The following is a 115,343-nucleotide window of genomic DNA, read 5'->3' as shown; positions in this document are numbered from 1 at the left end:
CGCGGTCAGGGCCCGGGGTGCCCCCGGTCTCCCCGGCGCCCCCGGACGCCGTTCAGGGCCCAGCGGCGCAGGACGGCCATCGCCAGCGGCACCGGAACCGTCCCCGCCCCGAGGCCCACGTCGACCAGCAGGTCGAACACCTCCTTGCGACGGGCCGCGGTGTCGATCGCCGCGTCGATGAAGCCGGGCGACTGGGAGGCCCTGGCGAGCACGTCGGTGGTCCGCAGGTGCCGTCCGAGGGCCTTGCCGAGGCCGCGCCGGTAGGCGGGCAGCGGATCGTCGGCCGCCCGCATCGCGGCCTCCCCGGCGAGCCTGCCGGAGACGAGCGCGTAGTAGATGCCCTCGCCGGTGAGCGGGTTGATCAGACCGGCGGCGTCCCCGGCGAGCAGTACCCGTCCCGACCCCGGCCCGGGCCTGCCGGGGGAGAGCGGCAGATGATGGGCGCGCAGGTCACGGGCACGCAGGTCGGGCAGCAGCTCGGCGAGCCGGCCGTGCAGCACCTCGCGGCCCGGCAGGCCGGTGGCGTGCAGCCGGGGCAGCAGCATCCCGTAGCCGATGTTGGCGGTGCCGTCGCCGATCGGGAACGACCACGCGTACGCGGGCCACCCGTCCTGCTGCATGAAGATGGACTGGACGTCGTCGTCGGGGGACACGTCGGCGTAGCCGCGCACCGCGATCGCGGTGTGCCGGTCGGGCGAGGGCGGGACGCCGATCAGGCGCCGCACGGTGGAGTTGGCCCCGTCGGCCGCGACCACGGCGCGGGCGGTGACGGTGCCGTCCAGGACGACGTGGCCGTTCCGGGCGGCGAGCGAGCGGACCTGGTGGCGGCGGACCTCGACGCCGCGGGCCCGTGCGGCGTCGACCAGGCGGGCGTCGAAGACCTTGCGGGGGACGACGTGGTTGGGTCGGGCCGAGGTGGCCGAGACGCGCGCGCCACCGGGGGAGACCACCGCCAGACGCTGCGTCGGCCGGTAGTCGGCGATCAGGTCGGGCAGGCCCAGCAGGGCGAGCTCGTCGCGCCCGTGCGCGGCGATGCCGTCACCGCAGGCCTTGTCGCGGGGGAAGTCGGCCCGGTCCAGCAGGAGCACCCGCGCGTCCGGCCGAAGCTGCCTCGCGCGCAGCGCCGCCGCCGCCCCGGCGGGCCCGCCGCCGACCACCACCAGATCCCAGACGTCGTCCACCCCGCTGAGCCTTCCCCGTACGACCGGGCGGAACCTCTCACGGGCCCGTGTTCCGCCCGGTGCCCGGCAGGCCCCGGTGTCCGGCAGGCCCTCAGGGCGGCCGCCAGGGGCCGGCCCGCCGCGGCCGGCGTACACCGGCCGCGGTACCCGCGGGTCCCGGCCCCGGACGGTCGTCAGAGGCGGCGCAGCGCGGGCAGCAGTTCCTTCTCCGACCAGTCGAAGAACGCGCCCTGGTGCTCGTGACCGATCTGGACCAGGGCGACGTGGGTGAAACCGGCGTCGGTGAAGGCGCGGACCGCCTCCACGACCGCGTCCACGTCCGAGCCGCACGGCACGCTCTCCGCCACGTCCTCGGGCCGCACGGTCTTCGCGGCGGCGTCGAAGTTGACCGGGGCGGGAAGCTCGGCCATGACCTTCCAGCCGGACACCGACCAGCGCCAGAGCTTGTGGGCCCGCTCCTTGGCGGCCTCGGGGTCGGGGTCGTAGCAGATCGGGAGCTGGCCGTAGACGGGCTTGCCCGTGCCGCCCTCGGCGCCGAACAGGCGTACCAGGTCCTCGTCGGGCTCCGTCGCGACGAGCGCGTCCCCGTGCTCGGCGGCGATCCTGCCCGACTGTCCGCCCGAGGCGGCGATCGCCAGCGGGACGGGCCGGTCCGGTCGGTCGAAGAGCTTGGCCGAGTCGACGTCGAAGTACTCGCCCCGGTAGGTGACGTAGCCGCCCTCGAACAGCTCGCGGATGATCTGTATGGCCTCCCTGAACATGCCGTGCCGGGTGTCGGCCGAGGGCCAGCCCTGACCCACCACGTGCTCGTTGAGGTTCTCCCCGGCCCCCAGCCCCAGCGTGAAACGGCCCTCGCTCAGCACGCCCATCGTCGCCGCCTTCTGCGCGACCACCGCCGGGTGGTACCGCATGATCGGGCAGGTCACGTACGTCATCAGCGGCAGGCTCCGGGTGGCGTAGGCCGCCGCGCCGAGCACCGACCAGGCGTACGGCGAGTGTCCCATCTCCTCCAGCCACGGGAAGTAGTGGTCGGAGATGACCGCGTAGTCGAAGCCGATCCGCTCGGCCGTGACCACGTCCTCGACCAGCTGCCGGGCGGGCGTCTGCTCGCACATCATCGTGTAACCGATCTTTGCCATACCCGGCTCCCTACCCCGACACCCGCGTGCATCGCCCGCGGGGCCGACAATTTCGTCCTCTTTTACGCTTCACCCGCTCAGCGTGGAGAGCCGTTCGGGCCCGACGCCGAGCCGCTCAGCACGGAGGTCCGTTCGGGCTCGCAGGAGGTGAGCGGCACCGCCGAGGCCGGGACCATGTCCAGCTGGACGGTCTGGCGCGGCAGCATGAAGTCCAGCAGCCAGCTCCCGGCGATCCGTCCCCGGCCGTGCGGGACGGCGAGCAGGTGGTAGGCGCGGGTGACGATCTTGGCCGCCAGGCCCGACAGCGGCACGCCCAGCGGGTTCGCGGCCGCCGCGGCGCCGCCCAGGTCGACGAGGAATCCCAGGTCGCCGTGCCGGTACGGCTGCAGCCTTCCGTGCCCGTACGAGGCGGCGATGTTGCGGGCGACGCGCTTGCCCTGGCGTTCGGCGTGCTGGGCGGTCATCGGGGTGTACTCGCCCGGCCGGGTGAGGTCGGGCACGGCGGCCGCGTCGCCGCAGGCGTAGACCCCCGGGTGTCCGGGCACCCTCAGGTACTCGTCGACCAGCAGCCGTCCCCGCTCGGTGGGCAGCCCCAGCGCCTCCACCATCGGGTCCGGCCGCACGCCGACGCACCAGATCAGGGACCGGGTCGGCACGAACTCCCCGTCGGAGAGCCTGACGCCCTCCGGTGTCGCCTCGGCCACGCCGGTCCCGGTGCGGATCTCCAGGCCCCGTCCCGTCAGGGTCCGGTGCGCCGTCCTCGACAGGCGCTCGTCGAGTTCGGGCAGGATGCGCGGGGCGATGTCGGCGAGGATCCAGCGTACGGGCTGGTCGCGCAGGTGCGGTCGCGCGTCGCGCAGGTCCAGGGTGAGCAGCTGGCCCTGCGCCGCCACCTCGGTGCCGGTGTAACCGGCGCCGACCACCACGAAGGTGCACCGTGCCCGGCGCTCCTCGGGGTCGGTGGAGGTGTCGGCGAGCTCGATCTGGCGGATCAGGTGGTCCCGCAGGTAGATCGCCTCGGCGATGCTCCGGAAGCCGTGGGCGTGCTCTGCGACGCCGGGCACGGGCAGCAGCTTGTTGACGCTGCCGACCGTGACCACCAGGCGGTCGTAGCCCAGCTCGCGGCGCCCGCCCTCGGAGTCGACGCAGGTCACCCGGCGCGCCTGAAGGTCGACACCGTCCACCGTGGCGAGCAGGTGCCGGACGCCGGGACGGTCGCCCGCCAGCGGGATCGCCACCTTGCGCGGGTCGAGGATGCCCGCGGCGACCTCCGGCAGCAGGGGCAGGTAGAGGAAGTAGTCGGTGGGGTTGATCAGGACGATCTCGACGGCACCCTTGGCGATTTTGGAGAGCGTGCGGACGGCGGTGAAGCCCGCGAACCCTCCTCCGATCACGACGACTCGCTGTCGCTTGGTCATCTGGGTCGCTCCTTTCGACGCTCCGTTTCCAGCGGCGTGCCCTGTATGCCCCCCGGTCAAGCGCGACGGGCCGGACCTCCTCGCCTCCGGGCCCCGCCCGTCCCGCCACCGTGGACGATCCGGTACGGGGCCGGTCATCCGCAGGTCAGCGCGCGGGCAAGATGGCCGGGCGGGCGAGTGGGAGCCGTCTCGCGGGGGGATGGCCGGGGGGAGGACGGTACGGAGCGGGGGCCACCCCCGGCCCACCGGCCCGCCGGTCCGGGCGGCGCACCGGCCCGGGGACGACGCCGGTCCGACAACGAACGGGTTCGAAGGGGGTGGGCCGTGACGACCTCCGAACGGTCGCGCGAGGAACCGCTGACCTCACCGCTGGCGCCGCGCAGGAGCCCGCCGGGCTCGATCGTCGTGAACTGGCTCACGAGCACCGACCACAAGGTGATCGGGTACATGTACCTGATCACCGCGTTCGGCTTCTTCCTGTTCGCCGGGCTGATGGCCCTGATCATCCGGGGCGAGCTCGCCCAGCCCGGGACGCAGCTGGTCAGCCAGGAGCACTACAACCAGCTGTTCACCATGCACGGCACGCTGATGCTGCTGCTGTTCGCCACCCCGCTGTTCGCCGGGTTCGCCAACGTGATCATGCCCCTGCAGATCGGCTCCCCGGACGTCGCCTTCCCCCGGCTCAACATGGTCAGTTTCTGGCTGTTCCTGTTCGGCGGGCTGATCGCCAGCTTCGGTTTCTTCACCGACGGGGGCGCGGCCGACTTCGGCTGGACCGGCTACCCGCCGCTGTCGACCGCCGCCTACTCCCCGCAGTACGGCAGTGACCTGTGGATCGCCGGGCTGGTGATGTCGGGCCTGGGCACGATCCTGGGCGCGGTCAACTTCATCACCACGATCATCTGCATGCGGGCCCCCGGGATGACGATGTTCCGGATGCCGATCTTCACCTGGAACACGCTGCTGACCAGCGTGCTGGTGCTGATGGCCTTCCCGGTGCTCGCCGCCGCGCTGCTGGGGCTGGAGGCGACCCGCAGGTTCGGCGCGCACATCTTCGACCCGCGCAACGGCGGGGTCCTGCTGTGGCAGCACCTGTTCTGGTTCTTCGGACACCCCGAGGTCTACGTCATCGCGCTGCCGTTCTTCGGCATCATCACCGAGGTCATCCCGGTCTTCAGCCGCAAGCCCATCTTCGGCTACATCGGCCTGGTCGGTGCCACCATCGCCATCACCGGCCTGTCGATGACCGTCTGGGCCCACCACATGTTCCCCACCGGCCAGGTGCTGCTGCCCTTCTTCTCCTTCATGTCCTTCCTGATCGCGATCCCGACGGGGGTGAAGTTCTTCAACTGGATCGGCACCATGTGGCGCGGCCACATCGTGTTGCACACCCCCATGCTGTTCGTGATCGGTTTCCTGGTCACCTTCCTGCTCGGCGGCCTGACCGGCGTCATCCTGGCCTCCCCGCCGCTGGACTTCCACGTGCACGACTCCTACTTCGTGGTCGCGCACTTCCACTACGTGGTCTTCGGCACCGTGGTGTTCGCCATGTTCGCCGGCTTCTACTTCTGGTGGCCCAAGATGACCGGCAAGATGCTCAACGAGAAGCTCGGCAAGTGGCACTTCTGGACGTTGTTCGTCGGTTTCCACGCCACCTTCCTGGTCCAGCACTGGCTGGGAGCGCGCGGCATGCCGCGCCGCTACGCCGACTACAGCGACCTGGACGGCTTCACCGGCCTGAACATGGTCTCCTCGGCCGGCGCGCTGCTGCTGGGCGCCTCGACCCTGCCGTTCATCTACAACCTGTGGTACACCGCCCGGCACGGCGAGCGGGTGACCGTCGACGACCCGTGGGGGTACGGCAACTCGCTGGAGTGGGCCACCTCCTGCCCGCCACCGCGGCACAACTTCCTGTCGATCCCCAGCATCCGCTCCGAGCGTCCGGCCTTCGACCTGCACCACCCCAGGGCGGCCATGCAGCCGCGCCAGCTCGACCCGACCAAGCCCTCCGAGGAGATCTGACCGCGTTCCGGTACGTTCCGCTGTTCCGGTCCGCGGGACGAGGTCGTACGACCGGGGACGGGACCGTGTGGAACGGCACGGAACGGCGCGGGACCGTGCGGAACGGTCAGCCCGGGACGGCCGCGCGGCGCAGGGCGATCTCCGTGGTCTCCCGGGGGTAGGGCGATCGGCGTACGGCCTCGGCGGGGGAGACGAGACCCGCGGCCACCTCCTCGCACAGCCCGGCCAGGGCGGCGATCTCCGCCTGCTGCGCGGCCACGAACGCGCGGTCCACCGGGTCTCCGTGCCCGGGGACGAAGGTGAGGACCGGGACGGTGCCCCGTCGGGTCACGTTCCCGTCCCCGGTCGTGTCCCCGTCCTTCACGCCCTCGGCCCCGGCCATGCTTCCGCCCTCGGCCATGCTTCCGGCCGCGTTCCCGGCTTCGGCCGCGTTCCCGGCTTCGGACGTGCCGGGGCGGGGGTCGGTGGCGTCGTCGGCGAGGGTGAGCAGGGCGGCGGCCGTGGCGGGCCACTCCAGGGGGTAGGCGTCCTCGTAGGCGGGCGGGGCGCCGTTCTCCACGAGGTCACCGGCGAAGACCACGCCGGCGTCCGGTACGTGGACCACCAGGTCGTTGCCGGAGTGACCGCGGCCGAGATGGGCCAGGACGATCCGGCGACCGCCGACGACCAGTTCGGTCCGGCCGGTCACCAGGTGGTCCGGAGGCACGATCTCGGTCCCCTCGATGTCCGCGGCGACGTCCGCGCGTCCCAGATCCCGGTAGTACCGGGCCCACTCCCGCCTGGCCCGGTCACCGTCGCGGATCAGGTCGGCGCGGCAGTCCCGGTGCCCCCAGACCGGACCGCCGGGGAACGACCCGGTGCCGAAGGCGTGGTCGAAGTGCGAGTGGGTGATCGCCACCGTCCAGGGGGCGCCGGTGATCCGACGGACCTCGGCGGCCAGCTCGGCCCCCTGCCGCTGGTCCCCGCGGGTGTCGACCACCAGGCAGCCGCCCTCGCCCACCACCAGCCCCACCGACAGGTCCAGCTCGGCGTACCGCCGCACCAGCACCCGGTCGGCCACCTCGACCCATCGTCCTTCCACGGCTCGTATTCTGCCTCGCCCACCGGGCCGGCCGTGCCGAGCACGTCAGGTCGAGCACGTCAGGCCGGGCCGCGCCGGGCCGAGCTGGGCCGGGCACGCCGGGTCGGCACGCGGGACCGGGCCGGCGGCACATCGGACGGGGCACGCCGGGACACGCGGGCCGGGCCCCGTCCCCGCGCGGAGGGACGATCTCAGCGAAGCTTCGCGAAGAACTCGCGGACGTCGTCGGCCAGCAGGTCCGGTGCCTCCATCGAGAGGAAGTGGCCGCCCCGCCCCAGCTCGGTCCAGCGCACCACGTTGTGGTCGCGTTCGGCCCAGCGACGGATGGTGACGTCGTGGGCGGAGACCAGCACGCCGGTCGGTACCGTCCCGCGCTGAGGGGTCCAGCCGCCCGCGTCCCCGCCCCAGCCGGCGCCGTCCGTGCCGTCCGTGTTGTCTGTGCCGTCCGTGCCCGTGGCGGTTTCGGAGCCGTCGCCCGGCCCGCTCCAGGCGGCGCCGTCCGCGGCGGTGTCGTCGGCCGTCCCGCCCCACGCGTTCGCGGAGATCTCCTCGTAGTAGATCTGCGCCGAGGATCCGGCCGTGCCGGTCAGCCAGTACACCGAGACGTCGGTCAGGATGCGGTCGCGGTCCACGCTCTCCTCGGGCAGCCCCTCCTCGGGGTCGGTCAGCTCCTTGAACTTCTCCACGATCCAGGCGAGCTGCCCGACGGGCGAGTCGTGCAGCCCGTACGTCACCGTCTGCGGTCGCTTGGAGTTGCACTGCAGGTAGCCGTCGTTGAAGTTCTCCATGGCCTGCCAGCGCCGCTGCTCGGCCTCGGTCAGGCCGTCCATCTCGCCCTCGGCGCCGATGGGGAAGGTCAGCAGGGCGTTGACGTGCATCCCGATCACGCGGTCGGGGGCCTGGGCGCCCATCTGGGGGGCGACCCACGCGCCGGTGTCGTAGCCCTGCACGCCGTAGCGTTCGTATCCGAGCCGCTCCATCAGCCGTACGAAGATCCCGGCCATCCGGGTCGCGCTCATGCCCGGTCCGGCCAGCGGGGTGGAGAAGCCGAAGCCCGGCAGCGACGGGATCACCAGGTGGAAGGCCGTGGCGGGGTCGCCGCCGTGGGCGCGGGGGTCCGAGAGCGGGCCGATGACGTCGAGGAAGTCCGTGACCCCGCCCGGCCAGCCGTGCAGCAGGACCAGGGGGACGGCGTCGGGTTCGGGGGAGCGTACGTGCAGGAAGTGGACGTTCTGCTCGTCGATGACGGTGACGTACTGCGGGATCCTGTTGAGCGCGGCCTCGTGCTCGCGCCAGTCGTACCCGGTCCGCCAGTACTCGGCGAGGTCCCGCAGGTAGGCGACGGGCACTCCCCGGCTCCATCCGACCCCGGGCAGCTCGTCGGGCCAGCGGGTCCCGGCCAGCCGCGCCTTCAGGTCGTCGAGCAGGGGCTGCGGGATGTCGATGCGGAAGGGGCGCACGTCCTCGTGCGAGGTGTTCGTCATGTCGATGAATCTGTCAGCCGCTTAGGACGGGTTCGCTCCTAAGCGCGTGACATTCTGGCGGCATGGTGGAGACCTCCGCGCGGCTGCTCACGCTGCTGTCGCTCCTGCAGACCCGCCGGGACTGGTCCGGTGCCGAGCTGGCCGATCGCCTGGGCGTCTCCGGGCGTACGGTCCGCAGGGACATGGAACGGCTGCGCGGGCTCGGCTACCCGGTGCACGCGGTGCAGGGCACCGCCGGGTACCGGCTGGGGGCGGGCGCGTCGCTGCCGCCGCTGCTGCTCGACGACGACGAGGCGATCGCCGTGGCGGTCGGCCTGCGCACGGCGGCGGGCGGGCCGGTCACCGGGATCGAGGAGACCTCCCTGCGGGCGCTCACCAAGCTCGAACAGGTGCTGCCCTCCCGGCTGCGCCACCGGGTGAACACGCTGCACACGGCGACCGTGCGGGTCGGCGCCGGCGGGCCCGCGGTGAGCCCGGACACGCTGATGGCGATCGCCGACGCCTGCCGCCGCCACGAGCGGCTGCGCTTCGACTACGCGGCCCCTCGCGGTGGTGACACGGTCAGGTCGGTCGAGCCGCACAGCCTGGTCAGCTTCGGCCGTCACTGGTACCTCGTCGCCTGGGACGCCGGCCGCGAGGACTGGCGCACCTTCAGGGTGGACCGGCTGACTCCCCGCTCCCCGACCGGCCCGCGGTTCACGCCCCGGCCACCGCCCGACGGCGACGTCGCGGCCTACCTGGCGCGCCGGTTGTCGTCACGGGCCTGGCCGGTGCAGGCGACGGTCGTCCTGCACGAGTCCGCGGAGATCGTGGCGGACCGGGTGTGGCCCGGCATGGGCGTCGTCGAGGCCGTCGACGGCGACGGCTGTCTGCTGCACGTCGGCGCCGAGACCCCGTCCGCGCTGGTCTGGATGATCACCTCGGTGGACACCGCCTTCACCCTGGTCAGCGGGCCACCGGAACTCGTCGAGGCGCTGCGCGCCCAGGCCGAGCGGTGCCTGCGCGCCCTGGGGGAGGGCTGACGCTCCCGGAGCCGGGACGAGCGAGGCCGAGACGGTCGGGACCGAGACGGCCGGGGCTCAGGGCTCAAAGCGGCCGGTGCTCAGGACGGCCAAGGCTCAGGACGGGCGGGGCTCAGGCGTCGGCGAACCAGCCGCCGTGGAAACCGGCGGGCACCCGGCGCGGCAGCCGTACCGTCGCGACCGGCTCCAGCGTGCCGGCGTCCAGCACCAGCAGTGCCGAGGCGTCGGCGGCGGTGACGATCGACATCAGCCAGCCGTCGTCCTCGGCGCGGGCATCGGCGGCGGGCACGAACACCGCCTCGCCCGTCGTGCCCCCGGTCGGCCTGACGGTGCTCGCGCCTGTCCGCGCGTCGTACTTGACGACGGCGTCGTCGGCCACGGTGTACAGGTAGCGGCTCGGCAGGCCGGTGCGCTCCTCGTTGAGCGTGGGGAACTCGACGGGACGGTCGTCGAGGGCCTCCTCCTTGGCGAGGCCGCCGTCCAGGTCGAGCGTCCAGCGGTGCAGGGTCGAGCCGATCAGGAGGGAGGAGGTCCCGGCGGGCCCGGGGACGCCGGTCGCGCTGCCGCCCATGCTGCCCCACGTCTGCCGGAAGCTCTCGGGCGAGTACCGGACCGCGTCGAGGACGACCCGGCCGGCGGCGTCCTCGTGGGCGTTGCCGACGTGGAAGACGTAGCACGGGTCCACGTCGAACCAGCGCACCCGCCCGTCGGCCCGTCCCATCACGCCCAGCCGGGCGCCGTAGCCGTCGTCCCACCGGTAGGGCAGGCCGCGGCGGGCCTTGGCCATCTCGATGTCGAAGATCACCGGCAGGTCGAGCCAGACCACGTGGTTCCGGGTGATCGCGAAGTCGTGCATCATGGTCGGCCCGGGGACCTCGACCTGGCGGCTCTCGACCAGCTCGCCGCCGGCCGACAGGCGGTGGTAGGTGAGGTAGGGCGGGGCGAAGCCGTACCCGAAGAAGAGCAGCTCCCCGGTGTCCGGGTCCCGCTTGGGGTGGGCGGTCATGGCCGTGGTCAGCCGGCCGCCGAAGTCGCAGGCGCCGACCGTGTCCAGCTCGGGGGTGACCTCGTACGGCAGCCCGTTCTCGACCAGCGCGAGCGTGCGGCCGGAGTGCCGGATCACGCTGGTGTTCGCGGTGACGGCGGCCAGGTCGCGCCCGCCGCCGGGTTGCAGCGAGAGTGCGCCGTCGGTGAACCGGGTGGTCCGCGTCCACCGGTTCCGGTACCACTCGGCGCGGCCGTCGCGCAGGCGGACGCCGTGCAGCATGCCGTGCCCGGCGAACCAGTGGCCCGAGTCCTCGCCCGGACGCGGGTTGGGGCCGTTGCGCACGTAGCGGCCGGTCAGCTCGGCGGGGAGGACGCCCTCGACCGGCAGATCCCGGGCGCCGATCTCGTCGGCGACCGGTGCGAGGTCGCCCCGCAGGTAGGACGGAACCATGATCTCCCCTTTGATATTCCACTGGTGACATGTCAAAACTAGAACTTCTACATATGACATGTCAATACAGGAATGTAGGATATGGTCATGAGCCTCCGACACGCGTTGCTGGGCCTGCTCTCCGAGGGGCCCGCGAGCGGATACGACCTGATGAAACTCTTCGACCTCTCCCTCGCCAACGTCTGGCCCGCCACGCAGAGCCAGCTCTACGGCGAGCTGGGCCGTCTGGCCGGTGCCGGGTTGATCGAGGTCGTCGCCGAGGGACCCCGGGGCCGCAAGGAGTACGCGCTGACCGAGGCCGGCCTGTCGGAGCTGCGTCACTGGCTGACCCGGGTCGAGCCCGAGCAGGTACGCCGCAGCGACATGCTGCTGCGGGTCTTCTTCCTCGGCGTCGTCGAACCCGCCGACGCTCACGCCTACCTGGCCAGGCAGGGTGCCATCGCCGCCGAGGAGCACGGCCGGCTCGATCTGATCCGGCCCGCGACCGAGGGCGACGAGCCCCTGTCGGTCTACGGGCGGCTCGCGCTGGAGTGGGGTCTGCGGTTCACCGCCCTGCAGCGGGACTGGGCCGAGTGGGCCGCCCGCGAGATCGAGGCCGTCACCCCCGGGGACGCGGCGCCCGAGCGGTAGGTCCCGGCCCCTGTGCCCGGTTTCCGGTGCCCGGGTCGCGGCTCCGAGGCCCCTGTGCCCGGAGCCGCGGGCCCCGGCCGCCCGCGGCAGGACCCGGGTCATGCGCGGCACGGACCCGGGTCGTCCGCGGCACGGACTCGGGTCGCCCCGGCACCCCCTCCCGGACCGGGATCAGGCGGGGACGGTGCGGACGGCGCCGAACCAGCGGCCCGCGGCGGCCCGCAGCGCGTCCAGCTCGGCGGTGTCCGGATGCGGCGACGAGGACGCCCAGGCCACATAGGAGTCGGGACGCACGAGCAGGGCCGTGGCCGGAGCGTCCGGCGCCCGCCCGGTGACGACCTCCACCCCCTCGGGCACCGCTCCGGCCGGCAGGCCGTCCTCGGTCAGGTCGAGGAGCAGGGGCCGGGCGGTCACGGTCAGCGCGGCCAGCCGGACCGTCCCGCTCCCGGTGCGCAGGACGAGATCGGGGGCGTACCGGCCGGTCAGCGGGTGTGGCGAGGCCGTTCCCATGTCGTAGCGGACGTCGGAGCCGGCCATGAGATCGGCGATGCGCCGGACGGTGTCCCGGTCGGCGAGCAGCTCGGCGAACAGCTCGCGCAGCGCGGTGACGTCGCCGCCGGGGGCGATCAGCGCCGACTGCGCCCGGGTGTGCACGACCACGCGGTGGGCGGCGGGCCGCCGCTCGCTCTCGTAGGTGTCCAGCAACCCGGGCGGCGCGTCGCCGCGGATCTCCGCGGCGAGCTTCCAGCCGAGGTTGATCGCGTCCTGCAGGCCGAGGTTGAGGCCGGGCCCGCCGATGGCGGAGTGCACGTGGGCGGCGTCGCCCACCAGGAGCACGCGCCGGTCCCGGTACCGTTCGGCCAGGCGGGTGTTGCCGCCGGTGAGCCTGCGCAGCAGGTGCGGCCCGTCACCGTCCGGCGGGGTGAGCGGGACGTCGACACCGAGCACGCGGCTCGCGCTCGCCCGCATCTCCTCCAGGGTCATCGGCCCGTCGTCCCCGGCCCGCTTCCACTCCATGGTGCTCACCAGCGGGGCCCGGCCGGGAGGGGTGGCGAAGACGAACACGCCGCGCTCGTTGCGGTGGTGCGCGAACGGCGGTACGACGCCGTAGCCCGGGACGTGCAGGGCCCCGGTGGCCTCGTCCATCCACTCGGCGGGCAGGTGGGCGTCGGCGGTCCGGGAGACCGTGTCGTCCCTGGTCACGCCGGGGAAGGCGATGCCGGACAGCTTGCGCGTGAGGCTGCGCCCGCCGTCGGCGCCGACCAGGTGGCGGGCCGGAAGGCGGTAGGTGCCCCGCGGTCCGGTGACGGTGGCGGTGACGGCCTCGCCGTCCTGGGACAGGCCGGTGAGCTCGTGCCCGTGCCGGATCTCCACGCCGAGCTCGCGGGCACGCTCGGTCAGGACCTGGGTGACGCGGGCCTGGGGGACGAGCAGCGTGAAGAGCGGGTTGTCCTCCAGCGGGGTCAGGTCCAGGGGCAGCGCGCCGAAGACGAAGCGGGGGGCGGGCCGCGGGGGGGCCGGCGTCGCCGCTGAGCCGGCCGTACAGGCCGCGGCGGTCGAGCATGCTCACCACCTGGCCGACCAGGCCGTTGGCCCGGGGCTCGGTGCCGGGCTCGGGCAGGCGTTCCAGCACGATCGGCCGTACGCCGGCCAGGCTCAGCTCGCAGGCCAGCATCAGGCCGTTGGGGCCCGCTCCGGCGATGACGACATCATTGATCATTGTGGTCTCCTTGTTGCGGCCACGGAGGGATTCCGGGCACGGCGAGGCCGCCGGCGGGGCGGCGTCACGGGTGGGGCGAGGTCACGGGCACGCGGGGGTCGCGGGCGCGGCGAGGCCCCGGGTACGGCGAGGCCGGGGTGCGGCCAGGTCGGAGGTACGGCCAGGTCGGGGTGTGACCAGGTCGGGGCACGGCGAGGCCGCGGGTGCGGGTGCGGGGAGGTCGGGGCGGCCACGCTGGGGGTCCGGGCGCGGCGGGGTCGTGGACGCGGCGGGGTGCGCGCGATGAGGCGACCCGGTGGGTGAGCGGGGCGGGGTCTCGGCGGGTCCCGGGAGGTTCCGGCGGTTCCTCGACGGGTTCCGGGGGCTTGTCGGCGGGCCACGAGGAAAGGCGGGCGCGGGCCGCGAAAACGGGCACGCTCAGGGAACGGGCGGATTCGGGGAATGGGCAGGCTCAGGGAACGGGCGGACTCAGGGAATGGGCAGGCTCAGGGCACGGACAGGCTCAGGGGACGGGCAGGCCCGCCCAGAGCCGGTCGAGCGCCTCGCGGACGAGCGGCCCGAAAGGCACGGGCGGGTCGGCACGGAGCCAGTGCTCCATGGCCGTCGATACGGCGGCGCCGGTGGCGGCGGCGACCAGGGACGGGTAGAGGTCGCGGCCGACGTCGGTGCCGGTCCGCTCGGCGACGACCGTGGCCAGTTCGGCCTGGGCGGCCGCCATCGCCCTGAGGAACTCGCCCTGCACGTCCGGCTCGGCCAGCATGAGCCGCACGCCGTCGGTCCATTCGCGGCTGGGCGTCTGGTCGCCGGTGGCCTCCGGCGGCGCCATCCGGGCCAGCGTGGCGTTCTTGACGGCCTGGTCCAGGGGCTCACCGGCCGGGCGGCCGCGCAGCTCGTCCGCGAAACGGAACATGCGCTCGGTGTGACGGGACACGACGGCCTCGGCCTTGCCGGAGAAGTAGTTGCGGAAGGTACGCACCGACACGTTCGCCGCGGCGGCGACGTCCTCCACGCTCACGTTGTCCCAGCCGCGCTCCACGCTCAGCCGGATGACCGCCCAGCTCAGCGCGTCCCTGGTCTCCTGCTTCTTGCGCTCGCGCAACCCGGGGGCCGTTCCGTCGTCCATGCGGCCCACCATAGCCAAAAAATTGCCACGACGGCAAGTATTCCGGTTCGGCAAGTTTTTGGGCGGCCCCGGGCCCGTGCGTCACGGTCCCGGGCTCGTGCGTCCGGCCCAGGACCCGTGCGGTCCGGCCGGACCTCAGGCCAGGACGCGGCCCACCATCCGCGCGTACATCCGCCCCGGGCTCGGCACCGACGACGGGTGCAGGAAGCCCGGGAGCATCGGCAGGTCCACCGCGAACGGCTGCAGCCGCTCGTACAGCACGTCCGCGCCGGAGGGACGGTCGTCCGGGTCCTTCTCCAGCAGTTCGGAGACGAGGCGGTCCAGTTCGGCCGGCACTCCCGGCACCCGCGGCGGGCGCTCCTTGACCTGGCGCTCGAACACGGCGTACTCGGTGGGGCCGGTGAACAGCTGCCGGCCGGTCAGCATCTCGTGGATCACGCAGCCGAGGGCGTACAGGTCGCTGCGGGGGCCGGACAGGCCGCGCTGGATCTGCTCGGGCGCCATGTACGACGGGGTGCCGAGGATCTGGCCCACCCGGGTGAACCGGGCCTCCTCGGCCTCGCGCAGCACGGCCAGGCCGAAGTCGAGGACCTTCACGCTCCCGTCCGGGCAGAGCATCAGGTTGGTCGGCTTCAGGTCGCGGTGGTGGATGGAGAGCGCGTGGGCGGCCGTCAGCACCGCGCAGGCCTGCGCGGCGATCGCCGCCGCCCAGGGCACCGGGAGCGGGCCGTGCTCGCTGACCACGTCGGCCACGGTGACGCCCTCGATGAACTGCATGACCTGGAACAGTCGCTGGTCGAAGGTGCCGAAGTCGTACAGGACCGGCGCGCCGGGGTGTTCCAGCCTGGCCAGGATGCGGGCCTCGCGCAGGAAGCGGCGGTTCAGCTCCTCGTCGGACCCGGCGAGGAATCTCAGGAACTTCACCGCCACCCTGCGGTCGAGATGCCTGTCATGGGCGCCGTAGACGGCCCCCATGCCTCCCTGGCCGAGCGGGAGGTCGTCGAGCACGTACCGGTCGCCGATGACCATCGACCCTCCCATCGACGTGCCGGGCGTCACGCCCCGTGGTCGCACGGCCGGAGATGACCGTCGACCAGTCCGTCAAAGCCTAGCCGGATCAGTGTCTCCCCCAGCGTCCTCGTCGCCCGGAGTCGATCTTCCAGTTCGAACAGCTCGCGGAAGGCCGTGCCGTACAGCCGCTGGTCGGCCAGGGGCAGCATGGGCACCCGCGTCCGCCGCACGTCCAGGCGGCTGGAGCCGGCATGGACCCTGGTGCCGTCGGCCGAGCGCAGGAAACCGGCGAGGAACGCCGAGTCGAGCCGCTGCGGGTCGACCCGGTAGAGGGTGAGCTGCGGGCCGAGCGCCGCGCCGCTCTGGGTGATCACCCTGACCGCGCCCAGCACGCTGGTCACCACGTCCCCGGGCCTGATCATGACCAGCGCCGGGTCGAGGACGGTGCGGCCGGAGGGCGAGGCGCCGGCCGCGGTGTCGTCGGCGGTCAGCACCGGCAGCGGGCCCTCGTCGGCCGACATCCGGGACGGCGCCTGCAGGATCGTGATCAGGCCCGCCTTGGCCAGCTCGCCGACGGTGGTGGTCGGCAGGTCCTGACGCCCGGAGAGCGGCTCCAGGGCCGGGGTGGCGTCCGGCAGCGTGGCCGAGGTGGCCCTGAACCTGTCCAGCGCGTCGGTGAAGTCGCGCACGAAGTCCGGGCCGACCTGCTGCGGGCGGTGCCTGGCCGGGGTCAGGTCCACCTCGTCGTCGAGCAGGTCGATGATCCGCACCGTGCGGCCGTGGCCGCGCGGTTCGGCGTCGGGGTTCTCCAGGTACGCCCGCCAGGCCGGCTCCACCACCGACAGGTCGTCGGCGGCGTCCACCACCAGCAGCCGGGACGGCGGCCGTCCCCCGTCCGGGCGGCGGAGCATCCACAGGTCGGGGCCGCCGGGCGCGAGCGTCACCACGGCGCGCAGCGCCCCGGCCCGGAGCAGGTTGCCGCGGATCCGCTTGCCCGGGCGGCGACCGGCCGCCGCCGCGGGCATCAGGATCGCCACCAGGCCGCCCGGCCGCACGTGGGCCAGGCAGTGCTGCACCCAGGCGAGCTCGGACTCCCCGCGCGGCGGCAGGCCGTACTCCCAGCGCGGGTCGCCGGCCAGCTCGTCGTGCCCCCAGACCCGCTCGTTGAACGGAGGGTCGCAGACCACGGCGTCGGCGGCCTCCCCGGCCAGGCCGTCCTCGCGCAGGGAGTCACCGGCGACGACCCGCGCCGGGGCCCCGCGCAGCAGCAGCCGCACGGCAGTGATCAGCGCGCTCGTCCCGCCGATCTCCTGCCCGGCCAGGAGGGTCCTGCGGCGCGCCACCGCGTTCGCGCCCAGCAGCAGGGTCCCGACGCCGCACGCCGGGTCGAGGACGACGCCCCCGCTCCCGGCCGCCAGCCGGACCATCAGCGCGGCCACGTCGTCCCGGGTGACCGAGAGCTGGCGGGAGTGGGCCTCGACGTAGCGCTCGCACAGGAACTCGAACGCCTCCAGCGGGCCGCGTTCGGAGGCGAGCTCGGCGACCAGCCGGACGAGGGCCAGGTCCTCCAGGCGGAGATCGGGCGGGCCGGGAAGGTCCGTCGTGACCTCGGCCGCCCGGGTGAGAGACTTCACCCCATGATCACGCCAGTCGGCGGGCTCGCGGCTCAGGAACAGCAGGAAGGCGCCGACCCTGGCCACCAGCTCGCCCAGCCTGAGGTCGTCCACCGAGGTGCGCATCCGCTGCCAGACCAGGTCGCCGAGCGAGATCTCGAACGACTTGCCGTTCGCGCGCAGCCACCCGGTGACCTCGGGCAGGGAGAAGAGCGGGCTGGAGGCGGTGCCGCTCACCGGCCGGGGGAAGTCCTCGTGGCGGCGGCGCCAGTTGCTCACCGCCGCCCTCCCGACCCCGGCGAGGCGGGCGATGTCGCCCGCGTTCACGGTGATCTCCTGGCTCTCCTCCATGGAGGGCCACAGTAGTTCACTGTGCCGCGACGGTCTACAAGGACTTTGCTTGTGAAGTGCTTCAACCAATGATTTACTGCCCTCATGGCACTGAACCAACCACTGGCACTGCGCTACGCGGCCCGCTCGGACGTGGGTGTCCGTCGCGAGGCGAACGAGGACTCGGGCTACGCGAGCGTGCGCCTGCTCGCCATAGCCGACGGCATGGGCGGTCACGCGGGTGGAGAGGTCGCCAGCTCCCTGGCGGTCACCGCCATGGCCGCGCTGGACGAGAGCCTGCCGGGGGAGGGCGTCGACCTGCTCGCCACGCTCAAGGGCGTCGCCAGGGACGTGAACCACACGCTGCGCGAGATGAGCGAGCAGGACCCCACGCTGCGCGGCATGGGCACCACCCTGACCGCCATGCTCTGGGACGGTGCCACGTTCGCCCTCGCGCACGTCGGGGACTCGCGGGCCTACATGCTGCGCGACGGTGCCCTCTACCAGATCACCCACGACCACACCCTGGTCCAGTCGCTGGTGGACGAGGGGCGCATCACCCCCGAGCAGGCGGCCGAGCACCCGCGCCGGTCGATGGTGCTGCGGGTGCTGGAGGGCACCGGCGACGGCGAGCTGGACCTGTCGCTGCGCGAGGCCTTCCCCGAGGACCGCTACCTGCTCTGCTCCGACGGCCTGACCGCCGTGGTCGGCCCGGAGACGCTGTTCAACACGCTGACCGAGATCTCCGACCCGGACGAGGCCGTCCGCCGGCTGATCGACCTGGCCAACCGCGGCGGCGGCCCCGACAACATCACCTGCATCGTGGCCGACTTCGCGGCGCCCACCGGCTCCACCCCGGCCGTCCCGGCCATCGTGGGCGCCGCGGCCGAGAGGAGACTCGCCCGGTGAGTTCTGCCGGATGAGCCCCGCCCGATCCCGGCCCGCACCCTGACCGGGACGCGTCCGACCCGGTGGCCGGCGGTGGGTGCCGGCGGGCTCACGCGCTCGCGGTGCTCACCAGGTCTCGCCGGTGATGCGCTCGTACGCCTCGACGTAGCGCGCCCGGGTGACCTCCACGACCTCCTCGGGCACCTCGGGCGCGGGCTCCCTGCGGTCCCAGCCGGTGCCGGTGGCCCAGTCGCGCACGTACTGCTTGTCGAAGGAGAACTGCGGGCGGCCGGGCTCCCACCGGTCGGCGGGCCAGAAGCGGGAGGAGTCGGAGGTCAGCACCTCGTCGCCGAGCGTCAGCGTGCCGTCGGCGGCCCGGCCCAGCTCGATCTTGGTGTCGGCGATGATCACACCTCGCCCGGCGGCCAGCTCCGACCCGCGCCGGTAGATCTCCAGCGTGATCCGCCGGAACTCCGCGGCGGCCTCCGCACCCTCCAGGGCGACGACGTTCTCGTAGGAGATGGGCTCGTCGTGCTCTCCCAGCGGGGCCTTGGTGCTGGGGGTGAAGATCGGCTCGGGCAGCCTGGAGCCGTCCACCAGGCCGGGCGGGAGCGGCACGCCGGAGACCGTCCCGCTCGCCAGGTACTCCTTCAGGCCGCCACCGGTCAGGTAGCCGCGCGCGACGCACTCGACCCGCGCCATCTCCAGCCTCCGGCACCGCACCGCGCGCCCCTCGAACTCCGCCGGTACGTCGGTCGCCGAGATCACGTGGTTGGGCACGATGTCGGCGAGCCGCTCGAACCACCACAGCGAGAGCCGGGTGAGGATCTTCCCCTTGTCCGGGATGGGGGTGGGCAGGATCACGTCGTACACCGACACCCGGTCGGACGCCACGAGGACGATGTCCCCGCGGTCCTCGTAGACGTCGCGGACCTTCCCGGAATGAAGAAGCTTCACTGCGTTCCCTGCTCTCGCACGGCCCGGCGGCCCCCCGCGGGCCACCGGTCATCGACCGACATCCGCCCACCGTATTGGACGCGCCCCGCGGGCCGTGCCGGGTGGTCCGCCCTGCCGGCGGGGACGCCGGGCCGGTCCGGTCCGCCGTGCGAGGGCCGTCCGGCCGCCGGGGGGATCCGGGGGTCAGGCCGTCGGGGGGATCAGGCCCAGCAGGCGGCAGCAGCGCAGCACCGCGCCGGAGTCCCCGTCCAGGCGGAGCCTGCCCAGCACGACGGCCTCCAGCGGATCGAGCCGGCCCGCCCCGATCTCCACGAAGGTGACCGCGTCGGTGACGGCGAGCAGGTCGGGGGAGACGGCGCGGCCGGGGACGATCCGGGCCGTCGCCTCCTTGACCTCCAGGTGGAAGACCTCCTCGCGTCCGTCCTTGCCCGCGATCTGGAACTGGTAGCACTCGTCCGGGCCGTCCGCGGGAGGCGTGCACATCATCGCCTCCACCGCGACCAGCGACCACTCCGGGCGCACCTCGTCGTGCGGGTCCGGCTCGGCCAGCAGCGGCATGCCCCAGCGGGCCAGGCCCAGCACCACGGGCCGGAGCGACTGGCCGGTCTCGGTCAGCCGGTAGCGGCGGGCCCGGCCGTCCGGGTCGGAGGTGAGCTGCTCCACCACCCCGGCCTCGCCCAGCAGCCTCAGCCGCACGGCCAGCAGGTTCGTGCCGATGCCGGGCAGGTTGGCCAGCAGCTCGTTGTAGCGGCGCGGCGCGACCAGCAGCTCCCGGACGATGAGCAGGGTCCACCGCTCACCGATCACGTCAAGGGCCGCGGCCAGGCCGCAGTACTGCCCGTAGTGTCTGCGCCCTTCCTTCATGAGGTGACTTTACTCGCATTAGGTATAGCGATGAACGCTCACCGCCGGGTGAACAGCGCCTGGATCAGATAGGGCATCGCGAGCTCCTGGAAGTCGAGCTCGGGGTGGTGGTCGTTGATGGCGCCCTCGAAGACCAGGATGCCGAGCAGCGGGAAGATGAACAGCGGGTCGGCGTGCAGCCCGTGCCGTCGCTGCAGCTCGAACAGGCCCGCGGCGAAACGCAGCAGGTCGAAGTCGGCGGCACGGGCCCCGGTGACCGAGTCCACCAGGGCGACCATCTCGGCGGTGAACGCGGCGGCGTCCATGCCGGCCGGGTACCGGGCGGTGGAGAGCACGATCTCGGCGCAGCGCCGCCCGTTGCCCGTGCCCATCCGGAAGAAGAACTCGGTGAAGGCCCGGCGCGCCGCCTCGGGCAGCCGGACCACGAAACCGGCGTCGATCATCTGGACCGTGCCGTCGGGCATCGGGTAGAGGTTGCCCGGATGCAGGTCGCAGTGGACCAGGCCGTCCAGGAAGAGGATCTTGTAGATGCCCGAGAGCGCCGTCTCCACCGCGCGGACGGACGCCTCACGTCCCAGCTCGGCGGGGGAGAACCTTCTCAGGCCGGGCAGGTACTCCATCACCAGCAGCCCGCGGGAGGTCCTGGCCGCGTCGGCCAGGCCCGGGTGCGGCAGCGGCACCCGGATCCCCTCGACGGACTCCAGCGCCGCCGAGAGCCGTACCAGCGAGGCCGCCTCGGCGGTGAAGTCGAGCTGACCCGCGACCGCCTCGGACATCTGGCGGACCGCGGCCACCGCGGGCAGCCCGCGCATCAGCGGGGTACGGGCGAGCAGGGCGGTTCCCCAGGCGAGCAGCCGCAGGTCGGCGGCCACGATCCGCTCCACGCCCGGCCTGCGGAGCTTGACCGCCACCTCGGTGCCGTCGAGCAGGGTCGCGCGGTAGACGCAGGCGATGCTGCCCGAGGCCACCGCCTCGGCGTCGAAGCGGGCGAACACCGTCTCCGGCGGGGCGCCGAGCCGGTCCGCCAGCAGCGCGCGGGCGGTCCGCGGGGAGACGGCGGGGACGTCGTCGTACAGGCGGGAGAAGGCCGCGCACAGCTCGGCGGGCAGCAGGTCGAGCCGGGTGCCGAGCAGCTGGGCCAGCTTGACGAAGGTGGGGCCCGCGCGGTGCAACCGGGTCGCGACCGCGCGGGCGGTCGCGGCCGGCAGGGCGTGACGCCGCCCGGTCAGCGTCGCGACGGCCCACAGGCCGGCGACGCGGGCGGCCACGCCGATCACCGTGCGGGTCACCGTGAGGACGCGTCCGGGGATCGCGCCCAGGCCCGTGCCGGTACGCGGGGACGCGCCGGCACGGCTCGCGGCGACGCTGGTCACTCGCTGAACTGGATCAGCTCGATGACGTTGCCGCTCGGGTCGGCGACACCGAAGTAGGGGCCGACGGGACTGTCCTGCAGGGACTCGTGGAGCAACTCGGCGCCGGACTCGCGGAGCCGGGCGAACTCGGCCGCGACGTCGGCGACGGCCAGGTTGATCATGATGCACGCGCCGGACGGGTAGTCGGCCTTGGTCGGGCGCTCGGCGAGCTGCAGCAGCAGCCGCGGGCCGTCGTTGACCAGCTCCACGAAGTAGGGCGCCCCGGAGTCGGAGCGGACGGCGAACCCCAGGGCGTCGGTGTAGAAGGCCACCGCCTGGTCCATGTCGTGCACGTTCACGCTGATCACCGCGATGCGCGCCGCGTTCTCGGCCATGGGCTGTCTCCTTGTCCGTGGTTCGGTGCGGGATATTAAAGCTAGATGGTGGGTGGGGAGACGCAAGAGCAGAACCTCACGACTGCTGGACCTATATATGTGGAAATTTGATCGTTGAGTGCGGTGGGGAGATACCTACATTTTATGGAAGTGACCTACCCGAACCCGAGGTGATCGCGTGGCCGTTCCGCTCCGCAGAAAACTGGCTCACTGCTCCTTTTGCGGAGTGAACGAGCTGGCCGCGGTCCCCCTGATCACCGGTACCGGGACCGCCATCTGCGTGGACTGCGCGTACGCCGGGATAGCCGCCGTCGAGGGACGGCGCCGCGCCCGGCGGGCGTCCGGCAGGCTCACCCCCTCGATGCTGGTGGCCCGCCTGGACGAGCACGTCATCGCCCAGGACACGGCCAAGCGGGCGCTGAGCGTGGCGGTCTACAACCACTTCAAGAGGATCGGCAGGATCGGCACCGGGGAACGTTCCACCCGGCTCGCCAAGTCCAACATCCTGCTGGCCGGACCGTCCGGCACCGGCAAGACCCTGCTGGCCGAGACGCTGGCCAAGACCCTGGACGTGCCGTTCGTGGTGGCCGACGTCACCTCGATCACCCAGGCGGGCTACGCCGGGGAGGACACCGAGTCCATCTTCCGCCGCCTGGTGACGGCCGCCGACGGCGACCTCGCCGCCGCCCAGCACGGCATCGTCTTCCTCGACGAGGTGGACAAGCTCGCCCGCAGGGAGACCGGGACGCTGGACGTCTCCGGCGAGGGCGTGCAGCAGAGCCTGCTGAAGGTGCTGGAGGGCACCCAGGTCTCCCTGGACCCGCGCGGCGGCGCCGGCGGAGGACCCGCGGGCACCGAGACGCGCCGGCTGGACACCTCCGACATCCTGTTCGTCGCGGGCGGCGCCTTCGTCGGGCTGGACGAGATCGCCGCCGAGCGCGGCGGGTCCCGGGGCATCGGCTTCGGCGCGGACATCGGCGGCGAGCGGGCCCCCGCGCCCGAGGTGGAGCCGCAGGACCTCGTCTCCTTCGGGCTGCTCCCCGAGTTCGTGGGCCGCATGCCGGTGGTGGTCCAGCTCCAGCCGCTCGGCCCGGCCGAACTGCGCCGGATCGTCTCCGAACCCGTCGGCTCCCTGCTCTCGCAGTACGAGGAGCTGTTCCGGCTCGACGGTCACGTGCTCTCGTTCACCGACGAGGCGCTGCTCGCGGTCGCCGCCGCGGCGCACGGCAGGAAGACCGGGGCCAGGGGCCTGCGAGCGATCATGGAAAGCACCCTGCTCGGGCTGATGTACGACAGCCCCGACTGGGACCCGGGACGGCGCCTCGTCGTGGAGGCCGCCGACGTGCGGGCCGCCGCCGGCGAGACGGCGCACCGCCCGCCGGTCCCGGCACAGACCTCCCCGCCCGCCGAGGCGGGGCGGAACACCGAACACATCGAGCGGAGGGCTCCGCTTCCGCGTGTCGTGCAGGCCGCGGCGCCCGTCCGCCCGATGTGAACCGTCACCCACGCGAGCGTGGGATCAGCAAGGAGACAACATGACAACCCCCCAGATCGTCAACCCGCTCCCGCTGCAGACCGAGTTCCCCCCGGTCGCCGACGTCGAGTTCCAGCAGTCCGAGCTCAACATCCCGATCGTCTCGGGCGGCGAGGTCAAGGAGATCCTCAAGATGACGGCGGTGCTCCGTCTCGACCGCGGCGCCCCCGTCACCAACGCCGGTGGCCACCGGCAGTTCGAGTTCGCCATCGAGCAGTGGGAGGTGGCCGGCTTCTCCGAGACCTTCGGTGAGTTCGTCACCATCACCCTGTCCGACACCCCGCAGCCGCGCAGCCTGGCCATCGCGCAGCAGGCGGGTACCGACTACCCGGCGATCATCGTCTACAACGCCATCTTCGACGTCTACGTGGGCAAGCGCCGCGTGGCCGAGAAGGTCACCGGCCTCGGTGTCGGCGTCGACGCCTACGAGGTCCCCCCGCGCGTGAACATCCAGTTCCAGAAGGCGTTCCCGCTGGGCCCCGGCATCGAGGCCAGCGCGGGCGCCTGCGCCGAGGAGACCGCCCTGAACGAGGGCGACTTCCAGGCCAAGGTCGACGAGTTCCGCCAGCTGCGCGGCTGAGGACTCGGCCAGCCCAGGCGGGCCCGCGACCGGCGACGGTCGCGGGCCCGTCCCGGACTCCGGTACGGAGATCTCAAGCGGCGGGCGCGGCCCCGCCGGTTCCACCCCGTCCCACCCCGGTGCCCGCGGCGGCGTGACGTCACGGCACCCTCCCCCCGAGAGGAACCTTCCTTGACGTCCCTGAGTTTCCGGCCGGGCAGCAAGCAGGACCCGAGTTACGCGCACGAGGACGGCAGCCACTCGCTGCTCGTCACCGACATCATCCAGCGCGGCACGGCCAGCCAGATCTACCGGGCCCTCACCGACCCCACCTCCCTGGCCGCCTGGACCGGCGAGCCCGCCGGCGAGACCTCCGAGGGGGTGCGCTGGAGCATCGCGGAGTTCGGGCTGACGGCGACCACCGCGGAGCTGGTCCTGGGCGAGCGGGTCGCGGTCACCATGGAGTGCGAGGGCTGGCCCACGCGCAGCAGCGTCGCCGAGATCAGGCTCTGGCCGACCCCCAGGGCGACCATGGTCGTGGTCACCCACCGCGGCCTGTCCGAAGCCGACCTGGAGCACGCCCGGCAGATGTGGGCGCCCCGTGTCCTGGACCGAATGCGCTGGTACATCTGCGCCGTCGGCCCGCAGAGCAGCCCGGTCGGCGTCGTCGACCGGGGTGAGAGGGGATGAGCCGGGTCGAGGCGCGGCTCGCCCCGCCTCCCGCGCCGGCGACGGCGTACGCGGTCTCGCTGCGCGGGGCCTTCACGGTCGCCTTCCTGCTGCGTTCCTCGCAGATGGGGACCATCGCCATCATCGTCCCCTACCTGCTGGACCGCGGGGTCGAGCTGCCGATGCTCGGCACCGTCATGGTCTGCTCGGCGTTCGGCGCCGCCGCCTCCAACCTGATCACCGGACGGCTGGTGGACCGCTTCGGGGCCTGGCGGGCCCTGGTCGGCGGCTGCGCGGTGGCGTTCCTCGGCGCGCTGGCCTTCATCATGATCTCCTTCCTCCCGGCGATGGCCGCCGCCTACCTGTTCACCACGGGTGGCATGGCGGCGGCCGGGAACGCGTTGCGCACCACGATCGGCCTGGGCACCCCCGCAGCCGAGCACGAGCGGACCTTCGGCCGGTTCAACAGCGTGGGGACGGCCGGGGCGCTGGTCGGGCCGATCCTGGTCGGCCTGGTCGTGATCGACGGCACCGCCGCCGCCCCCTGGTTCGCGGTGGTGGCCCTGGGCAGCGCCGGGATCGTCAGCCTGCTGAGCCGCAGGGCGGCCCTGCCCGTCGAGCTGCGCAAGGACGGCGCCAAGGCCACCGAGAGCACCGGGAGCACCGAGAGCACCGAGGCCACCGAATCGACCGAGGACGCCGGATCCGCCGGGGACGCCGGGGGCACCGCGAAGGCGGACGGGACCGCCCCGGCCGGGCAGACGGCGAAGGACCCCTCGCTGCCGGACGTGCTGCGCTCCATCGGCCCGGTGGTCGCCCTGGTCTCGGCCACCGCCACCATGTACGGCGTCTACGCCGTGCTGTGGGGCCCCTACCTGCGCGAGCTGGGCGCGGCCGACCCGATCATCCCCTGGTCGTTCACCGCGACGATGCTGCCGGTGGTGCTGCTGTCGCCGCACGCCTCCAAGGTGCTGCCCAACACCCCGCGCTGGCTGGTGGTGGGCGTCGTCACCGGCCTGCTGGGCGTGCTGGCCTTCGCGTACGCGCTGACGACCAGCATCTGGATGGCCATCGTGATCTCGGTGGTCGAGGGCGTGCTGATGGCCATCTCGGTCCCCCTCACCTACGCGCTGATCACCAAGCTGGCGCCCCCGGCGGCACTCGGCCGCTCCTTCGGCGTGGCCAGCGCCTCGGACTCGATCTCCTCGGGCATCGGTACCTCGATCGCGGGGGTGCTGATCGCCGCGGGCGGCGTGGCGTTCGTCTTCCAGCTGGCCGGTGCCTACTGCGTGCTCGGCACCGCCCTGGCGATGTTCTGGTGGTGGCGCAAGAGCGTCCGGCGCTGAACCTCCCCGGGTAACGGCGGCCCGTGACCCGGGCCGCCGTACCGGCCGGTCAGGAGGCCGGCGCGTCCAGGATCGGGATCAGCTGCTCCTCCTCGTAGGTCAGGTGGGCCTCCAGCTCGCCGGTGAGCCGCTCGACCTCGGTGAGCACCGGCAGCGGGTCGGTACGGTCGGCGGAGACGACCTCGCGCAGGTCGCCGAGAAGGACCGCGATCTTCTCGTGCTCCTCGCGGAGCCGCTCCAGGACCGGTTCCAGCTCGGGACGGTCGCGCCCCAGCATCGGGAACATCATCATGTCCTCACCGGTGTGGTGGTTGTGCAGCCCCTGGCAGAGCGTCAGGCAGTTCACCCGGAGCTGGGCGCCCAGGCCCGGACCCGACCGCGCGACCTCCTCGCGGATCAGGGCCAGCTCCCGCCGGAACGCGTCGTGGACCAGCGCCAGGTGCGCGCCCCAGGACGTGACGTTCGGCGCCGGAGGCCCGTCCCCGGCCTGCCGGAGGGCGACCACCGGGATGACGCGGTCGATCTTGGCCTGGTAGTCGGCCCATCCCGGCTCGGCCTCGGCCGCGCGGGCGAAGACCCGGTCGCGTTCGGCGCCCTCCAGCACGACGGCCCGCGCCTCGTAGGTGAAGGCGCCGGTCTCGACCGTGACCCGGGGGTCGGCCACCAGGTTGTGGAACCACGCCGGGTGTCTCGGCGCGCCCCCGGCCGACGCGATCACCAGGACCTGGTCACCGCCGTCGGGAAGGTAGCCGAGCGGGGTCGTGTGCGGGGCGCCGGACCGCGCGCCGACCGTGGTCAGCAGCAGCAGCCGGGCCCCCTCGAAGAAACCGCCGACCCGGCCCGCGTTCGCGCGGAACTCCTCGATGACCTGCCGGTTGAAATCATTGGGCATTCTCTGTACGCGCTCCTGTGTCGATGGCCCGCGAACCGTTCGCGGGCATGGCGAATGACCGCACGGCGGGAAATGCGAAATCACCGTCGGGTGATGCCGTCCGCGATGCGGGTGACAATGGGAAAGGGCATGCCGGATATCCGGCGGGGGCGGATGTCCCGCCCGCGGGACCGGTTCGTCAAAGGCACGCTGAAGCGACGGTGACCTGCACCGTCGTACTCATGGGAACGTCGCGCGGAATGCGCGGGAAAAGAAAAGGCGGGCCTCTGGCCCGCCTGGCGATCACGCCGTGGCCGGGCTACCCACTCGCTCTTGGCACAAGGCCGACCCGGCAGTCATGAATTCAATGTAGTGCCTGACGGCCGGACGGGGCAACACGGGTTTTCCATGGGACGTCTTTCACCGGCGCGTCCTGTCGGCGGCCCTTTTCGCGCGCCTGCGGGCGGCCGGGCGCCTCCCGTCCGCCGCGGCTCGGTCCGCGGGGCGCCCGAGCGCGCAGCCGAGGTGATCGTGAGGAGGGGTGGACGGGCTCGGACGGCGCGACGAACCACGCCTATCCTTCTCCCATGGCACTGCTGTTCGAGAATCGCGAGTCCGACTCGCCGTGGATCGAGACCGTGTGGACCTGCACGAGCGACCGGGTCGCGGAGATGACCTCGGTGGCGGCGGTGTGCTGGGGCCTGGTGTTCTGGGAGCTCGACGGCACGGCGTACGCGAACGTCTCCGGCCCCGAGACCGGGACCGGCACCGCGCCGGTGCCGGAGGGCGCGACCTTCGTCGGCATCGAGTTCGCGGTGGGCACCTCACTCCGGGCCGTGCCCACACCGGCCCTGGTCGACGGTGGCGTCGCGCTCCCCGACACCACGCACCGGGCCTTCCGGCTCGACGGTCTCCGCTGGGAGACGCCCGGCCCCGACGACGCCGAGGCCCTGGTCGGCCGCCTGGTGCGCGCCGGAGCCGTGGTCCGCGACCCGCTCGTCGCCGAGGTCCGCCGAGGCCACCGTCCGACGGCCGCGGAACGCACCGTCGAACGCCGGTTCCGCGCCGCGACCGGCCTCACCCAGGGTGCCGTACGGCAGATCGAACGCGTCCGCGGCGCCTCGGCGCTGCTGGCCGCCGGCACCCCGGTCGCCGACGTCGTCTCCAAGCTCGGCTACTTCGACGAACCGCACCTGGCCCGTGCGCTGCGCCGGTACGTCGGGCGTACGGCGCTGCAACTCCGCGAGGGCACCGGCGGCGCGATCGCCCTGGATCTGGGTCAGCCGACGACGTCGTAGATCATCTTGACGACACCGTTCGGGTAGGCCTCGGACGTCCGCAGGCGCAGTGCCTTCTTGTCCTGGTCCGCCCTGCTGAACAGGCTCTTGCCGGCTCCGAGCAGCACCGGGAAGACGAGCAGGTTGTACCGGTCGATCAGGCCCGCGTCCGACAGGCGCCGGGCGAGTTCCGCGCTCCCGTGGATGAAGATCGCGCCACCCTCGCTCTTCTTGAGCTCGGCGACGTCCTCGGTCGAGCGCAGGATCGTCGTCGTCCCCCAGCCCTCGGTGAGGGCGTCGTCGGGCAGCGTGGACGAGACCACGTACTTGGGCAGGTCCTTGTAGGCGGCGTGGTCCTCCGAGTCGCGCCAGAACGGCGCGAACACCTCGTAGCTGCGGCGGCCGAACATCAGCGCCGTCGTGTCCTCGAGCTCCTCGCCCTTGAGCGAGAACGCCTCGGGCAGGAACTCGGGGTCGGCCACCCAGCCACCGCTGCGGTGCCCCTCGCTCGGCCCGCCGGGGGAGTCCACGACGCCGTCGAGCGAAACGAACGCGGTATAGACCAGATCACGCATGTGATGTTCTCCTCAATGCTCGGCGACGAGGCCGCCGGGTGGATCGACCAGCAGATGAGCGCGGGCACTCCGACACGGCGTAGTACCCACACTCATGCTAGGAAACGCCGCCGCGGCCGTCTTGTACGAAACCGGCGGCCCGAGGAGATACCGGCGGCCCGAGGAGATGACGGCGGCCCGAGGAGATACCGGCGGCCCGAGGAGATGACGGCGACGCCACGACCGGGCGGTGGCCGCGCGGACCGGCGTCGGCGCAGCCCGCCCCGCGCGGCGGAGCGGGCTCCGCGTCCCCGGTCCGGTCCCGCGGCCTCAGGCGGGACGGGTGATCATGTAGGCGAGACCGACGAGGATCACGACGGGAATGAGCCAGACCACGGCCTCGATGGCGAATTCCTTGTACACGGGAGCATCCCTCCGCAACGGCGATCGGCGGCAGTACGGATCTCCGACGATAACCGCCGTCACCGTTCCCGGCCAGGATCCGGCGGCCGTGCCGATGCCCGCGCGCTCGTGCGGCCCGTCGCGGCTCGTCGTTCTCCGTGCGGGCCGGCGGTTCGGTTCCCGGCCCGTGGTGCCGTCCTACGCGGGGTCGGCGGAACCGACCACCACCGGGTCGTCGGAGAGCTCCCCCTCGACCACGTCGGCGACCACGCAGGTGATGTTGTCGGGTCCCCCCGCCTCGCGGGCGAGCTCGATCAGCTGCCGGGTCACCTCCGCCAGGTCGTCGACCTCGGCGAGCACCTGGCGCAGCCGCTCGGCCTCGACCACCCCGGACAGCCCGTCGGAGCAGAGCAGGTAGCGGTCCCCGAGCTCGGCGTCCCGCAGGGAGAGGTCGAGTTCGAGGTTCTCGCCGCCGTCGAGGACCTGCAGCAGGATCGACCGGTGCGGGTGGCGGGCGGCCTCCTCGGCGGTGATCCGGCCGTCGTCCATCAGCGTCTGGACCAGGGTGTGGTCGTAGGTGATCTGGTACAGGTCGCCGTTGCGGAGCAGGTAGGCGCGGGAGTCGCCGATGTGGGCGAGGGCGACGCGCGAGCCGTTCCAGAGCATCAGGGTCAGGGTGGTGCCCATGCCGCTGAGCGTCGGGTCCTCCTCGACCAGCTCGCGCAGGCGCTGGTTGGCCCTGCGGACCCCGGCCTCGGCCGCGGCGGCGAGGTCGCCGGGGCACTCCTGGTCCAGGGACGCGACGGTGGCGATCGCCGCGGAGCTGGCGACCTCACCGCCCACGTGACCGCCCATCCCGTCGGCGACGGCGAGGAGCCGCGCGCCGGCGTAGGCGGCGTCCTCGTTGCCTTGCCGGACCCGGCCCACATCGGAGCCTGCCGTATAGCGCAGCGTGATCATATGCACACCACTGGATCGTCGAGTTGCACGAGCTAAGCCGCTTTCGGACAGTTGGGATGGGCACGGGCGAACCGAGATGTTCCACGATCCACTGAACACCATGGTGGCGCAAGCGGCCTGGGGAAGTGTTGCCACATCTGTTGACGGCCGTGGCGGCGCGTAAGCTGTTTCAGAACCACTCTCCTGGGCCCCTTCGGTGCGGTTGCACCGTGCCCGGAGTTCCGCGCCTTACGCACCGAGGAGACCAGGAATGGCCGCGATCATTCAGGAGGCGGCACGGCGCCGCACGTTCGCGGTGATCAGCCACCCCGACGCGGGTAAGTCGACCATGACCGAGGCGCTGGCCCTGCACGCCTCGGCGATCAGCCAGGCCGGCGCGGTGCACGGCAAGTCCGGGCGGCGCGGGGTGACCTCCGACTGGATGGAGATGGAGAAGGCCAGGGGCATCTCCATCACCTCGGCCGCGCTCCGCTTCGAGTACCGCGGGCACATGTTCAACCTGGTCGACACCCCCGGTCACGCCGACTTCTCCGAGGACACCTACCGGGTGCTGGCCGCCGTCGACTGCGCGGTCATGCTGCTGGACGCGGCCAAGGGCATGGAGCCGCAGACGCTCAAGCTGTTCGAGGTCTGCCGGCACCGCCGCATCCCGGTGATCACGTTCGTCAACAAGTGGGACCGGCCCGGACGCGAGGCCCTGGAACTGCTGGACGAGATCGAGGAGCGGACCGGCCTGAAGCCCACGCCGATCACCTGGCCGATCGGCACCGGAGGGTTCTTCCACGGGGTGGCCGACCGGGCCGCCGACCGGATCGTCCGCTACACCCGGACCCCCGGTGGCGCCACCAAGGCCATCGAGACCGACCTGACCGCGGAGCGGGCCCTGGCCGAGCTGGGCGAGGACTGGGAGCGGGCCAAGGACGAGATCGACCTGCTCTCCGCGATCGGCGCCGACCACGACCAGAAGGCCTTCGAGGCGCACGAGTCCACCCCGGTGCTGTTCGGTGCCGCGCTGTCCAACTTCGGCGTCGGCCGCCTGCTGGACGCCATGGTCGACATCGCCCCCGCGCCCACGCCCCGCCCGGACGTGCACGAGGACCCGCGCCCGCTGGAGAAGCCGTTCTCCGGGCTGGTCTTCAAGGTGCAGGCCAACATGGACCCCTCGCACCGCGACCGGATCGCCTTCGTCCGGGTCTGCTCGGGCAGGTTCGAGCGCGGCATGGTGCTCGTCCACGCGGCCACGGCCCGCCCGTTCGCCACCAAGTACGCCCAGTCGGTCTTCGGCCAGGAGCGCGCCACGATCGACGAGGCCTACCCCGGGGACGTGGTCGGGCTGGTGAACGCCAGCGCGCTGCGTCCCGGTGACACCCTCTACGACGGCCCGCCCGTGGAGTTCCCGCGGATCCCGAGCTTCGCCCCCGAGCACTTCTCCACCGCCCGGGTCCGCGACTCCAGCCGGTCCAAGCAGTTCCGCAAGGGCATCGAGCAGCTCGACGCCGAGGGCGTGGTGCAGGTGCTCCGTTCCGACGTCCGCGGTGACCAGTCGCCGGTGCTCGCCGCGGTCGGCCCGATGCAGTTCGACGTGGTCAAGCACCGGATGGGCGCCGAGTTCAACACCGAGATCCTGATGGACCGGCTGGATTTCAGCATCGCCAGGCTCACCGACGCCGAGTCGGCGCCGATCCTGGCCCGCCAGCGCGGGGTGGAGGTCTTCACCCGCTCGCTGGACGGGGTCCTGCTGGCGCTGTTCACCGACGAGTGGCGGATGCGGGGCGTGATGCGCGACCACCCCGACCTGGTGCTGAACGCCCTGCTCGCCGACACGCGAGGCTGAGCGGGCCCTGGGACCCACCCGAGGGCACCCGCGGCAGGAGCCGATACAACGACGCATGGTGAGATATGAGGCTATGAGCGCGATTAAGCCGATCAAGTGGGGCATTCTGGCGACCGGCGGCATCGCCGCCACCTTCACCGAGGACCTGAAGCTCCTGCCGGACGCCGAGGTGGTCGCGGTCGGATCGCGGTCGGAGGAGTCCGCGCGGGCCTTCGCCGACCGGCACGGCATCCCCCGCGCCCACGGGAGCTGGGCCGAGCTGGCCGCCGACCCCGACGTGGACATCGTCTACGTCGCCAACACCCAGAACGCCCACCACGACGCCGTACGGACCTGCCTCGAAGGCGGCAAGGCCGTCCTGTGCGAGAAGGCGTTCACCCTCAACCGGGCCCAGGCCGACGATCTGGTCGGCCTCGCACGGGAGCGGGGCCTGTTCCTGATGGAGGCCATGTGGACGCGCTGCCTCCCGGCCGTCCGCATGATCATGGAACTGGTGGAGGGCGGCGCCGTCGGCCCGGTCGCCACCGTCCACGCCGACTTCGGGTTCTCCGTCTCCGTCCCGCCCGACCACCGGCTCCGTAACCCGGAACTGGGCGGTGGCGCGCTGCTCGACGTGGGCGTCTACCCCGTCTCCTTCGCCCACATGGTGCTCGGCGCCCCCGCCGGGGTGCGGTCCTGGGCGCGGCTGACCCCCGAGGGGGTGGACGAGACCACCGGCGTGCTGCTCGGCTACGACAGCGGGGCGGTCGCCCTGCTGTCCTGCGGCATCACCACGCACAGCCCGGTCGCCGCGTCCGTCTCCGGCCCGCTCGGCCGGATCGAGGTGCCGGGCCCGTTCTTCCGGCCCGACACCTTCACCCTGCACCGCACGGAGGGCGAGCCGGAGACCTTCCACGTCCCCTTCGAGGGCAAGGGCATGTTGCACGAGGCGGCCGAGGCCATGCGCTGCCTGCGCGAGGGCCTGCTGGAGAGCCCGCTGATGCCCTGGCAGGCGACCCTGGACGTGATGGGCGTCCTGGACGAGGTCCGCGCGCAGGTGGGGGTCCGCTTCCCCGGCGAGTGAGCCGCGGCCGGGCCGTCGCGACGGCCGCGTGACGGGACGGGGGAGGAGCGGCCCACCGGCAGGGCCGGCTGCCGGGGCCGGGATCCGCTCGCTCGGCCGGGATCCGCTCGCTCGGCCGGGATCCGCTCGCTCGGCCGGGATCCGGCCGCTCAGCCGGGGACGGCCGCCACCATCGCGCGGACGGCCGCCTCCATCCTCAGCGCCGAGGCGCGGTCCACGGCCGGCTCGAAGGGCCTGCCCCCGCGGTACGCGGTGAGCGGCGCGGCCGGGGGACGGTCGAGGAGGGCGGTGATCGGCGGCACGGCGTCGTCCACCCGCTGGGCGAACAGCGCCGACACCGCCCGGACGACGCCGCGTACCGGCTGCCCGAAGGACTCGTGCATCCCGGTCGCCACGAACCCGGGGTTGTAGAGCACGTACCGCGTCCGCCCGCCGTCGTGCACCGAGGCCAGCAGCTCGACGGCCCTGGCGCCCTGCATCGTCGCGGTGAAGGGCCGGTACCCCCGGGTCAGCTGGAGGTCGTCCCAGCGGATCCCCGCCGAGCGGGGACCCCCGACGCCGCACAGGTTGACGATCACCGGTGCCGGTGCCCCCTGCAGCGGCTCCCGCAGGCCCTCGGCCATGAGCAGGCGGCTGAGCACGTACAGCGCGAAGGTGCGCTCGAACCCCTCCTCGGTCTCGGCCCTCGCCGTGTTGTACCTGAAGGCCCCCAGAACCAGCGCGTCGATCACCGGGAACTCGTCCCGGAGCCGCCGGGCCAGGTCGCGGGTCCGCCGGACGGAGGCGAGGTCGGCCCGGACGAAGCGCGCCCCGGGCACCCGTTCCAGCAGGCGCCGGCCGCCCTGCTCGGTGCTTCCCACGGCGACGACCAGGTCGCCCCGCCCCACGTGGTGGCGGGCCAGGGCCATGCCGATGCCACTGGTGCCTCCGGTGATCACGATGGTCCGTCGCATATGTTGAGGCCTTCCTCAAGTTGAGATCGACCTCAACTTAGCTAGACTCCGGGACATGCGCAAGGACGCCCTGCACAACCGGGAACGCCTCCTGGCGGCGGCCAGAGGGCTCTTCGCCGACCGTGGGCTCGACGTGCCGCTCGAAGAGATCGCCCGTACGGCCGGGGTCAGCATCGGCACGCTGTACAACCGCTTCCCCACCCGGGCGGAGCTGGTGGAGGCGGTGTTCGAGGACCGGGTGGCGACGGTCGCGCGGCTGGCCGGGCGGGCGCTGGAGGCGGACGACGCCTGGGAGGGCTTCACCACGTTCATCACCGCGGTGTGCGAGCTGCAGGCCGCCGACCTGGGCTACAACGACCTCGCCGTACGCGGGGCCGCGACCGCGACGGACCCCGGGTACGCGTCGATGCTCCGGATCGTCGAGCGCGCCCGGGAGTCGGGCGCCCTGCGCGACGACGTCACCATCGCCGACATGGCGTTCGTGCTCTGGGGGGTCGCGGCGACGGTACGAGCCACCTCCCGCGTCGCGCCAACCGCCTGGCGGCGGCACCTCGCGCTCACCCTCGACGGCCTGCGCGCCGCCGCGGCCCACCCGCTTCCCGTCCCGCCCATGTCGGTCGAGCAGACGCGCGCGGCGCTGGACGGGTGCGGCTGAGTGGGCTCGGGCGGGCCGTCAGACGGGCTGCCAGTCGTGCCGGTCCAGGAAGGCCCGCACACCGGTGGCGTACTCGGTGAAGGCGTCCTGGACCGCGGAGAGGTCGGTGACGTGCGTGCGGAACATCCGCCCGCGCACACTGTCGCGGTACTCCAGCTCGTAGCCGGACGGTTCCGGGGAGGTCTGGACGAAGTGCTCGCCGAAGACGACCAGCGCCATGAACGGGTTCTGCGGGGACAGGGTGGTGAGCGCGTCCGAGACGAGCCGCAGGTCCGGGCCGATCACGATCATCCCGTCGCCCGTGCGCATCTCCATGGTGGGGTAGACGCCCCGAGGTCCCAGGTTGTGCACCAGGTGCCGCTGCGGGTCGTAGCAGACCAGCCCGCACTCGGCCGCCAGCGCGAAGATCTCGGCCGAGACCTCGTCGGCCTCCTGCGGGGTCAGGGTGACCAGGATCAGATCGGGGGAGAGCCGTTCGGCACCGGGAAGACGCTCGGCGAACGCGACCACCCCGGGGTGCGGCTCCGCGACCTCGTCCTCGTCCTCGGCCATGCGCTCGCCTTCGGCCGTGCGTTCGCCTTCGGCCGCGCGCTCGCCGGAGCCCTGCTCGAAGGCCCCGGTCCCGCCGGGCCGCTCCGCGTGGCCTTCGTCCTCACCGGAAGGCGCCGGGTCACCCTCCGATGCCGCGTGGCGCGCCGCCTGGAGAACGCTCCGGGCGTGCTCCCGGGTGATCGGTTCGGGCTCGTACCAGACGGCCAGTTCGAAGCTCACGGTCCCATTGTCCCCCGGTCGGGACGGCCCCGCCGAACCGGAGGGTTCACCCGGACGGGCTCACGGAATCGGGGGCGTCAGGCCGGGGGCCGGTCGCCGACCGCGACCCGCGACAGCTCCACGGTGCAGAACGCGCAGCGCTTGGCGTCGATCGGGATGTCGCTCAGGCACTCCGGGCATTCCTTCTCGGTGGCCTTCTTGTCCCGGTCGAAGAAGCCGATCAGGCGGGTCATCGGCATCACGACCAGCCAGTAGATGACCGCGGCGATGATCAGGAAGGTCAGCAGGTGGTTGATGAAGTCGCCGTACATGAACTTGGAACCGTTGATCGTGAACATGTACTGCGAGAAGTCCGGCTGCCTGCCGCCCGTGACGGCTCCGATCAGGGGGGTGATGAGGTCCTTGACCAGTGCCTGGATCAGCCCGCTGAAGGTCGCCCCGACCACCACCGCGACGGCCAGCTCGACGAGGTTGCCCCTCAGCAGGAACTTCTTGAATCCGCCCATCCTTGGCGCCCTCCAATCGTGAAGACGCTGGACTACCCGTCGTTCAGCGGGCAAACCTCCTGTCCCGCCGGGCGATCCGCCGGAACCAGGGGATGTCGAAGCGTCCTCGGCGGATGGACCGGACGAAGGAGTCCCACTCCGCCAGGGTGAAGACGAGGACCGGTCCGTTCGTGCCGTTCTTGCCGTCGCGCACGCCGACGCTGCCGTGCTCGAAGGCCACCTCTACGCAGCTTCCGTTGTTGCACGCCGGCCGGTGCCAGGCGCTGTTGCTGAACCGAGGTCGGCCCGTCATGCGCTCTCCCAGGAGTTCGGTCGTGAAACCGGGATGTCATGCCGGGAGCATCGTAATATATGTTGCTGAAATGTAAATGTTTCTTTTTGGTTGTACTATGTACCGGGACCGTGATTACGGTCCCGGTACATGTTTAAGTCCATCTATGAGAGGTCGTATTCGCCCTGCTTGATGGCGTGGACGAAGACGGCCCAATCGCCGCGCGAGTAGCGCAGCAGGCCGCCGTCGGGATTCTTGGAATCACGAACACTGACCATGTCGGACGCAAAGGCCACTTGGACGCAGTTCCCCGCGTTGCAGCGCGAAGAGATGCGCCACTCCATGGGGGGAGTGGTCGTGCCTTGCGGTGAGTTCATTGACACTCCCGGTGTCTTTGGAAAGGATAGGACCCCTGTTGCGGGGGCGTCCTGGCACCACCGGTGTGACGCGGGAGTTCTTTTTATCTCTGCGAAATACGCTTTTTCCCTTTAGTTCATATAGGTCCGCATCATCTGGGCGATGCATTCCAGTGAGGCGCGGGGATCCAGTGCCGTGGCGCGGATCTGGTCGATCGCCTCCCGGTGCACGTCCAGGTCGTCGGATCTCTCCAGGTACTCGTTCCGGACGAGGATCTCGATGTAGACGACGTGCGAGCCCACGCCCTCCTCCATCTCCAGGTAGACGAACGGGCTGCCCGCCCCCATGTAGGCCCCCTTGTCGAACGGGACGACCTGAAGGGTGACGTGGCGCTTCTCCGCGATCACCAGTGCGTGCTCCAGCTGGGCTCTCATGATCTCGGTGCCGCCGACCCGACGGTGCAGCACGGCCTCGTCGATGAAGGCCCAGTAGCGAGGGGGCTTCGGCCTCTCCAGCACGGCCGGCTGGCGCGCCATGCGGGCGGCGACGCGCCGCTCCAGCACGTCGTCGGCCATCCGCGGCAGCAGTCCCCGGATCAGGGCCCGGGCGTAGTCCTCGGTCTGGAGCAGGCCGGGAAAGCACGCGGTCTGGAACTCGGTGATCGACGACGCCCCGGCCTCCAGCTCCATGTACGTGTACAGGGCGTCGTTGCCGAGGTCGCCGTGCTCGTGCTTCAGGCCGGGTTTGCGGATCTCCCGGGCCAGCGTCATGAGCTGGTCGATCAGGTCCTCGTCGCTGATGCCGTAGGCGGCGCAGAGGTCGCGCACGTCCCTCTGGCTGGCGCCGCGCTGGGCGTTCTCCATCCTGCTGATCTTCGAGGGGGTGCAGAGCAGCACCTCGGCCGCCTGCTCGACCGTCAGCCCGGCCTGTTTGCGCAGCTCCCGCAGCCGGCCCCCGAGACGGCGCCGACGAAGGGTCGGGTTGTTCTCGGCCATCGGCGCACCCTCTTCTCGATGCCACCGACGGGCGGACCGGTCTCTGTCCGGCCTCCGGTACGACCCGGTACGGAGCGGCGGCACAAACCAACGGAAAGATCTACTGGCAAATGCTACATGGCAATTGCCAATTTCATGTTGCCAGCGGCACAAAACAGGGGTAGGCAAAGGGTAAGGCCCGGGAAGGGCGAATCTTCAGGGGGTGAAGCCTTGAAGCACGACGTCGAAGGCGGGAGCGGCCGCTCGATCGGAGTACGAAGCTTAGCGATCATCGGCCTCCGGGCGCTGGACGATTGGATCTTCGGGGAGATCGACGCGTTCGCCTGGGTGCAGGGATGGGAGATCGACCGCGGTCGCCTGACCGCGCACGCGTACCGCTCCCCGAGCTTCGACGCCCTGCAGCGGTGCGGACTGTGCGGCGGCGAGGGGCGGACCGGCGCGCGGGGGCCCGCGCGGGCCCTGGCCGCGGCCGGTGCCGACGAGCCCACCGGCGCGGTGCCGGGCGGGAGTGGCGCGGTGGCGGGCGCAAGCGGCGCGGTGGCGCGCCAGAACGGCCGGGCGGCGGTCGGGCCGGCCGAGCGCGACGGCGACGTGTGCGGGCTCTGCGAGGGGGACGGGCGGATACGGCGGCTGCGGGCGGGGGCGGGCCTCGAACCGTGAGGGGTCACCGGCCGGGCGGACCTCCGTGTCGCGGAGGGGGGCGACCCCGTCCGAGGAGCCGGGCCTGACCGGGACGGCGGGGTGGGAGCCGGTGAGGGCGAGGGCCGGTCGCGTGAAGGCCGGAACGGCAGGCGAAAGGTACTATCGGCGCAGTTCAATGCGAGGTGGGCCGGATGGACTTTCGCGTGCTGGGCCCGGTCGGGGTGCTCGCCGATGACGGGACGGTGCTGGACGCCGGTCCCTACCAGCAACGGCTGGTGCTGGCCATGTGCGTCCTCGCCGCGCCACGGCCGGTCGGGCCGCACCGGATGATCGACGCGCTCTGGGAGGGCGATCCTCCCCCGGGGGCGCTCAACACCGTGCAGGCGTACGTCTCCAAGCTCCGTCGGCTCTTCGAGCCCGGCCGGACGCGCAGGGTGGCCCCGACGGTCCTGGTCACCAGGCCGGGCGGGTACGCCCTGGACGTGCCGGTCACCGCGATCGACCTGGGCCGGGCCCGGGAGCACGCGGCCGCGGGCACGGGCCGGACGGCCGCGGGCGACCACGAGGGGGCGGCCCGGGAGCTGCGGCGGGCGCTGGCGCAGTGGGGCGGCGAACCGCTCGCGGACCTCGCGGCCTCCTCCTGGGCGGCCGAGGAGGCCGCGCACCTGGCCGAGTTCCGGCTGACGGTCGAGGAGGACCTGGCCGGGGCGGAGCTGGCGCTGGGCCGGGGGGCGGCGCTGAACGGCAGGCTGGCCCAGCTGGTCGCCGCACACCCGTTCAGGGAGCGGCTGCGGGTGCTCGCGGCGCACGCCCTCTACCAGGCGGGCCGGCAGGCCGACGCGCTCGCCGTGCTCGCCGAGGGGCGGCGGCTGCTGATGGAGGATCTGGGGCTGGACCCCGACGCGGGTTCCCGGGAGATGGAGCGGCGCATCCTGGCCCAGGACCCCGCCCTGACCCCCCGCCCCCCGGCGGGCGTGCGGAGCGCGCCGAGCACAGTGGACGCGGTGGGCGCGGTGGGTGCGGCGAGCACAGTGGGTGCCGCGGACGTGACGAACCAGGCGGACGCGACGAACCGGGCGGGCGTGGCGAACCGGGCGGGCGTGGCGAGCGCGGGCGGGGACGCGAGGACGGGGACGACCGCCGAGGCCGGGCAGGACGACGGGCCGGTCGGGAGGGACGCCGAGACCGCGGTGCTGGAGCGGGTGGTCGCCGGGGACGGGCACCGGGTGGTGCTGCTCGCCGGGGAGCCGGGCATCGGCAAGACCCGTCTCGCCGAGCACGCCGCCGACGCCGCGCGGGCCCGGGGCCGGCGGGTGGTGTGGGGCCGCTGCTGGGACGGCGCCGGCGCGCCCCCGTTCTGGCCCTGGACGCAGGCGGTACGGGAGCTGGTCGGCAGGGACGGGGAGCTGGCGCAGCTCACCGGCACCGGAGCGCGACCGGGCCCCCAGGGCACCCCGGGCACCCACGGCACGCCGGGCACCCAGACCACCCAGGGTGCCGCGCCCGGGACCGGGCAGTTCGAGCTGTACGAGGCGTTCGCCCGGCTGCTGAACGAGCACGGCCGGACGCTGGTGGTGCTCGACGACCTGCAGTGGGCGGACCCGTCGTCGCTGCGATTGCTGGAGTTCCTGGCCTCCACCCGGCTCTGCCCGGAGCTGACCGTGGTGGCGACGTACCGCGACACCGGGGGAGGGGAGGCGGGGCCGCTGGAGCGCACGCTGGGCGCGCTGGCGCGGCTGCCGCACGTGCGGCGGCTCCCGTTGCGCGGCCTGAGCGAGCAGGAGATCCGCCGCTACCTGGAGCGGGCCGGGGCCGACCCGGGCAGGGCGGCCGAGATGGGCAGGCTCACCGCGGGCAACCCGTTCTTCCTGGGCGAGGCGCTCCAGCTCGGCGAGACGCCCGGGGCACCCCAGGCGCTGTCGGACGTGGTACGCGGGCGGCTGGCGGGCCTGCCGCCCGGCACCGAGGAGGTGCTGACCGCCGCGGCGCTGCTCGGCCGGGAGGCGGACCTCGACGTGCTGACCCGGGTGGCCGGACCGCCCCCGGAGCGGGTGCTCGACATCGTCGACGCCGCCGTGCAGGCCCGGCTGCTGGTCGCCGAGGACGGGCCGGGCTGCCGGTTCGTCCACGACATCGTCCGCGACGTGCTGCGCGAGGCGCTGCCGCCGCTGCGCCGCAGGAGGACGCACGCGCGGATCGCCGAGGTGCTCCGGGAGCGGGGCGGGACGCGGCTGAGCGAGATCGCCCACCACTGCCGCGAGGGCCTGCTCGGCCCGGAGTCGGTGGCCGTGGCCATCGGCTACACCCGGCGCGCGGCGGCCCAGGCCGGTGCCCAGTTCGCCCACGAGGACGCGGTGGAGGGCCTGGAGAAGGCGATCGCGCTGGTCGACCGGCTCGCGGAGCCGGACGCCGCGCTCCGCTGCGACCTGCTGCTCGACCTGGCCGAGGCACAGTCCGCGGCGGGGACGGGCGGCGCGGCCCGCGCCTCGCTGGAGGCCGCCGCGGAGCTCGCCGAGGAGCTCGGCGACGACGCCCGGCTGGCCAGGGCGGTGCTCGGCTTCTCCGACCCGCTGCACCTGGCCATGTACGAGGAGATGACCGGCATCGACCGGACGGCCGAGCGCATCGGCCGGGTCCTCGCCTCCGGCCTGGCCTCCGACTCGCCGTGGCGGGCCCGGCTGCTCGCCGCCGCCGCGCTGACCGGATCGACCGGCCGGCCGGTGGAGCGGAGCGTGGACATGGCGCGGGAGGCGGTGTCGCTGGCCCGCCGCAGCGGTGACGAGGCGACCCTGGCCAGGACGCTGATCGCGCTGGAGATCCTGCTGCGTTCCGACCGCGACCACGAGCGCGGGCGGGAGGTCGTCGCCGAGATCGTGGAGCTCGGCCGCCGTACCGGGGACCTGGTCACCGAGTGGATCGGCAGGGAGAACGCGTACGTCGAGCTGATGGCCCGCGGCGAGGCCGGGCCCGCCGCGGAGCTGCTGGCCTGGCTGCGGGAGAACGCCGGGCGGCTGCGGCTCCCCTCGATGGTCAGCCTCGCCGAGTGGCAGGCCGCGGTCCGCGCCTACCTGTCCGGGCACCTCGCCGGCGCGCTCGCCGCGGCCGACGCCTCCGGTGCCGCCCACCCCGAGGGGGCGCTGGGCCGCGACGACGCGCTGCTGCGCCGGGAGACGTTCCGCTTCCTGTCCCTGCGCGCCGCGGGCGAGAGCGGCCGGGCGCTCGCGCTGGCCGAGGAGATGCTCGGCCGCCGGCCCGGCCAGCGGCCCTGGGCGATCCTGCGCTGCCTGGCCCTGGTCGACCTGGGCAGGACGGACGAGGCGCGCGGGGTCCTCGCCGGCCTGGCCCGGGACGGCTTCGCCGCGATAGGCCCCGAGCTGGCCTACCGGTTCGTGGCGGACGCCGTCAGCGAGATCTGCGCCGCGCTCGGCGACGAGACCGCGGGCAAGGTCCTGTACGGCCTGCTCGCACCGCACGCCGGACGGCTGCTGGGCTGGTCGCAGGCCGACCTCTGCCTGGCCAGGCTGGCCCTGCTCGGCGGCGACGAGGAGCGGGCCGCGGCCCACCTGAGCGCGGCCGGGGCCTTCGTGGCACGGGCGGGCCTGCGCGTGTACGAGCCCGCCGTCCGCGCGCTGGTCGCACGCCTGAGGCCCGTCCTGTCCTAGTCTCGTGAGCGCGTGCCGTGTCCACCTGCTGAGATCGACGTCACAGGAGCGGGAATGTATGCATGCCACGGCGAACACCGGGCATATGTCTCCACCGCTGAAGGGCGGTGCAATGATCGAGATCTGGCCTGGTGACCCCTATCCTCTGGGGGCCACCTACGACGGCGCGGGAACCAACTTCGCGCTTTTCACCGAGGCCGCGGAACGCGTCGAGCTGTGCCTGTTCGACGATGACAATCAAGAGACGAAGGTCCCTCTCACCGAGTGCGAGGGGTTCGTCTGGCACGGATATCTGCCGCGTGTCGGCCCGGGACAGCGGTACGGCTACCGCGTCCACGGCCCGTACGACCCGGCGGCGGGGCAGCGATGCAACCCCGCCAAGCTGCTGCTCGATCCCTACGCCAAGGCGATCGACGGCGACGTGAACTGGAACGAGGCCGTGTACGGCTACCGTTTCGGCGAGCCCGACAGCCTCAACGACGCCGACTCGGCCGAGTTCATGCCGAAGTCCGTCGTGATCAACCCGTTCTTCGGGTGGGGACACGACCGGCCGCCGAGCACGCCGTACCACAACACGGTGATCTACGAGGCGCACGTCAAGGGCCTGACGATCAACCACCCGAAGATCCCCGAGCGGATCCGCGGCACCTACGCCGCGATCGGGCACCCGGAGATCATCGACCACCTGACGTCGCTCGGGGTCACCGCGCTCGAACTGATGCCGGTGCACCAGTTCGTCACCGACCACATCCTGTCCGACCGCGGGCTGACGAACTACTGGGGCTACAACAGCATCGGCTTCTTCGCGCCGCACAACACCTACTCCAGCAGCGGGCAGCGCGGCGGGCAGGTGCTGGAGTTCAAGGCCATGGTCAAGGCCCTGCACGAGGCGAACATCGAGGTCATCCTCGACGTGGTCTACAACCACACCGCCGAGGGCAACCACCTGGGCCCGACGCTGAGCATGCGGGGCATCGACAACGCCGGGTACTACCGTCTGGTCGACGACGACAAGCGGTACTACATGGACACCACGGGCACCGGCAACAGCCTGTTCATGCGCTCCCCGCACGTCCTCCAGATGATCATGGACTCGCTCCGCTACTGGGTCATCGAGATGCACGTGGACGGCTTCAGGTTCGACCTGGCCTCGACGCTGGCGCGGGAGCTGCACGAGGTCGACCGGCTGAGCGCCTTCTTCGACCTGGTCCAGCAGGACCCGGTGCTCTCGCAGGTCAAGCTCATCGCCGAGCCGTGGGACGTCGGCCCGGGCGGCTACCAGGTCGGCAACTTCCCGGCCCGCTGGACCGAGTGGAACGGCCTGTACCGCGACACGATCCGCGACCTGTGGCGGGGCGAGCCCGCCGCGCTGCCCGAGTTCGCCTCCCGGCTGACCGGCTCCAGCGACCTCTACCAGGACGACAGCCGCCGTCCGGCCGCCTCCATCAACTTCGTCACCTGCCACGACGGGTTCACCCTGCAGGACCTGGTGTCCTACAACGGCAAGCACAACGAGGCCAACGGCGAGGAGAACCGGGACGGCGCCGACGACAACCGCTCCTGGAACTGCGGCGAGGAGGGGCCGGCGTCGCTGGCCATCGAGTCGCTGCGCGAGCAGCAGAAGCGGAACTTCCTGACGACCCTGTTCCTGTCCCAGGGCGTCCCGATGCTCTCCCACGGCGACGAGCTGGGCCGCACCCAGCGGGGCAACAACAACGTCTACTGCCAGGACAACGAGCTCAGCTGGGTCGACTGGTCCGACGTCAGGGAGAACTGGCTGCTGCTGGAGTTCACCCGGCGGGTGGCCAAGCTCCGCGCCGACCACCCGGTCTTCCGGCGGCGCAGGTTCTTCTACGGGCGCCCGGTACGCGGGTCCGAGGACAACCTCAGCGACATCGCCTGGCTCACCCCCAAGGGGGAGAAGATGACCGACGCCGACTGGAACGTGGGCTACGCCAAGTCGCTGGCCGTCTTCCTGAACGGCGACGCCATCACCGAGCCCGACCGCCGGGGCCGGCAGATCGCCGACGACTCGTTCCTGCTGCTGTTCAACGCCCACCACGACGTCATCAAGTTCACCCTTCCCAAGGACTACGGCGAGATGTGGCTGACGGAGATCGACACGGCCATGCCGATCACGATCGACACCCGGCTGTGCCGGGCCGGAGAGAGCGTGCCGGTGGTCGGCCGCTCGGTGAGGGTGTTGCGCCGTGTCTGAGCCCCTGACCCACCCCGAGCCGCTGACCCGGCCTGTTCCCGGACCCGTGCCGGCCGGGCCCGTCCTGACCGGACCGGCCCCGGCCGAGCCCGCGCCCGTCCCCGGGCCGGCACCTGTCCCCGAGCCCGCTCCGGGCGGCCCGGGGGCACCGCCCGCCGAGCCCGTTCCCGAGCCCGGGAGCGTGCCGCCGCAGGGCGTGCCGGACGTGCCGCCCGCCGAGACGCTGCCCGGCGCCAGGACCGGTGAGGACGGCGACCAGGTCGTCGACCCGGCGCCGCTGGAGACGGACGGGCAGATCCCGCTGCCCTCGCCCGGCTCCTACGAGGTGCCGCTGTCGACGTACCGGTTCCAGCTGACCCCGGACTTCGGGTTCGACAAGGTGGCCGAGCTGGCCCCCTACCTGCGGGACCTGGGGGTCAGCCACGTCTACCTGTCGCCCGTCCTGCAAGCGGTGCCCGGGTCGCAGCACGGCTACGACGTGACCGACCACTCGCGGATCCGCGAGGAGTTCGGCGGCGCCGAGGGCCTGCGGGAGCTGTCGGCGACGCTGGCCCAGCACGGGATCGGCATCGTCGTCGACATCGTGCCCAACCACATGACGATCCCGGTGCCCGAGTCGGGCAACGCCCAGCTGTGGTCGGTGCTCAAGGAGGGGCGCGAGTCGCCGTACGCCTCCTGGTTCGACATCGACTGGGAGGGCGGCGAGGGCAGGGTCAACATGCCCGTCCTCGGCGGCGACCCGGAGGAGGTCGTGGCGGACGGCGACGTGCTGCGCTACCACGACCACGAGTTCCCGCTGCCCGACACGCACTACCGGCTGGTCGACTGGCGGCGCGGGCCCGGCTACCGCCGCTTCTTCGACGTCTCCTCGCTGATCGGGCTGCGCGTCGAGGACCCGGAGGTCTTCGACGACACCCACGCCCTCATCCTCGCCCTGGTCAAGGAGGGTGTTATCCAGGGGCTGCGGGTGGACCACCCCGACGGGCTCGCCGAGCCGCGCGGCTACCTGGCGCGGCTGCGCGCGGCCTCGGGGCTGTGGACCGTGGCCGAGAAGATCCTGGTCGGCTCCGAGCGGCTGCCCGCCGACTGGGACTGCGACGGCACCACCGGTTACGACGTGCTCAACCGCATCACCGGCCTGTTCGTAGACCCGGCCGGAAAGGAACCGCTGGTCGAGCTGTACAGCACGCACACCGGCGGGCCGTCCGACTACGCCCAGGTGGTCCGCGAGTCCAAGACCGAGGTCCTGAACCTGTTCTTCGGCTCCGAGATCGACCGGCTGCACGCCCTGACCGGCTCCGACCGGCAGACACTGGTGGAGCTGCTGGCCGCCATGCCGGTCTACCGCGCGTACGCGGTGCCCGGGGAGCCGGTGCCCGAGGCGTCGGCGCGGATCGTCGAGGAGGCCGGCCGGATCGCGGCCGGGCACCTGCCCGAGGGCGCCCCGGTCGACGAGGTCGTCCGGCAGGTGCTGTACGGGCCGGCCGAGGCCGTCACCCGCTTCCAGCAGACCTGCGGGCCGGTGATGGCCAAGGGCGTCGAGGACACCGCCCTGTACCGGTGGTACCCGCTGTCCTGCCTGAACGAGGTGGGAGGCGAGCCCGACCGGTTCGGCGAGTCCGTCGAGGAGTTCCACGCGTTCTGCCGGAGGATGTCCCCGGCCACCATGACGACGCTGTCCACCCACGACACCAAGCGCTCCGAGGACGTACGGGCCCGGCTGGCCGTGCTGTCGGAGATGCCCGCCGAGTGGGCGGCGGCGGTCGGCGAGTGGTCGGCGAAGGTCTCCTTCGACCCGGCCCTGGACTATCTGGCCTGGCAGAACCTGATGGCGTCCTGGCCGATCGACCCGGACAGGTTCTTCGACTACCTGTTCAAGGCGGCCCGCGAGGCCAAGACCTCGATCTCCTGGGCCACCCCGGACCCGGCCTACGAGCGCGGCATCCGCGACTTCGTCACCCGCGCGGTGGAGGAGTGCGGGCCGTCGATCGCCGAGTTCGCCGCCAGGATCGAGCCGTACGCCAGGTCCAACTCGCTGGGGCAGAAGCTCGTCCAGCTCATGCTGCCCGGCGTGCCCGACCTGTACTGGGGGAACGAGATCACCGACTTCTCCCTGGTCGACCCGGACAACCGCCGCCCGGTGGACTTCCAGCTCCGGCGCCGGATGCTCTCGTCGGCCCAGGCGCACGCCAGCCACGCCAACCCCGACGAGGCCAACCCGAGCACCGCCGCCGAGGACCTCACCTGGGACGAGGCCAAGCTGGCCGTGACCTCCCACGCCCTGGGGCTGCGGCACCGGCTGGGCCCGGACGCGCCGTACCTGCCGATCGAGGCGGGCGAGCACGCGGTCGCCTTCGCCCGCGGCGAGCGGGCCGTGACCGTCGCCACCCGGCTGCCGGTCGGGCTGGAGCGGCGCGGCGGCTGGGGGAGCGACACGATCACCCTGCCGCGCGGCACCTGGCGGGACCTGCTGACCGGCACCGAGCACACCGGACGCATCCCCCTGGCGCACCTGCTCTCCATCCACCCTGTCGCGCTGCTGGAAAGGAACTGACACGTGTTCGAAGTATGGGCGCCACAGGCGACGTCGGTGGACGTGGAGATCGGCGAGGTCCGCTACCCCATGTCGGCGTCGGGCGGCGGCTGGTGGACCGCGGAGGTCCCCGGCGCCGGCCACGGCACCGACTACCGGTTCCGGCTCGACGGCGGCGACCCGATGCCCGATCCCCGGAGCCGCTGGCAGCCCGACGGCATCTTCGGCCCGAGCAGGGTCTACGACCACGACCGCTTCGAGTGGGGCGACGAGCTGTGGCGGGGCCGCGACCTGCCGGGCGCGGTCATCTACGAGCTGCACATCGGCACCTTCACCCCCGAGGGCACCTTCGACGCGGCGATCGGCAAGCTGGAGCACCTGGTCGACCTGGGCATCGACTTCGTCGAGGTCATGCCGGTGCCGCCGGTGCCGGGCGGCCGCAACTGGGGCTACGACGGCGTGGACCTGTGGGCGGTCACCGAGAACTACGGCGGCCCGGACGCCTTCAAGCGCTTCGTGGACGCCTGTCACCGGCGCGGGCTGGGCGTGATCCTCGACGTCGTCTACAACCACCTGGGCCCCTCGGGGAACTTCCTGGCCCCCTTCGGCCCGTACTTCCACTCCAGCGCCTCCTCCTTCTGGGGGCAGGCGGTCAACCTGGACGGTCCCGGATCCGACGAGGTGCGCGCCTACTTCGTCGGCAACGCGATGCAGTGGCTGCGCGACTACCACGTCGACGGCCTGCGGCTGGACGCCGTGCACGCGCTGCACGACAGCCGGGCCGTCCACCTGCTGGAGGAACTGGCCGTCGAGACCGAGGCGCTCTCGGCCGCCGTGGGCAGGCCGCTGACGCTCATCGCCGAGTCCGACCTCAACGACCCCCGGCTGATGACCCCCCGCGAGGCCGGAGGGTACGGCCTGACGGGGGCGTGGAACGACGACGTCCACCACGCCCTGCACGTCGCGGTGAGCGGCGAGCGGCACGGCTACTACGACGACTTCCACGGTGCCCTGCCCAAGGTGCTCAGCCACGGCTACTACCACGACGGGACCTTCTCCGCCTTCCGGGGACGCTCCCACGGCCGTCCGGCGTCCCACGTTCCCGGGTACCGCTTCGTCTGCTGCGCGCAGAACCACGACCAGATCGGCAACCGGGCCGAGGGCGACCGGCTGGACCCCGAGGCGCTCCGGCTCGCCGCCGGGCTCCTGCTGACCTCGCCGTTCACGCCCATGCTGTTCATGGGGGAGGAGTGGGGGACGCGTTCGCCGTTCCTGTTCTTCACCGACCACGTGGAGCCGCAGCTGCGCGAGGGCGAGGGCGACCGGCGGCGCCGGGAGTTCGTGGGCTTCGGCTACGACGACTGGGCCGAGAAGGCGCCCGACCCCGGCGAGGAGACCACGTTCCTGCGTTCCAAGCTCGACTGGAACGAGCTGGACAAGGACGCCCACCGGGCTCACCTGGACTGGTACCGGGCCCTGATCGCGCTGCGCCGCGCTCACCCCGAGCTGACCGACCCCCGGCTGGACCGGGTCAAGGTCGACCATGGCGAGTCCTGGCTGGTCGTGCACCGGGGAGGGCTCCGGGTGGCGGCCAACCTCGGGCCGGTCCCGCTCACGGTCAGGCTCGGCACGGGCCGGTCCGCTCCGGAACACGTCCTGCTCGCCTCGGAGGCGTCGGTGACCGTGCAGGGGGAGGAGCTGTCCCTGCCGCCCCGCTCGCTCGCGGTCGTCCGGCTGGACCCGCCGGTCTGACATCCGTCCCCGTGGCACCCTCCCGTCACCGGCGGGGCGGTGTCACGGGACCCCGGCGGGGTCAGCCGGGGAAGGGCGAGACGTCCTTGACCGTGTACCCGCCCGTCCTGACCCTGAAGAACGGCGCGGGTGCCGCGCACCGGCGCAGTTCGGGGTCACCGGCCAGGCGCGGGCCCGACCATCCGATCCTGTCGAAGCGGCCGGCGCCGTTGTCGGTGACGCTGAACCCGACCCGCCGGCCGATCCAGTCCGCGCTGTTCGCCGAGGCGGCGGTGACGAACCCGGTGACGGTGGCACTCCGCCCACCGGTGACGACGCAGTCCACGGAGACGTCCGCCCATACGGTGGTCGGTGTGGGGGCGTTCGCGAAGTGGTGGAAGACCCGCGCCGTGCCCCGTGCGTCACCGGCGAAGGGGTCGACCTCCCCGGGCCGGTAGGTGACGGTGGCGTCCACGGTGAACCGCACGTCGTCGTCCGGGTCGGGATAGGCGATCCGGCCCGAGCCCCTGACGACCCCGGTGGCCGGCCTCTCCGCCGCGGGGCGTCCGGTCGCGGCATCGGCCGTCACCGTCACCGTCGCTGTTGTCGCGGTCGCCGCCGTCACCGGAACCGTGAGGGCGATGACCGAGATCAGTGCCACGCCGCCGGTCGCTCTTCTCATGCGCTTCTCCCTGATGTCGCGGTGCCTTTTCACGCCTTGGATGAACGGCCCTCATCATGTGCGCGGGCCGCTGTGATCATGCTGAGAGGAGCTGAGGGCCGGCTCAGAAAGCACCTGCGGCCGATTCCGGCACCGGGCGGGACCCGATTCGCCATGTGAGCGGGACGCGGCCCGAAACGGCGGACACCACATGGAAATCGACCCCTCCATTCCCGGAACGGCGAAGGGCGGCCCTGGCCCGTCGCGGATCGGTGCGCGGGCACCAGGTCAGGGCCCCGCTCGGTCACGCGACCGGGTCGCCGCGCGCCCGGGAACCGATCCGGTCGCGCGGCCGTACGCCGACGGACACCTCACCGGCCTGGTCTCCGAGTGGTTCATCAATGGATTTCTAGTAGAAAACTCATTGTTGATGTATTTCATTAGTAGGCTCGTAATTTAATGTCTGTTGGTGTGCTCGATGTGCCGATGTTTCGCGGATCGGGAATGTACTGCTGGTCACTGATCGGGATTGCTGCCCGGATTTCTCATGACAGACGTGGAATGGGAAAAATGACCTATAGAGGGAACAGGCGCGTTTCGCGGATGCGCTTCGACGGGTGTGCCTACACCTTGATCGTCACGGCGACGATCGCCGGGGCCTACCTGGCGGCGTCCTGCCGGACGCTCACGGACACCGGCACCGGGGAGAGAGAGGGCCGACACGGCTCGTCCTTCGTGCTCGCCGGCACGGCCGCGGACGCGTACCTCACCGATCTCCCCGCGAAGCACCGCACCCGTCCCGGGACCGGGTGCCGGGACGGGCGATGCAGGCGCTGCGGCTGCGGGATCACGATCTGCCATCGGGAGTGCAGGCGCGGACCACGCGGCCCCGTGGGCCCCAGGGGTGAGAGGGGAGCCGAGGGTGGGGAAGGTGGGCCGGGACCGGCGGGCCCCCCGGGTCCCCCGGGCCCCACAGGCCCGCAGGGGCCTCCCGGCGTGTTCCCCACCGATACGGGCCCTCCAGGTCCCCCGGGTCCTGCGGGGCCTGCGGGGCCTGCGGGGCCGGTCGGTCCCGCAGGCCCGGCTGGCCCCGCGGGGGCGGACGGTACGGACGGCGCACCGGGGGCGACGGGGCCGACAGGGCCAACGGGTCTGACGGGCCTGACGGGGCCGAGAGGCCCGCGGGGTGTGAGGGGACCCGCCGGTGCCACCGGTGCGGCCGGTGCACGCGGTCCGGCCGGGGCGACCGGATCCGCAGGGCCGGGAGGACCCGCGGGTGCCATCGGCCCGACCGGTCCCGTGGGTGCGACGGGGCCCAGAGGCGTGCAGGGACGGCGTGGACCCGCCGGTGCCACGGGCCAGACGGGTGCTCCCGGTCCTGCGGGCCTGACCGGTGCCACGGGTACTCCCGGTCCCGCGGGCGAGACGGGTGCCACGGGTGCCATTGGTGCCACGGGTGCGACGGGGCCGAGGGGCCCGCGGGGGCTGAGAGGTTTCCGGGGACCGAGGGGCCTGAGAGGGCTCAGAGGGCTGAGAGGGCCGCGGGGGCTGACCGGTGCCACGGGCCAGGACGGTCCGGCCGGCCAGCAGGGTCCCGCGGGACAGCCCGGTCAACCCGGTCAGACAGGGCAGACCGGTCCCACCGGTGCGACCGGTCAGCAGGGTCCGGCGGGCCAGCCGGGACAACCCGGCCAGCAGGGCCCCGCAGGGCAGCCCGGTCAGACCGGTCAGACGGGGCAGACCGGTCCCGCAGGTCCGACCGGCCAGCAGGGCCCCGCGGGACAGCAGGGTCCGGCCGGCCAGCCGGGGCAGCCAGGGCAGCCCGGTCCGGCGGGACAGCCCGGTCAGACAGGACAGACCGGTCCCACCGGCCCGATCGGGCAGCAGGGTCCGGCAGGGCAGCAGGGGCCCGCCGGTCCCGCGGGGCAACCGGGTCAGCCAGGTCCCGCGGGTCAGCCCGGCCAGACCGGGCAGACAGGCCCGGCGGGTCCCACGGGTCCGGCAGGGCCCGCGGGACCGACCGGCCCGGCAGGACCGACCGGCCCTGCGGGTCCTGCGGGTCCCGTGGGCCCGGCAGGTCCGCCCGGACCCGCGGGTGCCGCCGTCCTGACGGCGCGGTCGAGCGGGAGCGTCGCCACCTCCATCAACGACGTGGCCCGGTTCACCGCGCTCGTCCTGGGCAACGGGACGACGTCGATCCGGGACCCGCGCACGAACCCGCCCTGGCACGGCGTCATGTCGGTGCCGGGCTACCCCGGCGACGTGACCCAGGTGGCACTGGACAGTGACGCCACCAACCTCTACGTCACGGTGCTGAACGCGACCGGCATGGTCTCCCACACGACCTGTCTCGTACGGCCCACCCCGGGAACGCTGTCGAACCCGGCCTGGCCGCGGAACTGCGGCGCCTTCACCGACCTGACCCCACCGAACTGAGAGCCCTGCCCGCACCCCGTCCGCACGGGCCCCGTCCGTACGAGGACGGCGGTGCCGCGAACCGCTCGGACGAACGAGAACGCGGCATCCGTGTCGATGGTCGGCGAACCGGTGTGTACGAGCCGGCGAACCGGCATGTGCGACAGGGGGCGGCCTTCCGTCGTAGGCTGCGTCCCACCTGTGACGGACGGAAGGCTGAGGTGGCCGGGATGACGGTGGCCGAGGTGATGGCCGAGCTGGCCGAGCTCGAGAACCCGAAGGTGCGCGAGGTGAACGAGAGACACGGTGACGATCACGGTGTGAACCTCGGCAAGCTGCGCGCGATCGCGAAGCGGCTGAAGACCCAGCAGGACCTCGCCTGCCGGCTCTGGGAGACGGGTGACACCGCGGCGAGACTGCTGGCGATCCTGATCTGCCGCCCGAAGGCGTTCGGGCGTGACGAGCTGGACGCCATGCTGCGCGAGGCGCGCGCACCCAAGGTGCACGACTGGCTCGTGAACTACGTGGTGAAGAAGAACCCGCACGCCGAGGAGCTGCGCCTGGCCTGGTCGACCGATCCGGACCCGGTGGTCGCGAGCGCGGGATGGGCGCTGACCGTCGAACGCGTGGCGAAGCGGCCCGAGGGCCTCGACCTGCCAGGACTGCTCGACGTCATCGAGGCGCGGATGAAGGACGCCCCGGACCGCCTGCAGTGGGCGATGAACCACTGCCTGGCTCAGATCGGGATCGAGCACGCCGGGCACCGCGCCCGCGCGATCGACATCGGCGAGCGCCTGGAGGTGCTCAAGGACTACCCGACCTCCCCGGGCTGCACGTCCCCGTTCGCGCCCGTCTGGATCGGTGAGATGGTGCGCCGGGACGCGTCCCCGAGCGGGGCACGTTCCTAGAGCGTCCCGACCGACACCCCGACACCCCGACACCCCGACACCCCGACACCCCGACACCCCGACACCCCGACACCCCGACACCCCGGCGTGCCACGCGGCCCCCGGGATACCGGGCTCCTCCGCCCCCACCCCTCGTGCCCGGTGGGGCGGACCGGCGGCTCCCCCCTCGCGGGAGCCCGCCTTCCCGTGGCCGCGGTCTTCCCGGCCGCCGCGAAGGCCCCCGCGCCCGGGTTCGTGGGCAGGCGTCGCGATGGCCGGAAGTTCAGGCGGGCACGTGGTTGCGAAGCCGGAGCTCCTCCGGGTACGGGGCGAAGTAGGTCTGGTCGCGCACGTACTCGGCGGCCTCGCCCCGGGCGTGGTGGCGGATCAGGGTGGTGGGGACGCTCAGCGACACCCGGCCGGCCCGGTAGGCGGCGATGACCTCGGCCAGGTCGGCCCTGCGGGCCGGGTCGAGCGCCTCGCTCAGCATGCCCACGCAGTGCTGCAGGACGTTGACGTTGCGGCCGATGCCGGCCTTGGCGGTGAACGCCGTGGCGAAGGAGCGCGCGTAGCCGCCGGCCAGCTCCTCGCGGGGAAGCACGCCCGCCTGGGCGACCAGCCGTCCGGCCTCCCGGTAGGCCATGGGATGGTGGGCGAGCAGCTGCATCTTGTGCCGCGCGTGGAAGGCCACCAGGTCCCGGGGCCGCCAGTCGCTCTCCAGCAGGGCGCGGAGCCGGGCGTGGGCGAAGATCCGTTCCACGAAGGTCTCGCGGAGCAGGGCGTCGTTGAGCCGCCCCTCCTCCTCCACCGGCAGCAGCGGGTGGGTCTCCAGGACGACGGCCGCGAACACGCCCCGGCCCCGCCGGTGCACGACCGGGTTCCGGTTGCCGCCCTTGGGCCCGCTGCCGTCACCCCAGGTCGCGGTGACGCCCTCCGGGTCGTGGGCGTACAGGGGGATGCCGTGCACACCGCAGCTGGGGCTCTTGGACTTGAGGACGTAGCCGTCGACCTCGTCCAGGGTGCGCGCCCGCTCGGCGGCCAGGGCGGTCATCCGGTCAGTGAGGTCGATCCGGGTCTTGCGGGTGATCAGGCGGGGGCCGTCCGGTGAGTTCTCCAGGCGGAGGGTCTCGCGCGGCGAGCCGAGGCCGATCTCCATCTCCGGGCAGACGTGCACCCAGTCCACGTGGGCGTCGAGCTCGTCGCCGAGGAACCGGTCGCGGCTGTGGCCGCCGTTGAACCGGACGGGCTCTCCCATGAGGCAGCTGGAGACCGCGATCCTCGGCCTGACGGCCGCTTCCCCGGCCCCGACGGCCGTTGTGGTCGCGCTGGTCGCGGTGGTCGCGGTGGTCCCGGCCGTGGCCGTCCCCGCCGGGGCGGATCGGCCGTTCATGCGGCGGCCGCGGTGAGTATGCCGGACAGGCGGCGCAGGCCACGGGCCGTGCGGGCCTTGACCGTGCCGAGGGGGACGCTCAGCCTCTCGGCGATCTCCCGCTGGGTCAGGTCCGCGTAGTAGGCCAGCTCGATGGCCTGGCGCTGGGGCGCGGGCAGCTCGGCCAGTGCCCGCTGCACCTCGTCGCGCTCGGCCATGCCGTCCCCGTCCACGCGGCCGTCGTCACCGGCCGGGTCCGCCAGCACGTCCAGCGGCACCGTGCGCAGGGTGCGCATCCGCAGGTGGTCGACCGCGCGCTTGTGGGCGATCCCGAGCATCCAGGCGGGCAGGCTGCGTGACGGGTCGAAGCGATGCCGTGAGCGCCAGACCTCGGCGAACACGATCTGCTGGAGATCGTCGATCTCCTGTGGTGGTACGAAGCGCCGCAGGTAGGAGCGCACCAGGGAGCCGTGAACACGGAAGCACTCGGCGAGCGCCATGTCGTCGCCGGCGGCGAAGCGAATGTTCAAGGTGTCTGTCATGGTGACTCCCTTACCGAGAAAACCTACTCAAAACTTATTCATACTCGCTCGGTGGGCGTGATCGCAAGCGGCGGGGAGGACCGGTCGTGAGACGTTCACCTCAGAGCGTGAGGACGGGGACGAGACGCCCGAGGAGGAGGCGGTGGCACGCGAGGACCGGGTACGGAGGCCGCCCGGGACCGGTGAGAACGGAGGCGAGGGCGACGGCATGCCGGAAGCCGGGCGCCGAAACCGGTGAAGGCGGGGTGGCGGGCGTCCCGGGGCGGCGGAGGGCGGGCTCGGGACGGGTGACATCCCCGGGACCCTCCGGAAGGGCGGGGTCAGTCCAGGGCGGCCAGGACGCGGGTGATCGCGTCCTCGAACGAGGTGACGTGCGGGATCGACGCGGGCAGCCCCTCCTGCCAGCCGACGCCACCGGCGATGATCCGGCTCGGCGGGCGGAGCGCGGGCAGCGACGCGAGCGGGGCGGGGTCGCCGGTGGCCGGGAGCTGGGACCAGACGAAGACCACCGAGGGCCCCAGGCGGCGCATCGCGTCCGCCAGCGCGGGATAGGGGGTGCGGGAGCCCAGCACCCGCGTCTCGACCCGGTGCTCGGTCGTCAGGGCCGCGGCCAGCGCGTAGACCGGCAGGCTGTGCTGGTCGTCCTGGGCGCAGGCGAGCAGGACGGGACGGACGTTGACCGGCCGGGCCGGACGCTCGGTGAGCCCGATCAGCGAGGCCAGCAGCCGGTCGGAGAACAGGTGCTCGACCTCGACCCCGGCGGAGCTCTCCTGCTGGAGCCTGCAGATCGTCTCGAAGACCGGGATCACCAGCCGTTCCCAGGTCCACGGCACGCCGTGCCTGGCCAGCGCCGCGCCGAGCCAGTCGTGCACCGTCCGGCTGTCCAGCGACGCCGCCGCCCGTGCCAGCATCGCCGCGGTCGGCACCGCCGGGACGTCCGGCCGTCCGGCCGCGGGGGAGGAGGCGCGGTCCGGGGACGATCGCCCCGGACCGGGCTCCGGAACGGTCCCGGATCCGGGGGCGGGCTCGGCCCGTGCCTCGGGGACGGTCTCGATCCTCAGCACCTCGCGGGCCGCGTCGGCCGCGGGGACGCCGCTCTTGATGAGCCGGTTCATCTCCTCCAGGCGCCACAGGTCACGGGCGTCGTAGCGGCGGTGCCCCCCCGGGCTCCGGCGGCTCGGCCCCAGGCCGTAGCGTAGGTTCCAGGTCCGCAGCGTGGGGGCGGGTACGCCGAGGCGCCGTGCGACGGCTCCGATGCCATAGCCCGGTTCCTCATCGATCTCCACCTGACGCTGCTCGTCCATCTCATCTCATTTCCGGCCCGTCACCGCGGTACCAAGCGTGACAGGCGACGGGAGCGGTCGCTCCCTGGACGTTCCTTCGAGATGCGGGCTCTGCTGGATGCAACCGACCCAGCGTGACCGGCCGAAAGGAAAACGTGACCGATACGGTGATCGTTCTGTTCAGCCGCGACCTCCGGGTGCACGACCACCCGGCGCTCGCCGCGGCGTGCGAGCGCGCACGTCATGTCGTACCGCTCTTCGTGGCCGACCCCGCCGTGCCGTCGGGCAACCGGTGGGGCTTTTTGTCACAGTGCCTCGCCGACCTGCGGGAATCACTTCGTGAACGTGGCGGCGAGCTGGTCGTCCGCCGGGGCGACACGGTCGCCGAGACGATGCGCCTGGCCGGGGAGACGGGGGCGGACGCCGTCTACGCGAGCCTGGACGTCAGCACCTTCGCGCGCCTGCGCCAGCGCGGGCTGACCGAGGAGTGCGAGCGTGCCCGGATGGAGTACCGGCTGTTCCCGGGCCTGACGGTCGTGCCACCGGACGCCCTGCGCCCCTCGGGCGGCGGGGACCACTACCGGGTCTTCACGCCCTACTGGAGGGCCTGGAGCGGGCGGGCGCGGCGGGAGGTGCTCAAGGCCCCGGGAACGGTCTCCGTCCCCCGGAGCCTGTTCGCGGGCCCCCTGCCCGAGCCGGAGTGCCGGACCTACGAGCTGTTCACCGGCGGCGAGACGGTCGGCCGCCGCAGGATGGAGCAGTGGCTGAGGCACTGCGTGCGGGAGTACACCGACGGCCACGACGACATGGCCGGCAACCGCACGTCCCGGCTCAGCCCGTACCTGCGCTTCGGCTGCATCTCACCGCTGGAGCTGGAGTCGCTGGCCGGGGAGGCCGGGAACATGTGGGCCGCCGGAGCCACCGGCCCCGCCGGGATCGTCGGTCTCGCCGGGGACGCCGACCCCGCGGGGGAGGCCGACCCCTCCGGGAACGCGCGTGCCGAGGACACCGGGGACACCGGGGACGCTGGGGACCCGCGGGAGGCCGCGTACGCCCGGGCGGCGGGGGAGGTCGCGGCCTTCGTCAGGCAGCTGTGCTGGCGCGACTTCTTCTACCAGGTGACGCGGGCCTTCCCGCGGATGGACCGGGACGACTACCGCCCGCGCGGGAACGAGTGGCGCGGTGACGAGCAGGCGGCGCAGGCGTGGAAGGAGGGCATGACCGGTGTCCCGATCGTGGACGCCGGCATGCGGCAGATGCTCACCGAGGGCTGGATGCACAACCGGGCCCGGCTGATCACGGGCTCGTTCCTGGTCAGGCGGCTCGGCGTCGACTGGCGCGTCGGGGGCGACCACTTCTTCGAGCACCTGCTCGACGGTGACGTGGCCAACAACTACGGCAACTGGCAGTGGGTCGCCGGGACCGGCAACGACACCCGTCCCAACCGGCCCGTCAACCACATCCGCCAGGCCAGGCGCTACGACCCGGACGGCGAGTACGTCCGCCGGTACGTCCCCGAGCTGCACGCCGTGCCGAAACGGATGATCCACGAGCCGTGGCGGCTCCCGGTGCGGGTGCCCGGCTACCCGCCGCCGCTGGTGTCCATGGACTGACCGGAGGGCCCGCCGGGACGGACCGGCCGAAAGACCCTGCCCGCGGCCGGACGCCCGCGGAGGAAAAGCCCGCCGGACAGGCCCCGGCCGCGCGGGAGGCCCGTGAAAAAGCCCTGCCGGCGAGCGGCCCTCCCCGCGGGGCGCCGGCGGGGAGGGCCACCCACCGGCAGGGCGGCCGGGGGAAGGGCGTCGAGGTCGTCGAGGGCGTCGAAGGCGGAGTGTCAGTGCTGGTGGTCGTCCTCGTCGTCGTCCTCGTCCGAGGGGCCGTCCGAGGGCTCGACACCCAGCACGGCCTCACGGGGCTCGATCTGGTCCACATGCTCGATCAGTCCCAGCACGTGGTCCGGCTCGATCAGCCACTGCAGCGCGGTGGCGCCGGTCTCGTCGGAGGAGACCAGCTCGGCCTGCTCCTTGCGCTCGTCGTCGTCCAGATCGGCGTCAGGGTGGTTGACCTCTTTCAGCGCGGCGGCCTGCAGGGCGGCGATGTCCTGCACCTCCACGGTCAGCTCAACGGTAAGACGCAGATAGCGTTCGGTGCCCGATTCATCACTCATGGTGGAAATCCTAGTGCCTGGAGAGGGACGGACCCGCCTAGGGGAGCTTCCACTCCACGGGGGTCGCGCCCTGTTGACGGAGAAGGTCGTTCGTCCTGCTGAACGGGCGGGAACCGAAGAAACCGCTGCGTGCGGACAGGGGACTCGGGTGGGCCGACTCGACGGCGGGCAGGTCGCCGAGCATCGGGCGCAGGGTGCGGGCGTCGCGGCCCCACAGGATCGACACCAGGGGCGTGCCGCGCGCGACGAGGGCCTCGATGGCCCGCGCGGTGATCTCCTCCCAGCCCTTGCCCCGGTGCGAGGCGGGCTTGCCCGGCATGACGGTGAGCACCCTGTTCAGCAAGAGCACGCCCTGCTCGGTCCAGGGGGTCAGGTCGCCGTTGCTCGGCATCGGGAGCCCGAGGTCCTCGGTGAGCTCCTTGTAGATGTTGCGCAGACTGCCCGGGATGGGCTTCACGTCCGCGGCGACGGAGAAGCTCAGGCCGATCGGGTGGCCCGGGGTGGGGTAGGGGTCCTGCCCCACGATCAGGACCTTCACCTGGTCGAAGGGCTGCTGGAAGGCACGGAGCACATTGGGCCCGGAGGGGAGGTACTGCCTGCCCTCGGCCACCTCCTTCCGCAGGAACTCGCCCATTTCGGCGACCTTCTCGGAGACGGGTTCGAGGGCCTTCGCCCACCCGGCTTCCACGACTTCGTTCAAGGGACGTGCGGCCATGGGTGGACCCTATCGAGGTTTGAGGTCCGGTACGGCGCGCCCCGTCGAATCGACGCGCGCCGTACCGGGCCTGCCCCTGTTATCTATTTCACCGAACCAGCCATCATCCCCTGAACGAAGTAGCGCTGGAAGGCGAAGAAAAGGATCAACGGGATGATCAGCGACAGGAATGCACCTGGCGCAAGAATGTCCACGTTGGTCCCGAATTGCCGCATTTGCGATTGAAGGGCCTTGGTCATCGGCTGGTTCTCGGGGTTGGCGAAGACCAGCGAGACGAGCAGGTCGTTCCACACCCAGAGGAACTGGAAGATGCCGAGCGAGGCGACCGCGGGCTTGGCCAGCGGGAACACCACGGTCGAGAAGATCTTCCACTCCCCGGCGCCGTCCATCCGCGCCGCCTCCAGCAGCGAGCGCGAGATGCCCGCGAAGAAGTTGCGGAGCAGGAAGATGGCGAAGGGGAGGCCGAACGCCACGTGGAAGAGCACCACGCTGACGATGGAGCCGAAGATCCCGGCCGACCCGTAGAGCTTGGCGATCGGGATCAGCGCGATCTGGGTCGGCACCACCAGCAGGCCGACCACGACCAGGAACAGGGCGTCCCGGCCGGGGAACTCCATCCAGGCGAACGCGTACGCGGCCATGGCCGCGATGCCGATCACCAGGACGGTCGAGGGCACCGTGATGAACACGGTGTTCCAGAACGACGCGGTGAAACCGGTGGCCAGCAGGTCGGAGTAGTTCTTCAGGGTGAGTTCGGCCGGCTTGGTGAACACCGTCCACCAGCCGGTGGAGTTGTTGGCCGTCTCCTGGCGGATCGAGACCACGAACAGGCCCAGCGTGGGGACCAGCCAGAACAGGCCGATCACCACCAGGACCGCCTGGACCACGCCGCTGCCGATCCGGTCCACGATCCTGCCGAGGACGCCGCGCCGTGGGGCGCCGAGAGTGGAGGTCGTCACTGGTTGTCCCTCCGGAACCGGCGGATGTTGAGAATCATGAAGGGCAGGACGAGGATCAGCAGGAAGATGGCCAGCGCGCTGCCCAGCCCCTGGTTGCTGCCCCCGCCGAACGAGACCCGCCACATCTCCAGCGCGATCACGTTGGCCTGTGGCTGCACCGATCCCGGGGCGATGACGAAGACCAGGTCGAACACCTTCAGGGTGTTGATGATCATCGTCACGAACACCACCAGGAGCACCGGGGAGAGCAGCGGAACGGTGATCTTCCGGAACACCTGCCACTCGGTGGCGCCGTCGATGCGGGCCGCCTCCAGCGCGTCGCGCGGGATGGCCGCGAGGCCGGCCGCGATCAGCACCATGGCGAACCCGGCCCACACCCAGATGAACGCGCCGATGATCGCCGGAGTGATCAGCGCCGGGCCCAGCCAGGGGATGCCGTTGAAGGCGGCCTGGAAGTTCGACTGCGGCAGCCGTACCTGGTAGTCGCCCGGAGCGAGCCCGGCGAAGCGGAAGGTCCCGTCGGCCTCGGTGGTGGCGGTGGCCTTGACGGCGCCGTTCTGCACCGCCTCGACCGTCACCCCGGACAGGGCCTTCTCGGTGGCGTCCACCTGGTTGAGCGCGCCCCCGCCGCCCTGGGTGAAGTCCACCCAGACGGTCCCGGCCAGCTCGCCGGAGGCGGGCTGCGCGGCCTTCGCCGTCGCGGCCGAGGCCACGTCGGCGGGCTTCACGCCCACCAGCGGGACGAGCACCGGCTGCCCGGGCTTGACGGACTGCCTGGTCACCACCGCGCCCTGCTGGGTGACGACGGGCGCCTGGTCGTTCTGCCGGGCGCGGGCGTCGGGGTAGGTCTGGCCGGAGCCGAAGAAGCCGGTCACCGTGGTGGCCACGGCGTTGGCCACGCCCCGGTCGGGGTCCTGCTCGTAGACCAGGCGGAAGATGACGCCCGAGGCCATCAGGGAGACGGCCATCGGCATGAACACGATCAGCTTGAACGCGGTCGCCCAGCGGATCCGCTCGGTCAGCACCGCGAAGATCAGGCCGATCACGGTGACCAGCGCCGGGGCCACCAGGACCCAGATCAGGTTGTTCCTGATCGTGGTCAGGGTGCCGGAGTCACTGAAGATCGTCGCGTAGTTGTCCGCCCCGACGAAGGTGTCGCCGCCCGCGTCGTAGAGGCTGCGGAAGATGGAGTAGATGATCGGGTAGATCACCATCACCCCGAGCACCAGCGCGCCGGGCAGCAGGAACCACAGCGCCATCCGGGGCGGCGGTCCCAGCCGGGAGGCCCCGGCCGGGATCACCGTCGGGGCGGCCGGTCCGGCCGTCGCGAGCTCGGGCCCCGCGGTCGCCTCCGGTACGGCCGGATGGCCGGACCGCTCGGTCGTGCCGGTGGACCCGGAGACCGTGCCCTCGGAGGCGGTGGACCCGGAGGCGGTGCCCTCGGAGGCGGTGGTCTCGGAGGTGGTGGCCTCGGAGGCGGTGGTCTCGGAGGTGGTGGCCTCGGAGGTGGTCCCGGGGGCCGGGGACCCCGGGGCCGGGGACTTCGGGGCCCCGGGGGCGGCGTCGGAGGCCGGCGACGAGGAGTCGTCCGGCGGGATGTCGTTCGGTCCGGAGGAGGGACCGCGGGCGGCGTCGCCGCCGCCGCGCGGGCCCTGCGGGCCGTCTAACCGTTCGGTCACGGCCGCTCTCCCCTACTTCCAGGCCTTCTTGGCGTCGGCCTCGAGCTTGGCCTGGATGCCCTTGATGTCGGAGGGGTCGCGGACGAAGTCCTGCAGGTGCTTCCACTCGGCCTTGCCGTCGGTGCCGCCGAAGGCGCTGGGCGCGAGGTCGGACATGTCGTAACGGACGGTCTCACCGGCCGCGATGATCGTCTCGGCGAGCTTCTTGGTCAGCTCGTCCGGGTAGTTGTCCGGGGAGACGTTGCGGTTGGGGGACAGGTAGCCGGGCAGCTTCGCCCAGACCTCGCCGCCCTCCTTGGAGGCGAGGAACTCCAGCAGCGCCATCGCGCCCTTGGAGTCCTTCAGCGCCACCGCGATGTCGCCGCCCAGCACGACCGGGGCGGTCTCACCGGCCTTGGGGAACGGGAAGTACTTGGCCTCCTCGCCGAGCTTGGCGCCCGACTGCTCGGCCGTGACGCCCACGAAGTCCGCCTCGATGACCATCGCCGACTTGTCCTGGCCGTAGACCTGGGTCACGCAGGTCGGGAAGTCGGTCTGCAGGGCGCCGGCGGAGCCGCCGAGCAGGAACTCCTTCTTGCCGACGAGCTGGGCGATCTTCTCCAGCGCGGTGGTGACGCTGGGGTCGGTCCACGGGATCTCGTGCTTGGAGAGCTTGGTGTAGTTCTCCGGGCCCGCGGTGGACAGGTAGACGTTCTCGAACAGGTCGGTCAGCGTCCAGCCGGAGGCGCCGCAGAGCGAGAACGGCGGGGTGCCGGAGTCGGCGACGGTCTGGGCGGTCTTGATCAGGTCGTCCCAGGTGGCCGGGGGCTGCGCGCCGGCGTCCTGGAAGGCCTGGTCGCGGTACCAGACGAGCGACTTGTGGGCCGCCTTCACCAGCACACCGTAGGACTGGCCGCCGGCCGAGCCGAGCTCCTTCCAGTACGGGGTGTAGTTCTGGTCGATCTGCGCCAGGACCTCGGGGGCCAGCGGCTTGAGCGCCTTCTGGTCGGCGTACTGGCCCACCAGGCCGGGCTGGGGCAGGATCGCGATGTCCGGCGGGTTGCCGCCCTGGATGCGCGGGCCGAGGTAGGCGCCGGTGTCCTCACCGGTGGAGGCGTAGGTGACCTTGGCACCGGTCTTCGCCTCGAACGCCTTGAGCACCTGCTGGAAGTTCTCCTGCTCGGCGCCGGTCCACTTGGCGGCGACCTCGACGGTCACCCCTTCGAGGGTCTTGGCCGCGGCGGCCGGCGCGGAGGAACCGCCGCCGCTCGCTGCGGGGGACGCGGCCGGGGTCGACGACCCGCCGCCACACGCGGCGAGAGCCAGCGCCAGTCCCGCCGTGGTCACCGCGGGGATGGTTTTGCGCATGCTGGACAGACCTCCTGGATATGGCGTTCCCCACCGGCGGGGGAGCTGCCGGGACGGGAACGGTCGTACGAATTGAGATTGTTCGGGTGGGACGTCTTCGTTCGACGTGGTCGGAGGCGGGGGGCGTACCGGGGGCGTCCCGGCGTCACCGGCCTCGGATGATCTCGTCGAGCTGGCTTTTCATGGAGGCGACGACGTCGTCGCCGGCCTCCTCGAAGGGCGGGGTGAGCGCGTTGGAGACCGCACTGGCGATCACCAGGCTCACCTGTTCGTAATTGGCACTGGCGGGCCTGGGCCGAGCCGACAGGATGCTCTGCTTCAGGACCGGCAGGTAGGGGAAACGTCTGATCAGCTCGGGGTCGTCGTACAGCTCGGCCCACACGGGCGGGAACGAGCCCTCGGTGAGCACCCGGCGCTGGTTCTCCAGGCTGGTGAAGTAGCGGATGAACTCCACGGCCGACTTCTGCCGCTTGGAGAACGCGCTGACCGCGAGGTTGTACCCGCCCAGGGCCCCGGTGCCCGGCCCGTTCGGGCCGGGCAGCCGGGTGACCGCGAAGCGGTCCGCGACGGACGAGGCGGTGGCCGGTCCGTACGCGTGCGGCCAGTTCCTGGCGAAGGCCAGCCTGCCCTCCTGGAAGGCCAGCCTGGACTCCTCCTCCTTGTAGGTGAGCGACTCCACGGGGATCCACCCCTCGCGGAAGCCGTTCACCAGGAAGTTGAGCCCGGACGTGGCCTTGGCCACGTCCATGGTCACCTTGGTGCCGTCGGGGCTGAGGATCTGCCCGCCGGCCGACTGCACGGCCTCGGTGAAGTTGACGGTCAGGCCCTCGTACGCCAGGAACTGCCCTGCGTACCCGCCGATCCGGTGCTTGGCGTGCAGGGCACGTGCCTGCTCGCGAAGCTCCTTCCAGGTCTTCGGCGGGGAGAACTTGTGCTTGGCCAGCAGGTCCTTCCGGTAGTAGAGCAGCCCGGCGTTGCTGGTGTACGGCACCGCCCAGAGCTTGCCCCGGTAGACGGCGGTGTCGACGACCGGGGGCAGGAACCGGCCGAGCGGGAACGTGCCCCGCTCCAGCGGCAGGATCCAGCCCGCGTCGGCGAACTCCGCCGTCCAGACCACGTCCAGCCCGAGCACGTCGTAGCGGTCGCTCTTCGCCTGGAGGTTGGCGACCATCTGCGCGCGCTGCTCGTCGGCCGCCTCGGGGAGTTCGAGCAGGGTCGCCCGCTCCTCGGGGTGCGCCTGGTTCCACCGGTCGAGCAGCGGCTGCAGGTACGCGGTGGTGTCGCGCCCGATCACCAGGGTGAACGGGCCGCTCCCGCCGAAACGGTCGGTGGGCTGCGCGTCGGCCGCCGAGCATGCGCTCAGAAGGATCATGGTGAGCGCGATGGGGATGAATCGGCGCATCATGACCTCCTGATTTCCAGTTGGTTACATACGTGTTAGGTAGATGCATGCATGTTATGCATAGCGATAACATCAGCGTCAACGGATGGACACGTAACGCTCACGTAACGAGCTTCCGAGGAGGTGGGGCGTGCGGCTGACGCTGCTGGCGCTCCTCGCGAAGGAACCTGCCCACGGGTACGAGCTGAAACAGGCACTTGAACAGATCTTCGGCAGCGCTTACCCTTCACCGAACATCGGGCAGATCTACGTCACGCTCGGCCGCCTGGAGAAGGACGGCCTGGTGCGCGCCGTGGGCGTCGAGCAGTCCAACCGGCCGAACAAGAAGGTCTACCACCTGACGGCGGAGGGCCGCGAGGCGCTCGGCACGTGGGTGGACGAGCCCTCGGAAGGGCCCAGGGTCCGGGACGAGTTCTTCATGAAGCTCGTGCTGGCCCCGACGACCGGAATCGCCGACAGAACAGCGATGATCAATCGCCAGCGACGTCACTACCTCGGACTGATGCGTGACCTCAACGAGCTCGCCGAGCGGACCGACCCGGCCAACCAGGTCGCGCTGCTGCTCGTCGAGGGGGCCATGCTCCACCTCCAGGCCGACCTCGACTGGCTCGAACGCTGCCAGGAGGACCTGAGGTGACCCCTTCCGTGGTCGACGTCCCTCCCGTGGTCGACACCGTCAATCTCGTGAAGATCTACCAGGACGGCGGGGTGCCGGTGCCCGCGGTGCGCGGGGTCGACCTGCGGGTGGCCGCGGGGGAGTTCGTCGCGATCATGGGGCCGTCCGGCTCGGGCAAGTCCACCCTGGTGCACATGCTCGGCGGCCTGGAGAGCCGCACCAGCGGGGAGATCTGGCTGGACGGCCAGCGGGCCGACACGCTGGGCGAGAGCGCCTGGGCGCTGCTGCGCAGGCGGAAGATCGGCTTCGTCTTCCAGTTCTTCAACCTGGTCGCCAACATGACCGTGGCCGACAACGTCGAGCTGCCCGCGCTGCTGGCCGGGGTCTCCGCGCGTGAGGCCCGCAGGCGCCGCGAGCACCTGCTGGGCGAGCTCGGCCTGACCGACCGCGCCGACGCCGCGCCCGCCCAGCTCGCCGGCGGCGAGCAGCAGCGGGTCGCGCTGGCCCGCGCGCTGGCCAACGAGCCGAGCCTGCTGCTCGCCGACGAGCCCACCGGCAACCTCGACAGCCGCAACACCCGCGACGTGCTGCGCCTGCTCGGAGAGGTGCACCGCGACGGCCAGACCGTCATCCTGGTCACCCATGACGCCAGGGTGGCCAGCCTGGCCGACCGGGTGGTCTCCCTGCTGGACGGCCAGATCGTCGACGACGGCGGCGCCGGGCTGGTCCGCCGCCGCCCCAGGGGCGGCGCGGGCGACGTCGTCGAGCTGAGGGGCTGACCCGCGGTGAGCACCGTCCGCGCCTCGGTCAGGTGGGTCCGGGCCGACCTGCGGGCGCGCCGGGGGCAGACGCTGCTGACGATGCTGGCCGTGGCCGGGATCGTCACGGCGCTGATCCCTCCGCGACCCTGCTGGAGGACGGCACCAACCCCTGGCGGGCGTTGTTCGCCGAGTCCAGGGGCGCGCACGTGTGGATCCACACCGGGGAGGCCCCCGACACGACCGCGCTGTCGCGGCTGCCGGGCGTGGTCGAGGTCGCCGGCCCCTACCGATCGGCGCCGGTCACCCTCACCCTGAACGGCAAGAAGTCACCGGTGGCCCTGCGGGAGACGTCGGCGGCGCCCCCGCGGGTCGCCGCCCCGCTGATCCGCGAGGGACGCACGCTCCGCGCCGGCGACACCGACGGGGTGATCGTCGAGCGTTCCTTCGCCAGGGCGCTCGGCCTGCGGGTCGGTGCGGCCTTCCCGGTGACCGCGCTCAACGGCGCCACCCACCCGCTCATCGTGGCCGGCCTGGCCGACAGCGCCGAGCAGGGCTTCTACCCCGAGTGGACGCCGGGCCTGGCCTGGACGCTCCCGTCGGCGCTGGCCAGGATCGAGCCGGCCCTGGGCCGCAGCGAGTCCGTCACCGGGCTGCGCCTGGCCGACGGCGAGGCCACCCTGCCCGCCGTGCACGGCGCCGTCACCCTGCTGGACGGGCAGATCCAGCGGATGTCCACCTGGCGCGAGGTACGCGCCTCGATGGAGCTGGACAACCGGCTGCTCGGCCTGCTGCTGGCCCTGTTCGGCGTCACCGGGCTGGTCGCCGCGGCCCTGGCCATCGCCAACGCGGTGGGCGGCCGGGTGCTCACCCAGACCCGTGACATCGCCACCCTGAAGTCCCTCGGCTACACCCGCGGCCAGGTCTTCGCCGTCCTGATGGTCGAGCACGGCGCGCTCGGGGCGGTCGGCATCGCCGTCGGGCTGGTCTGCGGCCAGGTCGCCGCCTCGTTCGTGCTGGACGGCGTGCCGATCCCGCCGCTCTCGCCGGTCCCGCTGCTGGCCATCGCCGGCGGCACCGCCGCGGTGGTCCTGGTGGCCGTCGCGCTGCCGGCCTGGCGCGGCGGCCGGACCCCGCCGGTGCCCGCGGCCCCGGCCGCGCCGCCCAGGGGCCACCTGTCCCGGCTGGCCCGGCTGGCGCTCCTCGCGCGGCTGCCGCCCGCCCTCGTGCTGGGCAGCCGGGACGCCTTCACCCGCCGTCTCCCGGCCTTCCTGAGCATCTTCGGGGTGGCGATCCCGATGATGATGATCACCATCGCGCTCGGCTGCTGGAGCACCCTGGACGACTTCCTGCGCCACCCCGAGCGGGTCGGCCAGGCCGCCGCGCTCGTGGTACGGCCCGCCAAGGTCCCGGCCGCCGAGGCCGTGCGGATCGCCAGGGCCGACCCCGACGTGCTGGCCGCCCACCCGGGCGCCGAGGTGCCCGCGCTGGAGCCGGAACAGACCAGGAGCGTGCTGGCGCGCGCCGTGGGCACCTCCGCCGACCCGTACCCCTTCTCGGTCGTGGAGGGCCGGATGTTCGCCGCCCGCGGCGAGGCCGTCGCCGGGCAGGGGCTGCTGGACCTGCTGGACGTGAGCATCGGCGACCGGGTCAGGCTGACCGTCGGCGGCACCCCGCTGATCGTGCACCTGGTCGGCCGGGTGGTGGAGCCCGACCACGACGGGGAGGTGCTCTCCCTGGGGATCGACAGCCTCCCGGCCAAGGACGCGGTGCCGCCGCAGTTCTACAGCCTGGTGCTCAGGCAGGGCGCCGACCCGGCCACGGTCCGGGCGCGGCTGCTGGCCGCCTCGGGCGAGACGCTGGAGGTGGCGCGGGTGGTCAACCCGGCCGAACGGCTCGCCGTCATCCGGGTGGTGATCGTCGCGCTGATCGCGGTGCTCGCCCTGCTGGGCCTGGCCAACCTGCTCACCGCCGGAGCCCTGGGCCTGCGCGACCACGCCTTCGACCTGGCGGTGCTCAAGGCCATGGGCCTGACGCCCCGGCAGGTGGCCGCGACCCTGGTCACCGGGACCGGCCTGCTGATCGTGCTGGGCGTGGTCGCGGGCACCGTGGCCGGGGCCTCGGTGGTCGGCGGGCTGATCGACCTCCAGGGCCACACCAGCGGCGTCGGGGCCGGTATCGGCCGTACGCCCTCGGCCCTGACGCTCGCCCTCGCGGTGCTCGTCGCGGTCGGCGCCTCCCTGCTGGTGACGCTCATCCCGGCGGGCCGCGCGGCCCGCGCGCAGGTCCCGGTCACCGCCCGCTAGTCCCCGCGGGCTCACGTGGCTCGGCGGACCCGCACGATCCGCGGCAGACGAAAGGGCCCGGGGGTCTCCCCGGGCCCTGGGGTGCCGCTCAGAACGTCAGCGAGAACCAGTAGAAGCCGTGACCGGGCAGGGTCAGCAGGTACGGCAGGGTGCCGACCTCGGGGAAGCGCACCCCGCCCCTGGCCTCCACCGGGGTCATGCCCAGGAAGCGGCGCAGGTCCAGCTCGACCGGCTGCGGGAACTTCGACAGGTTGTTGACGCAGAGCATCAGGTCGTCCCCGTCCTCGCGGACGAAGCTGAGCACCGCCGGGTTGCTGGACCACAGCTCGTTGTAGACGCCGGTCCCGAAGACCGGGTGGTTGCGGCGGATCGCCAGCATGTTCCTGGTGAAGTGCAGCAGCGAGGCCGGGTTCTTCTGCTGGGCCTCGACGTTGACCGCCTGGTAGCCGTAGATCGGGTCCATCACGGCGGGCAGGTACAGGCGGCCGGGGTCGGCCTTGGAGAAGCCGGCGTTGCGGTCGGGGCTCCACTGCATCGGGGTGCGGACCGCGTCACGGTCCTCCAGCCAGATGTTGTCGCCCATGCCGATCTCGTCGCCGTAGTACATGACCGGGGAGCCCGGCAGCGACAGCAGCAGCGCCGTGAACAGCTCGATCTGGTCGCGGTCGTTCTCCAGCAGGGGTGCGAGGCGGCGCCGGATGCCCAGGTAGGCCCGCATCCGCGGGTCCTTGGCGTACTCGGCGTGCATGTAGTCGCGTTCCTCCTCGGTCACCGTCTCGAGCGTCAGCTCGTCGTGGTTGCGGAGGAAGATGCCCCACTGGGCGCTGTCGGGGAGCTTGGGGGTCCGCGACATGATCTCGGAGATCGGCTCGCGGCTGCCCCGGCGCACCCCCATGAAGATGCGCGGCATCAGCGGGAAGTGGAACGCCATGTGGCACTCGTCGCCCCCGGCCGCGGGGTCGCCGAAGTACTCCACCACGTCCTCGGGCCAGCCGTTGGCCTCGGCCAGCAGCACCCGGTCGGGGTAGAGCCGGTCGACCTCGGCGCGGATCTTCTTCAGGTACGCGTGGGTCTCCGGCAGCCCCGAGCAGCTCGTGCCCTCCCGCTCGAACAGGTAGGGGACCGCGTCCAGGCGGAAGCCGTCGATGCCGAGGTCCAGCCAGAACCGCAGGACCTCCAGCATGGCCTCCTGGACCGCGGGGTTCTCGTAGTTCAGGTCCGGCTGGTGGTGGAAGAACCGGTGCCAGTAGTACTGCTTGCGGACCGGGTCGTAGGTCCAGTTCGACTCCTCGGCGCCGACGAAGATGATCGGCGCGTCCGGGTAGCCGGTGGGGTCGTCGGACCAGACGTAGAAGTCCCCGTAGGGGCCCTCGGGGTCGTGCCGCGAGGCCTGGAACCACGGGTGCCTGTCGCTGGTGTGGTTCATCACCAGGTCGGTGATGATGCGCAGGCCCCGCTGGTGCGCCGACTCGATCAGCTGCACGAAGTCCCCGAGGTCGCCGAAGTCCGGCAGGATCTTCATGTAGTCGGAGATGTCGTAGCCGCCGTCGCGCAGGGGGGACTCGTACAGCGGCAGCAGCCACAGGCAGTCGACGCCGAGCCACTGGACGTAGTCCAGCTTCTCGATGAGACCGCGCAGGTCACCCGTACCGTCGCCGTTGGAGTCCTTGAACCCGCGGACCAGCACCTCGTAGAAGACGGCGCGCTTGTACCACTGCGGGTCCGCCGAGACGAAGTCCTCGGCCACGGACTCGGAGGCATGGAAAAGGGGGGATGCGTTCATCGTGTTCTCGCTCACGGTGATGGAGGCAGGACGAAGTCACCGGATGCTCCGGCTGATGATGTTTGGTGACCGCGCCGGCGGGAGCCGTCATCCCCACGAGCTCCGTGCCCTTGGACAGACCGAATTTGTGATTCTGGTCCATCCGTTCTGGCGCTTTCTGGGCCGAACACTACCAGCCGACCGAACGTCCGGAAGCCCTCTTGGCATGGTCGATCGGCCCTGTTGCGCGGAATCCTCCCGGAGGCCGTGCCGGGGCCGCGTAATCGCCGCGTCGCTCAGTGTTCTCCTGCCGGAAACACGACACGCCGCACGGCGCCCACCTGGGCCGACGCCCGGGGGCGCCCGATCACGGGAGGCTCAGGCCCAGGGCGGGGAGAGATCGTCCAGGTGGTCGCGGTGGTCGCCGATCCAGGCGCCGAACAGCACCAGGCTCCGCACCCAGAAGCGGTCGTTCCAGCCGTGGAAGCGGGCCAGCGCGTCCGGGCCCTCGGCGAGGGCGGCGAGCAGGTGCTCCGACAACAACGAGGGCACCGTCTCGGCGACGAGGCCGAGCATCCGGTGGCCGTACTGCCGGGCGGGCGCGGCGGCCGAGCGCAGCGGGACCCGCTGCAGCGGCTGCTTGACCACGTTGGTGGAGGGCAGCGCGGCCACCCGGGGGTCGGCCGCGTGCAGCAGCTCGCGGTAGAAGCGCCCGGCGGCCTTGCGGTGCACGCCGACCGAGAGCGCGGCGTCGAAGAACTCCGGGTGCAGGAACGGCGCCGCGAACGACGCCTCGGGGCCGACCAGGTTGACCGGGGAGCGGGCGATGCCCCGCGCGGTCCGGGTGTGCAGGACCGACAGCGGCAGCTCGGCCCGGTGACCGTTGAGCATGCCGGTCGACTCCGTGAAGGCCCGCTCGACCGCGTCGGCGATCCAGGACCCGGCCTGCTCGGACAGGAACGGCACCGAGGCCGGTCCCAGCGCCAGCGAGCCGAGCAGCGCGGCCTTGCGCTCGGCCTGCGTGGTGGCCTCCAGCGCGGCCCCGCTGACCATGAAGTTCTTCAGCAGCGGCCCTCCGGCCAGCCCGTCGACCAGGGTCCGGCCCGACCCGTGCACCTCGCGGGCGAACGGGGTGTACCAGGCGTGGTGCGGGGTGAGGAACTCCAGCCGCCGCGCCGCGGCCAGCGCGTCGTCGGGGTAGGCGGCGGCGTCCTGGGGGATCACCCGGTGCCGCACGCCCAGCTCGCGGGTGATCGCCCTGGCGAAGACGATGTCGGTGTCGGTGCCGTCGTCGGGACTGGTCGTCCACGACTCCACGTCGGCCCCGCGCGCCACCGCGACCGAGCAGAGCAGCCGCGAGTCGTAACCGCCGCTGACCGGCACCAGCAGCGGGCGCCCGTCGAACTCCTTGTAGACCTCGTGCAGGATCTCCAGGATCTCCCCGGCCGTCCGCCCGGCCTCGTAGGGCTCCTCGCGCAGCCAGCGGGGCAGCATCCGCTCGGCCGAGATCCGGCCGCCCGCCCGGTCCCAGACCAGCGCGCCGGACCCGGCCAGCCGCCGCACCCCGGCGTACGGGGTGTCGTCGCGCAGCGGGAAGGTCAGCCGGATGATCGAGGCCCAGGCCTCCCAGTTCACCTCGTGCGGGCCGCGCGCGAGGGCGAGCAGCGGTTCCAGCAGCGAGGAGAAGTAGACCGCCCCGTCGCGCTCCAGGTGGTAGACGTCCACCAGGCCCAGGCCACCGGCGTGCAGGACGACCCGCTCGCCGTCGCCGATCAGGCCGGGCGTCTCGTAGGTCTCCGCCACGGTGATCCAGGGAGCCGTGCCCTCGGGGGTGCGCTCGCCCCAGGCGAAGGCCCAGGTGCGCTCGTCGCGCCGGTAGGGCGGCAGCGGCGAGGAGCTGAACAGGGCCGCGCCCGGCTCCTGGAGGGCGGGCCTGACCCGCGGCCCGGCCCCGCGCAGCGTCTCCAGGACGGCCTCGTCGAGGTGTCCGATGCCGCCGCAGACGTACGGCCTCACATTGAACGTCGGCCACTGCACCGTGCTGACTCCTCTATGTCGCGATTGACCAAAGGGTATCCTTTCGGCCGGCTGAGAAAACGGAGGACGGCGTGGCGGGCGACCAACTCGAAAGCACACGACAGGCGTTACGCGAGGCGGTGGGTCACGCGGAGCGGGCCTCCGAGCTGGCCCGGCTGCTGGACGCGGCGCAGGCCAGGGTCGCCGAGGCGGAGCGTGCGGCCGAGGAGCTGCGGGCGCTGCGGGAGCGGCTGAGCGAGACCGAGGAACGGCTGGAGGCCGCGAACGCGGCCGAGGAGAAGCTCAGGAAGGATCTCGCCGAGCAGCGCTACCAGGCCGAGGTGGCCAAGTGGAAGCTGTCGTCGGTGCAGGTGGCCCGCTGGTCCAGGCTCGGCGACGCGATCAAGACCGGGAAGAGCAACCCGGTACGGCTGGCCCGGGGCCTGCGCGGCGCGGCCAAGCCGGCCAAGCGCCCGACCGCCCCCAAGCGCCAGCCCGTCCCGCGCAAGCCCGCCGACAAGCCCGCCGCCCCCGGCGCGTCCTTCCAGGCCACCAGCTCGGTCAGGACCGTCGGCGGCAGGTCGGTGAAGCTCAAGCCGTTCCGCGTCCCGACCGGGCCGAACACCCGCCCGCACCTGACCGCGGCCGTGATCGCCGAACCGCACGGCGAGGCGCTGCTGCGCTACGAGTGGCGTCAGACCACCGGCTTCACGCCGCGCGACTTCGCCCGGGTGCTGGCCTCGGAGGTCCCGCACCTGCTGCTGGTGGAGTCGGTGACCGAGGGCCCGTGGGCCGAGGAGCTGCGACGGCCGGGGCAGGGACTGCGCGCGCTGCTGTCCTGGTGCGCGCAACGGGGCATCCGCACGGTCTTCTGGCACACCGGGGGAGAGGTGGACGCCCTCGCCCCCGCGGCCGGACTGTTCGAGCACGTGGTGACCGCGCTGCCGGCGTCGGTGAAGTCCTGGGGCGCCGCGCTGGCGACCCGCGAGCCCGAGCCCGGCCGCCGGGCGCCCTCGCTGGGCATCCTGCCGTTCGCCGTCCAGCCCCGGGTGCACAACCCGCTGCCGCTGGCCGGGGACCGGTTCGGGCGGGTGCTGTCCCTGGAGGAGCTGCTCCCGGGGCACCTGTCCTACCCCGACGTGCTCACCTCCTACCGCTGGCCGGTCGCGGTGGACTGCCCCCCGGGCACCGAGCCCTGGCGGATGGCCGAGCTGGCCGCCTGCGGGACGCCCATCGGCACCGAGCCCGACCCGGTCCGCGCGCACGTGGCGCTGCGCCAGGCGTACGCCTCGGGGACGATGACCGAGAAGGTCGACGACCTGCTGGACGCGATCGGGCTGCCCAGCGGCCGGGCCACCCTGAACATCTCGGTGATCATGATCGACCGGGGCGACCTCGACCACACCCTGGCCCAGGTCGCGCCGCAGAAGGGCGTCGTGCAGCTCGTGCTGCTCTCGGACGCCCCGGACGCCCCCGGGCGGGCCCGCGAGGCCATGCCGGACGGGGTGGACGTCACGGTCCGCCGTACCGACTCCGGCCTGACCGTGGGCGGCATGCTGGACCGGGCGCTGGACCTGTGCCAGGGCGACCTGGTGGCCGTCATGGACGCCCGCGACCGGTACGGCGAGCACTACCTGGCCGACCTGAGCAGGGCCTTCCTGTTCACCACCGCCGACATCGTCGGCAAGGCGGCCTACTACGCCCACCTGCGCGACGTCGCCGCGACCGTGCTGCGCCAGCCCTCGGCCGAGTACTCCTACCTGCCCGACGTGGCCGGGGCGACCCTGCTGGCCCGCCGCACGGTGCTGCGCGGCATCGGGTTCGCCGACGTCTCCGACGGCTGGGCCGAGGTGCTGATGCGCCAGTGCCGCGCGGACGGGGTCAAGGTCTTCTCCGCCGACCGCTTCGGCTACGTCTGCCTTCGCGACCGCGACCGGTGGCTGCTGGGCTCGGCGCAGCTCGTCGACTACGGCCCGGCCGAGCCGCACGCCCTGGTCTGACGTCCACCCGGCACGGACGGGGCGGGCGGCGCCGGGCCCGGGGTTAGGCTGCCGGGATGACGCCCGCCCGGCTCGACGAGCTTCTCGGCCGGCCGCCGATCCCCCGGGGCACGTGGGCCCGGGAGGCGGTCTACCTCTGCCCGCCCGTCGCGGGCCCCGGCGGGGATCCGGAGGCGACGGCCGGGCGGCTGCGCGCGCTGGACGGCGTCTCGGACGTGCGGGTGCGCCCGGGAGGGTTCCTGGAGATCGTGGTGGCCGTGCCGGGCGAGCTGGTCACCGGGATCGGCCCCGCCCGGGCCGGAGCCCCCGCGGTCACCGGCAGCTCCCCGTGGGAGGACCTGCCCCGGACGTGGGCCAATCCCGGATTCGCGGTCAGGTACGCGCACGTGCGGGCGGTCGCCGTGCAGCGCTGGGCGGCGGAGCTGGGCGTGGGCGGGCGCTTCGCGCCGGAACTGCTCGACGACCGCCTGGACCGGGCCGTGCTCAGGGTGCTGGCCGAGGCGCACGGCAGGAGGGCGAGCCGGGACCCCGGGTGGGCCGCCTACGCCCTCCGGCTGGCCCTGGCCTACCACGACGCGTTCGAGGGGGCCGGAGCGCTCCCGGTGGGCGACGAGGAGCCCTCGCCGCTGCACGCCGCCCGGGTGCGGCTGGCCCGCGCGGTCCGGGACGTGCTGGCCGAGGCGCTGGCGGCCGTTGGCGAGGCGGCCCCCGGCAGGATGTAATGAATCCTCCTGATCGACATGAGAACAGCGGAAAGAGCGGAAGGGGCGCGATGGACGGCTCCGGGGACCGGGAGGGCCCTCGGTCCGAGGGCTGGGAGGCCCACCGGCCGTATCCCGGCGGGACGGCCGGGTTCGTACCCCCGTCCGGTTCCGTGCCCCCGCCCGGGACCGGGCGGACGGCCCGGCGGGCGCTCCGCAGGACGCTGCCGGTCCTGCTGGCCTTCGCCGTCGTCCTCGGCGGGCTCGCGTCCTTCGGCGACGAACTGCGGGAGCTGATCGGCACCGCGCCCGGCTCGCCCCGTTCGCAGGCGGCGACGCACGGCCTGCACGAGCGGGCCGAGCCGATCGACGCCCGCTGCGCCACGCTCCCGACGGACCTGGACGCCGACGCCAGGGCGTCGCTCCGTGCCTTCGGCCGCTGCCTGGACCGGATGTGGACGGCCACCCTGGAGGCGGCCGGGATGGAGTACGAGCCGCCCGAGCAGGTGCGGCTGGTCACCTCCGCGTCCCGGGCCGCGTGCGGGAACCGCGACGACGACTGGGCCGGGATCTACTGCCCGGACTCCCGGGTCGTCAACGTGCTGATCGAGGACGACGAGGTCTTCCCGATGATGTTCACGCTCGCGCACGAGTACGCCCACCACGTCCAGGAGGTCACCGGGCTGGCCGACCGGCGCGGCTCCGAGGCGTTCGACGAGGCATGGTCGCGACGCCTGGAGCTCCAGGCGGACTGCCTGGCCGCGGCGACGCTGCGACAGGTAGCCCCGCGACGGCTGGAGCGCCTGCGCGTCCTGGCCGGGCCCCAGGACGGCGCCGACGAGGACGTACAGGCGGATCACCGGCGCTCGCACGGCTCGGGCGCCAGTGGTGCCGAGTGGATGCGGCGCGGCCAACAGGAGGGCAGCGTGGCCGCCTGCAACACCTGGGGAGCCCCGGCCGACCGGGTCTCCTGAGCCCTCCGAGCGAATCCCGACGCGAAAATATGTCGCCAAATCGGCAAATAACGTAAAAAGTTCGCGTCGTGATGGGCGATCCCGTCTCGATGGGTGGGCAATCGTCTCAGGGGGATCACCGGGTCCGATAGCCTCGATCGGGTGAGTCGATTCGCCCATCCCGCCGGTGACCGGCATGCCGAAGTGCTGCCCGAGGAGCGCCCTCCGCACGCACCCGCCGACCTGAACACCCTCGATCCCGCCATCTGGCCGCGAACGTCCGGCCGCGCCGACGGCGCGGTCACGATCGGCGGCGCGGACGTCAGGGACCTGGTCGCCGAGCACGGCAGCCCGCTCTACGTGGTGGACGAGGAGGATTTTCGCTCCCGCTGCCGCGACTACGCCGAGGCGTTCTCCGGAGGAGACGTCCACTACGCGGGCAAGGCGTTCCTGTGCCGCGAGGTGGCCCGCTGGATCATGCAGGAGGGCCTCGGCCTCGACGTGTGCAGCTCCGGGGAGCTCGCCGTCGCGCTCAGCGTCGGGTTCCCGGCCGAACGGATCACCCTGCACGGCAACAACAAGTCGCTCGCCGAGCTGGAGCGGGCCGTCGAGGCGGGCGTCGGGCACATCGTGGCCGACTCCTTCGAGGAGATCGCCCGCCTGGGCTTCCTGGCCGAGAAGCACGGCACGCGTCCCAAGGTGATGATCCGGGTCACCGTGGGCGTCGAGGCCCACACCCACGAGTTCATCGCGACCGCCCACGACGACCAGAAGTTCGGCTTCTCGCTGAGCGGCGGCGCGGCGGCCGAGGCGGCCAGGCGGATCCTCGCCCTGCCCCAGCTGGAGCTGGTCGGCCTGCACTCGCACATCGGCTCGCAGATCACCGACACCGCGGGGTTCGAGGTGGCCGCGCGCCGCCTGGCCACCCTGCTGGTGCAGATCAAGGACGAGCACGACGTCGTGCTGCCCGAGCTCGACCTCGGCGGCGGGTACGGCATCCCGTACGTCGAGGGCGACGTCGCGCCCGACGTCAAGGAGATCGCCGACAGCCTGAGGGAGATCGTCGCCAAGGTGGCGGCCTCCGCCGGCCTGCCGGTGCCCAGGCTCACCGTCGAGCCGGGCCGGGGCATCGCCGGGCTCGCCGGGGTGACGCTCTACGAGGTCGGCACGATCAAGGACGTCGAGGGCCTGCGCACCTACGTCAGCGTCGACGGCGGCATGAGCGACAACATCCGCACCGCCCTGTACGGGGCCGAGTACACCGCGCGCCTGGCCTCCCGGGAGAGCGCCGCCGGGCCGATGCTCTCCCGCCTGGTCGGCAAGCACTGCGAGAGCGGCGACATGATCGTGCGCGACCTGTGGTTCCCGGCCGACCTGGCCACCGGCGACCTGATCGCCGTGGCCGGCACCGGCGCGTACTGCCGCTCGCTGGCCAACAACTACAACTACCTCCCCAAGCCCGCCGTGGTCGCGGTCAAGGACGGGGTGTCCCGCGTGATCGTCCGCCGGGAGACCGAGGACGACCTGCTGAGAGGACAACTGTGAAACGACCTGGAGCGGCGGGGGCGGCCCCGGTGGCCGACGGCCCCGTCCGCCGTGCGAACGAGAGGGGCGTGTGACCTCATGGCACTGAAAGTCGCGCTTCTGGGATGCGGCGTCGTCGGCTCCCAGGTGGTCAGGCTGCTGCACGAGCAGGCCGACGACCTCGCCGCCCGCGTCGGCGCCCCGCTGGAGCTGGCCGGTGTCGCGGTGCGGCGCCTGGGCCGCAGGCGGGACGCCGAGGTGGACCCCGCCCTGCTCACCACCGACGCCGAGGCGCTGGTCACCCGCGACGACATCGACATCGTCATCGAGGTGATCGGCGGCATCGAGCCCGCCAGGTCGCTCATCCTGAGCGCGCTGAACGCCGGCAAGTCGGTCGTCACGGCCAACAAGGCCCTGCTCGCCGAGGACGGCGCGACCGTGCACGCCGCGGCCAGGGCGGGGGGCGCCGACCTGTACTTCGAGGCGGCCGTCGCGGGCGCGATCCCGCTGATCCGGCCGCTGCGCGAGTCGCTCGCCGGGGACCACGTGCACCGGGTGCTCGGCATCGTCAACGGCACCACCAACTACATCCTCGACCAGATGGACTCCAGCGGGGCATCGTTCTCCGACGCGCTGGGCGAGGCGCAGGCGCTGGGCTACGCCGAGGCCGACCCCACGGCGGACGTGGAGGGCTTCGACGCCGCGGCCAAGGCCGCGATCCTCGCCGGGATCGCGTTCCACAGCCGGGTCACCGCCGCCGACGTGCATCGCGAGGGCATCACCGAGATCACCGCGGCGGACGTGGCCAGCGCCAAGGCGATGGGCTACGTGATCAAGCTGCTGGCGATCTGCGCCCGCTCCGACGACGGCCGCTCCTTCGGCGTACGGGTGCATCCGGCCATGATCCCCCGGACGCACCCGCTGGCCGGGGTCCGCGAGGCCTACAACGCGGTGTTCGTCGAGGCTCGCTCGGCGGGACGGCTCATGTTCTACGGCGCCGGTGCGGGCGGCGCGCCGACCGCCAGCGCCGTGCTGGGCGACATCGTGGCGGTGGCCCGCAACGTGCTGGCGCGCACCCGGGGCCCGGAGGAGTCCACCTACGCCGACCTGGTCGTGCACCCGATGGGCGAGACCGTCACGCGCTACCACGTCTCGCTGGACGTGGCCGACCGGCCCGGCGTGCTCGCCCGGGTCGCCGACATGTTCGCCAAGCAGGACGTCTCCATCCAGACCGTCCGCCAGCAGGGTCACGGCGACGACGCCCAGCTCGTCCTGGTCACCCACCGGGCCAGCGACGCCGCGCTCTCGGCCACCATCGAGGCCCTGCGCGAGCTGGAGATCGTCCGCAACGTGGTGAGCGTCATGCGCGTCGAGGGCGAGGACGCGTCCTAGCGACGGTCGTCGTCCCCTGACGGCCGGGGTCTCCGGTCCCGGCCGTCCGCGTCCGCCCGTCCGGGTCCTGTCCGAGGCCGCCCGCCCGTGTCCCGTCCGCGTCCGCCCGCCCGTGTCCCGTCCGCGTCCGCCCGCCCGGGTCCTGTCCAGGCCCGCCCGGGTCCCGTCCGGATCCCGGGCCGGGCCCTGCCCGGGTCCTGGCCGGGGCCTGGCCGGTCCGGTGGAGCGGACCGTTCGCGGCCCGGGGCGCTCGTCATGCCGGGTCGGCATGGTTCCTGGGCGTTCGGTAACGGATGATCTCGCGGCCCCCGATGGGCGATATGTTGCCTTTGTCGGTGTCAGCAGTTCCGGGAAGGGGACCCGCCGTGAAGGTCGTTCGTCGGATGGTGGCGTTCCTCGCGGTACCGATCCTGGTGACGGCGGCCGCACCGGCCGCCCTGGCGGGGACCGGCAAGCCTCCGAAGGTCAGGACGGTCGTCTCGCTGACCTTCGACGACGGTGACTCCACCCACCCGGCCGTGGCCGGCATGCTGGAGAGACACGGGATGCGGGGGACGTTCTACGTCAACACCGACACCGTCGGCGGCGAGGAGAAGCTGACCCGGCGCGGGCTCGCCCGGATCGCGAAGAAGGGCCACGAGATCGGCGGGCACACCCTCACCCACGTCCGCCTCACCGAACTGACCCGGAGCGAGCAGCAGACGCAGATCTGCGACGACCGCAGGAGGCTCGTCTCCTGGGGGTACCGTCCCGTCACCCTCGCCTACCCGTTCGGCTCGGTCGACTCCGACGCCAAGGCGGTGGCCCGGCGGTGCGGTTACGACGCGGCCCGCGGGGTCGGCGGGCTCAAGGAGTGGGCCTGCCCCGCCTGCCCCGGTGCCGAGACCCTCCGCCCCAGGGACCGCTACGACATCCGCACGCCGGGCTCGATCCGCGAGGACACCCTGCTGCGGCACATGAGGCAGCAGATCCTCAACGCCGAGAAGACCGGCGGCCTGGTGCCCCTGGTGTTCCACCGGGTCTGCGACGACTGCGGGCTCTACTCGGTCACTCCCAAGCGCATGAACGACTTCCTCGGCTGGCTCAAGGAGCGCAGGTCCCGGGGCACGGTGGTGAAGACCCTCAAGGACGCCGTCGGCGCCCGCCACCGCCCCCTGCCTGCGGCGGAGGACCCGGCGGCCGCGCCGGGCTGAGCGAGGACGCTTCCGTCCCCGGCCGACACCTCGGGCGGGACGTTCCCGTTCCCGGAGGCCGCACCGGCCTGGTCGAGGACGCTCCCGTTCCCGGGGCCTGAGCCGGGCCGGGCGAGGGCGACCCCGTCCCCGCCGCGGGCCCGGACCTCATCGTGAGCCCCCCGCGAGCCCCCGCAGGCGGCGGGCGGCGCGGCCCAGCAGGGAACGCTGCCGGGCCCGGTGCAGGGCGACCGCCTCCAGACGGCGCTGCTCGGCCTTCTCCTTCCACCGGTCGGCGTCGCGCCGTCCCTTGGCGGCGTCGGCCCGGAGCCGCTTGACCTCGGCCTTGAGGGCGGCGGCCTGCCGCCGGGCGCGCTCGGCCTCCCGCGCCCGGGTCTCGGCCGTCGCCCGCCAGCGCGCCGCCTCCCGGTTGCGGTTCGTGGTCCAGGAGGGGTACGCGCGCGCCGCCGGGAGCAGCCGCCAGGACTCGGCGTCCAGCCAGGTCACCCCGTACAGCTCGGCGATCACGTCGTCGATCGGCTCGTCCTCGCGCGCCACCCGCAGTGCCCGGGAGACGGCGGCGGTCCGCTCCAGCCGGGCGGCCAGGACGCCCGTCTCGTCCTCGTCCAGCGCCACCAGCAGCAGGCCCTCGCCGCCCTTCTCGGCCCGCTCGATCAGCATGTCCAGCGACTCGGCCCCCGGGACCCACCCGGCCGGGCAGACGAAGCGGAACGGCGCGGGCGCCGAGGTGACGGGGACCCGTCCCAGGAAGCGGACGCGGCCGTCGTGGGCGTACTGGCCGTGCAGCAGCCGCAGGTCGAGCAGGGGGTCGTCCAGCGGCGCGGGGCGTTCGCCCTCCAGCGACTCCCACGGGCCGGTCACCGTGACGCGCACGTCGGGCAGGGTGCTGGCCAGCGTCCCGTCCACGCTCGCCCGGACGTCCTCGAAGCGGGCCCCGCCCCCGGCATCCACCACGACGTCGACGTAGGGGACCAGCCACTGCCGTCCGGAGTCGGTGCGCAGGGTGCGCCGGTAGGGGATCCGGTCGGCGATGAACGGCTCGTTGTGCCGCCTGACCTCGGCGGGCCTGCGCATGGCCGTCGTCGTGCCCAGGTGCCAGCTCAGCGCCCGCTCCTCCGGGACGAACACCGCGCCCGCCTGGGTCAGCCGGTACCCCAGCTCGGTGTCCTCGCCGAGGACCAGCGAGGTGTCCAGCCCGCCCACCTCGCGCAGCAGGGCGGCGGGCAGCGAGACCGTCGCGCCCACGTGGACGCGGTGCAGCAGCGAGCCGGGCGCGTCGCGGAAGCCCCGGTGCGCCTCGACGAGCTCGCCGATCCAGTCGTGCCCGTGGTCGGGGTCCTCCTCGAACAGGGTCCCTGCACGGTCCCCGGCGACGGCGGTCCGCACCTGGGCCGGGGTGGGCGGGGCCCCGTCCACGGCGGTGAAGCGCAGGGTGCCCGTCACCACCAGGTAGTCCGTCAGGTGGTGCCAGCGCAGGTGCGTCTCGACGTGCTCGCGGTAGGCGACGATGTCGGCGTCCATCCGGTGGATCACCGCGCCGTCGGCGACGGCCGTGCCGGTCTCCACGGCCCAGGCGATGCCCCGGCGGCCGGGCGCGGTGCCGACGATCCGGGTCCGCTCGGGGGCGATCTCGGGCAGCCGCAGCGGGGGCGTGCTGCCGTCGTCCACGACGATCACCTCGAGGAGGTGCGACGGGTAGGTCTGGGCGGCGAGCGCGGCCAGCGTGAGGTCCAGCCTGTCCTGCCGTCCCCGGGCCGGGATGACCACGCTCACCGGCAGGCGGGGCTCCCAGGCACCCGGATCGGCCGGGCGGAGCACCCCGTAGTCGTTGCCCGGGATCCGCGGCGCGTCCGCGGCCTCCGGAGCCCGCGGGGCCCGCGGAGCTCGCGGCGTACCCGCGAGGTCCGGATCCCGCGGCGCGTCCGCGGCGCCGGGCGGTCGTGGCGCGCTCATGGCGCCTCCGCGGGGAGCTCCATCAGCGCGCTGGGCCGGAAGCCCCGCCACTGGCGCTTGTTGCGCCGCAGGAACGTGCCGATCGGCTCGCGCCAGGTGTGGTTCGCGACGTTGCCGCGCCGCAGGATGTAGCCCAGGCCCTGGGTGCGGTAGATCTGCCCGCCCGCGGCCTGCACGGCGTGCTGGAACTGGGCGTCGATCGTCCCGGGCATGGGACGGAAACCGCCCACGGCCTCGAAGGCGGAACGTTCGGAGAAGATGGTCCCTCCGGCGATGAAGTTGGTGATCTGCTCGGTGACCTGCTCACGGTGGACGGTCACCCCGATCGAGGCGAGGTGGACGAACTCCGGGACCATGCCCACGACCTGGGCACCCGAATAGGAGTGGGCCAGCAGCAGGTCGGAGACGAAGTCGGGCCCGTACCAGTCGTCGTCGTCCATCTTCAGCAGGAACGACCCCGACGCCCTGGCCGCGGCCTGGTTCAGCACGGTCCCGAACACGGTGCCCGCGTCCGGCTCGAACACGGTCACCGGACGCTCGAAGGAGGCCAGCGCCCCGGCCACGCCGGGGTGCGACGCGGAGACGCCGTGCAGGGCCAGGATCACCTCGAACGTGGCGCCGCGCTGCCTGGCGAGCTGCTCCAGGGCGAAGGGCACCATGTCCGGGCGGCGGGTGGCCAGCAGCACCGAGACCGTGGCCGGGGGCCGGGCCGGGGCCCCGAGCTGTTCCCAGCGGGCCCGGACGCCGTGCACGCGCAGCGCCTGTCGGCGCAGCCGGACGCTGTGCTCCTCGCGCTCCAGGTCGTCCTTGAGGCCCGGCTCCCCGGCCGAGGTGATCAGCCTGGTCAGCTCGTCCCCCAGGGCGCCCGCCCAGCGCGGCACGGTCTCGCAGACCAGCGGCACCCCGGCCGCCGCCAGGCCGGTGACGACCCGCAGCGCGGCCACCGGCCCGGTGTGGGCGCGCCGCCAGTCCACCCGTACGCCCCGGACCTGCCGGATCCGGTCGACGTCCACGTCGGTGACGCGGCCGGAGGCGTCGAAGACGGTCAGCTCGCGGCCCTCGCAGACGATCGTCCAGCGGCCGGAGCGGACCGACAGGTCGGCCATCCCCAGGGAGGGCACGGTGACGAAGCCCATCGGGTTGACCGAGCGGTCGTCGACCGGCGGGATCGTCCGGGGCTCGGACAGGTCGCCGAGCCCGCTCCGGGCGATCGCGCCTCCGCCGGGCCGGCCGAGCCGCTCCCAGGTCATCAGCGCGGCCTCGGGGCGGTCGTCCGGGGTCTCCTCGCCGTCCCAGTCCACGGGCTCCCGCCCGACCGCGCGCACCACCACGTCGGCCCCGCGGGCGCCGAACCTGTCCGGTACCGGCCCGGGCAGGGGGGCGGGGGCCGCGTTCGGGTCGCCGGGACGCCAGTGGGCCGCCCCGGGACCGGCCAGCGCGGCGACGGGCGCGGCCGTCGCGTCCAGCCGGTGCCCGGCGAACGCCCTGGCGGTCGCGGCGAGCGTGCGACCGGCCGGGACGGGCTTGGAGAACGTGGCCTCGACCACCCAGGACGGTTTCGCCGGCCGGTGGACGCGGAGCTCGACGAGCGCGCGCCAGCGATGGGCCGGGGTGGGGGAGAGCACCGGCGCGGTGTACCAGTGCGGCGTCTCCCGTACGGCGACGACGACCCGGGCGGCCAGGGGCAGCAGCGCCTGCAGACTCGCGGCCCTGCGGACGTCGGTCGCCGTCCGGGCGAGCACCAGGACCTCCGCGGCGCTCTCCTCGGCGCCGGGCAGGCCGCCGGTGTCGCCGTCGAGGTCCATCGCCCCGTACGCCTCCAGCTCGCCCGGCGTCTCGAAGCCCGCGTGGTAGACCAGGACGCGTCCCTTGCCGGCGCGCTCCCGGGCGGCGCGGACGAGATCGGTCAGGAGTGACATCAGCCGGTCCCACCCCGGCGCGCGGCCGTCGAGAGGATCTTCCCCAGCGGGCCGCGCCGCCGCTCGTCCCGCAGGCGCCCGGCCTCGTCCCGCAGCCGGTCGGCCTCGGCGCGCAGGTCCCGCAGCTCGCCCTCCAGGCGCCGCGCCTCACGCTTCCAGCGGGCCGCGTCGGCCCGCCACCTCGCGGTGTCGCCGGTGACGGGTTCGGCCTCCGCGACGGTCGTCACGCCGAACTCGGCGGCACCCACCCAGAACGACCCGAACAGCTCGTGGACGAGGCCGTCGAGGTCCGCGCCCGTGCCGTCGGCGGTCTCCCCGGCGTCCGGGGCCGGGGCCGGGACCCCGTCGTCGGCCACCAGGGCCGCCCTGGCGAAGGCGGCGGTGCGCTCCAGCCTGGCCGCGCCGACCCCGGCGGCGCTCTCGTCGAGGACCGCGCTCAGCAGGCCGTACCCCTCGCGCTCGGCGAGGGCGACCAGCTCGGCCAGGCTGCCGGGACCGAGCGCCCACCCCGCGGGGAGCAGGAGCCGGAACGGCGCGGGCGCCGAGCTCGCGGGCACCCGTTCGGTGAAGGAGACGCGCGGCTCGTGGGCGTACAGGTTGTGCACCAGCCGCAGGTCGAGCAGCGGCTCGTCCAGGGAGGGGCGGCGCCCGGCCGGGAGCTCCGTCCAGGGGCCCACCACGGTGACGGCGACGTCGACCAGGGTGCCCGCGAGCGCGGCGTCCACGCATCCCCGCACGTCCTCGTAACCGGCGCCGCGCGCGTCGACGATCACGTGCACGTACGGCACCAGCCAGTTCCTGCGCGGGTGGGTGCGCAGCCAGCGAAGGTCCGGGACGAGGTCGGGCAGCACCGACCAGTTGTGCCGGTGCACCTCCTTCTCCCTGACCATGACCGTGGACGGGCCCAGGTGCCAGGCCCGGGCCCGGGGGTCGGGGACGAACACCGCGCCCGCCTGGGCGAGGCGGAAGCCCAGGTCGGTGTCCTCGCCCATGTTCAGCGTGGTGTTCACCCCGCCCACCGAGCGCAGCAGCGCCGCCGGGACCGAGGTGCTGGCCCCCGAGTGGAGCCGGTACGCCCCGGCGCCCGCGTCCCGCAGGAGGCGGGTCTCCTCCAGGACGCCCGCCCGCCACGCGTGCGGCGCCGACTCGTCGAACAGCTTCTCCGCGTCCCCCGCGGCCACGGCCTCGAAGACCTCCCCCGCACACGGGCCGGTCCCCTCCGGGGTGAAGCGGACGTCGCCCATCACGACGGCGTAGGGGACGACGTGGTGCCAGCGCATGTGCGCCTCCACGTGCTCCCGGTCCAGGACCACGTCGGAGTCGACCCAGTGCAGCACGTCCCCGGCGGCCGCGGCGGCACCGGTCTGGCGGGCCCAGCCCCGTCCCCAGCGGCCGTCGGGGACCCGGACCACGCGGGTCGCGGCCGGGGCGAGCGCGGGCGGGCGCAGCGGCGGGTCGCTGCCGTCGTCGGCGACGACCACCTCCATCAGGTGCGCCGGATAGGTCTGCGCGGCCAGGGCGGCGAGCGTGCGCTCCAGGGACTCCTGGCAGTCGTGGGCCGGGATCACCACGCTCACCCTGAGCCAGGGCTCCCACTCGCCCACCTCGGGCGGGACCAGCGATCCGTGGTCGTTGTGCCTGACCCTGGCGCGGGGGACGGCCGCGGGCCCGGTCCGCGGCGCCGCCGGTCCGGCCGGCACGGCCTCGGGGGCGGTCTCAGGGACGGGGACGGGGGCGCCGGGGTCGGGGGCGTGCGCGTCCGGGGATGCCGGACCGGTCGCGGTCACGCTTCCCTCTCCGACAGGACCCGGCCCGTCCCCTCCCGGGACGGGACCGGCCCGTGCGCGGCCCGTCCGTGCACGGCGGGGGCGTGCTCGGCCTGTCCGCGCGTGGTTCCGGCCGGGTGCGAGAGCAGGTCGCGGACCGTCTCCTCGATCTGACGGCGTCCCGGCGCGAAGGCCAGCCGGTCCTCGCCGAGGGAGACCAGGATCGCCTGCAGATCCTCGTCCCGCCTGTTCTCGTGCTTCTCGATCAGCGCCGTGATCTCGTCCAGCCGCCGGTCCAGCCGCTCGGCGACCGTCTTGACGGTGGCCGTCTCGGCCTCGTGGCGCTTGACCCGGGCGTCGATGCGCAGGGCCTTGCCGTCCAGCCTGCGGACCGTGAGGATCATCAGCAGCTGGACGGCCAGGACCGTCGCCAGGGCGCCGAGCACGAGGGCCGCGGTGACCGAGACGATCCCGGTGATCGCGAGCACTGCCAGCGTGATCAGGACCAGCGGGCCGACGATCGCCGCCAGAAGCGTCAGTTTTCGGGGCGTGGGCATCCGCGCCTGCCTTCCGTGCCGCTCTTCTTCCTGGTGTTACCGGTCGTGTTGGGGGAGATAAGCGAGGCTATCCGCCTTGCGAGCGCAAATATGTCGATAAATGGGAATTCGAAGGTTCCTGTGACCCGTGTGACAGGTGAGGCACAGACTCGGGGAACGACCTGGGCGGCGGGACGCGTCACCGTCGGCGACCGTCCATGCCAGGTATGAAGTGCGGTGAAAAGGGATCTTCCGGGCTCGCTATCCTTCGCTGGTGCCCGCGCCGTCCACCTCGCTCGCTCCCGCCCCGGCTCCCCTCGTCCCCGCGACGCCGGTGGGTTTCCTGCGCCCGGCGGACGGGGAGACCGCCGAGCTGACCTGGGACGGCCGGGGCTGGCTGGCGGCGGGCGAGCCGGTGGGGGACCGGCCGGACGCCGCCTGCGCGGCCCGCCTGCGCCCGCTGCGCGGGCTGGTCGTGCGGTGGCCCTCCTCCCCGGTGCCGGTGGACGCGGTGATCGGGCTGGCCGCCGCGGGGGTGCCACTGCACGCCGCGACCTCCCCGGACTGGACGGACCCCGTCCTGGCCCGCCTGCTCGCCTCCTGGACGCCCGGCGAGGGCGGCGGTGCCGGTGCGACGCCCGGCGGGGGCGGCGGTGCCGGTGCCCGGTCGGTCACCGCCCTGCGCAGGGAGGAGCAGAGCGTGCGGCTGCGCCGTCACGGGCTGCGCGAGTACGCGAAAGGCGGCCGGACGGCGACGGCGGAGCCCGAGGTCAGCGTCGTGATGGCCAGCCGGAGGCCGCACCTGCTGGGCTTCGCGCTCGGTCAGATCGCCCGGCAGCGCCGGGTCGGGGTCGAGGTCGTGCTGGGCCTGCACGGCGTCCCCGCCGACCACGAGCCGGTACGCCGGGCGGTGGGCGAGTGCGGCCTGCCCGTCACCGTGGTCGAGGCGGCCGAGGAGACACCGTTCGGGGAGGTGCTCAACCTGGCCGCCTCCCGGGCGGGCGGCGACCACCTCGCCAAGTGGGACGACGACGACTGGTACGGCCCCGAGCACCTGGCCGACCTGCTCCTCGCCCGGTCCTACACCGGGGCGGACATCGTGGGCACCGCCGCCGAGTTCTTCTACCTGGAGCCGCTGAACGCCACGATCCGCCGTACCGACTACACCAGTGAGGTCTGGTCCGAGCACGTCGCGGGCGGCACGATCCTGATCCGCAGGGACGACTTCGCCGACCTGGGAGGCTTCCCCCCGCTGCCCAGGGCGGTCGACGCCGGTCTGCTCAAGGCCGCCCACGCCGCCGGGGCGCGCGCCTACCGCACCCACGGCCTCGGGTACGTGCTGCGGCGCCAGATCGAGGCCCGGCACACCTGGCGGCTGCCCCTGGCCCACTTCCTGCGTGTCGCGTCGAACCAGTGGCGCGGCTTCCGCCCGAGCCTGATCCTGGAAACGCCATGACCGCACGGATCGCCGGCAACGACTACCGCGGCCTCACACCCCCCGACTCGGGGGCCTGGACGCCGTCGCTGCGGGTCAGCGTGGTCGTCCCCGCCTACGGTGACCAGGAGAAACTCGATCTGGCACTCGCCGGGCTGGCCGGGCAGACCTACCCGGCCGCCCTGACCGAGGTCGTCGTGGTCGACAACGGCAGCGAGCCGCCGCTGCGCCTGCCGGCCCTCCGCCCGCCCGGGACCCGCCTGATCGTCTGTCCCGTCCCCGGCCGGGCCCACGCCCGCAACGCCGGGCTGTCGGCCGCCACCGGAGACGTGATCCACTGGCTGGACTCCGACGTGGTCCTCGACCGCGGATCGATCGAGGCGCACATGCGCTGGCACCACGCGGCCCCGTACCTGGTGGTCACCGGGTACCTGCGCTTCACCCCGGCCGCGCTGCCCGCGCCCGAGACGGTGGCCGCGGCCGACGACCTCGCCGCGATCTTCGAGCCCGCCGAGCCGCACGCCTGGCTGGTCGACCTCGTCGAACGCACCGACGGCCTCACCGCCAACCCGCACCGCGCCTTCAGCCTGCACGTCGGCGGCGCCACCTCCGTCAACGCCGCGCTGCTCGCCGCCGCCGGGCCGATGGACACCGACCTGATCCTCGGCCAGGACACCGAGCTGGGCTACCGGCTGGCCCAGGCGGGGGCCGTCTTCGTCCCCGAGCCGCGCTCGCGCGCCTTCCACCTGGGCCCGACCATGCGCATGCGCGACAAGGCCCGGATCGACCGGGTCAGCCACGCGTTCGTGGCCGACCGCATCCCGTCCTACCGCTGGCTCCGCTCGCACCCGGCCAGGCAGTGGAAGGTGCCCTACGTCGAGGTGATCGTCGAACCCGCGGCCCGGCCGGGCCGGAGCGACGGACACGGCGACGGGCAGGACGGCGGGCAGGACCACGGACACGGTCCCGGGCACGGCCACCGGTACGGCTACGACGAGGTCCGCGCCACCGTCGACGCCGTGCTCGCGGGCACCGTGCCCGACGTGGCGGTGACCCTGACCGGGCCGTGGGGACGCGTCGGCACCGAGGGTCGCGCGCCGCTGAGGGACCCCGACCTGGACCTGGCGCTGATCCGCGGCCACTACGCCCACGAGCCCAGGGTCCGCCTCGTCGACTCCTCGCCCGAGGCCGGTTCCGTCACCGACTCCGTGACCGGTTCCGTGACCGGCTCCGTCACCGGTTCCGTGACCGGTTCCGCCGTCGGGGCGGTCCCGTTCCGGTTCAGGCTGCCCGCCGGATGGGTGCCCGGCGAGGACACCCTGGCGCGCCTGCTCGACCTGGCCGCCGGCGAGGGGTACGGCCTGGTCTCGGTGCTGCTGGCCGAGGGAGCCGACCCCACCCGGGAGGCGGGGCCGATGATCGTCACGGCGCGTCTGGAACGGACCGCCGCCTTCGCCCGTGCCGCGATCGTGCGCGAGGAGGGCGAGGACCTCGACGACGCCGTGGAGGACACCTTCGGCGTGGTCTGGGTGGACGGCGAGAGCTACGGATTCGCGTCCGAGGCCCGTCCCGTCACCGGTCGCCGGGGTGCCCACCGGGCCAGGATCGAGGCCGAGGCCGAGGTGGCCCGCCTCACCAGGGAGACCGAGCGGCTCAGGGGCCAGGTGGCCAAGTGGCGCGACGAGGCGGGCCGCTGGCGCAGGAACACGGTCGAGCTGCGGCGCGAGGTCGGCACCCTGCGCAAGGACCTGGCCGCGGCCAGGAAGGTCGTCCAGTACGGGCTGCTGTCCTCGGTCAGACGGGCCATCACCCGCCGCCGCTGATCTTCGTCGGCCCTGTCCCGGTGGACGCGGGGTCCGGTCTCGCCCGCGCGCTCCCGTACCGGCGGCGGGACCTCAGTTCTTCAGGGCGGTGCGCAGCCTGCCGAGAAGGGAGCGGCGCTCCTCCTGGGGCCGGGACCGCTCCGGAGCCTGCCTCTGCCCCGGGTCCCGGTCCCGTACCTGATCGCGGGACCGTCCCCGCTCCTGATCCCGGTTCTGGTCCCGGGACCGCGCCGGGGACGAGGGCCGGGCGGGGACGGTGTCCGCGGCCCGCCCGGAGGCGGCCCCGGCCCCGGTGACGGCCTGGGCCCCGTCGGCGGCCGGTGCGCGGGACGCCTTCACGCCCGGCCAGAACTCCGCCCGGTCGCCCCGCAGCACGCCGTGGGTGGCCTCGACCGACGCCGCCACGTCCTCCGCGCCGAGCAGCCTCGCCCGGCCCAGCGCCTCGGTCCGCTCCAGCGTCGCCGTGCCCGCGTCGCCGAGATCGACGACGAGCATGCCCCACCGGTCCTCCTGCACGCGGGCGATCATGCGCTCCAGCGAGTCCCGTCCGAGCGGGACCCCGACCGGGCCGGTGTAGCGGAACGGGATCGGGGCCGGGGTGGGGGAGACCTCGTCGGCGAACCGCACCCGCTCGTCGTGCGCGAAGTGCTCGCGCAGCAGCCGCAGGTCGAACAGGGGGTCGTCCAGTACCGGACGGCCGTCACCGGCCAGGCGCGACCAGGGCGCCACCAGGGTGACGATCACGTCGCCGAGCGACCCGTCGAGCGCCGCGCCCACAGCCTCGCGGATCGGCCCCGCGGGCCCGGTCGCGTCGAGCACCACCTCCACGTACGGGACCAGCCAGTGCCGGCCCCGGTCCTTGCGCAGGTCGCGGCGGAGCGGCACCCGGTGGGCCAGGTAGGGGGCCACCAGCCGCACCGCCCGGTCCCGGTCCCTGCGCTGGGCGGGAAGCCCCAGGTGGACGGCCTGGGCCGCCATGTCGGGGACGAAGACCACGCCGTGCGCGGCCAGCCGGTAGGCGAACTCGGTGTCCTCGCCCCGCAGCACCGCGGGGTCCAGCCCGCCCACGGCCTCGAAGATCTCCCGCCGCATCGACACCGTCGGCCCGGTGCACACGTGGTAGGGGTTGCGGCTGGTCCTCAGGCCGTCGGTGCGGGCGATCGTCTGCTCGGTGGAGCTGGGCAGCGCGGACGTCAGGTCGAAGATCGAGCCCAGGGAGCCCGAGCGCACGCCCTCGTGCACCTGCCCGGGCGTCAGGACGGGTTCCTCGACGAACCTCTTCGCGCCGATGGCGACCACGTGGTCGGTCAGGTGGTGCCAGCGGGCCAGCGCCTCGATGTGCTCGCGGCAGACGACCATGTCGGCGTCCAGGCGCTGGACGACGCGTCCCCGTGCCAGGGCGGCGCCGGTGTTGACCGCGTGGGCGATGCCCCACCCCGACGGGCCGGCCCGCACGATCCTGGTGTCCGGCGGGGTGATCTCCGGCAGCCGCAGCGGCGGTTCGCTGCCGTCGTCGACCACGATCACCTCCATCAGGTGATCCGGATAGGTCTGCGCGGCCAGCGCGGCGAGGACCAGGTCGAGCCCGTGCTGCCCGCCCCGGGCCGGGACGACCACGCTGACCGGGAGTTCCGGATCCCATTCACCCAGTACGGGAGGGACCAGCGGTGAGTAGTCGTTGTGCCGGATCGGCGGCAGATCGGCCGCCCCGCCCCTCATGATGTGACAACCCCTCGTCCGTTCGGAGATCCGTGTTCACGATCGGTCGAGCCCCCCGTCAAGGCCCTTCGAACCCGGCAGACCATACCGGCCCATTCTGAGTGCTTGCTGTGGGCAGGACGCGCGACCTGTCCATCTGGTGGACCACGGATCCCGGAACCGGGCGGGTTGCCCGTAGACTCCCTTCTCAACACCGCAGGTGGCGCGCCCGGACCGGCCGGGCGCGGGAGGAGTGATCATGACCAGGGCGTGGCGTGGCCTCATCGAGGAGTACCGTGACCGGCTGCCGGTCACCACGACGACGCCCGTCGTCACGCTCCTGGAGGGCGGCACCCCGCTCGTCCCGGCCAACCGGGTGTCGGCGCTGACGGGCTGCGAGGTCTACCTGAAGGTCGAGGGGCTCAACCCGACCGGCAGCTTCAAGGACCGCGGCATGACCATGGCCATCAGCAAGGCCGTGGAGGAGGGCGCGAAGGCCGTCATCTGCGCCTCCACCGGCAACACCAGCGCCTCCGCCGCGGCCTACGCGGTCCGTGCGGGCCTGACCTGCGCCGTGCTGGTGCCCCGGGGCAAGATCGCGATGGGCAAGCTGGCCCAGGCGCTGGTGCACGGGGCGAAGCTGCTCCAGGTCGAGGGCTCCTTCGACGACTGCCTGGAGATGACCAGGAAGCTCTCGGAGAGCTACCCGATCGCGCTGGTCAACTCGGTGAACCCGTTCCGGCTGCAGGGGCAGAAGACCGCCGCCTTCGAGATCGTCGACACGCTCGGGGACGCCCCCGACATCCACTGCATCCCGGTCGGCAACGCCGGCAACATCTCGGCGTACTGGATGGGCTACACCGAGTACGCCGGGGACGGCATCGCGACCGGGACGCCCCGCATGTTCGGCTTCCAGGCCAGCGGCGCGGCGCCGATCGTCGGCGGCGCGCCGGTGACCCACCCGCACACGATCGCCACCGCGATCCGCATCGGCAACCCCGCCTCGTGGAGCCTCGCCGAGGCCGCCAGGGACGAGTCCGGCGGCGTCATCCAGGCCGTCACCGACCGCCAGATCGCCGCCGCGTACAAGCTGCTGGCGCAGGAGGAGGGCGTGTTCGTCGAGCTGGCCTCCGCCGCCAGCGTGGCGGGCCTGCTCCAGGCGCACGGGCAGGGGCTGGTCGAGCCCGGGCAGCGCATCGTGTGCACGGTGACCGGGAACGGCCTCAAGGACCCCGACTGGGCCATCTCCGGCGCCCCGACGCCGGTGACGATCCCGATCGACGCCCACGCCGCGGCCACCGCCCTCGAACTCGCCTAGTGACCCCGGCACGTCCGGGTCCACCGCCCCCCGCACGGCCCGCACGGCCCGTACGGCCCCGCGTGACCTCGCGGCGCCGTCGGCCGCCGCGCGCACACCCGGGTACGGCAGCAGACACCCCGCCGAGCGGGGCAGGAAGGAGAGGTGACGTGTCCGCCATGGCCACACCGGGGGGCCGCGCCCCGGGACACCGATGACCGCCGGCAGGGTGATCGTCCAGGTTCCCGCGACGTCGGCCAACCTCGGTCCCGGTTTCGACACGCTGGGACTGGCCCTCGGCCTGCACGACGAGGTCGAGGCCGAGCTGTTCGAGCCCTCCGCCGGGACCGGCTCCCGGAGCGTCGTCATCGAGGTCGAGGGGGAGGGGGCGGGCGAGCTCGACGACGGGGAGGGGCACCTCATCGTCACGACGATGCGCGCCACCTTCGACGCGATGGGCTTCCCGCAGCCGCGCGGCATCCGGCTGCGCTGCCTCAACCGCATCCCGCACGCCCGCGGCCTGGGATCCTCCTCGGCGGCGATCTGCGCCGGGATCCTCGCCGCCCGCGCGCTGGCGACCGCCTCCCGCCCGCAGGGCCCGGCCGGTGATCCCGGGGCCGTCGACGGCGTCCTGGTCGGCGACCCGTCCGGAGAGGGCGATCTCACCGACGACGGCGTCCTCGCGCTGGCCACCGCGATCGAGGGCCATCCGGACAACGTGGCGCCGTGCCTGGCGGGCGGGCTCACCATCGCGTGGACGGACGACGCGGGCGTGCCGCACCTGGTGCGGCTGCTCCCGCACCCGGACGTCCGCCCGGTCGTCATGATCCCCCGGTTCCGGCTCTCCACCGAGGTCGCCCGCGGGCTGCTGCCCGGGGACGTCCCGCACGCCGACGCCGCCGCGAACGCCGGGCGGGCCGCGCTGCTGATCGCCGCGCTGACCGCGCGGCCGGAACCGGACCTTCTGCTGGCCGCGACCGAGGACCGGCTCCATCAGGGATACCGCGCCCCGGCGATGCCGGACACGGCCGACCTGGTACGACGGCTGCGGAAGGCCGGCGTCGCGGCGGTCGTCTCGGGAGCGGGTCCCACGGTTCTTGCGTTTTCCACGCCGAATACGCAGGATTCGATGGTGGCGGAAGTGGGTAATGACTGGCACATCCAGCCACTGGATGTCGAAACCCGGGGTGCCCGCGTCGTTTCTCCCGAGACACGCTGACGTCTCTTCGACCTTCAGGGAATAGCTGTGTGCGCTGGTGATGTTAGGCTGATAGCCGCACCAGGTGCCCCGCGTTGGGTGCGTGCTTGTCAGCCACACATCGCTGCATCATGTCTCACCTGTGAGGCGTGAGCGCCGCAGTGGCCTCCCCGAAATTCGCCGCCTCCGAACGCTCCACATTCGGTTGGGGCACCGAGAAGCGGTGTTTTCGGGGACATGCGCGTTCGATCTACCTCGACATCTGGTTGCCGGTTAGCGATCCGGGGGGTGTCCTCCAAGTCCCACCGTCGGCGATTCTCGATGGTGACGGCCTGGATACGCCTTCTCCGACAGCGGCGGCGGCCCTCCATGGGCCGTCGAGGATCGCGACGTGCAACCCGACCCGGTCTGTCCCACCGGGTCGATGGCACCACCGGGACGATTGGCTGATCATGGCCACGCCCGACCCCTGGGAAGGACCCATTAGTGAGCGACACCACCGAACTCCTCTCCGACGTCACCGGCACGCCGCCGGCGGCCGGTGACACCCCCACCCGCCCCGCGGCCAAGCCGCGCCGTCGCTCCGGCACCGGCCTGTCCGCCATGGTGCTGCCCGAGCTGCAGGCCATGGCCTCGGGCCTCGGCATCAGCGGGACGGGCCGGATGCGCAAGAGCCAGCTCATCGCGGCCATCCAGGAGAAGCAGGGCGTCTCCAGCGAGAGCGCCCAGGCTCCCGTCACCGTTCCGGAGACCCCGGCCGCGGCCGTTCCCGCCGTCGTGGCCGCCCCGGTCACCGAGCGTCCGGCGCGTACCCGCAGGGAACGTTCCCGCCCCGCCGTGGCCGCCGAGCCCGTCGTGGAGCAGGCGCCCCCGGCCGTGGCCCCCGAGCCCGTGGCCGCCGTGGTCGCGCCCGAGCCCGTCGTGGAGCAGCAGACCATCGACACCGTCCCGGCCGAGGGCCGTGGCGAGCGCGAGAGCCGCCGCGAGCGCGGCGAGCGCCGTGGACGCAACGGCGAGCGCGGCGAGCGGACCCGCGAGCGCGGTGACCGTGCCGACCGCGGTGACCGTGCCGACCAGCGCGCCGCCGACGCCGGCCAGAACCGCTCCGAGCGGCTGAACGACCGCGGTGATCGTGGCGACCGCCTGAACGACCGTGGCGACCGTTCCGAGCGCCTGAACGACCGCGGTGACCGTTCCGAGCGGCTGAACGACCGCGGCGACCGTGGCGACCGCCTGAACGACCGTGGCGACCGTTCCGAGCGCCTGAACGACCGTGGCGACCGCTCCGAGCGCGGTGACCGTGGCGAGCGTGCCGACCGGGGCCCGCAGAACCGCGGTCCCCAGGACCGCAACGACCAGCACGGGGTGGGCGAGGACGACGACCGCCGTGGCCGTCGCGGCCGGTTCCGCGAGCGCAACCGCCGTGGCCGTGACCGTTTCGACAGCAACGAGCCCGTGGTCGGCGACGACGACGTCCTGATCCCGATCGCCGGAATCCTCGACATCCTCGACAACTACGCGTTCGTCAGGACCAGCGGATACCTGCCCGGCTCCAACGACGTCTACGTCTCGCTGGCCCAGATCCGCCGCAACGGCCTGCGCAAGGGTGACGTGGTCACCGGCGCCGTCCGCCAGCCCCGCGACGGTGAGCGCCGCGAGAAGTTCAACGCGCTGGTCCGCCTCGACACGGTCAACGGCATGGACCCGGAGCAGGCCCGGCAGCGGCCCGACTTCAACAAGCTCGTCCCCCTCTACCCGCAGGAGCGCCTGCGCCTGGAGACCGAGCCGAACATCCTGACCACCCGCATCATCGACATGGTGGCCCCGATCGGCAAGGGGCAGCGCGGCCTCATCGTCTCCCCGCCCAAGGCCGGCAAGACGATGGTGCTCCAGTCGATCGCCAACGCGATCACCCGCAACAACCCCGAGTGCCACCTGATGGTCGTCCTGGTGGACGAGCGTCCGGAAGAGGTCACCGACATGCAGCGGTCGGTGAAGGGCGAGGTCATCCACTCGACCTTCGACCGTCCGGCCGAGGACCACACCACGGTCGCGGAGCTGGCGATCGAGCGGGCCAAGCGCCTGGTGGAGCTGGGCCACGACGTGGTCGTGCTGCTGGACTCGATCACCCGTCTGGGCCGCGCCTACAACCTGGCGGCCCCGGCCTCCGGCCGCATCCTGTCCGGTGGTGTCGACTCCACCGCGCTCTACCCGCCCAAGCGCTTCTTCGGCGCCGCCCGCAACATCGAGAACGGCGGCTCGCTGACGATCCTGGCCACCGCGCTGGTCGAGACCGGCTCGAAGATGGACGAGGTCATCTTCGAGGAGTTCAAGGGCACAGGAAACCTGGAGCTCAAGCTCAACCGCTCGCTGGCCGACAAGAGGATCTTCCCCGCGGTGGACGTCGACGCGTCCGGCACCCGTAAGGAGGAGATCCTGATGGGCAAGGACGAGCTCCAGATCACCTGGAAGCTCCGCCGGGTGCTGCACGCCCTCGACATGCAGCAGGCCCTCGAACTCCTCCTGGAGAAGATGAGGGAGACCAAGTCCAACGCGGAGTTCCTCCTGCAGGTGCAGAAGACGACGGTCAGCTCCGACCGGGACTGACCATCCGCGGTACGCGAACGCCCCGGCCGGGAACGGCCGGGGCGTTCGGCGTCTCCAAAGCCCTTGCCCGGCCCCGCGCTTCGGGATATCCCTACTTCTGGGGACGGATTCTCCTACCGCGCGCCCCGTACCGGACGAGCCGTCCCCGTCCGGAGCGCGCGGCGGGCGCGGGCGCGATCACGGCCCGCGGGCACGGCCGACGATCGGTCGGCGATCGGTCGGCGATCACGGTCCACGCGGGCGCCACGCCCGTGACCGGACGGCCCGCGGCGGCGGGCGGGAACAGGGCGGGGAGGCGCATGACGGCCGAGACGGTGACGGGTACGACCGTGGCCGGGACACCGCTCCGGCGGCGCGTGCCGCTCGGGCCGGACGGTCCCGTCGGCGTGCTGCTCGACCCGGCGACCTGGCGGGCCGTGCCGTACCTGCTGGGGAGCATGTTCTACGGCCTGGCCTGCTTCGCGTTCCTGGCGGGGACGGTCCCGATCTCGCTGGTCCTGGTGGTCGTCTGGGTCGGCCTGCCGCTGCTCGCCCTGACCATGCTGGCCTGGCGCGGGGCGGCGATGCTGGAGCGCAGGCTCCTGCGGACCGCTCTCGGCGTCGACATCCCCGACCCCTACCGTCCCAGTGAGGGCGACAACCTGTTCCTGCGCTGGAAGGACATGTTCGTCGACCCGGCGACCTGGAAGGACCTGCTCTACCTGCTGTTGCTGCTGCCGGTCGGGATCGTGGAGTTCACCGTCTCGGTGGTCCTGTGGACCCTCGCGGCGGCCCTGACCCTCGCGCCGCTGCCGTCGATGCTGGCCGGGGAGCCGATGAACCCCGTCGGCGGGCTGGTGCTCGACACCGTGCCGGAGGCGCTGCTGTGCACGCTGGCCGGGCTGGCCCTGGTGCCGGTCGCCCTGTACGCGACCCGGGGGATGGCCTGGCTGCACGGCCTGCTCGGGGTCGCCCTGCTGGGCGCCAGCGAGAAGAGCCGGCTGGCCGCCCGCGCCGCGCACCTGCGGGCCAGCCGGGCGCGCGGGGTGGACGCGGCCGAGGCCGAGCGGCGCCGGATCGAGCGCGACCTGCACGACGGCGCCCAGCAGCGGCTGCTGTCGGTGGCGATGGACCTGGGCAGGGCCCAGGCCAAGCTGGACACCGCCCCGCAGGAGGCCAGGGAGCTCCTGGCCCAGGCGCACCGGGGCACCAAGGCCGCGATCGCCGAGCTGCGCGACCTCGCCCGGGGCATCCACCCGGCGATCCTCACCGACCGGGGCCTGAACGCCGCCCTGTCGTCGCTGGCCGCCCGTGCCCCCGTACGGGTGGACCTGTCGGTGGAGGTCTCGCACCGTCCCCCGCCTGCGGTGGAGAGCATCGCCTACTTCGTGGTCGCCGAGTGCCTGACCAACCTGGCCAGGCACTCCGAGGCGACCGAGGCGTTCGTCCGGGTCAGCCGCCGGGGGCAGCGGGTGATCGTCGAGGTCTACGACAACGGGGTCGGTGCCGCGGTGCCCAGGCCCGGGGGCGGCCTGTCGGGGCTGGCCGACCGGGCGGCGACCATCGACGGCACCCTGAGCGTCGACAGCCCCCTCGGCGGCCCCACGATGATCAGGGCCGAGCTGCCCTGCGAGTGGTGAGGATTCAGACACGTGCGGGTGGTGATCGCCGAGGACTCGGTGCTGTTGCGCGAGGGGCTGGCCAGGCTGCTGGCGGACGGGGGGATCGAGACCGTCGGGGTGGCCGGGGACGGTCCCGGCCTGGTCACGGCGGTCGCCGAGCATGATCCGGACCTGGCGGTCGTGGACGTGCGGATGCCGCCGACCCACACCGACGAGGGGTTGCGCGCCGCGCTCGAGGCCAGGTCGGCCCGGCCCGGCCTGCCGATCCTCGTCCTGTCGCAGTACGTCGAGGAGCAGTACGCCACCGAGCTGATCGGCGGTGGCGCCGCGGCGGTCGGCTACCTGCTCAAGGAGCGGATCGCGGACGTGGCCGAGTTCCTCGACGCGGTACGCCGGGTGGCGGCCGGAGGGACGGTGATCGATCCCGAGGTGATCGGGCAGCTGCTGAGCGGCCGGCGCAGGGGCGATCCGCTGGAGTCGCTGACCGCCAGGGAGGGCGAGGTCCTGGCCCTGATGGCCGAGGGCCGCTCGAACACGGCGGTGGCCGCGCGGCTGACGGTCACCGAGGGCGCCGTGGAGAAGCACATCTCCAGCATCTTCGGCAAACTCGGCCTGGAGCCCGCCACCGACGACCACCGGCGGGTCCTGGCCGTGCTGGCCTACCTGGGACGATGACGCCCGGATCCCGCGGGGGACCGGGAGCTCCAGGTGAGCGGGGGCGGGGAATGTCTTGTGGCCTGGGATGGTTGGAGGATCTGGCACACTGGTAGCCGAACCGTAGCGGTTCCGGTTCCCGCCCGCGCGCACCCCGTGTGCCGAGCGCGCAAGCCTCACAGGCGAGAGACAGTGGCGACCCGGCGACCGCGTTTTGGAGAGGAAAGACGACATGAAGCCCGACATCCACCCGGAGTACAACGCCACCCAGGTGACGTGTACCTGCGGCAACTCCTTCACCACCCGTAGCACGGCCAAGAACGGCACGATCCACGCCGACGTGTGCTCCGCCTGCCACCCGTTCTACACGGGCAAGCAGAAGATCCTGGACACCGGCGGCCGGGTGGCGCGCTTCGAGAAGCGCTTCGGCAAGAAGCCCTCGGGCCAGTAGCACTCATCCCGACGCCGGCCCGACGGCCCCCGCATGGGGGCCCGGGTCGGCGTTCGTGGTGATGAGGCAGGCACAAAAGGGCTTTCAAGGAAGGACGCACGGTGAATCTCGACGAGCTGCTCAGTGAGTACGCCGAGCTGGAACTCAAGCTCGCCGATCCCTCCGTGCACGCCGACCAGAAGCAGGCGCGTACCTTTGGCCGGCGCTACGCCGAGCTGACCCCGATCATCGGCGCCTACCGGGAGCTGGAGGGCGTGCGGTCCGACCTCGGCACGGCGAAGGAGCTGGGAGCCGAGGACGAGGCGTTCGCCCAGGAGGCCAAGGAGCTCGAGGCCCGGATCCCCGAGCTGGAGGAGCGGCTCCGCCACCTGCTCGTGCCCCGCGATCCCAACGATGACAAGGACATCATCATGGAGATCAAGGCGGGCGAGGGCGGCGAGGAGTCGGCCCTGTTCGCCGGGGACCTGCTGCGGATGTACCTGCGCTACGCCGAGCGGGTCGGCTGGAAGACCGAGCTGATCGACGCCACCCATTCCGACCTCGGCGGCTACAAGGACGTCACGATCGCCCTGAAGGCCAGGGGCGACGAGGGCGTCTGGTCGCGGCTGAAGTTCGAGGGCGGCGTGCACCGCGTCCAGCGGGTGCCGGTCACCGAGTCGCAGGGACGCATCCACACCAGCGCCGCGGGCGTGCTCGTCTACCCCGAGGTCGAGGACGTCGACGTCCAGATCGACCCGAACGACCTGCGCATCGACGTCTACCGCTCCAGCGGCCCGGGCGGGCAGAGCGTCAACACCACCGACTCGGCCGTGCGGATCACGCACGTCCCGACCGGCGTCGTCGCCTCCTGCCAGAACGAGAAGAGCCAGCTCCAGAACAAGGAGTCGGCCATGCGCATCCTGCGGGCCCGCCTGCAGGCCATCGCCGAGGAGGAGGCCAACGCCGCCGCCATGGCCGAGCGCAAGTCCCAGATCCGCACGGTCGACCGCTCCGAGCGCATCCGCACCTACAACTACCCCGAGAACCGGATCTCCGACCACCGTGTCGGCTTCAAGGCCTACAACCTCGACCAGGTGCTCGACGGAGACCTCACGTCCGTCATCCAGTCCCTGCTCGACGCCGAGATGGCGGAGAAGCTCGCCGCCCATTCATAGAACGCGCCCATGACCTTTCTGCTGGACGAGATCGCCCTCGCCACCGCCCGGCTCGCCGAGGCAGGTGTGCCGTCGCCGCGCACCGACGCCGAGGAGATCGCCGCGTGTGTGCACGGCGTACGGCGCAGCGAGCTGCACACCGTCAAGGACTCCGACTTCGACGCCCTGTTCTGGGAGGGGGTCGCCCGCAGGGAGTCGCGCGAGCCGTTGCAGCACATCACCGGACGGGCCTACTTCCGCTACCTGTCCCTGGAGGTCGGGCCCGGCGTGTTCGTGCCGCGCCCGGAGACCGAGGTCGTGGCGGGCTGGGCCATCGACCGGCTGCGCGAGATGGACGTCGCCTCGCCCGTGGTCGTCGATCTCGGCACCGGGTCGGGCGCCATCGCACTGTCCATCGCCCAGGAGGTCGCGCTGGCCACCGTGCACGCGGTCGAGGTCGATCCCGACGCCTACGGCTGGGCCAAGCGCAACATCATCGAGCACGGCCAGGGCCGCGTCCACCTGCACCCCGAGGACCTGGCCGACGCCCTGGACGAGCTGAACGGCCAGGTCGACCTGGTGGTCTCCAACCCGCCCTACATCCCGCCCGGCGCGGTCCCCCGCGACCCCGAGGTCCGCGACTACGATCCGCGCCGCGCGCTGTACGGGTCGGGCAGCGACGGCCTCGACGAGGTCAGGGCGGTCGAGAGGACCGCCAGGAGGCTGCTGCGCCCCGGCGGGTTCGTCGCCGTGGAACACGCCGACCAGCAGGGCACCCCGGTCTATCTGATCTTCTCCGAGGAGAACGGCTGGCGCGACGTGCGCAGCCGCCAGGACCTGACCCGCAGGGACCGCTTCGTGACCGCTCGATTCGGCCAGGAATAGGATGCACGCCGTGAGCCGACGTTATGACTGCACCGACACCGAGCAGCGAGCCGCGGGCCTGATCGAGGCCGCGTCCGCGCTGCGCCGCGGCGAGCTCGTGGTGCTGCCGACCGACACCGTCTACGGCATCGGCGCCGACGCCTTCACGCCCGCCGCGGTCTCCGCGCTGCTGGAGGCCAAGGGCCGCGGCCGCGACATGCCGGTGCCCGTGCTGGTCGGCACGGTCCGCGCCGCGAACGCCCTGGTGGAGAACCTCGGCCCGTACGGCCAGGATCTCGTCGACGCCTTCTGGCCGGGCCCGCTCACGCTGATCTGCGGGGTGAACCGGTCGCTGTCGTGGGACCTCGGCGACGCCAAGGGCACCGTCGCCGTCCGGATGCCGCAGCACCCGGTCGCCATCGACCTGCTCAAGGAGACCGGCCCGCTGGCCGTCTCCAGCGCCAACCGCTCCGGCGCGCCCCCGGCCGTCGACGCCGACGACGCGGAGAAGCAGCTCGGTGAGTCGGTCTCGGTGTACCTCGACGCCGGACGGTGCGACAGCGACGTCCCCTCGACGATCCTCGACCTGACCACGGCCGTTCCCAGGCTGCTGCGCCGCGGGGCGCTCTCGGTGGAGCGGCTGCGCGGCGTGATCGGCTACGTGGCGACGGACGCCGGTCCGGAGCCCACCGGCTGACCAGCGCACGGGTCATATGCCGTGATCCATGCCGTCTGATTATCATCGTGACGCGAGGCGGTCTCCCCGGTACCTTGAAATGGGCCGACACTTCCGGGAGACGTGCATGGGCAAGTTCGAAGGAATGGATCCCAAGCTGGTCCGCGATCTGCTGTCCGAGGTGAAGCAGGCGGCCGAGCAGATGCGCGACGCCGAGGGCAAGGTGACCCGGCTGATGAGCGGGGCCGGCCTGTCCTCGCGGTCGACCCACAGGCCCGTGCAGATCGCCGAGGCGTGCGACGTGATGGTCCGCGACGTCTCCGCCCGCGTGGAGCTGCTGGAGAAGAGGATCAGCCAGAACACGGCGGCGCCGTCCACCGAGCCGAAGGCCGGGGACGCCAAGGCCGAGGCCGGGTCCCAGAAGGACGGCGCGAAGCCCGGGACGGACTCCCGGGGAGAGGCCAAGGGCGACGGGACCGGCACCCCCAAGGGGGACGCCTCCACGACGGAGACCTCCAAGACGGAGACGTCCGGCAGGGACGACGGGACGCGGACGCCCAAGGAGGCCGGGGACGGGCCGCGCGTCGGCGACCAGTCGGCCGGGAACACGCGGAGCGACGACCCCAAGGGCCGCCCCGAGTCCGGCACCGGCTCCGACTCCCCCCGGGACGCGAAGGGCGGCGAGCCCAGGTCCGGGTCGGAGGAGGCCAAGCCCCAGACCGGCTCGAAGGCCGACGAGACCTCCCCGCGCGACGGTTCACAGAAGCCGCCGGAGCAGGGGGCGGACGACCGCAGGACACCGGAACACAAGACGCCGGAGCAGGGGACGGGCGACCGGAGACCCGAGGCGCAGGCCCCCGAGCGGAAGCCGGAGGCGCAGGGCACGGACGACCGCAAGCCGGAGACCGGCTCGAAGGGCGACGAGACCTCCCCGCGAGGCGGGGACACGACGCCCAAGGAGACGATCAAGCCCGCCGATCCGGCGCCCCGCGAGACCGTCCGGCCCGACTCCGGGCCCGAGGCCCCGCGCGGTGAGGACTCCCGTCAGCAGGCCCCCGAGCGCGACACGACGCCCGCCCCCAAGGCCCCCGAACGCGACACCGTCCCGCCCCCGCAGGCCCCCGAGCGTGACACGGTCCCCGCCCCGCAGGCCCCCGAGCGCGATTCCGCGCCTCCGCCGCCCCGGCAGGACTCCGCTCCGGCCCCACAGGCCCCGCAGGCCCCCGAGGCACCCCGCCAGGACTCGGCGCCCGCTCCGGAGGCGCCCCGGGCCGACGACGCCCGGCCGCAGACGCCCAGGGTCGAGGACCTCAAACCCGCCGTTCCCGGGCCGGGCGAGGGCGGGGAGAACGGACGGCAGCCCGTCGACACGGCCCCCCGCGAGGCACCACGCAACGACACCGTCCCGCCCCCGCAGGCCCCCGAGCGTGATCCCGCGCCCCAGGCGCCCCAGGCGCCCGAGGCCCCGCGACAGGATTCCACGTCCCCCGCACCCCGGCAGGACTCCGCTCCGGCCCCACAGGCCCCGCAGGCCCCCGCCCCCGAGGCGCCCCGCCAGGACTCCGCCCCGGCCCCGCAGGTCCCCGAGGCGCCCCGGGCCGACGACGCGCGGCCGGACATCGCCGACGTGAACGAGCGGACGCCCCGGGGGGAGGACTCCACCGGGACCGCGCCGTCGAACGACCCCGACGCCAAGGACGCCCCCGGGACCAAGGGCGACGAGCGCTCGCCCAGGCAGGAGGGCGGCACCTCCGGTGGCCCGATCCTCGACGGCCCGGCCAAGGACCACCCCGACGACATCGACCAGAGAGGCGATTCCGGGGCGAAGGTCGTGGAGGTCGACGGGGTGAAGGTTCTGCAGATCCCGCTGGACTCGCCCACTGCGGCCGAGGTCGACGAGCTGCTCAAGAACATCGAGGACATACCGCCGCTGGGCACGCCCGCCGCCGAGGGCGTCTCCGCCACGACGGGGCAGCCGGGCTGGGTCGAGCCGCACGCCCCGCTCGACTCCGCCAGGCCCGACCACCCCGTCCTCGACACGGCGGGCCCGGCCACCGACCAGACCGTTCAGCCTCCGGGCACGGGCGGTGAGGCCGCCTCCGGCTCCACCGGTACGGCCCCCGCCGAGGCGCCCCGCCCGGCGGGCACGGCCTCCGGCGAGGCGGCCGTGCAGACGGCCGGTACGGCCTCCGGGGAGGCGGCCGTCCGTCCGGCGGGGACCGCGACCGGGGAGGCGCCCCCGCAGCCCGCCCAGGCGCCGCCGACGGGTGGCCAGACGCCCTCCGTCGGAGATCCGCTCTCCGGCGAGGCGCCCGCGCCGCAGGGAGAGGGGCGGGGTGAGGGGTCGGCGTCCCGGTGGGCCGATGACGGCAGTGACGTGGTCTCGGCGGAGGCGGGCCGGGTGGATCTGGACGCGCTCAGGACGATGGCCGACAATGCCCGCGAGATCGAGCCCCTGGAGATGCCCGGCGAGGACGCGTCCGCGCGCCAGGACGAGCGCCAGGACGAGAGGTCCGGCGAGCGTCGGGACGAGGGGCCCGGCCAGCGACAGGGCGAGCGACAGGGCGAGGGGTCGGCGTCCCGGTGGGCCGATGACGGCAGTGACGTGGTGTCGGCGGAGGCGGGCCGGGTGGACCTGGACGCGCTCAGGACGCTGGCCGACAACGCCCGTGGGATCGAACCCCTGGAGATGCCCGGTGTCCAGGTGCCGGACGGGGAGACCTGGGGCGAGGGCGCCTGGACCCCCATGGACGTGGGACCCGACGGCCCGGCGGGCGACGTGGATCCCACGGATCCGGTACGGCCCGTGCCGCCCCCGGGAGGCGGGCGATGACGAGCGGTGAGCAGGACGCGGGGAGCGTGTCAGCGACGGTGAGGAGCCTGTGATGTTCGTGGATCCACCCGCACCGCAGCCGATGCAGCCGGGGGAGACCCCGCCGGTCTCGTCCGGTGGCGGGCTGCCGTCCTCGGACACCACCACGTCGTGGGAGTTCAACCCCGACTACCAGCGGCTGGTCATGATGTGGAGGCAGGTGCTGCCCGAGCTCGACAGGCTGGCCGCCAGCCTGGACAAGGCGTACCGGCTCGCCAGGAGCAGGGACGTCTGGGACGCGCCGGTCTCGGGCCGCTACGTCGAGGACATGACGGAGTGGCGTACCCGCCTGGGGCTGTACCGGCAGGCGATCCTGACCTCGATCAGCGACCAGGCGGCCGACACGCCGAGGTGGATCCCGGCCGGGGCCGGGGCTCCGCACGCGTTCTCGTAGGCGCGGGACGCACCCGCGCCGCGCTCCGCCGCGGACTCAAGGCCCGCGCCCGCCGCGCCTCCCGATCCCCGCGGGACGCACCCGCACCACGCCGCGCGGCGACACGCCTTCCCCGGACAATGCGCCCCTGACCTGGGACATCCGAGGTGGCCGGGCTTACAGTGGGGGAGTCGTCATCTTCGGGATGCGGGATGTGAGTCATGGGCACAGAGCCGTACTACGGGCCGGATTTCGGCCTCCTGCAGCGGGAGGACCCGGAGATCGCGCAGGTGCTCCTCGACGAGCTCGACCGGCTCCGCGGGGGCCTCCAGCTGATCGCCAGCGAGAACTTCACCTCGCCCGCGGTGCTCGCCGCGCTCGGCTCGACGCTCACCAACAAGTACGCCGAGGGTTACCCCGGCAGGCGCTACTACGCCGGGTGCGAGGTCGTCGACCGGGCCGAGCGGCTCGCGATCGACCGGGCCAGGCGGTTGTTCGGCGCCGATCACGTGAACGTGCAGCCGCACTCCGGCGCCTCGGCGAACCTGGCGGCCTACGCGGCCCTGCTCCGGCCGGGGGACACCGCGCTGGCCATGGAGCTCTCGCACGGGGGTCACCTCACCCACGGGTCCAAGGTCAACTTCTCCGGCCGGTGGTTCGACGTGGTGGCCTACGGCGTGCGCCGGGACACCGAGCTGATCGACTACGACGAGGTCAGGGAGCTGGCGCTGCGCCACCGGCCCAAGATGATCATATGCGGTGCCACGGCCTACCCCCGGGAGATCGACTTCGCCGTGTTCCGGGGGATCGCCGACGAGGTGGGCGCCTGGCTGCTCGCCGACGTCGCGCACACCGTGGGCCTGATGGCCGGTGGCGTCCTGCCCTCGGCCGTGCCGTACGCGGACGTGGTGACCTTCACCACCCACAAGGCGCTGCGCGGCCCGAGGGGCGGCGGGATCATGTGCACGGAGGAGCTGGGGCCCAGGATCGACCGCGCGGTCTTCCCGTTCGTGCAGGGTGGCCCTTTGATGAACGCGGTGGCGGCCAAGGCGGTGGCGTTCGGCGAGGCACTGCGGCCGGAGTTCGCCCGGTACGCGCGGCAGGTGGTGGCGAACGCCCGGGTGCTGGCCGACGCGCTGGCCGCCGAGGGCATGCGGCCGGTCTCCGGGGGCACCGACAGCCACCTGGCGCTGATCGACCTGCGCGACGCCGGGATATCCGGCGCGACGGCCGAGGAGCGCTGCCAGGCCGCCGGGATCACCCTCAACCGCAACGCGATCCCCTACGACCCGGAACCGCCCACCGTGACCTCCGGGATCCGGGTCGGCACCCCCTGCGTCACCACGCAGGGGATGGGCGTCGAGGAGATGAAGGAGGTGGCCTCGATGGTGGCGCAGGTCGTCCGCAGCCCGGACGCGGTGGGCGAGATCCGGGAGCGCGTCGCCGCGCTGACGAGCGCCCACCGCATATATCCCAGCGAACTATGAGCTGTTCTGTGTCGTTTTCCGGTCACAGCGGGCCGGACTATCCGCGAAACTGGTCCTGTGCGCGAATACCTACTCATGGCATTGGTCGCGGCGGCGGTGACGTACCTCCTGGTCCCGCTGGTGCGCGCCTTCGCCATCCGCATCGGCGCGATGCCCGAGGTCCGCGATCGTGACGTGCACACCACGCCGACGCCCCGGCTGGGGGGCCTGGCGATGTACGGCGGCCTCGTCGCCGGCCTGCTGATCGCCACCGAGCTGCCCTACTCCGGGGGCAACCTGGCGGCCGTGGGCCAGGGCAACACGGCGATCGCGCTGATCGTCGCGGGAGGGCTGATCACGCTGACCGGCTTCCTGGACGACTGGCTGGGAATGGACGCCCTGGTCAAGCTCGCCGGGCAGATCGGCGCGGCCGGGGTGCTGGTGGCCTTCGGGGTCACCCTGCCGTGGCTGCCGTTCCCCACGTCGATGGGCGGGATCATCGTCCTGGACTCCATGCTGAGCCCCATCATCACGATCCTGATCGTGGTCGTCACCATCAACGCGGTGAACTTCGTCGACGGGCTGGACGGGCTGGCCGCGGGGATCATCGGTATCGCCGCCATGGCCACCTGGACCTACTCGGTGCAGCTGTCGAAGGAGTTCGGCGCCACCAGCATCAACGTCACGGCGCTGATCGCCTCGGTGCTCATCGGCGTCTGCCTGGGCTTCCTGCCGCACAACTTCCACCCGGCGAAGATCTTCATGGGGGACACCGGGGCGATGCTGATCGGCCTGGTGCTCGCCTCCACCATGATCACCATCACCCAGCTCGACTCCACCGGCATCAACAAGTTCCCGGTGATCCTGCCGGTGCTGGTGCCGGTCGCGATCCTGGTGCTCCCGCTGCTGGACCTGATCATGGCGGTGGTCAGGCGTACCTCCAACGGACTGTCGCCGTTCGCTCCCGACCGCGGTCACCTCCACCACCGCCTGCTGGACTTCGGCCACTCGCACCGCCGCAGCGTCCTGATCATGTACGCGTGGACGTTCCTGTTCGCCTTCTCGGTCGTGGGCCTGTCCATCGAGGGTGTCCCGCTGATCGTGTTCCCGGTGATCGTGCTGCTCGCGGTGGGCGTCCTGGTGATGATGGCCCTGCCGCGCCTGCGCGCCCGCCGCGACACCGGCGGGGAGGGCGGGGCCGGTGGCCGGGGTTCGCTCGGGGCGGTCCTGCCCTCCGGCGGGCCGCTTCCGCCCGCCGGTGGCCCGCTTCCGCCCGCCGACGGCCCGGGACGGCACGCCCGTCCGCAGACGCCGGCGGTGCCGCCGGTCCAGGCCCACCCCCACCCCTACCCGTCACGGCCGCCGGGTCCGCGCTCGGTCGCGGGCGACGACACCGCGCCGCTGGGCGTGCTGCCCGACCTGTCACTCACCGCTCCCCGCCAGGGCTTCTCAAACCCTGAGACGCCCCTGTGAGACGGCTCCGCCCGCTTCTTGATCGTTCACTTGAAACGGCAGGTAAAGGCGCTCTTCCCGGAGCTTGTGATAGCTTTCACTAGCAGGTCACCGGCGGTGCCGGACCTGCGAGGTAGCAATCGCTCGCTTGATAACAGTCACCGGGAGTGTCGATGCAGGCCAACGACATGCGTCTCCTCAAGGGAGCCGTGGTGCCCACGGTGCTCGTGGGTCTGGTCGTGATCGGCGTCGCGGCCCTCCTGGCCGGGTTCGAGGGGGCGCTCGGCGCCGCGATCGGGACGCTCGTCGTCTGCGTCTTCTTCGCCCTCGGCATCGTCGCGGTCTCCTACGCCGGCCGCGTCTCGCCGATGATGATGATGACCGCCGCGGTGCTGACGTACGCGGTGAAGATCATCATCGTGATGGCACTGCTCAAGACGTTCGAGGACGCCACCGCGTTCGAGCCCAAGGCGTTCGGCTGGGCCGTCATCGTGTGCACGATCGCCTGGACGGTGGGCGAGATGCGCGGCTTCATGAAGCTCAAGATGCTGTACGTCGACCCGGAGGCCCCCGTTCCGGGTCAGGGCGGGCCGCGATGAGGCGTATGATCTCGCTGGCGCCTCAGCTCCCACCCGATATGACTAGTCCTCACCACGGCTGCTATCGTCATGCCCGCGATGAGCGAAAAGAAAATCCGGCCCGAAGACGACGGCCGCGACTTCGCCAGCGCCGCATGGTCGATCCCCAGCTATCTCCTCTCCGGGATGATCCTTTACGGCGGTGCGGGCTGGTTGCTGTCCGAGTGGACAGGCGTGGTCGCCTTCACTCCGATTGGGCTGATCCTCGGGGTCGCTCTAGCCGTCTACCTGGTCTACCGGAAGTACGGTCGCTAGCCTTCGGCGGCGGTCGCTTCGCTGACGAAGCCATTTCGATCAACTACCACGCTGAAGGGAACGCCGCGTGAGCACGCTGACGCTCCTCGCTCCCGGGGACGAGTTCACGCCTCCGGGACTCGAACTCTTCGACGCCGCCCCGATCATCGCCGGTGTCTCCTGGTTCACGAAGCCGGTGCTGCTGGCCCTGCTGAGCACGGTCCTCGTCATCGGCTTCTGCTGGTCGGCCTTCGGCAACCCGAAGCTGGTGCCGCGGGGTGTGCAGAACGTCGGCGAGATGGGCTACATGTTCGTCCGCGACCAGGTCGCCCGGCCGTTCCTCGGCAAGGACGCCGACCGGTGGATGGGCCTGCTGCTCAGCATGTTCTTCATGGTCTGGGTGTGGAACCTGATGGGCGTCATCCCGGGCCTGCAGTTCCCGGTCGCCTCGCACATCGCCTTCCCGGTCGTGCTGGCGCTGAGCGTCTACTTCCTCAAGATCTACCTGGGCATCAAGCACCAGGGCGCCATCGGCTACTTCAAGAACATGATGTTCCCGCCGGGGCTGCCCAAGCCGATCTACGTGCTGCTGGCCCCGATCGAGTTCCTGTCCAACCTGATCATCGCGCCCTTCACGCACGCGGTGCGACTGTTCGCCAACATGTTCGCCGGTCACATCATCCTGGCCTTCTTCAGCCTCGTCGGCTTCTGGTTCCTCTTCGAGAAGCTCACCCCGCTGGGCGCCCCGCTCGGCGTGATCGGCGTGATCATGACGATCGCGATGACGGGCTTCGAGATGTTCATCCAGTTCCTGCAGGCGTTCCTCTTCGCGATGCTCGCCGCGATGTACATCGGCAACTCGCTCCACGCCGACCACTAGACGCACAGACCTCCCTCGAATATCCAGACCGGTGACCCTTCACCGGCCGACCTGTAAAGGAAACACACTCATGGGAATCCTCGCTGAGGTCACCGGCTCCCTCGGTTCCATCGGTTACGGCCTCGCCGCGATCGGCCCCGGCATCGGCGTCGGCATCATCTTCGGTCAGGGTGTGCAGGCCATCGCCCGCCAGCCCGAGGCCTACGGCCTGATCCGCCAGAACATGCTGCTCGGCTTCGTCCTCACCGAGGCGCTGGCCCTCATCGGCCTCGTCGCGCCGTTCATGTTCGGTCGCTAAACGCAGAAAACCTCTGACGGAAGGCTGCACAAATGATTCAGGCAGCTTCGCTCCTGGCAGCGGAGGAGGGGCAGAATCCCCTCATCCCGCACACCTACGAGCTTGTCGTCGGCGGCTTCGCCTTCTTCGTCGTCCTCTTCGTCGTCGGTCGGATCCTCACCCCGCGCATCCAGAAGACCCTGGCCGAGCGGACCGACGCGATCGAAGGCGGCATCAAGCGAGCCGAGGACGCTCAGGCCGAGGCCCAGGCGCTGCTCAAGCAGTACAAGGACCAGCTCGCCGAAGCCCGTCACGAGGCCTCGCGGCTTCGTGAGGAGGCCCGCGAGCAGGGCGCGCAGATCAAGGCCGAACTCCGCGAGGAGGCCCAGGCCGAGGCCCGCCGCCTGATCGAGGCCGCGCACCTGCAGATCGAGGCCGACCGTCAGCAGGCGTTCGCCCAGCTCCGCGCCGAGCTCGGCCGTCTCTCGATCGACCTGGCCGGCCGCATCGTCGGGGAGTCGCTGGAGGACGAGGCGCGCCAGCGCCGTACCGTCGACCGGTTCCTCGAGGAGCTCGAGTCGAGCAGCAGCAGCGCGGCGGTTCGCTGATGAGGGGTCTGAGCAGGGCCTCGCTGGCCGAGGTCGAGGAGCGCTTCAACGCGGTCGCGGGAAGCGCCGACCTCGGCACGCTGGCCGAGGAGCTGTTCTCGGTCGCCGACCTGTTCGACCGTGAGCACGGACTCCGCCGCAGCCTCTCCGACCCCGCGCGCCCCGCGGCGCAGAAGACGCAGATCGTGCGGGTGCTGCTGGAAGGCAAGATCAGCGAAGCCGCGCTGGAGACGGTCGTCGCGGCCGTGTCCGCGCGGTGGACCCGCTCGGTGGACCTGGCCGACTCTCTGGAGCGTCTCGGAGTCGTGGCGGCCTCGGCCGAGGCCGAGGCCCAGGGCAGGCTCGACGAGGTCGAGGACGAGCTGTTCCGGTTCGGGCGCATCGCCGCCTCGGACCTGGAGCTGCACCGCTCCCTGACCGCGCCGGCCGCGCCCGAGGGGGCCAAGCGGGAGCTCATCGGCTCCCTGCTGGCCGGCAAGGTGGCCCCCACCACCCTCCGCCTGGTGAACCAGATCGTGCTGCATCCGCGAGGACGTAGCCTGGATGTCGGGCTGGAGGAGTTCGGCAGGCTGGTCGCCGCCCAGCGGCAGCGTCTCGTCGCGGTGGTGCGCAGCGCCGTCGTGCTCTCGGAGGAACAGAAGAGGCGGCTGGCCACCTGGCTGCGCGCCTCGTACGGCCGCGACGTTCATCTGAACGTCGAGGTGGATCCGCGAGTGCTCGGAGGGTTCTCGGTGCGCATCGGGGACGACCTCATCGACACCACCATCGCGGGACGAATCGAAGAAGTCCGCCGCCGGTTGGCCGGCTAGGCGAATAGGGAGACTGAAGAGAGATGGCGGAGCTTACGATCCGACCGGACGAGATCCGGGACGCACTTGAGCGCTTCGTCCAGGCGTACGAGCCGGAAGGTGCCGCGCGCGAGGAGATCGGGACCGTCGTCGACTGCGGCGACGGCATCGCCCATGTCTCCGGCCTTCCCTCGGCGATGGCGAACGAGCTGCTCGAGTTCGAGGACGGCACGCGTGGCCTGGCGCTGAACCTGGACGTCAGGGAGATCGGCGTCGTCGTCCTGGGCGACTTCAGCAAGATCGAGGAGGGCCAGTCGGTCCGCCGGACGGGCGAGGTCCTGTCCGTGCCGGTCGGCGACGGCTTCCTCGGCCGCGTCGTCGACCCGCTGGGCGTGCCCATGGACGGCAAGGGCCCGATCGAGTCCGAGGGCATGCGAGCCCTCGAACTGCAGGCCCCCTCGGTGGTCCAGCGCCAGCCGGTGAAGGAGCCGCTGCAGACCGGCCTCAAGGCGATCGACGCCATGACGCCGATCGGCCGCGGCCAGCGCCAGCTGATCATCGGTGACCGTGGCACGGGCAAGACCGCCGTGGCCGTGGACACCATCCTCAACCAGCGGGAGAACTGGCTCTCCGGCGACCCGGACAAGCAGGTCCTGTGCGTCTACGTCGCCATCGGCCAGAAGGGCTCCACGATCGCCCAGGTCAGGGGCCGCCTGGAGGCGGCGGGCGCGATGGAGTACACCACCATCATCGCCGCCCCGGCCTCCGACCCGGCCGGCTACAAGTACCTCGCCCCCTACACCGGTTCGGCCATCGGCCAGCACTGGATGTACCAGGGCAAGCACGTCCTCATCGTCTTCGACGACCTGACCAAGCAGGCCGACGCCTACCGCGCCGTCTCCCTGCTGCTGCGCCGCCCGCCGGGCCGTGAGGCCTTCCCCGGCGACGTCTTCTACTTGCACTCCCGCCTGCTGGAGCGCTGCGCGAAGCTGTCGAAGGACATGGGCGGTGGCTCGATGACCGGTCTGCCGATCATCGAGACCAAGGGCAACGACGTCTCGGCCTTCATCCCCACCAACGTCATCTCCATCACCGACGGCCAGTGCTTCCTGGAGACCGACCTGTTCAACGCGGGTGTGCGCCCGGCGATCAACGTCGGTGTCTCCGTCTCCCGGGTCGGTGGCTCCGCGCAGGTCAAGGCCATGCGCAAGGTCGCCGGTACGCTCCGGCTCTCGCTGTCGCAGTTCCGTGACCTGGAGGCCTTCGCCTCCTTCGCCTCCGACCTGGACGCGGCCTCCCGCGCCCAGCTGGAGCGCGGCCAGCGTCTGGTCGAGCTGCTCAAGCAGGCCCAGTACAGCCCGTTCCCGGTGGAGAAGCAGGTCGTCTCGGTCTGGGCCGGCACCACCGGCGAGCTCGACGACGTCCCGGTCGAGGACATCCGCCGCTTCGAGGCGGAGTTCCTGGACCACCTCGGCCGCGAGAACAAGGGCATCTTCGACAGCATCCGGGAGACCCGGGAGCTGTCCGACGACACGGTGACGGCCCTCAAGGACGCCATCACCGAGTTCAAGAAGGGCTTCGAGACCTCCTCGGGCGAGCACCTGGTCAACGACGAGCCGGTCGCCGCGCTCGGCGAGGGCGAGGTCGGCCAGGAGAGGATCACCAAGCAGGTCCGCACGGGCGAGACGAAGTAGCCGATGGGTGCCCAGCTAAGGCTGCTCCGCAGGCGGATCAAGTCGGTCAGGTCCACGGCGAAGATCACGCGTGCCCAGGAGCTCATCGCCTCGTCGCGCATCATCAAGGCGCAGCAGCGGATGCAGGCGGCCGTCCCGTACGAGCGGGAGATCACCCGCGCCGTCACGGGCGTCGTCAGCAACACCTCCAGCGTCGACCACCCGCTGACCCTGGTGAAGGAGCAGGCCACCAGGGCCGCGGTGCTCATCGTCACCAGCGACCGCGGGTTCGCCGGCGGCTTCAACGCGAACATCCTGCGCGAGGCCGAGGCGCTGGGCAACCTGCTCAAGGGCAGGGGCGTCACGCCGACGCCCTTCGTGGTGGGCCGCAAGGGCATCACGTGGCACACCTTCCGTGGCCGCGAGATGGGCGGGCACTGGGACGGGTTCTCCGACAACCCCTCCTACGCCGACGCGAAGAGGATCGCCGAGACGCTGATCCAGGCGTTCTCGGCGGAGGACGGGGTGGACGAGATCCACATCGTCTCCACGGAGTTCGTCTCGATGCTGACGCAGGAGGTCGTGGTCAAGCGGATCCTTCCCCTGGCGGTCGAGGAGACCCCGGAGAAGCCCGACACGCCGTTGCCGTACTTCGAGTTCGAGCCCACCGCCGGAGAGGTGCTGGACTCGCTGCTGCCGAGGTACGTGGAGTCGCGCATCTTCAGCGCGCTGCTCCAGTCGGCGGCCTCCGAGCACGCCGCCCGCCGCCGGGCCATGAAGTCGGCGACGGACAACGCCAACGAGCTCATCCGCGTGTTCACCCAGCAGATGAACCAGGCCCGCCAGGCCGAGATCACCCAGGAAATCAGCGAGATCGTCGGTGGCGCGAACGCGCTGGCTGACGCCGCAGCGGGGAAAGAGTGAAATGACCGCACAGACTGTTGAGACCGGCGTGGGACGCGTCGCGCGGGTCACCGGTCCCGTCGTCGACGTGGAGTTCCCCGTCGAGGCGATGCCCGAGATCTACAACGCCCTCACCGTGGAGGTCGCCCTTCAGGGGCAGACCCGCCTTCTGACCCTCGAGGTCGCCCAGCACCTGGGTGACAACCTCGTCCGGGCCATCTCCATGCAGCCCACCGACGGCCTCACCCGTGGCGCCCCGGTGACCGACACCGGCGCGGCCATCTCGGTCCCCGTCGGCGACGTCGTCAAGGGCCACGTGTGGAGCACCCTGGGCGAGTCCCTGGACGTCGAGACCTCCTCGCTCCAGATCACCGAGCGCTGGGGCATCCACCGCCCCTCGCCCTCCTTCGACACCCTCGAGTCGCGGACCGAGATGCTGACCACCGGCATCAAGGTCATCGACCTGCTCACCCCGTACGTGCAGGGCGGCAAGATCGGCCTGTTCGGCGGTGCGGGCGTGGGCAAGACCGTCCTGATCCAGGAGATGATCCGCCGGGTCGCCCGCAACTTCGGTGGCACCTCGGTGTTCGCCGGCGTCGGCGAGCGCACCCGCGAGGGCAACGACCTGTGGCTGGAGATGGAGGAGGCGGACGTCCTCAAGGACACCGCCCTCGTCTTCGGCCAGATGGACGAGCCCCCGGGCACCCGTCTGCGGGTCGCGCTCTCCGCGCTCACGATGGCGGAGTACTTCCGCGACGTGCAGAAGCAGGACGTGCTGCTGTTCATCGACAACATCTTCCGGTTCACCCAGGCCGGCTCCGAGGTCTCCACCCTGCTCGGCCGCATGCCGTCCGCGGTGGGCTACCAGCCGACCCTGGCCGACGAGATGGGTGTTCTCCAGGAGCGCATCACCTCGACCCGCGGTCACTCGATCACCTCGATGCAGGCGATCTACGTCCCCGCGGACGACATCACCGACCCGGCCCCGCACAACGCGTTCGCGCACCTCGACGCGCAGACCGTGCTCTCGCGGCCGATCTCGGAGAAGGGCATCTACCCCGCGGTGGACCCGCTCGACTCCACCTCGCGGATCCTCGACCCGCTGATCGTCGGCGAGGAGCACTACCGCGTGGCCCAGGAGACCAAGCGGATCCTGCAGAAGTACAAGGAACTGCAGGACATCATCGCGATCCTCGGTATCGACGAGCTCTCCGAGGAGGACAAGGTCACGGTCAACCGGGCCCGCCGCATCGAGCGCTTCCTGTCGCACCCGATGTACGCCGCCGAGGCGTTCACCGGCCAGCCCGGGGAGAACGTGCCGCTGGACGAGACCATCGCCTCGTTCAAGGGTCTGTGCGCCGGTGAGTACGACCACCTGCCCGAGCAGGCGTTCTTCATGGTGGGCGGCATCGACCAGGCCGTCGCCAAGGCCAAGGAACTCGCCCGCTAGTCGCCTTCGGCACCGGTGCGGTCTCGGCCGCACCGGTGCCTGGTTCGATAAGGAACTGGAGAGAACGTGGCGAAGCTGCGAGTAGGCGTCGTCTCGCCGGAACGGGAGATCTGGTCCGGCGAGGCCGACATGGTCATCGCCAAGACCGTCGACGGCGAGATCGGTATCATGCCCAGACACGCGCCCGTGATCGGCGTTCTCGTCGAGGGCGGCCTGCTGAGGGTCAAGCGGGGCGACGGCGAGTCGGATCTGGTCGCCGCCGTCCACGGAGGCTTCCTCTCGGTGGCCGACGACGAGGTGTCGATCCTGGCGGAGCTAGCCGAACTCGGCTCCGAGGTCGACGTCGCGCGGGCCAAGAGCGCGCTGGAGCGGGCTCAGTCCTCGGTCGAGTCCGGCCAGGAAGAAGAGGACGCGACCGCCGGAGCCAAGCGCGCCAGGGCCAGGTTGCGCGCGGCCGGGGAAGAAGTCGGATAAATTCTGCTTCTTAGCGGTACGGGTTCTTGGGGGCGAGCAGACATGGTGATAACGGACGTACTCATCGTGGTGGGGTTGCTCGCCGCCCTCGTCGCCCTGCTGGCACTGCGCGTGCTCGTCCTGACCCGCTCGCGAGGATCGGTGCTGTGTTGTCTCCGCTCCCTGTCCAAGGAGCGAGGGTGGCGGGTCGGTGTGGCCCGCTACGCCGACGGGCACCTGAACTGGATCCCGCTCATAGGTCTGCTGCCAAGGCCGCGCCACGTCATCGTGAGGCGCGGCCTTGTCGTTTCCGGGCGTCGCAAGGTCGGGCCCGGGGAGTTCTACGGGTTCATCGAGGGCGTGACCGCGATCGAGTGCCGCAGCGGGGACAGCGCCTACGAGCTCGCCATGGGGTACCGGGCCCTGACGGGTTTCGTCGCCTGGCTGGAGTCCGCCCCGCCCAGCGCCTACCTCGACGTGGCCTGAGCGGCACTCCCTCCGCCAGGACGCCGGGACGGGCCGTGGCGGGCCCCAGGATCGCCCTCAGCGGGTTCCGCCGGGCTTCCAGAGGATCTCCTCACCCCCGGCCGCCACGCGGCAGAGAATGAACATCAGGTCGCTGAAGCCGGTTGAGGTACGTGGCGGTCAGCGGGTTGACGTCGTCGTGGGCCTCCAGCGCCGACCAGACGGTCCGCTCGGCCCGCCCGGACCACGGTCCCTGGCCACGTGCAGCGCGGCCACCGCCGTGGGGCCACCGGGCAGGATGAAGCGTGCGCAGCGACGGTGAGGCGCTCGTTGAACTCGTCGCAGCGCGCCTCCAGCCACTCGACGTAGGAGGGCTCGACGCGCAGCGGCGGGAACTCGGGGTTCTCCACGACCGGGGAGCACAGGTCGGCCCGACGTCGAACAGCTCGTTCTGGATCCGGACCAGGACGGCGGTGACGTCCCGGCCAGGGAGCCCGCGGACAGGGCCACGCCGATCGCCGC

General features: G+C 72.5%; 97 protein-coding genes and 1 pseudogene. 56 read left to right on the top strand and 42 right to left on the bottom strand.

Going from position 1 to position 115,343, the window contains the following annotated elements; translation table 11 throughout:
- Positions 1-5: 5 nt before the first annotated feature.
- From ABD832_RS04735 to ABD832_RS04725, 3 genes are all read right to left on the bottom strand, one after another.
- Positions 6-1,181, bottom strand: a complete 1,176-nt coding sequence (locus tag ABD832_RS04735) for an NAD(P)/FAD-dependent oxidoreductase (protein WP_344888872.1) — start codon at positions 1,179-1,181, stop codon at positions 6-8.
- A 173-nt stretch (positions 1,182-1,354) separates the two neighbouring features.
- Positions 1,355-2,320, bottom strand: coding sequence for a TIGR03557 family F420-dependent LLM class oxidoreductase (locus ABD832_RS04730; RefSeq protein WP_344888869.1), 966 nt, complete (start codon positions 2,318-2,320; stop codon positions 1,355-1,357).
- 77 nt (positions 2,321-2,397) lie between these two features.
- Positions 2,398-3,738, bottom strand: coding sequence for an NAD(P)/FAD-dependent oxidoreductase (locus tag ABD832_RS04725; RefSeq protein WP_344888866.1), 1,341 nt, complete (start codon positions 3,736-3,738; stop codon positions 2,398-2,400).
- A gap of 357 nt (positions 3,739-4,095) precedes the next feature.
- Here ABD832_RS04725 and ctaD point away from each other — a divergent pair, with 357 nt between their 5' ends.
- Positions 4,096-5,760 (top strand): aa3-type cytochrome oxidase subunit I, encoded by a 1,665-nt coding sequence (gene ctaD, locus ABD832_RS04720; RefSeq protein ID WP_344893317.1) that lies wholly within the window; start codon positions 4,096-4,098, stop codon positions 5,758-5,760.
- Between the two features lie 106 nt (positions 5,761-5,866).
- Here ctaD and ABD832_RS04715 read toward each other — a convergent pair whose 3' ends face one another.
- Positions 5,867-6,841: an MBL fold metallo-hydrolase gene (locus ABD832_RS04715; protein ID WP_344888863.1), complete on the bottom strand. Its 975-nt coding sequence runs from the start codon at positions 6,839-6,841 to the stop codon at positions 5,867-5,869.
- A gap of 191 nt (positions 6,842-7,032) precedes the next feature.
- The gene (locus ABD832_RS04710; protein ID WP_344888860.1) at positions 7,033-8,325 is read right to left on the bottom strand and encodes an epoxide hydrolase family protein; all 1,293 of its coding nucleotides are present in this window, start codon (positions 8,323-8,325) and stop codon (positions 7,033-7,035) included.
- 62 nt (positions 8,326-8,387) lie between these two features.
- Between ABD832_RS04710 and ABD832_RS04705 the strand changes: the two genes are divergently transcribed.
- Complete coding sequence (locus ABD832_RS04705; RefSeq protein ID WP_344888857.1) at positions 8,388-9,347, top strand: helix-turn-helix transcriptional regulator; 960 nt, start codon at positions 8,388-8,390, stop codon at positions 9,345-9,347.
- A 112-nt stretch (positions 9,348-9,459) separates the two neighbouring features.
- On the opposite strand, the gene ABD832_RS04700 is transcribed toward ABD832_RS04705, so the two are convergent.
- Complete coding sequence (locus tag ABD832_RS04700; protein ID WP_344888854.1) at positions 9,460-10,785, bottom strand: carotenoid oxygenase family protein; 1,326 nt, start codon at positions 10,783-10,785, stop codon at positions 9,460-9,462.
- 87 nt (positions 10,786-10,872) lie between these two features.
- On the opposite strand from ABD832_RS04700, the gene ABD832_RS04695 reads away from it, so the two are divergent.
- Complete coding sequence (locus ABD832_RS04695) at positions 10,873-11,415, top strand: PadR family transcriptional regulator (RefSeq protein WP_344888851.1); 543 nt, start codon at positions 10,873-10,875, stop codon at positions 11,413-11,415.
- A 171-nt stretch (positions 11,416-11,586) separates the two neighbouring features.
- Here the strand turns inward: ABD832_RS04695 and ABD832_RS04690 are convergent, their stop codons facing one another.
- The 5 genes and pseudogenes from ABD832_RS04690 to ABD832_RS04670 all read right to left on the bottom strand — a co-directional run bounded on the left by ABD832_RS04690 (position 11,587) and on the right by ABD832_RS04670 (position 17,233).
- Positions 11,587-12,849: an FAD-dependent monooxygenase gene (locus tag ABD832_RS04690; protein ID WP_344893314.1), complete on the bottom strand. Its 1,263-nt coding sequence runs from the start codon at positions 12,847-12,849 to the stop codon at positions 11,587-11,589.
- 103 nt (positions 12,850-12,952) lie between these two features.
- A pseudogene (locus ABD832_RS42035) lies at positions 12,953-13,135 on the bottom strand (FAD-dependent monooxygenase); the annotation flags it as partial.
- Positions 13,136-13,637: 502 nt separating this feature from the next.
- The gene (locus tag ABD832_RS04680; protein ID WP_344888848.1) at positions 13,638-14,258 is read right to left on the bottom strand and encodes a TetR/AcrR family transcriptional regulator; all 621 of its coding nucleotides are present in this window, start codon (positions 14,256-14,258) and stop codon (positions 13,638-13,640) included.
- A gap of 135 nt (positions 14,259-14,393) precedes the next feature.
- Positions 14,394-15,287 (bottom strand): serine/threonine-protein kinase, encoded by an 894-nt coding sequence (locus ABD832_RS04675; protein ID WP_344888845.1) that lies wholly within the window; start codon positions 15,285-15,287, stop codon positions 14,394-14,396.
- A gap of 26 nt (positions 15,288-15,313) precedes the next feature.
- Positions 15,314-17,233, bottom strand: coding sequence for an N-6 DNA methylase (locus ABD832_RS04670; RefSeq protein WP_344888842.1), 1,920 nt, complete (start codon positions 17,231-17,233; stop codon positions 15,314-15,316).
- A gap of 84 nt (positions 17,234-17,317) precedes the next feature.
- On the opposite strand from ABD832_RS04670, the gene ABD832_RS04665 reads away from it, so the two are divergent.
- Entirely contained in the window at positions 17,318-18,121 is an 804-nt protein-coding gene (locus ABD832_RS04665) for a PP2C family protein-serine/threonine phosphatase (protein ID WP_344888839.1), read from the top strand.
- Positions 18,122-18,226: 105 nt separating this feature from the next.
- Here the strand turns inward: ABD832_RS04665 and ABD832_RS04660 are convergent, their stop codons facing one another.
- From ABD832_RS04660 to ABD832_RS04645, 4 genes are all read right to left on the bottom strand, one after another.
- Positions 18,227-19,057, bottom strand: a complete 831-nt coding sequence (locus ABD832_RS04660) for a phosphoribosylaminoimidazolesuccinocarboxamide synthase (protein WP_344888836.1) — start codon at positions 19,055-19,057, stop codon at positions 18,227-18,229.
- Positions 19,058-19,240: 183 nt separating this feature from the next.
- A complete protein-coding gene (locus tag ABD832_RS04655) occupies positions 19,241-19,921 on the bottom strand; it encodes a winged helix-turn-helix transcriptional regulator (protein ID WP_344888833.1) in 681 nt (226 codons plus the stop codon).
- 38 nt (positions 19,922-19,959) lie between these two features.
- Complete coding sequence (locus tag ABD832_RS04650; protein WP_344888830.1) at positions 19,960-21,294, bottom strand: ABC1 kinase family protein; 1,335 nt, start codon at positions 21,292-21,294, stop codon at positions 19,960-19,962.
- Entirely contained in the window at positions 21,291-21,668 is a 378-nt protein-coding gene (locus ABD832_RS04645) for a VOC family protein (RefSeq protein WP_344888827.1), read from the bottom strand. Before ABD832_RS04645 ends, ABD832_RS04650 begins: the two co-directional genes overlap by 4 nt.
- A 178-nt stretch (positions 21,669-21,846) precedes the next feature.
- Here ABD832_RS04645 and clpX point away from each other — a divergent pair, with 178 nt between their 5' ends.
- The 4 genes from clpX (at position 21,847) to ABD832_RS04625 (ending at position 25,776) form a co-directional block, all read left to right on the top strand.
- On the top strand, positions 21,847-23,163 hold the full coding sequence (gene clpX / locus ABD832_RS04640) for an ATP-dependent Clp protease ATP-binding subunit ClpX (RefSeq protein WP_344888824.1): 1,317 nt from the start codon (positions 21,847-21,849) through the stop codon (positions 23,161-23,163).
- A 40-nt stretch (positions 23,164-23,203) separates the two neighbouring features.
- Complete coding sequence (locus ABD832_RS04635) at positions 23,204-23,782, top strand: hypothetical protein (protein ID WP_344888821.1); 579 nt, start codon at positions 23,204-23,206, stop codon at positions 23,780-23,782.
- Positions 23,783-23,953: 171 nt separating this feature from the next.
- The gene (locus tag ABD832_RS04630) at positions 23,954-24,451 is read left to right on the top strand and encodes an SRPBCC domain-containing protein (RefSeq protein WP_344888818.1); all 498 of its coding nucleotides are present in this window, start codon (positions 23,954-23,956) and stop codon (positions 24,449-24,451) included.
- Entirely contained in the window at positions 24,448-25,776 is a 1,329-nt protein-coding gene (locus ABD832_RS04625; protein WP_344888815.1) for an MFS transporter, read from the top strand. The genes ABD832_RS04630 and ABD832_RS04625 overlap by 4 nt, the downstream gene beginning before the upstream one ends.
- A 49-nt stretch (positions 25,777-25,825) precedes the next feature.
- On the opposite strand, the gene ABD832_RS04620 is transcribed toward ABD832_RS04625, so the two are convergent.
- Positions 25,826-26,668 (bottom strand): nitroreductase/quinone reductase family protein, encoded by an 843-nt coding sequence (locus tag ABD832_RS04620; RefSeq protein WP_344888812.1) that lies wholly within the window; start codon positions 26,666-26,668, stop codon positions 25,826-25,828.
- Positions 26,669-27,234: 566 nt separating this feature from the next.
- Here ABD832_RS04620 and ABD832_RS04615 point away from each other — a divergent pair.
- A complete protein-coding gene (locus tag ABD832_RS04615; RefSeq protein WP_344888809.1) occupies positions 27,235-27,945 on the top strand; it encodes a helix-turn-helix domain-containing protein in 711 nt (236 codons plus the stop codon).
- Here the strand turns inward: ABD832_RS04615 and ABD832_RS04610 are convergent.
- Both ABD832_RS04610 and ABD832_RS04605 read right to left on the bottom strand, forming a co-directional pair.
- Positions 27,927-28,499 carry a dihydrofolate reductase family protein gene (locus tag ABD832_RS04610; protein ID WP_344888806.1) on the bottom strand — a complete coding sequence of 191 codons (573 nt, stop codon included), beginning with the start codon at positions 28,497-28,499 and terminating at the stop codon, positions 27,927-27,929. The two genes, ABD832_RS04615 and ABD832_RS04610, sit on opposite strands and share 19 nt — an antisense overlap.
- Positions 28,500-29,078: 579 nt before the next feature.
- Positions 29,079-29,840: a PP2C family protein-serine/threonine phosphatase gene (locus tag ABD832_RS04605; protein ID WP_344888803.1), complete on the bottom strand. Its 762-nt coding sequence runs from the start codon at positions 29,838-29,840 to the stop codon at positions 29,079-29,081.
- 250 nt (positions 29,841-30,090) lie between these two features.
- On the opposite strand from ABD832_RS04605, the gene ABD832_RS04600 reads away from it, so the two are divergent.
- Entirely contained in the window at positions 30,091-31,674 is a 1,584-nt protein-coding gene (locus tag ABD832_RS04600) for a peptide chain release factor 3 (RefSeq protein WP_344888800.1), read from the top strand.
- 73 nt (positions 31,675-31,747) lie between these two features.
- On the top strand, positions 31,748-32,737 hold the full coding sequence (locus tag ABD832_RS04595) for a Gfo/Idh/MocA family protein (RefSeq protein WP_344888797.1): 990 nt from the start codon (positions 31,748-31,750) through the stop codon (positions 32,735-32,737).
- A gap of 149 nt (positions 32,738-32,886) precedes the next feature.
- Here ABD832_RS04595 and ABD832_RS04590 read toward each other — a convergent pair whose 3' ends face one another.
- Complete coding sequence (locus tag ABD832_RS04590; protein WP_344888795.1) at positions 32,887-33,690, bottom strand: SDR family NAD(P)-dependent oxidoreductase; 804 nt, start codon at positions 33,688-33,690, stop codon at positions 32,887-32,889.
- Between the two features lie 55 nt (positions 33,691-33,745).
- On the opposite strand from ABD832_RS04590, the gene ABD832_RS04585 reads away from it, so the two are divergent.
- On the top strand, positions 33,746-34,345 hold the full coding sequence (locus ABD832_RS04585; protein ID WP_344888792.1) for a TetR/AcrR family transcriptional regulator: 600 nt from the start codon (positions 33,746-33,748) through the stop codon (positions 34,343-34,345).
- Between the two features lie 18 nt (positions 34,346-34,363).
- On the opposite strand, the gene ABD832_RS04580 is transcribed toward ABD832_RS04585, so the two are convergent.
- The 5 genes from ABD832_RS04580 to ABD832_RS04560 form a co-directional block, all read right to left on the bottom strand.
- On the bottom strand, positions 34,364-35,116 hold the full coding sequence (locus ABD832_RS04580) for a hypothetical protein (protein ID WP_344888790.1): 753 nt from the start codon (positions 35,114-35,116) through the stop codon (positions 34,364-34,366).
- 77 nt (positions 35,117-35,193) lie between these two features.
- Complete coding sequence (gene mscL, locus ABD832_RS04575) at positions 35,194-35,622, bottom strand: large conductance mechanosensitive channel protein MscL (protein WP_344888787.1); 429 nt, start codon at positions 35,620-35,622, stop codon at positions 35,194-35,196.
- A 43-nt stretch (positions 35,623-35,665) separates the two neighbouring features.
- The gene (locus tag ABD832_RS04570; RefSeq protein ID WP_344888784.1) at positions 35,666-35,914 is read right to left on the bottom strand and encodes a DUF397 domain-containing protein; all 249 of its coding nucleotides are present in this window, start codon (positions 35,912-35,914) and stop codon (positions 35,666-35,668) included.
- A 143-nt stretch (positions 35,915-36,057) separates the two neighbouring features.
- Complete coding sequence (locus ABD832_RS04565; protein ID WP_344888781.1) at positions 36,058-36,237, bottom strand: DUF397 domain-containing protein; 180 nt, start codon at positions 36,235-36,237, stop codon at positions 36,058-36,060.
- A gap of 144 nt (positions 36,238-36,381) precedes the next feature.
- On the bottom strand, positions 36,382-37,245 hold the full coding sequence (locus ABD832_RS04560; protein WP_344888778.1) for a helix-turn-helix domain-containing protein: 864 nt from the start codon (positions 37,243-37,245) through the stop codon (positions 36,382-36,384).
- 210 nt (positions 37,246-37,455) lie between these two features.
- On the opposite strand from ABD832_RS04560, the gene ABD832_RS04555 reads away from it, so the two are divergent.
- The 5 genes from ABD832_RS04555 (at position 37,456) to treZ (ending at position 48,052) form a co-directional block, all read left to right on the top strand.
- Positions 37,456-37,905, top strand: coding sequence for a hypothetical protein (locus tag ABD832_RS04555; RefSeq protein ID WP_344888775.1), 450 nt, complete (start codon positions 37,456-37,458; stop codon positions 37,903-37,905).
- A 173-nt stretch (positions 37,906-38,078) separates the two neighbouring features.
- Entirely contained in the window at positions 38,079-41,549 is a 3,471-nt protein-coding gene (locus ABD832_RS04550) for an ATP-binding protein (protein WP_344888772.1), read from the top strand.
- Between the two features lie 112 nt (positions 41,550-41,661).
- The gene (glgX, locus tag ABD832_RS04545) at positions 41,662-43,767 is read left to right on the top strand and encodes a glycogen debranching protein GlgX (RefSeq protein ID WP_344888769.1); all 2,106 of its coding nucleotides are present in this window, start codon (positions 41,662-41,664) and stop codon (positions 43,765-43,767) included.
- Positions 43,760-46,321, top strand: coding sequence for a malto-oligosyltrehalose synthase (gene treY, locus ABD832_RS04540; RefSeq protein WP_344888766.1), 2,562 nt, complete (start codon positions 43,760-43,762; stop codon positions 46,319-46,321). The genes glgX and treY overlap by 8 nt, the downstream gene beginning before the upstream one ends.
- Before the next feature lie 3 nt (positions 46,322-46,324).
- Positions 46,325-48,052, top strand: a complete 1,728-nt coding sequence (treZ, locus tag ABD832_RS04535) for a malto-oligosyltrehalose trehalohydrolase (RefSeq protein WP_344888763.1) — start codon at positions 46,325-46,327, stop codon at positions 48,050-48,052.
- 61 nt (positions 48,053-48,113) lie between these two features.
- Here treZ and ABD832_RS04530 read toward each other — a convergent pair whose 3' ends face one another.
- Complete coding sequence (locus ABD832_RS04530; protein WP_344888760.1) at positions 48,114-48,713, bottom strand: hypothetical protein; 600 nt, start codon at positions 48,711-48,713, stop codon at positions 48,114-48,116.
- Positions 48,714-50,756: 2,043 nt separating this feature from the next.
- Between ABD832_RS04530 and ABD832_RS04525 the strand changes: the two genes are divergently transcribed.
- Complete coding sequence (locus ABD832_RS04525) at positions 50,757-51,128, top strand: hypothetical protein (protein ID WP_344888757.1); 372 nt, start codon at positions 50,757-50,759, stop codon at positions 51,126-51,128.
- Between the two features lie 209 nt (positions 51,129-51,337).
- A complete protein-coding gene (locus tag ABD832_RS04520) occupies positions 51,338-52,015 on the top strand; it encodes a DNA alkylation repair protein (RefSeq protein ID WP_344888755.1) in 678 nt (225 codons plus the stop codon).
- Between the two features lie 262 nt (positions 52,016-52,277).
- Here the strand turns inward: ABD832_RS04520 and ABD832_RS04515 are convergent, their stop codons facing one another.
- Positions 52,278-53,249: a YbgA family protein gene (locus tag ABD832_RS04515; protein WP_344888752.1), complete on the bottom strand. Its 972-nt coding sequence runs from the start codon at positions 53,247-53,249 to the stop codon at positions 52,278-52,280.
- Here ABD832_RS04515 and ABD832_RS04510 point away from each other — a divergent pair.
- A complete protein-coding gene (locus ABD832_RS04510; RefSeq protein ID WP_344888749.1) occupies positions 53,248-53,400 on the top strand; it encodes a hypothetical protein in 153 nt (50 codons plus the stop codon). The genes ABD832_RS04515 and ABD832_RS04510 overlap by 2 nt on opposite strands.
- Here ABD832_RS04510 and ABD832_RS04505 read toward each other — a convergent pair.
- Together ABD832_RS04505 and ABD832_RS04500 are read right to left on the bottom strand one after the other, a co-directional pair.
- Positions 53,381-53,905 carry an RNA polymerase sigma factor gene (locus ABD832_RS04505; RefSeq protein ID WP_344888746.1) on the bottom strand — a complete coding sequence of 175 codons (525 nt, stop codon included), beginning with the start codon at positions 53,903-53,905 and terminating at the stop codon, positions 53,381-53,383. The genes ABD832_RS04510 and ABD832_RS04505 overlap by 20 nt on opposite strands.
- 320 nt (positions 53,906-54,225) lie before the next feature.
- Complete coding sequence (locus ABD832_RS04500) at positions 54,226-55,209, bottom strand: MerR family transcriptional regulator (RefSeq protein WP_344888743.1); 984 nt, start codon at positions 55,207-55,209, stop codon at positions 54,226-54,228.
- Positions 55,210-55,343: 134 nt separating this feature from the next.
- On the opposite strand from ABD832_RS04500, the gene ABD832_RS04495 reads away from it, so the two are divergent.
- Positions 55,344-56,801: a cryptochrome/photolyase family protein gene (locus tag ABD832_RS04495; protein ID WP_344888740.1), complete on the top strand. Its 1,458-nt coding sequence runs from the start codon at positions 55,344-55,346 to the stop codon at positions 56,799-56,801.
- A 221-nt stretch (positions 56,802-57,022) separates the two neighbouring features.
- Here ABD832_RS04495 and ABD832_RS04490 read toward each other — a convergent pair whose 3' ends face one another.
- The 6 genes from ABD832_RS04490 to ABD832_RS04465 all read right to left on the bottom strand — a co-directional run bounded on the left by ABD832_RS04490 (position 57,023) and on the right by ABD832_RS04465 (position 63,460).
- Positions 57,023-57,355, bottom strand: a complete 333-nt coding sequence (locus tag ABD832_RS04490; protein ID WP_344888737.1) for a hypothetical protein — start codon at positions 57,353-57,355, stop codon at positions 57,023-57,025.
- 37 nt (positions 57,356-57,392) lie between these two features.
- Positions 57,393-58,070: a uracil-DNA glycosylase gene (locus tag ABD832_RS04485; protein ID WP_344888734.1), complete on the bottom strand. Its 678-nt coding sequence runs from the start codon at positions 58,068-58,070 to the stop codon at positions 57,393-57,395.
- A gap of 83 nt (positions 58,071-58,153) precedes the next feature.
- Entirely contained in the window at positions 58,154-59,029 is an 876-nt protein-coding gene (locus ABD832_RS04480) for a carbohydrate ABC transporter permease (protein ID WP_344888731.1), read from the bottom strand.
- A complete protein-coding gene (locus tag ABD832_RS04475; protein ID WP_344893311.1) occupies positions 59,026-60,330 on the bottom strand; it encodes an ABC transporter permease subunit in 1,305 nt (434 codons plus the stop codon). Before ABD832_RS04475 ends, ABD832_RS04480 begins: the two co-directional genes overlap by 4 nt.
- 390 nt (positions 60,331-60,720) lie before the next feature.
- On the bottom strand, positions 60,721-62,055 hold the full coding sequence (locus ABD832_RS04470; RefSeq protein ID WP_344888728.1) for an ABC transporter substrate-binding protein: 1,335 nt from the start codon (positions 62,053-62,055) through the stop codon (positions 60,721-60,723).
- 145 nt (positions 62,056-62,200) lie between these two features.
- Positions 62,201-63,460: an ABC transporter substrate-binding protein gene (locus tag ABD832_RS04465; protein WP_344888725.1), complete on the bottom strand. Its 1,260-nt coding sequence runs from the start codon at positions 63,458-63,460 to the stop codon at positions 62,201-62,203.
- Positions 63,461-63,587: 127 nt separating this feature from the next.
- On the opposite strand from ABD832_RS04465, the gene ABD832_RS04460 reads away from it, so the two are divergent.
- The 3 genes from ABD832_RS04460 (at position 63,588) to ABD832_RS04450 (ending at position 67,137) form a co-directional block, all read left to right on the top strand.
- On the top strand, positions 63,588-64,094 hold the full coding sequence (locus tag ABD832_RS04460) for a PadR family transcriptional regulator (RefSeq protein ID WP_344888722.1): 507 nt from the start codon (positions 63,588-63,590) through the stop codon (positions 64,092-64,094).
- Positions 64,091-64,852, top strand: coding sequence for an ABC transporter ATP-binding protein (locus ABD832_RS04455; RefSeq protein WP_344888719.1), 762 nt, complete (start codon positions 64,091-64,093; stop codon positions 64,850-64,852). The genes ABD832_RS04460 and ABD832_RS04455 overlap by 4 nt, the downstream gene beginning before the upstream one ends.
- A 188-nt stretch (positions 64,853-65,040) precedes the next feature.
- Positions 65,041-67,137: an ABC transporter permease gene (locus ABD832_RS04450; RefSeq protein ID WP_344888716.1), complete on the top strand. Its 2,097-nt coding sequence runs from the start codon at positions 65,041-65,043 to the stop codon at positions 67,135-67,137.
- A gap of 88 nt (positions 67,138-67,225) precedes the next feature.
- On the opposite strand, the gene treS is transcribed toward ABD832_RS04450, so the two are convergent.
- Both treS and ABD832_RS04440 read right to left on the bottom strand, forming a co-directional pair.
- The gene (gene treS / locus ABD832_RS04445; protein WP_344888713.1) at positions 67,226-68,920 is read right to left on the bottom strand and encodes a maltose alpha-D-glucosyltransferase; all 1,695 of its coding nucleotides are present in this window, start codon (positions 68,918-68,920) and stop codon (positions 67,226-67,228) included.
- A gap of 357 nt (positions 68,921-69,277) precedes the next feature.
- Positions 69,278-70,936, bottom strand: a complete 1,659-nt coding sequence (locus ABD832_RS04440) for an asparagine synthetase B family protein (RefSeq protein WP_344888710.1) — start codon at positions 70,934-70,936, stop codon at positions 69,278-69,280.
- A 71-nt stretch (positions 70,937-71,007) separates the two neighbouring features.
- Between ABD832_RS04440 and ABD832_RS04435 the strand changes: the two genes are divergently transcribed.
- The 6 genes from ABD832_RS04435 (at position 71,008) to ABD832_RS04410 (ending at position 78,678) form a co-directional block, all read left to right on the top strand.
- Positions 71,008-72,915, top strand: a complete 1,908-nt coding sequence (locus tag ABD832_RS04435; protein WP_344888707.1) for a hypothetical protein — start codon at positions 71,008-71,010, stop codon at positions 72,913-72,915.
- A gap of 56 nt (positions 72,916-72,971) precedes the next feature.
- The gene (locus ABD832_RS04430; protein WP_344888704.1) at positions 72,972-73,637 is read left to right on the top strand and encodes an anticodon-binding protein; all 666 of its coding nucleotides are present in this window, start codon (positions 72,972-72,974) and stop codon (positions 73,635-73,637) included.
- A 50-nt stretch (positions 73,638-73,687) separates the two neighbouring features.
- Complete coding sequence (locus ABD832_RS04425; RefSeq protein ID WP_344888702.1) at positions 73,688-74,590, top strand: neutral zinc metallopeptidase; 903 nt, start codon at positions 73,688-73,690, stop codon at positions 74,588-74,590.
- Positions 74,591-74,731: 141 nt separating this feature from the next.
- Positions 74,732-76,114, top strand: coding sequence for a diaminopimelate decarboxylase (gene lysA / locus ABD832_RS04420; RefSeq protein WP_344888700.1), 1,383 nt, complete (start codon positions 74,732-74,734; stop codon positions 76,112-76,114).
- A 78-nt stretch (positions 76,115-76,192) separates the two neighbouring features.
- Positions 76,193-77,485: a homoserine dehydrogenase gene (locus ABD832_RS04415; protein ID WP_344888697.1), complete on the top strand. Its 1,293-nt coding sequence runs from the start codon at positions 76,193-76,195 to the stop codon at positions 77,483-77,485.
- A 365-nt stretch (positions 77,486-77,850) separates the two neighbouring features.
- On the top strand, positions 77,851-78,678 hold the full coding sequence (locus ABD832_RS04410) for a polysaccharide deacetylase family protein (RefSeq protein ID WP_344888694.1): 828 nt from the start codon (positions 77,851-77,853) through the stop codon (positions 78,676-78,678).
- A 147-nt stretch (positions 78,679-78,825) separates the two neighbouring features.
- Here ABD832_RS04410 and ABD832_RS04405 read toward each other — a convergent pair whose 3' ends face one another.
- The 4 genes from ABD832_RS04405 to ABD832_RS04390 are packed head-to-tail and all read right to left on the bottom strand — an operon-like array spanning position 78,826 to position 84,873.
- Positions 78,826-80,631 (bottom strand): glycosyltransferase, encoded by a 1,806-nt coding sequence (locus ABD832_RS04405; RefSeq protein ID WP_344888691.1) that lies wholly within the window; start codon positions 80,629-80,631, stop codon positions 78,826-78,828.
- Positions 80,628-82,550: a glycosyltransferase family 2 protein gene (locus tag ABD832_RS04400; protein WP_344888688.1), complete on the bottom strand. Its 1,923-nt coding sequence runs from the start codon at positions 82,548-82,550 to the stop codon at positions 80,628-80,630. Before ABD832_RS04400 ends, ABD832_RS04405 begins: the two co-directional genes overlap by 4 nt.
- Positions 82,550-84,337, bottom strand: coding sequence for a glycosyltransferase family 2 protein (locus ABD832_RS04395; RefSeq protein WP_344888686.1), 1,788 nt, complete (start codon positions 84,335-84,337; stop codon positions 82,550-82,552). The genes ABD832_RS04400 and ABD832_RS04395 overlap by 1 nt, the downstream gene beginning before the upstream one ends.
- On the bottom strand, positions 84,334-84,873 hold the full coding sequence (locus tag ABD832_RS04390; RefSeq protein ID WP_344888683.1) for an MCP four helix bundle domain-containing protein: 540 nt from the start codon (positions 84,871-84,873) through the stop codon (positions 84,334-84,336). Before ABD832_RS04390 ends, ABD832_RS04395 begins: the two co-directional genes overlap by 4 nt.
- A 253-nt stretch (positions 84,874-85,126) precedes the next feature.
- Between ABD832_RS04390 and ABD832_RS04385 the strand changes: the two genes are divergently transcribed.
- Positions 85,127-86,308 carry a glycosyltransferase family 2 protein gene (locus ABD832_RS04385; RefSeq protein WP_344888680.1) on the top strand — a complete coding sequence of 394 codons (1,182 nt, stop codon included), beginning with the start codon at positions 85,127-85,129 and terminating at the stop codon, positions 86,306-86,308.
- Positions 86,305-88,110 (top strand): glycosyltransferase, encoded by a 1,806-nt coding sequence (locus tag ABD832_RS04380; RefSeq protein WP_344888678.1) that lies wholly within the window; start codon positions 86,305-86,307, stop codon positions 88,108-88,110. Before ABD832_RS04385 ends, ABD832_RS04380 begins: the two co-directional genes overlap by 4 nt.
- A 72-nt stretch (positions 88,111-88,182) precedes the next feature.
- Here ABD832_RS04380 and ABD832_RS04375 read toward each other — a convergent pair whose 3' ends face one another.
- Positions 88,183-89,829 carry a glycosyltransferase gene (locus ABD832_RS04375; protein WP_344888675.1) on the bottom strand — a complete coding sequence of 549 codons (1,647 nt, stop codon included), beginning with the start codon at positions 89,827-89,829 and terminating at the stop codon, positions 88,183-88,185.
- 238 nt (positions 89,830-90,067) lie between these two features.
- Between ABD832_RS04375 and thrC the strand changes: the two genes are divergently transcribed.
- The 24 genes from thrC to ABD832_RS04255 all read left to right on the top strand — a co-directional run bounded on the left by thrC (position 90,068) and on the right by ABD832_RS04255 (position 114,842).
- Positions 90,068-91,126: a threonine synthase gene (gene thrC / locus ABD832_RS04370; RefSeq protein WP_344888672.1), complete on the top strand. Its 1,059-nt coding sequence runs from the start codon at positions 90,068-90,070 to the stop codon at positions 91,124-91,126.
- Positions 91,127-91,319: 193 nt separating this feature from the next.
- Positions 91,320-92,324 (top strand): homoserine kinase, encoded by a 1,005-nt coding sequence (locus ABD832_RS04365; RefSeq protein WP_344888669.1) that lies wholly within the window; start codon positions 91,320-91,322, stop codon positions 92,322-92,324.
- 465 nt (positions 92,325-92,789) lie between these two features.
- Positions 92,790-94,910: a transcription termination factor Rho gene (gene rho, locus ABD832_RS04360; protein ID WP_344888667.1), complete on the top strand. Its 2,121-nt coding sequence runs from the start codon at positions 92,790-92,792 to the stop codon at positions 94,908-94,910.
- Between the two features lie 299 nt (positions 94,911-95,209).
- Positions 95,210-96,529 (top strand): sensor histidine kinase, encoded by a 1,320-nt coding sequence (locus tag ABD832_RS04355; RefSeq protein ID WP_344888664.1) that lies wholly within the window; start codon positions 95,210-95,212, stop codon positions 96,527-96,529.
- Positions 96,530-96,541: 12 nt separating this feature from the next.
- A complete protein-coding gene (locus ABD832_RS04350; protein ID WP_344888662.1) occupies positions 96,542-97,186 on the top strand; it encodes a response regulator transcription factor in 645 nt (214 codons plus the stop codon).
- A gap of 211 nt (positions 97,187-97,397) precedes the next feature.
- Positions 97,398-97,616 (top strand): 50S ribosomal protein L31, encoded by a 219-nt coding sequence (gene rpmE, locus ABD832_RS04345; RefSeq protein ID WP_344888659.1) that lies wholly within the window; start codon positions 97,398-97,400, stop codon positions 97,614-97,616.
- A gap of 101 nt (positions 97,617-97,717) precedes the next feature.
- Positions 97,718-98,770: a peptide chain release factor 1 gene (gene prfA, locus ABD832_RS04340; protein WP_344888656.1), complete on the top strand. Its 1,053-nt coding sequence runs from the start codon at positions 97,718-97,720 to the stop codon at positions 98,768-98,770.
- Positions 98,771-98,779: 9 nt separating this feature from the next.
- Positions 98,780-99,634 (top strand): peptide chain release factor N(5)-glutamine methyltransferase, encoded by an 855-nt coding sequence (gene prmC / locus ABD832_RS04335; RefSeq protein WP_344888653.1) that lies wholly within the window; start codon positions 98,780-98,782, stop codon positions 99,632-99,634.
- Positions 99,635-99,644: 10 nt separating this feature from the next.
- Entirely contained in the window at positions 99,645-100,310 is a 666-nt protein-coding gene (locus ABD832_RS04330) for an L-threonylcarbamoyladenylate synthase (RefSeq protein WP_344888649.1), read from the top strand.
- A gap of 106 nt (positions 100,311-100,416) precedes the next feature.
- The gene (locus ABD832_RS04325) at positions 100,417-103,122 is read left to right on the top strand and encodes a hypothetical protein (RefSeq protein ID WP_344888646.1); all 2,706 of its coding nucleotides are present in this window, start codon (positions 100,417-100,419) and stop codon (positions 103,120-103,122) included.
- Between the two features lie 52 nt (positions 103,123-103,174).
- On the top strand, positions 103,175-103,555 hold the full coding sequence (locus tag ABD832_RS04320; RefSeq protein ID WP_344888643.1) for a hypothetical protein: 381 nt from the start codon (positions 103,175-103,177) through the stop codon (positions 103,553-103,555).
- Between the two features lie 200 nt (positions 103,556-103,755).
- Entirely contained in the window at positions 103,756-105,021 is a 1,266-nt protein-coding gene (locus tag ABD832_RS04315; RefSeq protein WP_344888640.1) for a serine hydroxymethyltransferase, read from the top strand.
- A gap of 57 nt (positions 105,022-105,078) precedes the next feature.
- Positions 105,079-106,473, top strand: coding sequence for a glycosyltransferase family 4 protein (locus tag ABD832_RS04310; protein ID WP_344888637.1), 1,395 nt, complete (start codon positions 105,079-105,081; stop codon positions 106,471-106,473).
- A gap of 152 nt (positions 106,474-106,625) precedes the next feature.
- Entirely contained in the window at positions 106,626-107,051 is a 426-nt protein-coding gene (locus ABD832_RS04305) for a Cg1360 family ATP-synthase-associated protein (RefSeq protein WP_344888634.1), read from the top strand.
- A gap of 78 nt (positions 107,052-107,129) precedes the next feature.
- On the top strand, positions 107,130-107,345 hold the full coding sequence (locus ABD832_RS04300) for an AtpZ/AtpI family protein (protein WP_344888631.1): 216 nt from the start codon (positions 107,130-107,132) through the stop codon (positions 107,343-107,345).
- A 67-nt stretch (positions 107,346-107,412) separates the two neighbouring features.
- Positions 107,413-108,204, top strand: a complete 792-nt coding sequence (gene atpB / locus ABD832_RS04295; RefSeq protein ID WP_344888628.1) for a F0F1 ATP synthase subunit A — start codon at positions 107,413-107,415, stop codon at positions 108,202-108,204.
- Positions 108,205-108,274: 70 nt separating this feature from the next.
- Positions 108,275-108,502 (top strand): ATP synthase F0 subunit C, encoded by a 228-nt coding sequence (atpE, locus tag ABD832_RS04290; RefSeq protein ID WP_068921643.1) that lies wholly within the window; start codon positions 108,275-108,277, stop codon positions 108,500-108,502.
- Between the two features lie 32 nt (positions 108,503-108,534).
- Positions 108,535-109,089 (top strand): F0F1 ATP synthase subunit B, encoded by a 555-nt coding sequence (locus ABD832_RS04285; RefSeq protein WP_344888621.1) that lies wholly within the window; start codon positions 108,535-108,537, stop codon positions 109,087-109,089.
- Entirely contained in the window at positions 109,089-109,898 is an 810-nt protein-coding gene (locus ABD832_RS04280; protein ID WP_344888618.1) for a F0F1 ATP synthase subunit delta, read from the top strand. Before ABD832_RS04285 ends, ABD832_RS04280 begins: the two co-directional genes overlap by 1 nt.
- A gap of 23 nt (positions 109,899-109,921) precedes the next feature.
- Positions 109,922-111,571 (top strand): F0F1 ATP synthase subunit alpha, encoded by a 1,650-nt coding sequence (gene atpA / locus ABD832_RS04275; RefSeq protein ID WP_344888615.1) that lies wholly within the window; start codon positions 109,922-109,924, stop codon positions 111,569-111,571.
- Between the two features lie 3 nt (positions 111,572-111,574).
- The gene (locus ABD832_RS04270; protein ID WP_344888612.1) at positions 111,575-112,474 is read left to right on the top strand and encodes a F0F1 ATP synthase subunit gamma; all 900 of its coding nucleotides are present in this window, start codon (positions 111,575-111,577) and stop codon (positions 112,472-112,474) included.
- Between the two features lies 1 nt (position 112,475).
- Positions 112,476-113,903: a F0F1 ATP synthase subunit beta gene (gene atpD, locus ABD832_RS04265; RefSeq protein WP_344888609.1), complete on the top strand. Its 1,428-nt coding sequence runs from the start codon at positions 112,476-112,478 to the stop codon at positions 113,901-113,903.
- 66 nt (positions 113,904-113,969) lie between these two features.
- Complete coding sequence (locus tag ABD832_RS04260; protein ID WP_344888606.1) at positions 113,970-114,377, top strand: F0F1 ATP synthase subunit epsilon; 408 nt, start codon at positions 113,970-113,972, stop codon at positions 114,375-114,377.
- A 42-nt stretch (positions 114,378-114,419) separates the two neighbouring features.
- Positions 114,420-114,842: a DUF2550 domain-containing protein gene (locus ABD832_RS04255; protein WP_344888603.1), complete on the top strand. Its 423-nt coding sequence runs from the start codon at positions 114,420-114,422 to the stop codon at positions 114,840-114,842.
- Positions 114,843-114,933: 91 nt separating this feature from the next.
- Here ABD832_RS04255 and ABD832_RS04250 read toward each other — a convergent pair whose 3' ends face one another.
- Complete coding sequence (locus ABD832_RS04250; RefSeq protein WP_425582576.1) at positions 114,934-115,266, bottom strand: hypothetical protein; 333 nt, start codon at positions 115,264-115,266, stop codon at positions 114,934-114,936.
- Positions 115,267-115,343: the final 77 nt, after the last annotated feature.

The sequence above is a fragment of the Streptosporangium longisporum genome, from assembly GCF_039534895.1.
Lineage (GTDB): Bacteria > Actinomycetota > Actinomycetes > Streptosporangiales > Streptosporangiaceae > Streptosporangium > Streptosporangium longisporum.
This window is presented reverse-complemented; position numbering and strand designations above follow the sequence as displayed.

What these genes read in the sequence shown, in the direction of transcription:
- ABD832_RS04730 (WP_344888869.1), bottom strand. Translation starts at nt 2,320, where the DNA reads ATGGCAAAGATCGGTTACACGATGATGTGCGAGCAGACGCCCGCCCGG.
- ABD832_RS04725 (WP_344888866.1), bottom strand. Translation starts at nt 3,738, where the DNA reads ATGACCAAGCGACAGCGAGTCGTCGTGATCGGAGGAGGGTTCGCGGGC.
- ABD832_RS04710 (WP_344888860.1), bottom strand. Translation starts at nt 8,325, where the DNA reads ATGACGAACACCTCGCACGAGGACGTGCGCCCCTTCCGCATCGACATC.
- ABD832_RS04705 (WP_344888857.1), top strand. Translation starts at nt 8,388, where the DNA reads ATGGTGGAGACCTCCGCGCGGCTGCTCACGCTGCTGTCGCTCCTGCAG.
- ABD832_RS04700 (WP_344888854.1), bottom strand. Translation starts at nt 10,785, where the DNA reads ATGGTTCCGTCCTACCTGCGGGGCGACCTCGCACCGGTCGCCGACGAG.
- ABD832_RS04695 (WP_344888851.1), top strand. Translation starts at nt 10,873, where the DNA reads ATGAGCCTCCGACACGCGTTGCTGGGCCTGCTCTCCGAGGGGCCCGCG.
- ABD832_RS04680 (WP_344888848.1), bottom strand. Translation starts at nt 14,258, where the DNA reads ATGGACGACGGAACGGCCCCCGGGTTGCGCGAGCGCAAGAAGCAGGAG.
- ABD832_RS04675 (WP_344888845.1), bottom strand. Translation starts at nt 15,287, where the DNA reads ATGGTCATCGGCGACCGGTACGTGCTCGACGACCTCCCGCTCGGCCAG.
- ABD832_RS04670 (WP_344888842.1), bottom strand. Translation starts at nt 17,233, where the DNA reads ATGGAGGAGAGCCAGGAGATCACCGTGAACGCGGGCGACATCGCCCGC.
- ABD832_RS04665 (WP_344888839.1), top strand. Translation starts at nt 17,318, where the DNA reads ATGGCACTGAACCAACCACTGGCACTGCGCTACGCGGCCCGCTCGGAC.
- ABD832_RS04655 (WP_344888833.1), bottom strand. Translation starts at nt 19,921, where the DNA reads ATGAAGGAAGGGCGCAGACACTACGGGCAGTACTGCGGCCTGGCCGCG.
- ABD832_RS04645 (WP_344888827.1), bottom strand. Translation starts at nt 21,668, where the DNA reads ATGGCCGAGAACGCGGCGCGCATCGCGGTGATCAGCGTGAACGTGCAC.
- ABD832_RS04635 (WP_344888821.1), top strand. Translation starts at nt 23,204, where the DNA reads ATGACAACCCCCCAGATCGTCAACCCGCTCCCGCTGCAGACCGAGTTC.
- ABD832_RS04625 (WP_344888815.1), top strand. Translation starts at nt 24,448, where the DNA reads ATGAGCCGGGTCGAGGCGCGGCTCGCCCCGCCTCCCGCGCCGGCGACG.
- ABD832_RS04620 (WP_344888812.1), bottom strand. Translation starts at nt 26,668, where the DNA reads ATGCCCAATGATTTCAACCGGCAGGTCATCGAGGAGTTCCGCGCGAAC.
- ABD832_RS04615 (WP_344888809.1), top strand. Translation starts at nt 27,235, where the DNA reads ATGGCACTGCTGTTCGAGAATCGCGAGTCCGACTCGCCGTGGATCGAG.
- ABD832_RS04610 (WP_344888806.1), bottom strand. Translation starts at nt 28,499, where the DNA reads ATGCGTGATCTGGTCTATACCGCGTTCGTTTCGCTCGACGGCGTCGTG.
- ABD832_RS04605 (WP_344888803.1), bottom strand. Translation starts at nt 29,840, where the DNA reads ATGATCACGCTGCGCTATACGGCAGGCTCCGATGTGGGCCGGGTCCGG.
- ABD832_RS04600 (WP_344888800.1), top strand. Translation starts at nt 30,091, where the DNA reads ATGGCCGCGATCATTCAGGAGGCGGCACGGCGCCGCACGTTCGCGGTG.
- ABD832_RS04595 (WP_344888797.1), top strand. Translation starts at nt 31,748, where the DNA reads ATGAGCGCGATTAAGCCGATCAAGTGGGGCATTCTGGCGACCGGCGGC.
- ABD832_RS04590 (WP_344888795.1), bottom strand. Translation starts at nt 33,690, where the DNA reads ATGCGACGGACCATCGTGATCACCGGAGGCACCAGTGGCATCGGCATG.
- ABD832_RS04585 (WP_344888792.1), top strand. Translation starts at nt 33,746, where the DNA reads ATGCGCAAGGACGCCCTGCACAACCGGGAACGCCTCCTGGCGGCGGCC.
- mscL (WP_344888787.1), bottom strand. Translation starts at nt 35,622, where the DNA reads ATGGGCGGATTCAAGAAGTTCCTGCTGAGGGGCAACCTCGTCGAGCTG.
- ABD832_RS04570 (WP_344888784.1), bottom strand. Translation starts at nt 35,914, where the DNA reads ATGACGGGCCGACCTCGGTTCAGCAACAGCGCCTGGCACCGGCCGGCG.
- ABD832_RS04565 (WP_344888781.1), bottom strand. Translation starts at nt 36,237, where the DNA reads ATGGAGTGGCGCATCTCTTCGCGCTGCAACGCGGGGAACTGCGTCCAA.
- ABD832_RS04560 (WP_344888778.1), bottom strand. Translation starts at nt 37,245, where the DNA reads ATGGCCGAGAACAACCCGACCCTTCGTCGGCGCCGTCTCGGGGGCCGG.
- ABD832_RS04550 (WP_344888772.1), top strand. Translation starts at nt 38,079, where the DNA reads ATGGACTTTCGCGTGCTGGGCCCGGTCGGGGTGCTCGCCGATGACGGG.
- glgX (WP_344888769.1), top strand. Translation starts at nt 41,662, where the DNA reads ATGATCGAGATCTGGCCTGGTGACCCCTATCCTCTGGGGGCCACCTAC.
- ABD832_RS04530 (WP_344888760.1), bottom strand. Translation starts at nt 48,713, where the DNA reads ATGAGAAGAGCGACCGGCGGCGTGGCACTGATCTCGGTCATCGCCCTC.
- ABD832_RS04520 (WP_344888755.1), top strand. Translation starts at nt 51,338, where the DNA reads ATGACGGTGGCCGAGGTGATGGCCGAGCTGGCCGAGCTCGAGAACCCG.
- ABD832_RS04510 (WP_344888749.1), top strand. Translation starts at nt 53,248, where the DNA reads ATGAGGCAGCTGGAGACCGCGATCCTCGGCCTGACGGCCGCTTCCCCG.
- ABD832_RS04515 (WP_344888752.1), bottom strand. Translation starts at nt 53,249, where the DNA reads ATGGGAGAGCCCGTCCGGTTCAACGGCGGCCACAGCCGCGACCGGTTC.
- ABD832_RS04505 (WP_344888746.1), bottom strand. Translation starts at nt 53,905, where the DNA reads ATGACAGACACCTTGAACATTCGCTTCGCCGCCGGCGACGACATGGCG.
- ABD832_RS04500 (WP_344888743.1), bottom strand. Translation starts at nt 55,209, where the DNA reads ATGGACGAGCAGCGTCAGGTGGAGATCGATGAGGAACCGGGCTATGGC.
- ABD832_RS04490 (WP_344888737.1), bottom strand. Translation starts at nt 57,355, where the DNA reads ATGAGTGATGAATCGGGCACCGAACGCTATCTGCGTCTTACCGTTGAG.
- ABD832_RS04485 (WP_344888734.1), bottom strand. Translation starts at nt 58,070, where the DNA reads ATGGCCGCACGTCCCTTGAACGAAGTCGTGGAAGCCGGGTGGGCGAAG.
- ABD832_RS04470 (WP_344888728.1), bottom strand. Translation starts at nt 62,055, where the DNA reads ATGCGCAAAACCATCCCCGCGGTGACCACGGCGGGACTGGCGCTGGCT.
- ABD832_RS04465 (WP_344888725.1), bottom strand. Translation starts at nt 63,460, where the DNA reads ATGATGCGCCGATTCATCCCCATCGCGCTCACCATGATCCTTCTGAGC.
- treS (WP_344888713.1), bottom strand. Translation starts at nt 68,920, where the DNA reads ATGAACGCATCCCCCCTTTTCCATGCCTCCGAGTCCGTGGCCGAGGAC.
- ABD832_RS04430 (WP_344888704.1), top strand. Translation starts at nt 72,972, where the DNA reads ATGACGCCCGCCCGGCTCGACGAGCTTCTCGGCCGGCCGCCGATCCCC.
- ABD832_RS04425 (WP_344888702.1), top strand. Translation starts at nt 73,688, where the DNA reads ATGGACGGCTCCGGGGACCGGGAGGGCCCTCGGTCCGAGGGCTGGGAG.
- ABD832_RS04415 (WP_344888697.1), top strand. Translation starts at nt 76,193, where the DNA reads ATGGCACTGAAAGTCGCGCTTCTGGGATGCGGCGTCGTCGGCTCCCAG.
- ABD832_RS04405 (WP_344888691.1), bottom strand. Translation starts at nt 80,631, where the DNA reads ATGAGCGCGCCACGACCGCCCGGCGCCGCGGACGCGCCGCGGGATCCG.
- ABD832_RS04400 (WP_344888688.1), bottom strand. Translation starts at nt 82,550, where the DNA reads ATGTCACTCCTGACCGATCTCGTCCGCGCCGCCCGGGAGCGCGCCGGC.
- ABD832_RS04390 (WP_344888683.1), bottom strand. Translation starts at nt 84,873, where the DNA reads ATGCCCACGCCCCGAAAACTGACGCTTCTGGCGGCGATCGTCGGCCCG.
- ABD832_RS04380 (WP_344888678.1), top strand. Translation starts at nt 86,305, where the DNA reads ATGACCGCACGGATCGCCGGCAACGACTACCGCGGCCTCACACCCCCC.
- ABD832_RS04375 (WP_344888675.1), bottom strand. Translation starts at nt 89,829, where the DNA reads ATGAGGGGCGGGGCGGCCGATCTGCCGCCGATCCGGCACAACGACTAC.
- thrC (WP_344888672.1), top strand. Translation starts at nt 90,068, where the DNA reads ATGACCAGGGCGTGGCGTGGCCTCATCGAGGAGTACCGTGACCGGCTG.
- ABD832_RS04365 (WP_344888669.1), top strand. Translation starts at nt 91,320, where the DNA reads ATGACCGCCGGCAGGGTGATCGTCCAGGTTCCCGCGACGTCGGCCAAC.
- ABD832_RS04355 (WP_344888664.1), top strand. Translation starts at nt 95,210, where the DNA reads ATGACGGCCGAGACGGTGACGGGTACGACCGTGGCCGGGACACCGCTC.
- rpmE (WP_344888659.1), top strand. Translation starts at nt 97,398, where the DNA reads ATGAAGCCCGACATCCACCCGGAGTACAACGCCACCCAGGTGACGTGT.
- prmC (WP_344888653.1), top strand. Translation starts at nt 98,780, where the DNA reads ATGACCTTTCTGCTGGACGAGATCGCCCTCGCCACCGCCCGGCTCGCC.
- ABD832_RS04325 (WP_344888646.1), top strand. Translation starts at nt 100,417, where the DNA reads ATGGGCAAGTTCGAAGGAATGGATCCCAAGCTGGTCCGCGATCTGCTG.
- ABD832_RS04320 (WP_344888643.1), top strand. Translation starts at nt 103,175, where the DNA reads ATGTTCGTGGATCCACCCGCACCGCAGCCGATGCAGCCGGGGGAGACC.
- ABD832_RS04315 (WP_344888640.1), top strand. Translation starts at nt 103,756, where the DNA reads ATGGGCACAGAGCCGTACTACGGGCCGGATTTCGGCCTCCTGCAGCGG.
- ABD832_RS04305 (WP_344888634.1), top strand. Translation starts at nt 106,626, where the DNA reads ATGCAGGCCAACGACATGCGTCTCCTCAAGGGAGCCGTGGTGCCCACG.
- ABD832_RS04300 (WP_344888631.1), top strand. Translation starts at nt 107,130, where the DNA reads ATGAGCGAAAAGAAAATCCGGCCCGAAGACGACGGCCGCGACTTCGCC.
- atpE (WP_068921643.1), top strand. Translation starts at nt 108,275, where the DNA reads ATGGGAATCCTCGCTGAGGTCACCGGCTCCCTCGGTTCCATCGGTTAC.
- ABD832_RS04285 (WP_344888621.1), top strand. Translation starts at nt 108,535, where the DNA reads ATGATTCAGGCAGCTTCGCTCCTGGCAGCGGAGGAGGGGCAGAATCCC.
- ABD832_RS04280 (WP_344888618.1), top strand. Translation starts at nt 109,089, where the DNA reads ATGAGGGGTCTGAGCAGGGCCTCGCTGGCCGAGGTCGAGGAGCGCTTC.
- atpA (WP_344888615.1), top strand. Translation starts at nt 109,922, where the DNA reads ATGGCGGAGCTTACGATCCGACCGGACGAGATCCGGGACGCACTTGAG.
- ABD832_RS04270 (WP_344888612.1), top strand. Translation starts at nt 111,575, where the DNA reads ATGGGTGCCCAGCTAAGGCTGCTCCGCAGGCGGATCAAGTCGGTCAGG.
- atpD (WP_344888609.1), top strand. Translation starts at nt 112,476, where the DNA reads ATGACCGCACAGACTGTTGAGACCGGCGTGGGACGCGTCGCGCGGGTC.
- ABD832_RS04255 (WP_344888603.1), top strand. Translation starts at nt 114,420, where the DNA reads ATGGTGATAACGGACGTACTCATCGTGGTGGGGTTGCTCGCCGCCCTC.